Genomic DNA, 112706 nt, shown 5'->3' on the forward strand with positions numbered 1-112706 from the left:
GATGCCCTCGCGGACCTTCAGGTACTCCGGCAGTGACCGGCCCGCCTGCCGCATGAACCAGACAGGGCGGCGGGACGGCTTGCCCCCTCGGTAGGCCGTGATCAGCGGTGAGTCTGCGGTACGGCCGTCCATCAGTGGATGGTCTGCGGCGAGGGCGCCGGCAGCGGAGACGGCAGGGCTAGGAGTCATGCTTTTGATTGTGCCGAAAAAGAGCTGCAAAAGATAACGACAACCTGTCGCCTTCTGGCCCTGCTTCGGGAAGGTGGCGCGAATCACTTCGGGCTGTGGCGACAATCCTGTCCGGGGATTGTTCTACCGGGCAACGAAAAAGCTATGATTGGTCTGCTGTGGTTCTTTTCTCATTGGTGGCTACACACGCCGACATCGATCTTGAAACCGTTGCTCAGCTGAGCAACGGTTCTTCCGGGATTGCCGCATCCGCGCTCACCGAATCGCCCGCCGTGGCCGGAGCGGTGGTTCTCGCCACCTGCAACCGCTACGAGATCTACGGCGAGGCCCCCCACCCGGACGACGTCGAAGCCGCCCGCGCTGCCCTGGTCTCCAGGATCAGCGAGGCCAGCGGGCTGGCCGAATCCCTCGTCTCGCGTTCCTTCAACACGCGCACCGGACCCGAGGTGACCCAGCACTTGTTTGCCGTCAGCGCGGGGCTGGACTCCGCCGTCGTCGGCGAACGGGAAATCGCCGGCCAGGTCCGACGGGCACTGATCACCGCCCAGCATGACGGCACTGCCAGCGCGGGACTAGTCCGGCTGTTCCAGGCGGCGTCGAAGACCGCCAAGGATGTGGGTGCGCAGACGGCCCTCGGTTCCCGGGGGCTTTCGATCGTGTCCGTGGCATTGGACCTCGCCACCGATCTTTCCGAAAGCCCCGACTGGTCGGCCAAGAAGGTTGTCCTCTTCGGGACCGGTGCCTACGCCGGTGCCACCATGGCCCTGCTGCGGGAACGCGGCTGTACGGACATCTCCGTCTACTCTTCCTCCGGCCGGGCCGAAGGATTCGTGGCCTCGCGCGGAGGTGTGGCCCTCGATGCTGATTCGCTGCGGCCTGCTGTTGCCGCCGCCGATGTAATGATCGGCTGCAGCGGGTCGGATACGCGGGTTGAGGCCGATGAGCTGGCCCAGGTCCGCGCCGGTTCACCGCAACCCCTGATTGCCATCGACCTTGCCCTCACGCATGACTTCGACCCCGCGGTCGGCGAGCTGGACGGCGTGGAACTGCTGACCCTGGAGTCCGTCCGCCTGGCCGCCCCGCAGGAACAGGCGGAATCGCTGGCGCAGGCCAGCGGCATCGTCAAGGGCGCTGCCAAGGCATTCGAGCAGGAACGGGAAGCCCGCTCCGTCGATTCAGCCATCGTTGCCCTGCGGCGCCACACCATGAACGTCCTGGACGCGGAGATGGAAAAGGTCCGCGCCCGCCACGGCTGCACCGCCGCAGCCGAAGAGGTGGAATTCGCCCTCCGCCGCATGGTCAAGCAGTTGCTGCACGTCCCCACCGTCCGGGCCCGCGAACTCGCCGCAAATGGTCAGCAGGACGACTACGTTGCGGCCCTGGAGGCCCTGTACGGCATCACGGTGGAACAGCCGGCTGCCCCGGCCCCGCCTGCAGTGGTTGAGGCCGAGTGCCCTGTGGACCACAACGGCCGCGAAACCGCCTGACCCCATTTGCTCTATCAGATATGGCTCCTAAACCAACGGTTTAGGAGCCATATCTGATAGAGCAACCGTTTAGTAGACGGGCTTACCGGGTTCCACGTCCCGCACCCAGGCCAGGATCCCGCCGTCGAGATGGCTGACGCGCTGATACCCGGCCTCCCGCGCCGCCGCCAGGACATTGGCGGACCGAGTTCCGGCCTTGCAGTGGAACACGATGTCACGGTCCTGCGGCAGTTCGTCCCACGCCTCGCCGGCCAGGATCCGTCCCTGCGGGATCAGCTTGGCCCCGTCAATCCGGACGATGTCATACTCCCCCGCCTCGCGGACGTCCACCAGCTCGAAGTCCTTGAGCCCGGCTTTCCGCGAGGCCAGCATGGTGGCGAGCTGCGTGGCGGTGACAGTGTGTTCGGTGTCCGCCTGGGATGCCGGGGCGATCCCGCAGAACGCCTCGTAGTCCGTGAGTTCGGTGATGGGCTGGGCTGCAGGGTCCTTGGACACCCGGATCTCGCGCCAGCTGCCGCCCAGGGCGTCAAAGAGGGCAACCCGCCCCAGCAGGGAACGCCCGACGCCGGTGATCAGCTTCACTGCCTCCGTCACCATCAGCGATCCCACGGCGGCGCACAGCATGCCGAACACGCCGCCTTCCCCACACGAGGGTACTGAGCCGGCCGGCGGAGCCTCGGGGTAGAGGTCGCGGTAGGTGGGTCCGTGCTTTTCCCAGAACACGCTGACCTGGCCGTCAAAACGGAAGATGGAACCCCATACGTAGGGTTTGCCCAGGATGGCGGCGGCATCGTTGACCAGGTACCGCGTGGCGAAGTTGTCGGCGCCGTCCAGGATGAGGTCGTATCCGCTGAACAGCTCCAGGGCGTTCGTGGAGTCCAAACGGACGTTGTGCAGCCGCACGTCCACCAGCGGATTCAGCTCAGCGATGGCATCGCGCGCCGACTCCGTCTTGGGCCGCCCTACGTCGCTCACCCCATGGATCACCTGGCGCTGCAGGTTGCTCAGGTCCACCACGTCGTCGTCGATGATTCCAATCGTGCCCACACCGGCCGCGGCCAGATACAGCAGGGCCGGCGCGCCGAGGCCGCCGGCGCCGATCACCAGCACCCTGGCGTTCTTGAGCCGCCGCTGCCCCAGGGCACCGATCTCGGGAATGATGATGTGCCGCGAGTACCGTTCCACCTCGGCCGGGCTCAGGCCGGCAGCCGGTTCCACCAGCGGATCCAGGGAAACGGTTGACACATTTGCGGTGAAAGACGAAGCCATACTTCAATGTATGCCCCGGGATACCGCCGGGTCATATTACCCCGCAGTAAAGTGAAGGTAACTGCAATGGAAAGAAGGACAACTGTGGTCCCTGAAGCACGGGCTGACCGCCCGCCCGCGGCCGAACCGCAGGCTCCCTCCCGTCCCCCAGGCCAGCGTTCCGCCCGGATGCCCCGGGATGAACGGCGGGCGCAGCTCCTCGCTGCGGCCCAGGAGGTATTCGTGGCCAACGGCTACCACGGTGCGGCCATGGATGAGATTGCGGAAACCGCGCACGTCAGCAAGCCGGTGCTGTACCAGCATTTTCCATCCAAGCGCGATCTTTACCTCGCACTGCTGGAAAGCCATCTGACATCCCTGACCGAACTGATGCTGGGGGCGCTGAACTCCACCACGGACAACGACGAACGTGTCCAGGCCGTGATGCGTGCCTACTTCCACTTCATCGCCAGCGACGACCAGGCGCACCGGCTGGTGTTCGAATCGGACCTGATCAACGACCCCGACGTCAGCTCGCGGCTGGAGACCTTCAACAGAACCTTCGCCGACGCCATTGCGCGGGTGATCGCCGAGGACACCAAGCTCCCCCACCTGGAGGCGGAGCTCCTGGGCCGCGGCCTGGCCGGGATGGCGCAGGTCAGCGCCCGTTACTGGCTCGAAACGGACGGCAACCTGGACCTCGATGTGGCCAGCGACCTCATCTACCGTTTAGCTTGGCGCGGAATCTCTCGCTTCCCCAAAGAGTCCTAGACTACAAATAAGACATCATCGACGAACTTCACAGGCTGGGAGGCCCCCTTGGAAATTAAGATCGGCGTACAGAACGTTGGCCGCGAAATCGTGCTGGAATCGACGCAGGATGCCGAAACCGTGGCCAAGGTTGTGGGCCAGGCCATCAACGAGGGCGGCGAGCTGCGCCTGAAGGATGACAAGGGCCGCCTGATCATCGTTCCGGGCAACGCCCTGGCGTACGTGGAGATCGGCGCCGAAGAGGTCCGTCGCGTGGGCTTCGGCCAGTTCTAGTTCCGCCGGGTTCCACCCAGTTCGCAAGGGAGATCCATGCTTTCGCTGACCATCGTGGTGCTGGCCACCGTTGCCGCCGGATTCATCGTCTGGGCCAGTGACAAGCGGCATGCCAAGTACGGCGCAGCCCTGCCGGCAGGGATCGCCGCGGGTGTTGCTGCTTTGGCCTGGATCATCCTGATCACGGCCGGCTTCGGCTACCTGCCCGGCCTGACCTGGCTTCCGTGGGTCCTGCCCATGGTCCTCGGCACGGCTGCTGCGATTGCCGCCGTCGTTTACCTGGGACGGACCCGTGCGCGCCACGACACGGAGCGGCTGACGGCCATCCTGCGGCGCTGACACCGTCCGCATCGCGGCTGCCAACGGCAGATACAGCTGTGGCCACCACCCATTCCGGGTGGTGGCCACAGCTGTATCTCAACGGGTCAGAGGAACTCCGCCCGGCCCTCCATGGCCGATGACGCCAGGGCGTGCTCACGGCGCGGGATACGGCCTGCCGCGCGGGCCATCCTGCCGGCGATCACCGCATGCTTGAACGCCTCGCCCATGAGCGCCGGGTTCTGCGCGCGGGTCACGGCCGTGGCCAGCAGCACGGCGTCACAGCCAAGCTCCATGGCCAGCGCGGCATCCGACGCCGTGCCAATGCCCGCGTCAAGGACCACGGGAACCGAGGCGCGGGACACTATGAGCTCGATGTTGTGGGGGTTCAGGATCCCCAGCCCGGTTCCGATGGGCGCACCCAGCGGCATGACGGCGGTGGCGCCCAAATTCTCGAGCCGCAAGGCCAGCACGGGATCGTCATTGGTGTAGGCGAATACTTTGAAGCCACGGTTGACCAACTGTTCCGTGGCCTCCACCAGTTCAACGGCGTCCGGCAGGAGGGTCTGTTCGTCGGCGATGACCTCCAGCTTCACCCAGTCGGTCTCCAGGGCCTCGCGGGCCAGCTCCGCGGTGAGTACGGCGTCCCGTGCGGTAAAGCAGCCGGCGGTGTTGGGCAGCACGCGGATGCCGTGGTCCACCAGCAGCTGGAACAGTGAGCCGGTCTCAGCCGTGGAGTAGCGGCGCATGGCCACGGTGGTCAGGGCAGTACCGGAGGCCAAAAGCGCAGCGCCCAGGCCGTCCAGGCTCGGCGCTCCGCCGGTGCCCATAATGAGCCGGGATCCCAGTGCGACGCCGTCGATCACCAATGCGTCGCCGGGACGGGCGTTTCCGGCGGGGTTGATGGTGCTGGTTTCGGTCATGGTGTCAGCCTCCCTGTACTGCAGTGACGAGTTCGATGTCGTCGCCGTCGGCGAGCGCCGTGGCGAACCATTGGCTGCGCGGCACCACCTGGGCGTTGTGCGCGACGGCGACGCCCAGTTTCCGGCCGTCCGTCGCCTGGCCGTCGCTGGCCAGTGGGCGGCCGGTGACCTGGGTGACGAGGGTGGTGATGGAGGCGCCGTCGGCCACGGTGTGGGGGTTTCCGTTGAGGGTGATGTTCACGCTGTCTCCTTGATGTGGGTGCTGTGACCGGCAATTGGTGGCCTGGAGAACCTGTCTGGGCTGAAGTGCGACCAGCGGGGGTCGGCCTTTCCATCCAGCAGTTCCGTGCAAATGGCCGCTGCTGCGGGGGTGAGCAGGACGCCATGCCGGAAGAACCCGGTGGCGATAATGAGCCCGGACACTGTTGCAGAGGGCCCTCCGTCCGGTGAACCCGGGTCTACCGGAACCCTGCCCAGCAGCGGTGCGTTGTCCGGCGTTCCAGGGCGGGCGCGGGCAGTGCATTCCAGGAGTTCGAGTTCCGCGACGGCGGGCACCAGCGCCTGCGCGTCCCGAAGCAGCTGGTAGACGCCGCCAGCGCTGACGGCGTCGGACAGGGCGTCCTCCCGCTGCGTTGCCCCGATCACCACGGTGCCGTCCTGCCGCGGAACGATATACACGGGGATGCCATGGACCATGCCACGCACCGTCGAGGTCACCAGGGGCTGGAGGTGCCGGGGAACGGCAAGGCGGAGAATGTCCCCGTGCACGCGCCTCAGCGGAAGGTGGAGGCCCCCGGGCAGGTCCTCCAGTGCCCCCGCCTGCAGGCCGTTGGCTACCACCGTTTCCCCGGCCAAGACCGCGCCGCCGCCGGCAAGGCGGGCGCCAACCACCTTTCCGCCTTCCCACAGCAGTCCGGCGGCCCGCTCCGGCACGGCAAACCCGTCCACAGCCCCGGCTGCGGCCAGTCCGGGCGACGCGGAAGCCCCGGCCGCGAGGGCCAGCCGCAAGGCTGCCACCAGGCGGCGGGGATCCACCTGATGGTCGGCGGGTGTGTCAAGGGCACAGGCGATGGCCGGGCTGAGGAGGGGTTCGCGGCGGCGGGCCTCCCGCACGGTCAAGGGTTCCACGTCCAGGCCGTTGGCCTGCTGGACGGCGCGGAGGTCCATGAGCGCGCGCCGGTCGGCGGCGTCGGCACCCACGGCGAGCGTCGGCGTCGTTAGATATCCGCAATCCGCACCCGTTGCGGCGGCGACCCCTGCGGCAAAAGCCGGCCAGCGTGATGATGATTCGAGCATGAGTTCCAGGAGCTGTTCCTCCTGGTAATGCAGTTCGCTGACCGGGGCCAGCATGCCTGCGGCAGCCCAGCTGGCACCGGCACCGGGCGCATCGTCGATGAGGACCACGGAGCGTCCGGACCGCTGCACCTCCCAGGCGATGCCGTGCCCCACCACTCCCCCGCCGATGACTGCCACGTCGGCACGGATAGCGGAAGGGGTGGGAGCACCGGGCCCGGTGGGGTCTTTGGTGGGGGTGCGCATATGGGTTCCTTCCCTACGCCGGCATTAACCGGATCAGGTCAAGCGGTCGGCTCTGACGCCCTCTCAGCCCGGCGCTTTGTGACAGCTGCCGCGGGCTCCCGCAGTACCTGCCCAGTTTAGAGGAACTAGGCTTGCAGGCATGAATGCGACCACCCCTTCATTTCCCGCAGGTACCCATGCGCCGGCTGCCGGCGCCGCCACCGCTGAAGTCGTCAATGCGCGGAACAACGATGCCCTGAAGGCAGCGCGCCTGTACCTCTGCACCGATGCACGGAAGGAGCGCGGCGACTTTGCCGAGTTCGTGGACGCGGCGTTCGCCGGTGGCGTGGACATCATCCAGCTGCGCGACAAGGGCATCGAGGCGGCGGAGGAACTTGATCTCCTGGCCGCACTGAAGGAAACCGCGGTGCGGCACGGCAGGTTGTGGGCCGTGAATGACCGCGCCGACATCGCCGTACTGTCCGGCGCACCGGTGTTCCACATCGGCCAGAAGGACCTTCCGCTGGCCGCTGCCCGCACGTTGGTCAACGGCAACGCCGCCATCGGGCTCTCCAGCCACACGCTTGAACAGGTGGACGCCGCACTGGCGGCAACCGCAGGCCCCTCGGGCCTGGACTACTTCTGCGTGGGTCCGGTCTGGGCCACGCCCACCAAGCCGGGCAGGACGGCCGTGGGCCTCGAACTGGTGAAGTACGCCGCTGAGGCTTCCCGGCAGGCGGCAGATCCAGTGCCCTGGTTTGCCATAGGTGGTATCGACCACGGCAACGTCCATCAGGTGGCGGAGGCCGGCGCGCGCAGGATCGTGGTGGTCCGCGCCATCACCGGGGCCCCGGACCCTGCCGCCGCTGCTGCCTCCCTCCTCGACGCGCTGGACGCCGCCGCATCCTGAGCCTGCTTAATCCCAGGACTTGGGGATACGCTGATTTTTGTGTCACATCATCGGCTGGCCCCAAACGTCCACGACCATCGGAACGCCTTGGAAGAGGCGTTGGGCCTGCTGCGGACTGAGCTTGAACTTCCGGGCCCCTATCCGGCCGACGCCGTGGAGGACGCCCGGGCTGCCGTGGCCACGCTGAAGCTGCCCTCCTACGACCTGACCGCCGTCGAGTTCGTGACCATCGATCCGGCGTCCTCCACGGACCTGGACCAGGCCGTCTTTATCGAACTGGACGGGGACGGCTACCGCGTGATGTACGCGATCGCGGACGTTCCGGCATTTGTGGCACCTGGAGGTCCGCTGGACGCGGAGACGCGGCGCCGCGGGCAAACCTTTTACGCTCCGGACGGCAGGATCCCGCTGCACCCTGAGGTCATCAGCGAAGGGGCAGGCAGCCTGCTGCCCGGACAGGAATGTTCGGCGTTCGTCTGGGACTTCACGCTCGACAGCGACGCGTCGGTGCTGACAATGGGCGTGCGGCGGGCGCGGGTGCGCAGCCGTGACAAGCTCAGCTACAAGGGTGCCCAGGCAGACCTCGACGCCGGCACCGCCTCCCCCGTGCTGCATTTGCTCCGTGAGGTGGGCCTGAAGCGGGTGGCGCTGGAGCGGGCCCGTGAAGGCGCCAGCCTGAACATGCCGGAGCAGGAGATCGTCCAAATGCCCGACGGCGGTTACCGGATCGACGCGGTTCCGCAGCTTCCGGTGGAGGACTGGAACGCGCAGATTTCCCTCATGACCGGAATGGCGGCCGCGCAGCTCATGCTGGAAGGCAAGGTAGGCATCCTGCGCACCATGCCTGCCCCGGATGAACGGTCGTTAAAACATTTCCGCCTGCAGACCGAGGTCCTGGGCAGGCCCTGGGACGGGGAGGTCAGCTACGGTGAGTACCTGCGGTCCCTTGACCCCACCGACCCGCGCCAGCTGGCGATCATGCACTCTGCCGGCATGCTCTTCCGCGGCGCCTCCTATACGGCCTTCGACGGGACCGTACCGGAAGACGGCATCCAGTCCGCCATCGGCGCCGCCTACGCCCACACCACTGCACCGCTGCGCCGCCTGGTGGACAGGTTCGTCCTCGTCATCTGCGAAGCCCTGTGCAACGGCGGCGATGTTCCAGAGTGGGCACGGGAGGCCCTTCCGCTGCTGCCCGGCATCATGGCCGGTTCGGACCAGCTGGCGTCGCGCATGGAGCGCCTTGCCCTTGACACGGTGGAGGCGGCCCTGCTGCTGAACCACATTGGGCAGGAGTTCGACGCGATCGTCATTTCCGGGTCCAGGCCGCAGAATGGCAACGGCAATGGCAACGGCAAGAACGGGAACGGGAACGGAAAGAACGGCAACGGGAGTTCCGGCATCATCCAGATCGCCGAACCGGCGGTGACCGCCCGCTGCGCCGGCGAACTGGAATCCGGAACCAAGGTCCGTGTGCGGCTGGTTTCATCGGACATCACCACCCGCCAGATCCACTTCGAACTCGTCTCCTGAATCCCGGCACGCGCCCCCCATGGGCCTAAAACCGTGTTTCGTGACCCTTGCCGCTAGACTGGAGGGGTAGAACTGGATGCCCGGTCGTTGATTTCCTCCCATTGAAACCAACAAGCCCGCCCCTACGCGATCTTGAGATTTGCCCGCTGGTCCCCAGTGCCAGCATTAGATAGCCCGCGATCGGCTTCCACTGGAATCGCTTGCGCGCCCGAGCGTGCTCCGGAGCGGCCAGCCCTGGCCGGACCGTTGAGCAGGCAGCGCCATTGCCTAAATGAATAAGGAAACTCCCCTGTGAGTGAATTACATACCCACCAGCTTCTGAGCGATGCGTCCGGCACGGAAACCATTGAGCCGGAAGAAACCATCATCTCGGACGAGACGCCGCACGAGATCGCCGAGAAGTCCTTTGCCGACTACAACGTCCGCGAAGACATCGTCGAATCCCTGGCCGATGCCGGGATCACCCACCCGTTCCCCATCCAGGCCATGACCCTGCCCGTTGCCCTGGCAGGCCACGACATCATCGGCCAGGCCAAGACCGGCACCGGCAAGACCCTCGGCTTCGGGATTCCGGCCCTCCAGCGCGTCGTGGGGCAGGACGACCCCGGCTACGCAAAGCTGGCAGTCCCGGGCGCCCCGCAGGCCCTGGTCATCGTTCCCACCCGAGAACTGGCTGTGCAGGTGGCCAACGACCTCCAGACGGCCTCGCGCAAGCGCAACGCCAGGATCACCACCATCTACGGTGGCCGCGCCTACGAGCCCCAGGTTGAAGCACTCCAGCAGGGCGTCGAAGTAGTGGTGGGCACCCCCGGGCGCCTGATCGACCTATACAAACAGAAGCACTTGAGCCTGAAGAACGTGAAGCTCGTGGTGCTCGACGAAGCCGACGAAATGCTGGACCTTGGCTTCCTACCGGACGTTGAGACCCTCATCGCCGGAACCCCGGCCGTTCGCCAGACGCTGCTGTTCTCGGCAACGATGCCCGGCCCCGTCATCGCGATGGCGCGCCGCTACATGACCCAGCCCACCCACATCCGGGCAGCTGATCCGGATGATGAAGGCCTCACCAAGCGGGACATCCGCCAGCTCATCTACCGTGCACACAGCATGGACAAGACCGAGGTGGTGGCACGCATCCTGCAGGCCCGGGGGCGCGGCCGGACCATCATCTTCACCAAGACCAAGCGCACCGCCGCCAAGGTGGCCGAGGAACTGGTGGACCGCGGGTTCGCGGCCGCCGCCATCCATGGCGACCTGGGCCAGGGCGCCCGCGAGCAGGCGCTCCGGGCGTTCCGAAACAACAAGGTGGATGTGCTGGTGGCAACGGACGTCGCTGCCCGCGGCATCGACGTGGACGATGTCACCCACGTGATCAACTACCAGTGCGTCGAGGACGAAAAGATCTACCTGCACCGGGTGGGCCGCACCGGCCGCGCCGGCAACAAGGGCACTGCTGTCACGTTCGTCGACTGGGACGACATGCCGCGCTGGGCGCTGATCAACAAAGCCTTGGGCCTGAGCGTCCCCGAACCTGTGGAAACTTACTCCTCCTCGCCGCACCTCTATAGTGACCTTGACATCCCCGAGGGCACCAAGGGCCGCTTGCCCCGCGACAAGCGGACCCTCGCCGGCGTCGACGCAGAGGTGCTTGAGGACCTCGGTGAAACCGGCAAGAAGAACAGCCGGGGCAGCCGCGACTCGGGCCGCTCCCGTGAGCGCGACGGCCGGGGACGCGGCAAGGCCGACGCCGGCAAGGGCGGCGGCCGCGAAGGTGGCCGCAGCGGTGACGCAGCGGCACGCTCAGGTGAGCGCCGCCGTCGTCCCTCAACGACGGAAGCTGCACCTGCCGCTGAAGCTGCCGCCCCCGCAACCGACGGCGAAAAGCCCAACCGCGCCCGCCGGACCCGCACGCGCACCCGCCGCCGCAACGGCGAAGTAGTGGCCGGCGCGGACAACGGCAGCCAGCCTGGCACCTCCGAGGCCTAACTGCCCTGATGACTGACACTGTTTGGGCGCCGGACGGCAGCAGCCTGGTGGTGCACGCGGACAACGCGGCGTACCTCCCCACGCTGCCGGACGGCGCCTTCACACTGATATACGTGGACCCGCCCTTCAACACGGGCCGGCCCCAGCAGCGCCAGGAAACCCGGATGGTGGCCAACGCCGGCGGCAGTGGTGACCGGGTGGGCTTCAAGGGCCGCTCCTACGACACCATCAAGGGCGCCCTGCACCGCTACGACGACGCGTTCAGCGACTACTGGTCGTTCCTGGAGCCCCGGCTCGTGGAGGCCTGGCGGCTGCTGGCCGACGACGGGACCCTGTACCTGCACCTTGACTACCGCGAGGTGCACTACGCCAAGGTGATGCTGGATGCGATCTTTGGCCGGGAATGCTTCCTTAACGAGATCATCTGGGCCTACGACTACGGCGCCCGGGCTAAGAACCGGTGGCCCACCAAGCACGACAACATCTTGGTGTACGTCAAGAATCCTGCGAAATACCACTTCGACAGCGCCGAGGTGGACCGTGAACCCTATATGGCGCCGGGCCTGGTGACCCCCGCCAAGAGGGAACTGGGCAAGCTGCCCACCGACGTCTGGTGGCACACCATCGTCTCGCCCACCGGCAAGGAAAAGACCGGCTACCCCACGCAAAAGCCGGAGGGCCTGGTCCGCCGCGTGGTGGCCGCGTCATCCCGCCCCGGCGACTGGTGCCTGGACTTCTTTGCCGGCTCCGGCACCCTCGGGGCAGTGGCCGCCAAGCTTGGCCGGAAATTCGTATGCGTGGACCAGAACCAGCCGGCCATCGACATCATGGCCAAGCGGCTGGGTGCGCACGCCGCCTTCACAGCGTTCCAGCCCAACTAGGGACGGACCACCGCGGCTCCCGTGCCCAGTTCCTCAATGCGCGCCAGCATGTCCGGTGCAGTGAGGTTCTCCCCCAGCAAGTTAGGCTTCCCCGTGCCGTGGTAATCGGAGGAGCCTGTGATGAGCAGGCCGTGCCGGGCCGCCAGTTTCCGCAGGAAGTCGCGGCCCTCTTCCGGGTTGTCCCGGTGGTCGATCTCCAGGCCGGCCAGGCCGGCGTCGATCATGTCGCGGTAGGTGCGCTCCCCCACGATCCGTCCCCGTGCGGACGCCACGGGGTGCGCGAACACGGGCACGCCGCCGGCGGCACGGACAAGCTCGACGGCGGTGGCAGGGTCCGGAGCGTAGTGCGGGATGAAATAGCGCGAGCGGGAGGTCAGGATGGACGCGAACGCCTCGGAGCGGTCCTCCACCACGCCCGCCGCCACCAAGGCATCGGCGATGTGCGGCCGGCCGAGGGTGGCGCCGGGCGCCACATGGTGGATCACGTCATCCCACGTGAGCGGATAGTCCTCGGCCAGGATGGTGACCATCCGTTCAGCCCGGGTCAGGCGCGAATCCTTGGCCTTGGTGATCTCCTCCAGGAGGCCCGGATGCGTGGGGTCGTGCAGGTAGCTCAGGAGGTGGACGCTGATGCCTTCCTCCGTGCGGCACGAGACCTCCATGCCCGGCACCAGGGCCACACCGTAAGTTGCAGCGGCATCGGCTGCTTCCGTCCAGCCCGCCGTCGAATCGTGGTCGGTCAGGGCCACCACATCCAGCCCGGCACGGGCAGCCGAGGCCATGACATCGGCCGGCGCCTCGGTGCCGTCGGAGACGTTGGAGTGGGCATGCAGGTCAATCCTCACTTATCCAGCCTAGTGGACCATGGCAGGGAGACCGGGGAGGCCTGTTCGCGTAGCCGGGACGCTGGTGAGACGATGGTGCCGTGAACGATGCCGAAAACACCCAAAACTCTGCTTCCCAGCCGCTGGAGGACCGCGTCAACAACCGTTCCCAGCGGCCCAGTTCCAACGCATTCAAGGCCTTCATGGCCAGCAACTGGGCGCCGTCCAGCCAGGACCTTCCCCAGCGCGACGACGTCGCCGGTTACGCCGCAACCCGGCGCAAGGCGATTTCAACCCGGTTCAAGGGCGAGCGCCTGGTCATTCCGGCCGGCCCGCTGAAGGTCCGCTCCAACGACTGCGACTACCGTTTCCGGCCCCACTCCGGCTTCGCGCACCTGACCGGGCTCGGCCTGGACCACGAACCCGACGCCGTCCTGATCCTGGAACCGGTGGACGAGGGAACGGGCGACGACGGCGGGAACCACCGGGCCACGCTTTACTTCCGGCCGCTGGCCGGCAGGGATACGGAACAGTTCTACGCGGACTCCCGCGCCGGCGAGTTCTGGATTGGGGCCCGCCCCACCCTGGAGGAGTTCGAAGCCCGGCTGGGACTGGCCACAGCGCATATTGACCAGCTGGAAACAGCCATCACCAAGGACGTGGGAGCTCCGGAGATCGGCGGCATCTCCATCCGCCTGGTCCGCAAGGTCGACGACAACATCGACGCACTGGTGGACACGGCCCGGTACAACACCGCCAGGGACCCCGAGAACCTGGACCTTGGCGAGCTCGACGCCCTGGATGAGAAGCTCAGCGAAGCCCTCTCCGAACTGCGCCTGCTCAAGGACGACTGGGAAATCGAGCAGATGAAGATCGCGGTGTCGGCCACCGTGGAGGGATTCGAAGAGGTAGTCAAGGCCCTGCCGCGGGCCCTTACCCACGCCCGCGGCGAACGCGTCGTGGAGGGGGCGTTCTTCGCCCGCGCACGCGAGGTGGGCAACGAACTTGGCTACGACACCATAGCGGCTTCCGGAAACAACGCCACCGTGCTGCACTGGACCCGCAACACCGGCAAAATCCATGCCGGTGAACTCCTGCTCCTTGACGCCGGCGTCGAGGCCGACTCCCTGTACACGGCGGACATCACCCGGACGCTTCCGGCCAGCGGCACCTTCAGCGACATCCAGCGCAAGGTGTACCAGGCAGTCCTCGACGCCGCCGACGCCGGATTCGCGGCGGCCCAGCCCGGAACCAAGTTCCGCGACATCCATACCGCAGCCACCACCGTACTGGCTGAGCGCCTGGCCGAATGGGGCATCCTGCCGGTCAGCGTTGAAGAGGCCATCAGTCCCGAAGGCCAGCAGCACCGCCGCTGGATGCCGCACGGCACCAGCCACCACCTGGGCCTGGACGTGCACGACTGCGCACAGGCCAAGCGGGAACTCTACCTCGACGGTGTCCTCACGGAGGGCATGGTGTTCACCATCGAGCCCGGCCTCTACTTCAAGAAGGAAGACCTGGCGATCCCCGAGGAATACCGCGGCATTGGTGTCAGGATCGAGGACGACATCCTTATGACCGCTGACGGACCCGTCAACCTCAGCGCCGCACTGCCCCGCAATGCCGGGGACGTGGAGGACTGGATGGCCGGCATCTACCGGACCGAGGAAGCCTGACGCACAACGGGATTACGAAAAAGAGCGGGACCGCCGGATTCACTCCGGCGGTCCCGCTCTTCGTTAAGGGGCAGGAAGCTTACGGCCCCGGCGTGCTAATGACGGTGGCCGCCCTGGTTCTGGTCCCCCTCGGGTCCATACTGCTGTTCCGGGGCGTGGTCTGCTGTGTGTTCTGCGGCGTCGTGCGCCTGGGGTTCGGCACCATGTTCTGCACTGTGTCCCGGTCCCGGATGAGCGGAACCGGCGGCAGGTCCCTGCTGGAGCCGGACGCCGTACTGCGGCCGGCCGTCCGGAAGGTCGGGGTAGCGGACCGACCGGACCGGCTGGGGCGCCTGCTGGTGCTGCCCGCCTTGCTGCCGTCCGCCGTCGGCCGGGTAGCCGTGCCCGTCCTGCCCCGAGCCGTGCTGTGCCGGGACGTCCTGACCTGAGCCGTCCTCGACGTGGGAGCCGGAAGAACGCTGGCCGTAGGGATCGTTCCAACCGGCCGGGCGCGCCGGGCCCTGGCCCTGGTGCGGGTGCTGCTGCTGGTACGGCTGGTTGTAGTAGTCGTTCTGCGTATAGGGGCCGTGGCCGGATGCGGCGTCGGAACGGGACATGGGCAGCTGCTGCAGCAGGCGGCGCGCCTCATGGGCCGCCTCCGGGGCCACGATGACGTCATAGCTGGTTGCCACGACCTGGCTGGTGGAGGTGAAGTCCCGCTTGCCGCGCTGCATGGCGTAGGTGACGATGCCGAAAAGCATGAAGAATGCCGCACCCATCAGCACCGAGGTCATGATGGAAAAGTAGCCCGGTGACGGCGCGAAGAAAGAGAGCATGACGCCTACGAACAGGCCGAACCACATACCGCTCAGTGCCCCCGACAGGGCCACCCGCGGGTAGCTGAGGCGCCCCGTGACCCGCTCAACCATCTTGAGCTCGTTGCCCACGATGGACACCAACTGGACCGGAAACTGCTGGTCCGCCAGGTAATCAACCGCCTTTTGGGCGTCGAGGTAAGAGGTGTAGGAGCCAACCGTGTCACCGGTGGGAACAGCCCGGGCATCGTCCGGACCGTTCGGAGAGCCGGCCTTGGGTGCACCAAATATGTTCGACATAATCCCATTCTTGCCCATCAAGGTGGATGCTGCCTGTAAATTCAGCTAAAAGAGAGCAGACTCGGTAGCCTGTAGTGGTGAGTACAACACCTACACGCGTCTTCGTGGCACGCCTCCTGGGCCTCGACGTCTTCGACCCGCTGGGCGACCGGCTGGGCCGGCTGCGCGACGTTGTTGTGCTGTCCCGCGGGACCCAGGGAACCCCCCATGTGGTGGGCATCGTGGTGGAAGTCCCGGGTAAGAAGCGCGTCTTCGTCCCCATGACCCGCATTACCTCCATCGACCAGACCCAGATCATCTGCACGGGCCTGGTCAACCTGCGCCGGTTCGAACAGCGCGGGGCGGAAACCCTGGTGGTGGCCGAAATGTTCGACCGCCGCGTCACCCTTCGCGATGGCAGCGGCGACGCCACCATCGAGGACATTGCCATAGACCAGCACCGCTCGCGCGACTGGTTCGTCAGCAAGCTCTTTGTCCGGCGCGGCCATTCGCTGTCCCCCTTGAGCCGGCTTCGCCGGAACGAGACCCTGATCATTGACTGGGCGGACGCCCTGCAGGGACAGAAGACCGAACCCCAGGCTGCCACCCAGTTCGTGGCCAACCACGAGGACCTCAAACCCGCGGACTTCGCGGAGGCCCTGCAGGAGATGAGCGACAAACGCCGGTTCGAGGTCGCAAGCGAACTGCAGGACGAACGCCTCGCGGACGTGCTGCAGGAACTTCCCGAGGACGACCAGGTGGAGATTCTTTCGGCCCTGGATGTCCAGCGGGCCGCCGACGTCCTGGAAGAGATGGATCCGGACGACGCTGCCGACCTCCTCGGTGAACTCCCCTCGGCCCAGGCTGAGGAACTGCTCCAGCTCATGGAACCCGAAGGCGCCGAGGACGTCCGCCGCCTGCTCGAATACGACGAGGACACGGCGGGCGGCCTCATGACGCCTGTCCCGGTGATCCTTCCGCCGGAAGCCACGGTGGCCGAAGCCCTGGCGCATGTCCGGCGGGAGGAGCTTTCCCCCGCCCTGGCGTCATCGATCTTCATTGCCCGTCCGCCGCTGGAGACGCCCACGGGCCGGTTCCTTGGCGTGGTGCACATTCAGCAGCTGCTGCGTTTCCCGCCGTTTGAGGCACTGGGAAACCTCGTGGACAAGAACCTTGAGCCGTTGTCCGACCAGGCCCATATCAGTGAAGTGGCGCGGACCCTGGCTACTTATAACCTGAACTCCCTCCCGGTGGTTAATGACGCCGGCCGGCTTGTGGGGGCGGTGACTGTTGATGACGTATTGGATCATTTGTTGCCGGACGACTGGCGCGCCCATGATGGCGAAGCCCCGATAAGAAAGCTCGGTGGCCGCATTGGCTGATATCAGCGCTCCGAAGAATCCCAACCAGCGGAACCTGGCCAAAGCGGAATCAAGAGGCAGCCTGGACACGCCCCTGAGCGGCCGTCAACGGATCCTGCCGAAATTCTCCCCGGACCCCGACGCTTTCGGGCACGCCACAGAGGCCTTTGCCCGGTTCATGGGCACGCCCCAGTTCCTGGTCTACATGACGATCTTCTGCATCTTCTGGCTGGGCTGGAACACCTGGGCCCCGGCCGAATGGCAGTTCGACTCGCGGGACCTTGGGTTCACGCTGCTGACCCTCATGCTGTCGCTGCAGGCCTCATACGCGGCGCCCCTCCTGCTGCTGGCGCAGAACCGTCAGGATGACCGCGACCGCGTCTCGCTGCAGCAGGACCGCCAGCGCGCCGAACGCAACCTCTCCGACACCGAATACCTCACGCGGGAACTTGCCTCCCTGCGGATCGCCCTGCGGGAAGTGGCCACCCGCGACTACGTCCGGGCCGAACTCCGGTCGCTTCTCGAAGATCTGCTGGAGGCGCAGGAGGAACTGCGGACGCATGAGGACTCGGGCCCCGGTTCGCACGAATCCCCGCGCGACAAGGTCAGGGACAGGCTGCGCGAGCAGCGGGACCGGCAACGCAACCCCCGCACGCAGCAGATTCCACGGGTTAAGCCCGGCCACTCTGCCCAATGACCGGCCAGCCGCCCAGCACCCTCCTGCCGGCAGCCCCAACCGCATGAAAGCCGAGGCTCTTCCATGAGCGCCCCCACCGATCCCGCAGCAGCCAACGGATCCCCGCAGCACCAGGCCATCGAGCAAGCCCTGGCCACGGTCATCGACCCCGAGCTCCGCCGCCCCATCACCGAGCTGGGCATGGTGGAGTCCGTCAGGGTTTCCGGCGACGGAAAGGTCACCCTGGCGGTACTGCTCACCATTGCCGGCTGCCCGCTGCGCGACACCATCACCGCCGACTCCAGGAACGCCCTTTTGGCGGTTCCCGGCGTCACCGACGTGCATGTGGAGCTCAAGGTGATGGACCAGGCGCAGCGCGACGCCCTCAAGGAGAAGCTGCGCGGCGATGGCGGCCAACGCAGGATTCCGTTCAACGAGCCCGATTCGCTCACCAAGGTCTACGCGGTGGCCAGCGGCAAGGGCGGGGTCGGCAAGTCATCGGTGACAGTCAACCTGGCCTGCGCACTGGCTGCCCAGGGACTGCGCGTGGGCATCGTGGACGCAGACGTCTACGGCTTCTCCGTCCCGGCGCTCATGGGCATCACGCAGAAACCCACCCAGGTGGACGACATGATCCTTCCCCCGGTGGCGTACGGCGTGAAGGTCATCTCCATCGGCATGTTCGTCTCCGGCAACAAGCCCGTTGCCTGGCGCGGCCCCATGCTGCACCGCGCCCTGGAGCAGTTCCTTACCGACGTCTATTTCGGCGACCTGGATGCCTTGTTCCTGGACCTCCCCCCGGGTACCGGTGACATCGCCATTTCCGTGGCCCAGCTGCTGCCCAAGGCGGAAATCCTGGTGGTCACCACGCCGCAGGCGGCGGCCGCGGACGTCGCGGAACGCGCCGGCGCCATCGCCACCCAGACGGGACAGACAATCGCAGGGGTCATCGAGAACATGTCCTACCTGGAAATGCCCGACGGCGGCAGGATGGAGTTGTTCGGAAGCGGCGGCGGGGCGGTGCTCACCGAGCGCCTCAGCGCCACGGTTGGCGCCGAAGTACCGTTGCTCGGCCAGATTCCCCTGGATATCCAGCTGCGCGAGGGCGGAGACGCAGGCGTTCCCATCGTCCTGGGGCACCCGGAAGCGGCGGGGGCGGCCGCGCTGGCAGGAATCGCAGGGCAGCTGGCAGCTAAACCGCGGGGTCTTGCCGGAATGAAACTGGGGCTGCAGCCCCGCTGAGTGCCCCCTAGGTGGCCTCAGTGTCAAACGGGGCGGTCTCGCCCGGCGCGAGCCTCTGCACAACTCTTTCCGGCCGCCTGGGAGCCGACTCAGCCGCTGCGGCGGCACCGGAAACGGCGGCCACGGCGGCCGGTGCGCCTGCGCTGACGGGCTTGGTGTCGTCGTCGAGCAGTGCTTCCTTGATGATGCGCCGGGGATCGTACTGGCGGGGATCGTATTTCTTCCAGTCGACATCATCGATGTCGATGCCCACTTCTTCCTTGATCTGTTCCCGCGCGCCATTGGCCATGCGGCGGACTTCCTTGACCAGGTTCGCCAGCTTCTGGGTGTATTCGGGCAGCCGCTGGGGGCCGATCACCAGCACACCAATGATCAGCAGGACGATGAACTCCGGGCCGTTGATTCCAAACACCCTAGGAAGATTACCCTCTCCGGGCTGGGAGTGACGATTTCCGTCCGGCGGACGGAGCAACAGTGCGCATCACCGGGAGAACAGCCCCGCGATCTTTGTGAATCCGCGCTCGAGCCGGCTCTCCAGGGGTTCGGCGGCCTGCCCATCAGTTGTCTCCGGAACGGCCGCCGCCACCCCCTCCGCGGCGGTGTCGGCCATGCGTTTGAGGATGGGCAGGGCATCGCCGGACGCTCCGGCAGGAAGGTCGGAACGGTAGGTGATGGTGAGGCCGGCTGTCCGGTAGGTTGCGGACCGGGCAGTGCCCTCCCACTCCTGCTGCACGCCTTCTCCCTGGGGTGCCGGCTGTGCATCTCCCGCCTGCGCGGCCGGGGCGGATGCCTGCCCCGGGTGCTCCTCGGTGATGGTGGCGTGATTGGGGCCATCGGTGAGACGCAGCTCCACGGCCGGCTGGCCATTGACCATCAGCGCCGTGGCCGTCTCCAGGTGGAACCCCATGGACTGCAGTTCCGGGCACGCCCACCCATCGGAGCGGAGGGTGGCCAGTTGCGCGGCGGTCAATGTCCGGCCGTCGGCAGGCGTTTGCGACGAGACGTGCGAGAAGGCGGCTTCGCTGTCCCCTGCAGCGCCTGCACCGGGATCCCCGGCCGCCGTGAACGCACCAACGCCCAGTACCCCGGCGGCTGCCACCGTTCCGCCTGCGGTCAGCGCCAGCGCGCGGGCGGCCAGGCGGGACGGGCCGCCCGGGTGCGGGGGCGCCGGCTCCTGTGCAGCCAGTTCGTGGGTGCGGGCCAGCAGCCGGGCCGTGAGGTCATCGCTGGCAGGCGGAATGGGAGCGTCCCGGAGACGCTCAATGTACTGCCGTTCCCGGCGGACGGTGGCAGCACACTCCTGGCAGGCCTCGAGGTGGCTGCCCGTGCGCTGATGCCTGCCGCCGAAAGGAAACTGGGACCTCATGCGCCGTTCAGAGGATGCCGGCGATGCGGGGCATCGAAAGCTTGCGGCGGGGCTGCGGGCGCGGGTCGCGGTGGGCCAGCTTCTCCCGCAGCATCGTGCGGCCACGGTGGATGCGCGAACGGACCGTGCCCAGTTTGACGCCAAGGGCCTCGGCGACTTCGTCGTAGGACAGCCCTTCCAGGTCGCAAAGGACCACCGCTGCGCGGAAGTCCGGCGGGAGTTCCTCCAGCGCGGCCTGAACGTCCAGGTCCAGGTTGTTCAGTTCGAAGCTTTGCTCGGGACCGGGCTCCCGTCCGGGAAGACGGGACTCCGCGTCTTCCGCCAGCGCGTCGAACCGGATGCGGGTCTTGCGCCGGGCCTGGTCAAGGAACAGGTTGGTGGTGATCCGGTGCAACCACCCGTCAAGCGTTCCCGGCTTGAAGTTTTCCAGGGAACGGAAGACGCGGACGAACACTTCCTGGGTGAGGTCCTCGGCGTCGAATTTGTTTCCGGTAAGGCGGTAGGCAAGCCGGTAGACCTTCGCGGAATGGTTGGTGACCACTTCTTCCCAGGTGGGACGGACCCACTCATCATCGGGATTGTTTACTGCAGGGACAGGTGCCACAACTGAAGATGACATCGTCCACTCCCCTCGTGGAATGCTAACGCCCGGATACTGTTGACATCTCTGATTCGGCGCCGGTCACCTTTTGGATGAGCGGATATCAATCATGTCAAACTTCGCTGGGAATTTCCTGACCGGCGGCCAACTTCAGCCTTGGGCGCAACGGCTGCTTCCCGGGGCTGCCGGGCCTGACACAGTAGGCTTGAGGAGACATTCCCCCTTTACGCCCAGAAAGCGATATTCCATGAGCGCCGACAAGTCCAGCAGCTGGTCCTATGCAGAAGATCTGCCCGCTGAGGATGAGGTTATGCTTCGGGCCCGGGAACGGTCATTCGAACTCGGCGTCAGCGCCATCAGCCCCGGTGTGGGGGCCGTCCTCACCGTGCTCGCTGCTGCGTCCAAGGCCCAGACCGCCGTGGAAATCGGCACCGGCGCCGGCGTCTCCGGCGTCTGCCTGCTGCGGGGCCTGGGTCCGCACGCAGTCCTGACCACCATCGACGTGGACGTTGAGCACCTGAGGGCAGCCCGCGAAGCTTTCGCAGAGGCGGGCAGCCCTGCCAACCGTACCCGCACCATCTCGGGCCGGGCCGGCGATGTCCTGCCCCGGCTCACTGACGGCGCGTACGACCTTGTCTTCATAGACGCCGACAAGCCCGGCCTGCCCGGCTACGTGGAGCAGGCCGTCCGGCTGCTCAAGCGCGCGGGGCTGTTGGTCATCAACGACGCCCTGGACAAGGACAAGGTGGCCAATCCCGCGTGCCGGGAGCCCAACACGGTGACCCTCCGGCAGGTGGGGAAGGCAATCCGCGACGACGACCGGCTGGCCTCGGCGATGCTCCCCACCGGCGACGGCCTGCTGGTGGCCGTCAAGAAGTAGGGACCGGGCAAAAAGGACTGGGTCCGCAGCCGGCAGGCCGCGGACCCAGTCCGGCACGATTATTCGGTAACGCCTACCAGGCATTCCCGGAGGTTCGCTGCTTCGGCAGCGTTCAGTTCGACCACCAGGCGCCCGCCGCCTTCGAGCGGGACGCGCATGATCAGGCTGCGGCCCTCCTTGGTGACTTCCATTGGGCCGTCGCCGGTGCGTGGTTTCATAGCCGCCATGAGGAATTCCCCTCCATTTTGTCCCAGGACTGATCAGCCCGGGCGGGCTGTGTCCGCATGTCGATCAGGCCGCTGTGGCGGGGTGGTGCTTCCACCGCCGAGGCTGCGCGTTTTCTGAATGCTTTTGTCCTTGCTTACCTATCATTATCCCGGAATTACCCGCCTGTAGCTAATCGATGGACATTTCCGCACGACTGCCATTCGGGCCCTGACCTGCGCAGAAGCCCCATTTTGCTACGGCGGATAATCGCCTCCGCCGGGCAGGGGCGCCCATGCCCACAGCCACACGATCCAGACGATCTGGAGCAGCACGAACATGACAACCACCGTCCCCCGGTAAGCCCTTGAGCGGGACAGGAACGCCGCGCCCAGGGCCAGCGGAAACAGCGGCAGCAGCATCCTGAAAGTGCTGGTCTGCGGGTGGAGGAAGGTGAGCAGGTAACCCATGTAGCAGGCACACCAGAGCCTCAGTTCGGTTCCAAGCTGTTTGACAGGGGGAAGGAACAGCATCACCGCGAACAGTGCCGTGAACACCAGTGGCGCAAGGAGCCCCAGTACGGGACCGAAGAGCTCGACGCCGGTGTCAAACCACGGCTTGAAGGGCACCAGGTCCTGGCCACGCCAGACCGTCTCGGTCTTGGTGTACGCCTGGGGGTCACCGGTGGCTGCCCAGGCCAGCGCGGGCCAGGCAAGGGCGGAGACACCTGCGGCTGCGGTGAGGCCCGCCAGACCCGCAAGGTCCCGGAGCGAGTGGGCTGCTGCGCCGCGGGAGTCCTGCCGCCCGTCGCGGGTGTACGCGACGGCACGGAACACCAGGAGGAGCCCCACCGTCGCAGCAAAGGGGACGCCCACCGGCCGGGACAGGCCCAGCAGGACCACCGAAGGTATGGCCCACAGGTACCGCCTGCGCACCACCAGCAGCAGGGTCCAGGCAAGCAGCATAAGGGACAGCGGTTCCGCATACGGTACCTGGAGAACGGCGGAGACCGGAAAGACCGAAAAAAACACCACGCCCCACATCGCAGGGGCGTGGGCGGCTTTTTGCCGGAAGAGCCGGTAAACGGCCAGCGCGGAACCCCACCCGGCCAGCATGGCTATCAGCGTGAGCGAGGCGGCCGGACTCAAGCCGGTGAGGCGGCTTAGTCCGCCGGCCAGGGCAGGAAAGAGCGGGTAGAACGCCCAGGTATTTTCCTGCACATTGCCTGCCGCGTCCGAGGGGAGGACGGAGGGGTAGCCACTGGCGATGACCTGGCCGTACCAGCGGGCGTCCCAGATATTGATGAAATTCCAGTAGTCCGGCTTCGGCGGAAACCACGGGTTGGGACCTTGATGGAGCGCTGCGGCCGCGAAGATGCAGGCGGAGACGAGCCGGGCTGCAGCATACAAAGCGGTGACCTGAAGCCACCAGGGCCAGGCGCGGACAGCGGAAGCCGCATGCTGGACTGCGCCGCCCAGGACAGATGAAGTATTGGGGTGCGCCACCGTGCTCACAGTCCGCCCTTCCCCGGGGTGGCAGCCTCATGGGCGGTAGTGCCGCCGGTTCCATGGTCCGGACCCTCCGGCGACGTGCCCGCGGAAACCGGGGCGCCGCCGTCGGAATCCTCCTCCACGGGCTGCTCCACGACAGCCAGCCGGCCGCGCAGTTCCGCCAGTTCCGCATCCCGGGCAGCCAACTGGTCCCGCAGTTCGTCAAGGACCTGGTCCACTTGGTCCATCCGGTAGCCGCGCAGGCCCAGCGAAAAGCGCAGCCGGGTGATGTCAGCCGGCACCGCGTGCTCGGGGAGCAGCACTGGAGGAAGGTTGGCCGGGGGCTCTTCGAATCCGCCGCCGAGGAGGGCGGGCAGTCCGGCGGCGCCGTTTTTCCGGGGGCGAAGGCCCAGGCCGGCCCAAAGGACCGCCGCAACCAGCACGACGGCGAGGAAGACGAGGAAGAAACTCACTGTTCCATCGTGCCAGACCGCTGGCGGGAACTCCCGCAGACGGCTACTCCGGCCGCTGCTCTCCGTTCAGGGACGGGGTCACGGCAACGTGCAGGACACGGTCAACCGCCTCCGCGGGATCGTCTACGACTTGGATAAGGTCCAGGTCCTTCTCGGAGACCATGCCCTCGGCCACCAAGGTGCCCCTGATCCAGTCGATCATCGGGCCCCAGAAATCGACGCCGAGGAGAACGATGGGGAAGGACGTCACCTTCCGCGTCTGGACCAGGACCATGGCTTCGAACAGCTCATCGAGGGTCCCCAGGCCACCGGGGAGCACAATGAAGCCCTGCGCATATTTCACGAACATGGTCTTGCGGGCAAAGAAATAGCGGAAGTTGATGCCCAGGTCCACCCACTGGTTCAGGCCCTGTTCAAACGGCAGCTCAATGCCAAGTCCCACCGAGACGCCGTTGCCTTCCACGGTCCCCCGGTTGGCTGCCTCCATGGAACCAGGTCCGCCGCCGGTGATGACCGCGACCCCGGCTTCGGCCAGCTTGCGGCCCACCTCGACACCCATCTCGTAGTAGATGCTGCCGGGCTTGGTCCGCGCAGATCCAAAGACGCTGACTGCCTTTCCTATGTCCGCCAACGCACCGAAGCCCTCTACGAACTCGCTCTGGATGCGGAGCACCCGCCATGGATCGGTATGGACGAACTGGCCCGGACCCTTGGTATCAAGCAGATGCTGGTCCGACATTTCCACGGCCGCCTGCTTGCGCCGCAGCTCAAGGGGGCCCTTACGGCGCGGCTGGGAATTCTTGGCCGGATCTGCGTTGATACTCATTCCCCTAGGCTAACCTCCAACGTGAGGTATCTCTTGAATCACGATCAGGGGGAACCGGGGGTGATTGGCGTCATAACCCACGGTTGTTCGCTAGATTCTTTTCTATGACTACACATGTGCCCGGCGATGCTCTCGTCACCCTGAACGCCGTTAACAAGCATTACGGCCAGCTGCACGTTCTGAAGGACATCAACCTCCAGGTCCGCAAGGGCGAGGTTGTTGTGGTCATCGGGCCCTCGGGCTCCGGTAAGTCCACCCTCTGCCGGGCAATCAACCGCCTGGAAACCATCGAGGGCGGAACCATCACCATCGACGGGAAGGTCCTGCCCGAAGAAGGCAAGGAGCTGGCCAAGCTCCGCGCCGACGTCGGAATGGTTTTCCAGTCCTTCAACCTGTTCGCGCACAAAACCATCCTTGAAAACGTCACCCTCGGACCGATCAAGGTCAAGGGGGTGTCGAAGGCGGAGGCCGAAAAGGAGGCCATGGCCCTGCTGGAACGCGTCGGCGTCGGCCAGCAGGCACCCAAGCTTCCCGCCCAGCTCTCCGGCGGCCAGCAGCAGCGCGTCGCTATTGCACGTGCTTTGGCAATGAAGCCGAAGGTCATGCTGTTCGACGAGCCAACCTCCGCGCTCGACCCCGAAATGATCAACGAGGTCCTGGACGTCATGGTTCAACTGGCCAAGGAAGGCATGACCATGATCGTGGTCACCCACGAGATGGGCTTCGCCCGCAAGGCGGCCGACCGCGTCGTGTTCATGGCCGACGGCCAGATTGTCGAGGACGAGACGCCCGAGGAGTTCTTCACCAACCCGAAGAGCGACCGTGCCAAGGACTTCCTGTCCAAGCTCCTCACCCACTAAGCACACCGCACTCTATTCGGCCGCCGCGCGCGGCCAACCAATGAAAGGTATCTGATGAAGAAATTCTTTACCCGGAAGAAGCCGCTGTTTGTCGCGGCAACCGCGGCCCTGGCGCTTTCCCTCAGCGCCTGTGGCGGCTCCGGGGGCGGCGGCACGGCTTCCTCCGGCACGGATGAAGCGCCCTACAAGGTTGCGGACAACGTCACCCTCACCGGCAGCCCCACCTACGACGCCATCAAGTCCAGCGGCAAGGTCCGCATCGGCGTCAAGCAGGACCAGCCGGGCCTTGGCTTCAAAGACGCGGCCACCGGTGAATACACGGGCTTCGACATTGAGATCGCCAAGTGGATCGCAGCATCGCTGGGCATGAGCAAGGACAAGATTGAGTTCAAGCCCATTCCGTCCGCCAACCGCGAGTCCGCCATCACCAACGGTGACATCGACTACTACGTAGGCACCTACTCCATCACGGACAAGCGCAAGCAGCTGATCGACTTCGCCGGACCGTACTTCGTCACTGGCCAGGGCCTGCTGGTGAAGAAGGACAACTCCACCATCAACAGCGAGAAGGACCTTTCGGGCAAGAACGTTTGCTCAGCGACCGGTTCCACCCCGATCCAGAACATCAAGGCAAACTTCCCGGACACCAAGACCACCGAGTTTGACACCTACTCGCAGTGCGTCGAGGCGCTCAAGAGCGGCCAGGTTGACGCCGTCACCACCGACCAGGCCATCCTGCTCGGCTACGCTGCCCAGGAACCGGACAGCCTGAAGGTTGTGGGCCAGCCGTTCACCACTGAGAAGTACGGTGTCGGCCTGAAGAAGGGCGATACCGCCCTGCGTCAGTTCATGAACAAGACTTTCACCGACGGTAACTCTGTGTGGCAGAAGATCTACGACCAGACGCTGGGCCAGTCAGGCACCAAGGTCGAACAGCCCAAGGTAGAGAACTACTAAAACCAAAGTCGAGGGGGCGGCTGTGCAGCCGCCCCCTCTTCCACTGTCGAAAGCGACGATTCTGTGAATACGCTGCTGAACAATTCGGATCTCTTTATTACGGGTTTCCGGAACACGCTCATACTTTTCTTCTTCTCGGCGATTTTCGCCTTGGTCCTCGGTACCATCGTTGCCGCACTTCGGGTCTCCCCCGTTCCCGCCATGCGCGCCACCGCGACCCTCTACGTCAACGTGGTGCGCAATACCCCGTTGACGCTGGTTCTCTTCTTCTTCGCCCTCGGGTATCCGAAACTGGGCCTGGTGCCGATCGACTTCACCACCGCCGCCATCATCGGCCTCAGCCTCTACACCGCCACCTACGTGGCGGAAGCGGTCCGCTCCGGCATTAACACCGTGCCTGTAGGCCAGGCCGAGGCTGCCCGCGCCATCGGCCTGCCCTTCACCCAAACCCTCACCCTGGTGATCCTGCCCCAGGCGTTCCGCGCCGTCATCCCGCCGATGTTCAGCGTCTTCATCGCCCTGCTCAAGAACACGACGGTCGCCGCCGGTTTCTCGGTGTTTGAAGCCGGCGCCATCCGGGCAAATCTCTCCGAGCGCGGTGAACCCGCACTGACCGGGCTGCTGTGGGTCGCCCTGGTGTTCATCATCCTTGTCTTCATCCTTTCCGCGCTGCAGCGAAAGCTTGAACAGAAGTGGAAGGTTGCACGATGAGTTCAATCCTTTTTGACGCCCCCGGGCCCAAGGCACGCTCCCGGTACCGGATTCTCGGTGTCGTCACAGCCCTCGTGATCCTGCTGATCGTCGGATTCGTCATCCTGCGCTTCGCCCAAAGCGGCCAGTTCGATGCGAAGAAGTGGCAGTTGTTCACCTTCCCGCTGGTGCAGCAGACCATCGCCCAGTCGGTCGGTGCCACGCTGTCCGCCTTCGCCACCGCCGCAGTCCTGAGCCTGGTCCTGGGTGTGCTCCTGGCATTTGGCCGGTTGTCCGACCGCCGCTGGATCAGCGCTCCCTGCTACGGCTTCACCGAGTTGTTCCGCGCCGTTCCGCTGCTGATCCTGATGATGATCTTCTACTACGGCCTGCCGACCATCGGGGTCCAGGGCATCACGCCGTTCACCGCGGTGGTTGCCGGACTGGTGCTGTACAACGGATCTGTCCTCGCCGAGGTCTTCCGGGCCGGCATCGAGTCGCTGCCTCGGGGCCAAAGCGAGGCCGGCTACGCGATTGGCCTCCCCAAGAGCAAGGTCATGACCAGCATCCTGCTGCCCCAGGCTGTCCGGTCCATGCTTCCGGTGATTATTTCCCAGCTGGTCGTCATCCTGAAGGACACCGCCCTCGGGTTCATCGTGACCTACAACGAGATCCTTTTCCAAGCGAAGTACTTCGGCAGCCAGATCCAGTACGGTTCCCCGATTATCCCGGCAGCCATTGTTGCCGCCGTGCTCTACGTGGGCATGTGCCTGATCCTGGCAGCTTTCGCCAAATGGCTGGAGCGCAGGCTTTCCCGCAAGCCCGGCGCAGCGGTCACACCGGCCGCTGCTGTTCCTGCCGAGGTGTAGCAACCCCGGCATCGCCGCCGACGCGAAGGGCCCGGAACCGTCAGGTTCCGGGCCCTTCGCGCGTTTCGCGTCCCTGCGAGCGCGCCTCTTCGGCAGCAGTGCCGCTTAGCCGGCGAGCCACTCCTCCAGGACGCGGAGGCAGGTGCGGATCGCGTCGGCGGAGACGTGTTCGTTGTCCTTGTGCGCCAGCAGGGCGTCGCCCGGGCCAAAGTTCACCGCCGGGATCCCGAGCTCGCTGAAACGTGCGACGTCGGTCCAGCCGTATTTGGGCTTGGGCTCGGCTCCCACGGCGGCAACGAAAGAGGCGGCAGCCGGGTGCTGCAGGCCCGGACGGGCCCCTGCTGCGGCATCGGTGCGGACCACGTCGAAACCTTCCAGCAGTTCCCGCACGTGGGCTTCGGCCTGGTCCGGCGTCTTGTCCGGCGCGAACCGGTAGTTGATCTCCACCACACAGCGGTCCGGAATGACGTTGCCGGCAGTGCCGCCATTGATCTTCACCGCGTTCAGGCTTTCGCGGTAGTCCAGGCCGTCAACGTTGATGGTCCTGGGCTCGTAGGCCGCCAGGCGGGCCAGGATGGGGGCTGCGGCGTGGATGGCGTTGCTGCCCATCCACGCGCGGGCCGAGTGGGCTGCCTCGCCCGCCGTACTCGCCTCAAACCGGCTGGTGCCGTTGCAGCCGCCCTCCACCGTGCCGTCGGTTGGCTCCAGCAGGATGGCGAAATCGCCCGCCAGCAGGTCCCCGTGGTTGCGGACCAGGCGCCCAAGGCCGCTCTTGACCGCTTCCACTTCTTCATGGTCATAGAAAACGAAGGTGACGTCCCGCTTAGGCTGCGTGCCGCCGTCGAACAGGCCTGCCGCCAATGCCAGCTGGACCGCCACGCCACCCTTCATGTCGGTGGCGCCGCGTCCGTAAAGGACCCCCTCCCCCGGCACTCCTGATTCCCAGGTGGAGGGAACGGTGCCTTTGGCACCTTCGGTCAGCGGCAGCGGGACCGTGTCCAGGTGCCCGGCAAGGATCACCCGTTCGCTGCGGCCCAGTTCGGTCCGGGCAATGATGGCGTCACCGTCGCGGACCACGGACAACTGCGGAATCTGGAGCAAGGCAGCCTCAACTGCGTCCGCCAGCGGCCCCTCATTGCCCGACACGCTGTTGATGTCCATCAGCGCCGCCGTCAGCAGCGATACATCCTGGCGGAGGTCAAGGGCGGACACGGAAGATTCGGGGGCGGTTTCGGCAGTCACGAAGCCAGTCTAGTTCGAACCGCCTGCCCGGCCCTCGATAGACTGGGGCACATGACTGAGACCGCTTCCTCCGCCGTGCCCGAAACCCTGACCCCCAACGCCGATGACCGCTCCGCCTACGGCTTTGGCGTGGCCACCGTCGCCACCGCCGGCGGCGAAGCCACCGTCCTGGACGTCTGGTTCCCCGCGCCGGCACTTGGCGTTGCGGCCCAAGACCTCCGGTCCGTGGAAAACGCTGACGACGCCCTGACCCGCATTGCGGAGAACGGCGCCGATGAGGACCGCGGCACCGAGCAGAAAGTGGTCTTCGTCCAGATCAACCTCGACGAGGCTCCCGCGGACACCGCAGACGCCTACCTGCGGCTGCACCTCCTCTCACACCGCCTGGTCCGTCCCAACACGATCAACCTGGACGGCATCTTCGGCAAGCTCCCCAACGTGGTGTGGACCAACTTCGGCCCCGCCGCCGTCGAAGGCTTTGAACTGACCCGCGCCAAGCTGCGGCGCCGCGGCGCCGTCACGGTCTACGGCATCGACAAGTTCCCGCGGATGGTGGACTACGTGGTTCCCAGCGGCGTCAGGATCGCCGACGCCGACCGGGTACGCCTGGGTGCCCACCTGGCTGCCGGGACGACCGTCATGCACGAGGGCTTCGTAAACTTCAACGCCGGGACCCTGGGCACCTCCATGGTGGAGGGCCGGATCTCCGCGGGTGTCGTGACCGGCGACGGCAGCGACGTTGGCGGCGGCGCATCCATCATGGGAACCCTTTCCGGCGGCGGCAAGGAAAAGATCACCATCGGCGAGCGAGTCCTGCTCGGCGCGAACTCCGGCGTTGGTATCAGCATCGGCGACGACTCCGTAGTGGAAGCAGGCCTGTACGTCACGGCGGGCACCCGCGTGCGCGTTCCGGGCCCCAAGGACGAGGTGGGCGAGGACACCACCAAGATCGTCAAGGCTGCCGAACTCTCCGGCGTCCCCAACCTCCTGTTCCGGCGCAACTCCACCACGGGCGCCGTGGAGGCCCTGCCCCGCAAGGGCCAGACCGTTGAACTGAACGACGCCCTGCACGCCAACTAGTTGCTCCGTGGCACCCTTGTCCGTGGCGCGCAGGCGCGGCCTGCGCCGCCTTGCGGTGCTGCTCCTCACCCTCGCGCTGGTCGTGGGCGGAATCTACACTGCGGTGTATTTTGTGCAGCGTTCCGAGACCCTCGTTTCAGAGCGCTGCACAGCGACGGCCGGTGGGCGGAGCGGTGAACTCGCCCCGGACCAGGCAGCAAATGCGGCGCTGATCACTGCGGTGGCGGTGCGGCGCGGCCTCCCGGCACGTGCCGCCACCATTGCCCTGGCTACGGCCATGCAGGAGTCCAAGCTGCGTAACATCGGGCACGGCGACCAGGCCGGCCCCGACTCCCGTGGCCTCTTCCAGCAGCGGCCGTCCCAGGGCTGGGGTACCGAGGCGCAAATCATGGATCCGTACTACGCGGTGAATGCCTTCTACGACGCCCTGGTGAAGATCCCCGGGTACGAGACGCTGGATATCACCGACGCGGCACAGCGGGTCCAGCGGTCGGCCTACCCCAAGGCGTACGCCGAGCACGAGGACATGGGCAGGGCGTTTGCATCGGGACTGACAGGGCAGACGCCTGCAGGTGTGCAATGCACGCTGCGCTCCCCTACTGCGGCTGGCGATCCCGCGGCGGTGGCCACTGAACTGGACCATGGCTACGGCGGCGTGAATTCCCAGGTGGATGGTGGCACCCTGGTGGTCGATGTGGACGGCGCACTGGCCTGGTCGGTGGCCCAGTGGGCGGTGGCGAACGCCAAGGACCTGGCCGTAACCCGGGTGGAAGTGGATGGACACACGTGGCAGCGGTCGGGCGGAGACGGATGGCAGGCCGTGGGGTCTCCCGCGGCGCAGGTGCGCATCACCGTACGGACGGACGACGGCGGCAGCTGAGCGCCGCCGTCGCCGGCCGTGGACAGGGACTAGACGAGGATCTCCAGCACAGGCTGGACATAGCTGCGGAACAGTTCGGGCTGGCTCATCAGTTCCTGGCTCATGATGATTTTGTCCGGCTCCAGGTACCAGGCCCGCTGTTCGTCCAGGGGCAGCTCTATGATCGTCAGTTTGAAGTCCCGCGAGTCCCTGCCCACTTCCATCAGCCTGTCATCCACCATGTCCTGAAGCAGTTGGTCGGTTCCGGTAGCCACCCGTTCCGCTTCAAGCTCGGCGTATTCGCTCCTCCGCTGCCTGGCCCAGGTGAGGGCGGAACCGAAATGTGCCTGCAGTACCCGCTGCAGGGCCGGAGAGTTGCCGAACGCCTCAAAGCTGGGCGGGGAGAGCTCGGGAGACATGTGCGGGTGCGCTTTGAGCAGTTGTTCCCACCAGGCCTCCCATTCGGTTTTCAGCGCGCTGACTCCACCGACGTCGGAAGTGAGGTGGGTGTGGTCGGCGGAGCGGACCTTGGGCGACGCGTGGGAAAGGACGGGCTGCCCCACACCGTTCAGGCCGGCCGCGTCCCTGACGTAGAGCGCAATCATCATCGGCCCGGACGTGTCGGTGGTGATCTGCCATCCTGAACCGCCTGCGTGCTGCATTCGAAGTCCTTCCCTGGCCTGCTCCTGCCGGCCTTCATGATCCGGTCCGGCATATCCGGCTATCAGTCTATTCCCGCAGCCATGCCATGCGGGGGCACCAGGGTATCCGCCTTTTGCGGTTTACCGGCCCAGCCCGTCGAGGTGCCGCTCCAGGACATCACGGCACATCTGGGCAGTCATCCAGGCCGGTTGCAGCAGGGCATGCATGCACAGGCCGTCCACCGTGGCAAGGAGCCGTTCCGCCTCCACCACCAGGTTCTCCCTGGGTTCGTTGGCCGGGAGCAGGGAGGCAACCACTGCACCCATGACTGCAGCGACTTCCCGGTGGCTGCGGTCCGCTTCGGCGGCAAGAAAGGGCCTGATCCTTGCGGCATTCTTGAAGGCCATCCACGCGCACGCTTCCACCGCTGTCTCTTCATCAAGGGGAAGCATGCCGCCCAGAAGGGTTAAAACAGCCGCTCTTTGCCCAGCGCCGCCAGCGGGAGCGGCCTGGACGGCCGGAAGAAGCTTCTCGAGCCGGCCCACCACGCTGTCCACCACGGTGCCAAATGTGGACGCCAGCAGTTCCTCGCTGCCGGCGAAGTAATGGCGGACAGAGCCCACGGCGAGCCCGGCTTCGTCGGCCACTTCCCGAAGGGAGGCGCGCTCCAGGCCATCCACCGCGATGATGCGGAGAACCGCCTGGACAACATCCTGCCGCCTGGCACCGGCGTCTACTATTTTGGGCACTATTCTTATTAGCACATCTGTGCTTCAACTGCCGCACCGCGGCCCGGGATGCGGGACGCGGGGGCGGCAGCACTCCTCTGTGGGATAGCGTTGAGGCATGAAAATCTTGGTTACAGGTGGCACCGGCTACATCGGTTCCCACACTGTTCTTTCCCTGCAGGAAGCCGGCCACGACGTGGTCGTCATCGATAACCTGGTCAACTCCAGCGAGGAGTCCCTGCGGCGGGTGGCTGAACTCAGCGGCAAGGCCGCGGAATTCCACAAGGTTGACCTCGTGGACGAGGCAGCGGTGGAGAAGGTCTTTGCCGGCAGCGCCATCGACGCCGTCATCCACTTCGCCGGCCTCAAGGCCGTCGGCGAATCCGTGCAGGAGCCGCTGAAGTACTACTACAACAACCTGGTGGGCACCCTGAACCTGATCCGCGTCATGGACAGGCATGACGTGCGGTCCATTGTCTTCAGCTCATCTGCCACAGTTTATGGCGAGCACAATCCCATCCCCTATGTGGAGAAGATGGAGATCGGCGCCAACAACCCCTACGGGCGCACCAAAGAGCAGATCGAGGACATCCTTTCCGACCTCGGCGCGGCCGACTCCCGCTGGCACATAGCACTGCTGCGCTACTTCAACCCGGTCGGCGCGCACCCCTCAGGGCGGATCGGCGAGGACCCGCAGGGCATCCCGAACAACCTCGTGCCGTTCATCGCCCAGGTGGCTGTGGGCCGGCGCGAGAAGCTCATGGTGTTCGGCGGCGACTACGACACCCCGGACGGCACCTGCCTGCGCGACTACATCCACGTGGTGGACCTGGCCGAAGGACACGTTGCCGCGCTGAACCACATTGCGGACCGCACCGGAGTGTTCCGCTGGAACCTCGGTTCCGGGAAGGGCTCCTCCGTCCTGGAGGTCCTGCGTTCCTTTGAGGAGGCCGTGGGCAAGCCTATCCCCTACGAGATCACGGGCCGCCGCGCGGGCGACCTTCCAGCCTTCTGGGCCGACGCGACCTCGGCCCTGGCGGACCTGAGCTGGTCCACCACCAAGACCGTGGACCAGATGTGCGAGGACCACTGGCGCTGGCAGAAGAACAATCCCCAGGGCTACGCCTCCTAACCTTTCCCTCGTCGATTGCTGACTACTTGTCGTTATGGAGCCCCAGAACGACAAGTAGGCAGCAATCGATGGTGTTTAAACGCGAAACGGCCGCCCACCTGTGGAAGGTGGGCGGCCGTCGTCGTAATTGCTGTTGCTCTCCCTGGCGGGCAGGGGATCAGCGGGCGGGGTAGTCGCGCTCCGGCTCGCCGATGTACAGCTGGCGCGGGCGGCCGATCTTGGTGTTCGGATCGCTGATCATCTCGCGCCACTGGGCAATCCAGCCCGGCAGGCGGCCGATGGCGAACAGGACCGTGAACATCTTCTCGGGGAAACCCATGGCCTTGTAGATCAGGCCGGTGTAGAAGTCCACGTTCGGGTAGAGCTTGCGCTGGATGAAGTAGTCATCGCTGAGCGCCTTCTCTTCCAGGCGCATGGCGATGTCCAGCAGTTCGTCGTTGCCGCCGAGCTTGCTGAGGATCTCGTGGGCCGTTGCCTTGACGATCTTGGCACGAGGATCGTAGTTCTTGTAGACGCGGTGCCCGAAGCCCATGAGGCGGACTCCGTCTTCCTTGTTCTTGACCTTCTCCATGTAGTCCTCGGGCTTGAGGCCCTCGGCCTGGATCTGGCGGAGCATCTTCAGGACGGCCTCGTTGGCGCCACCGTGGGCGGGACCGAAGAGGGCGTTGATTCCCGCGGAGACGGAGGCGAACAGGTTCGCGTTGGAAGAGCCCACCAGGCGGACCGTCGAGGTGGAGCAGTTCTGCTCGTGGTCGGCGTGCAGGATCAGGAGCAGGTCCAGTGCCTTGACGATGACCGGGTCCAGCTCATACTGCTCGGCGGGCAGGCCGAAGCTCAGGCGCAGGAAGTTCTCCACCAGGTTCATGGAGTTGTCCGGGTACAGCATGGGCTGCCCGATGGACTTCTTGTGCGCGTAGGCGGCGATGACCGGCAGCTTTGCCATGAGGCGGATGGTGGAAACCTCCACCTGCTCGGCGTTGAACGGGTCCAGCGAGTCCTGGTAGAACGTGGACAGCGCGGACACTGCGGAGGACAGCACCGGCATGGGGTGCGCGTCGCGCGGGAAGCCGCCGAAGAAGCCCTTGAGTTCCTCGTGCAGCAGGGTGTGGCGCCGGATCTTCTGGTCGAATTCGTCCAGTTCCGTGGGAGTGGGCAGGTTGCCGTAGATCAGCAGGTAGGACACCTCGAGGAAGCTCGAGTGCTGCGCCAGCTGCTCGATGGGGTATCCGCGGTAACGCAGGATGCCGGCATCGCCGTCGATGTAGGTGATGGCGGAGGTGGTTGCTGCGGTGTTCATGAAGCCGGGGTCGAACGTGACGGCGCCGGTCTGCTTCAGCAGCTTGGAGACGTCGTAACCTTCGTTCCCTTCAACAACCTGGATGCGCGGGAGCTTCAGCTCGCCACCTGCGTGGAGCAGGGTCGCAGCATTGTTGGTCTCAGTCATGGAGTCCCCTTCATGAGGCGTCTTTGGCCTCTGTCGAAAGCTTGATCCAATATCAGGTGAGCCGTGCACTGAGCCTGAGAAGACAGGTTCCAACACCCGGGCTGCCTTCTTGTAGAAAGCCACCATTGATCGTCACTTAAAAAGTACCGCTCCTTGGCGGGTGTCACTAATCCGCAGCCTTCCCGGACGGCCTAAAATGCACCGGATGTGGGGCGAGTCACACGAATATTACGTACCCCTAGGACCCGGATGCGCCCAGGCGCTGCACGGCGGCGTCGATCCGCTCGTCCGATCCGGTGAGGGCCACGCGCACGTAGCCATTACCGGCCTCGCCGTAGAAGACGCCTGGTCCCACCACGATGCCGCGGTCCGCGAGGCGGCCTACGGTGTCCCAGGTGTCCTCCCCTGCCGTCGACCACAGGTACAGGCCGGCGTCGGATTCCTTGATCTCCAGGCCGAAGTCCAGCAGCGCAGGTACCAGCCGTTCACGCCGGCCCCGGTACAGGTCCTTCTGGGCCTCAACGTGCGTATCATCGCCCAGCGCCACCCGCATGGCCTCCTGGACCGGGTACGGGACAATCATGCCCGCATGCTTGCGGCTGTTGACCAGGTTGGGCATCAGGTCCGGATCACCGGCCACGAACGCTGCGCGGTAGCCGGCCAGGTTGGACTGTTTGCTCAGCGAGTACACGGACAGGAGTCCCTGGTGGGATCCGCCGGCAACCCGGGGATCAAGGATGCTGGGGACGCGCCGGCCCCCGCGCTGGACGTCCCAATCGCCCCACCCGAGTTCCGCGTAGCATTCGTCGGAGGCAACCACGGCACCGAGCTCGCGCGCCTGGTCCACCAGGGCCTTCAGCGAGTCCGCGTCCCGGACACTGCCGGTGGGGTTGCCCGGTGAGTTTACCCAAATCAGGCGGACACGCGACCGGGTGGCGTCATCGAGTTCCTCGAGGTTGTCAGTGGCCACTGACGTGGCGCCGGCCAGGGTGGCGCCGATGTCGTAGGTGGGGTAGGCCACCTTGGGCCGTACGACGACGTCCCCCGGCTGAAGGCCCAGCAGCAGCGGCAGCCACGCCACGAGTTCCTTCGAACCCACCGTGGGCATGATGTTGCGGGGGTCCAGCCCGGACACTCCACGACGACGTTCAAACCAGCCGGCGATGGCCTCGCGGAGCGCCGGAGTGCCGTGGACGGTGGGATAGCCGGGCGCGTTGGCAGCCGCTTTCAAGGCATTCTGGACCAGCTGCGGCGTGGGATCCACGGGCGTGCCAATGGAAAGATTGACGGCTCCCCCCGGATGCTCCGAGGCCTTGGCCACGTACGGCGCCATGGCCTCCCACGGGTAGTCGGGCAGGTTGAGGCCAAACGAATTCACGGCTGCGGTCACTGTGTCCGTCCGCGTCAGTGGTCTTGGTTCTGCGGCGGCAGGGCGGCGATCATCGGGTGGTCCTTGCCCGTGTTGCCGATCTTTGCCGCGCCGCCCGGGGAACCCAGGTCATCGAAGAACTCGACGTTGGCCTTGTAGTAGTCGGCCCATTCATCGGGGGTGTCATCCTCGTAGTAGATGGCCTCCACCGGGCACACCGGCTCGCATGCGCCACAGTCGACGCACTCGTCCGGATGGATGTACAGCGAACGCTCGCCTTCATAGATGCAGTCGACCGGGCATTCTTCAATGCATGCCTTGTCCTTAACATCCACACACGGCTGCGCGATTACGTACGTCACGTCCCTGGCCTCTCCACGTTGGGGTTCCGGCATCCCGCCGGCTCTTGCGTCCGGCAGCACGGCCGGAGTCTGACATCTGAGCTTATTATCCCCCAGGCCGTTCCCGCGAACCTAGCCGGGACCCCTAGTATGAACTGGTGAGTCAGCCAGTACCCAACCCTGTCCGCTTCCTTGCTGCTGCCGAGTCCGGCACCAGGGTTGTGGTGCGCTACCGCATCGAGGGAGGCTACACCGACGCGCTGGGCCACCTGCTGGCCTGTGACGCCGGTTCCTGTACCGTCCGCACCCGGCAGGCCGACGTCGTCATTACCCTTGAACGCGTAGTGGCGGCCAAGGAAGTCCCGCCCGCTCCCCCGCGCCGCGCGGCTGCACACTGACAACACCTCTCACGGCGCAGGGACTTTCCCTGCTCAGCCACCCCCGCCGTCATTACGCAGTACGGTACGTGGCCAGCGCCCGCTGCACCATGACCAGGAACGCGTCCGGCTCGTTAAGCAGCATCTCAAAGGTGACCCGGAGCGTTGGAACACCCTGGACAACGGTGACATTCCACCGTCGCCGGTCCTCGCGGTAGGCCTCCCGGCTGCTGTGGTGGGCATAGCCGTCGGTTTCAACTCCGAGCATGCCGTCAACGAGAAGATCCAGCCGTCCCATGCCGGGGATCCTGACCTGCAGCTCGACCGTGTGCCCGGCTTCCTCCAACAGGTACCGCGCCATCGTTTCGATGATGGACCCCGATTGGGGGCGAATCCGTGCCACCAAATCCCTGAGGCTCTTTTCGCGGACAGCCGGAAACCGCTCCCGCAAGGCCGGCAGTTGGATGAATCCGTTCTTAACCGCCGACTCCGCAATGGTCAGTCCCTCCAGGGGCGCCAGGCATCGCAACGACTGGCACACCACGTCCAGGGGTGTCAGCGGGATCTTGCTGCGGTGCACGGTACAACCAGGGATCGGCCTGCCATGGGATGCGGCCAGATGCGTCCTGTCCGGGTGCCGGACCACCCACAAGCCCGCAGCGCTGGCAGCCGAGACGCACCCCAGGACCGCGCGGTGGCGCCCCGCGTGAATGAGCACATGATCTGCCTGCGGGTGGGCATAGACGCCGCGGGCAATCCTTTGGACTGAGCCCGCAGCCACGCCCGCCTCCAGGCTCCGGCGCGAAACCCCCGCCGTTGACAGCGAGCGGGTACTGGCAACGCCGCCCAGGGCGGCCAGGGCTTCCAGAACAGTTGGCATAACCGCATGCTCGCTGTTGGCAGAGCCGGGCGCAGGACCGGGAATCCCCTATGTGGAAAACCTTCCGTGCGCGGTGACAGCGCCACTCGTTGCGCACGGACTGTCCCTGCTCAACGAGCCCCCGGCTGGCTGCGCAACCGCGAGCTTAAACGCAGAATGCCACCGGCTTGAAGCCGGTGGCATTCTTCGTCACAGCTGGACCGTGGTTACGCCTTGGCGCGGGCGCGGCTGGCCTTGGCACGCTCGTTGGTGTCCAGGATGACCTTGCGGATGCGGATGGCCTCCGGGGTGACCTCGACGCACTCGTCCTCGCGGGCGAATTCGAGGGACTCTTCGAGGGTCAGGTCGCGCGGGGGCGTCAGGTTCTCGAAGGTGTCCGAGGAAGCGGCACGCATGTTGGTGAGCTTCTTTTCCTTGGTGATGTTGACGTCCATGTCGTCGGCGCGGGAGTTCTCGCCGACGATCATGCCCTCGTACACCTCGGAGGTGGGCTTGACGAAGAAGGAGCCGCGCTCCTGCAGGTTGATCATCGCGAACGGCGTCACCACGCCGGCACGGTCGGCAACCATCGAGCCATTGGTGCGGTACTCGATGGGTCCTGCCCACGGCTCGTAGCCTTCGGAGATGGAGGCTGCGATGCCGGCCCCACGGGTGTCCGTGAGGAACCGGGTGCGGAAACCGATCAGGCCACGGGCCGGAACGATGAACTCCATCCGGCACCAGCCGGTGCCGTGGTTGGCCATGTTGGTCATCCGGCCCTTGCGGGCGGCCATGAGTTGGGTGACGGCGCCGAGGTATTCCTCGGGCACGTCGATGGTCATGTGCTCCATCGGCTCGTGGATCTTGCCGTCGACGGTCTTGGTGACAACCTGGGGCTTGCCCACGGTCAGTTCGAAGCCCTCGCGGCGCATCTGCTCGACCAGGATGGCCAGCGCGAGCTCGCCACGGCCCTGGACTTCCCAGGCGTCAGGACGCTCGGTGGGGAGCACCTTGATGGAGACGTTACCGATCAGTTCCTTGTCCAGGCGGTCCTTGACCTGGCGCGCGGTGACCTTGGCGCCCTTGACCTTGCCGGCCAGCGGCGAGGTGTTGATACCGATGGTCATGGAGATGGCGGGGTCATCGACCGTGATCAGCGGCAGCGGCTGCGGGTTCTCGGCGTCGGTCAGGGTCTCACCAATGGTGATGTCCTCGATACCGGCGACGGCGACGATTTCGCCCGGGCCTGCGGATTCGGCCGGAACGCGCTCGAGGGCCTTGGTGGCCAGCAGTTCGGTGATCTTGACGTTCTTAAGCTCGCCGTTGGCGCGCGCCCAGGCCACGGTCTGGCCCTTGCGCAGGGTGCCGTTGTAGATGCGCAGCAGCGCGAGGCGGCCCAGGAACGGGGAGGCATCCAGGTTGGTGACGTGTGCCTGCAGCACACCCTCCGGGTTGTACGTGGGTGCCGGGATGTGCTCGATGATGGTCTTGAAGAGCGGCTCCAGGTCCTCGTTCTCCGGAGCGGTGCCGTCGGCGGGCTGCTGGAGGGAGGCGCGGCCGACCTTGGCGGCGGCGTAAACGACGGGCACTTCGAGGATCTTGTCCAGGTCCAGGTCCGGCACCTCGTCCGCGAGGTCGGAGGCGAGGCCCAGCAGCAGGTCCATGGACTCGTGCACGACCTCTTCGATCCGCGCGTCGGGGCGGTCGGTCTTGTTGACCAGCAGGATCACGGGCAGGTGCGCGGCGAGGGCCTTGCGCAGCACGAAGCGGGTCTGGGGCAGCGGGCCCTCAGAGGCATCGACAAGCAGCACGACGCCGTCGACCATGGACAGGCCGCGTTCGACCTCGCCGCCGAAGTCGGCGTGGCCGGGGGTGTCGATCACGTTGATGGTGATGGTCTCGCCGTTGGAAGACGGGCCGTTGTAGGCGACGGTGGTGTTCTTCGCCAGGATGGTGATGCCCTTTTCGCGCTCCAGGTCACCGGAGTCCATGACGCGGTCTTCCACGTGGTTGTGCTCGGCAAAGGAATGGGTCTGCTTGAGCATGGCATCGACCAGGGTGGTCTTGCCGTGGTCAACGTGGGCCACGATCGCTACGTTGCGCAGGTCGCTGCGCGATGCAGTGGCTACCGCAGTGTTGGTGGAGGTTTCAGACATGCGTTATTGCTCGATTCAGTGGTGAAGTCAGCTGAGGTATCGCGACATTTCCAACCGGAACGCACGACGGACAAGGCCCTTGACACAGGGCGCCTACCCCTATTCTAGCTGCTGGGCCATATGTTGGCCTAAATTCCGGCGGCCCCGGAGACTGCCGGAGCCTTTGCATTCGCTCATCACCGGTCCAGGGTGTGACCAAGTTCACTCTTACTTCGAATGCCGTGGCATGATGGCCCTGACACGCGCACATCTTTGAGCACGCCGGAGACAACGATGCCCCCTGCCAAGGCCGGCACCCCGCGGGGTGCCACCAACGCCACCATGGCTGTGGTGTCCGGTGTACTGGCCTTGACGGGCGTCCTTGGGCTCGCCGGCTATGCAGTTTCGGACGCCCCTTCCGGAAACACGGCGCCCCTTGCCGTTACCGGGCAGGCAGGGGCCGGGGTGGGGGCAGCGGGCCAAGCAGGCCTGGGGGCACAGACGGCTGTGGCTGCGACATCCCACATCCGCAATCCCGGCAACGGGCGGCTTGAGGCGGTCGTGCCGGACATCAGCAGCACGGTGCTGCTCATCGGGGATTCCCAGTCGGAACCTGTGGACGGCTGGCCGCGCCTGGGCCTCGCTGCGGCAGGCTACAACGTGTACTTCTGCGGACGGGGCGGTACAGGCTATGTGGCGGCCAACGGTGCCACCGGCAACTATATTGATGCCCTGCAGCGCGGCGACTGGCAGCTTCCGTCCGGCACCCCCGCACTGGTCGTCATCGAGGGCGGCGGGAACGATGCCGGTTCCGGTGCCAGCAACGCCCAGATAGCCGGCAACGCCGGCCGCCTGATCGCCGAGCTGCGTGCACGCTATCCCGGTACGCGAATGGCGATGATCGGCACCCTGGCGCGTGGCGAGCACGACGGCGGCGCGCGGCGCAGCGAGGTGGACGCCCTGTTGGGGACAGTGGCGGCCGCGAACGGAGTGGCTTTTGTCTCCGCGGGCGACTGGCTCACCAGGTACGGACTGGCAAAGGACCTTGCAGATGCCGTCCACATGAATACCGAAGGCCGGAGAGCGCTCGGCGGCATCCTGGAACGCAGGCTTCGGGAACTCGGGCTGGACCGGAAGCCTGCCGCCGCTGAACAGGCGCCGCTCGCAGCCGTGCCGGGCGGCAGCAGCGCGTTCCAGGACTGAGGCCACGCTCGGCTTGCACTTCCAGCCGGCTTAGACGGCTGGAGCCGGGACCCGAAGGCCCCGGCTCCACACGCGCAGGAAGTTCCCGCTATGCGACTTCCGGCGGAAGCATCAGCTTCGCGCCGGGGATCGCGTTGAGCAAGGCGTTGGTGTATTCCTGCTGGGGCGACTCAAAGACCTCATCCGTGGATCCCGTCTCCACCAGGCGGCCCTTCTCCATCACGCACACGTGGTCGGCGATCTGCCGCACCACGGCAAGGTCGTGGGTGATGAACAGGTACGTCAGGCCGAGGTTGGCCTGCAGGTCGGCGAGCAGGTTCAGCACCTGCGCCTGAACCAGGACGTCCAATGCGGACACGGCCTCATCACAAATGATGACTTCGGGGTCGAGCGCCAGCGCACGGGCAATGGCCACGCGCTGCCGCTGTCCACCGGAGAGCTCGTTGGGGTACCGCTGCATCGCCGACTGGGGCAGGGCCACCTGGTCCAGCAGTGTGCGTACCTTCTTCTCCCGGCTGGCCTGGTCCCCGATCTTGTGGACGCGCAGAGGTTCTTCGATCGTGCGGAAGATGTTGTACATCGGATCGAGGGAACCGTACGGGTCCTGGAAGATCGGCTGGACACGCCTGCGGAACTTGAACAGCTCCGCAGGCTTCAGGGCAGAGGTGTCGACGCCGTCGAACAGGATCCTGCCTTCTGTCGGCTTCTCCAGCTGGAGCACCATCTTGGCCACCGTGGACTTGCCGGACCCCGACTCCCCCACGATCGCCGTCGTGGTTCCCCGCCGCACGTCGAAACTGACGCCGTCGACCGCCGCGAAGTCGGTGGCCTTGCCCAGCCCCTGGCGGAGCTTGTACACCTTGCGAAGGTCCTGGATCTGCAGGAAGGAGTCGGACTTGGCCGTTTCGGCGGCCGGCGCCAGCAGGTCCATCGTCTCCACGCCCTGCTCCTTGGCCACCTGGATGCGGCGGCTGGCCAGGGACGGCGCGGACTCCACGAGCCGTTTGGTGTACGGGTGCTGCGGATTCCGGAGCAGTTCCAGGGACGGTCCCGCCTCCACCACGCGGCCCTGGTACATGACCACCACTTTGTCTGCACGCTCGGCTGCCAGGCCCAGGTCATGGGTGATCAGCAGGACCGAGGTGCCCAACTCGTTGGTCATGGTCTCCAGGTGGTCCAGGATCTGCCGCTGAACAGTGACGTCGAGGGCCGACGTCGGCTCGTCCGCAATCAGCAGGCGCGGCTGGCAGGAGAGGCCGATGGCGATCAGGGCGCGCTGGCGCATGCCGCCGGAGAACTCATGCGGGTACTGGTTGGCCCGGCGCTTGGCGTCCGGGAGTCCCGCCTGGGAAAGCACCTTGGCGATGTCGTCCGGGCCGCTGGGCCGGCCATTGGCACGCAGTGTTTCCCGTACCTGGTAACCGATCTTCCACACGGGGTTCAGGTTGGACATGGGGTCCTGCGGAACCATTCCAATCGTGTTTCCGCGCAGTTCGATCATGCGCTGCTCGGTGGCGTGGGCGATGTCCTCGCCGTCGAGCAGGATCTGGCCGCCGGACACCCTGCCGTTGTTGGGCAGGAGGCCGATTGCGGCCAGGGCCGTGGTGGATTTGCCGGAGCCCGACTCCCCCACGATGGCCACCGTCTCACCCGGCATGATGGTCAGGTGCGCATTCCTCACGGCCTGGACCTCGCCGCCGCCGGTCTTGAAGGCGATGGCGAGGTCGCGGATTTCGAGCAGCGGCCTGACACCGGTGGTGCCGGCCTCATCGATGCGGACGTCTGGGGTTGTCATCTCTTTATCTCTCATCGCTGACGGCTCTTCGGGTCAAGGGCGTCGCGCACGGCGTCGCCCAGCATGATGAAGCTCAGCACCGTGATGGACAGTGCGGCGGCCGGGTAGAGCATGATTTCCGGGCGGGTCCTGATCGATGCCTGGGCGCCCGCGATGTCGTTGCCCCAGGACATGATGCTCTGCGGCAGGCCGATGCCCAGGAAGGACAGGGTGGCTTCGGCCACGATGAACACGCCAAGTTCCAGCGTTGCCAGGACGATGATGGGTGCCAGGGCGTTGGGCAGCACGTGGCGGACCAGTGCGCCGAACTTGGAGACACCCAGCGCACGGGCTGCCGTGACAAAGTCCGCGTTGCGTACCTCGATGACTGCGCCGCGGGTAATGCGGGCCATTTGCGGCCATGCCAGGAGCGAGATGACGAACACCACGGTCCAGACGCTCTTGTTCTCCCGGAACAGCGGCAACTGCGTGATCACCAGCGCGCCAAGGACAAGCGGCAGCGCGAAGAAGATGTCACCCAGGCGTGCGAGCACTGCGTCGATCCAGCCGCCGTAGTACCCGGCGAGGGCGCCGAGGGTCACACCGATAACTAGGACGCAGAGGACGGAGAGCAGGCCCACGGAAAGCGAGGCCTGCGTGCCGTGGATGACCCTGGAATAAACGTCGCAACCCTGGAAGGTAAAGCCGAACGGGTGCCCCGCCGTGGGCGCGCCTTCCGAGTTCGACAGCTCGCATCCTTCGTTTGGCGGGGTCGACGTGAACAGGCCCGGGAACAGCGCAATCACGATCAGGGCAAGGATCAACAGTGCCGAAATGATGAACAGCGGACGACGGCGGAGCTTGCGCCACGCGTCTGCCCACAGGCTGAGCGGGGCCTGGTCAGTCTTAACGGCGTCCGTTGCCTGCAGCGGTGTCTCTTCAATGGGGGCCACAAAGTGGCTGTTGTTACTGGTCATAGCGAATCCTCGGGTCAAGCCAGGCGTACAGGAGATCGACAAGAAGGTTTGCCACCACGAACACCAGGACCAGCACGCTGACGATGGAAACGATGGTGGGGCCTTCACTGCGGAGCACTGCCTGGTAGAGCTTGTTGCCGACGCCGGGAACGTTGAAGATGCCCTCGGTGACAATGGCGCCGCCCATCAGGCCGCCCAGGTTGGCGCCCAAATAGGTGACTACGGGGATCAGCGAGTTGCGCAGGATGTGGGCCATGACAACGCGGGGCCGGGACAGGCCCTTTGCGGTGGCGGTCCGAACGTAGTCGGCGTTCATGTTTTCACTGACTGACGCGCGGGTCAGGCGGAGAACATAGGCGAAGGAGACTAGTCCGAGGACTACGGCCGGCAGCAGCAGGGTGACCCAGTTGGCGTTTGCGCCAACGGTGGGTTTGGCCCAGCCCAGCTGCACGCCGAAGACGAGCTGGAAAACGAAGCCCAGGACGAAAGTGGGAATTGCGATGACCACCAGTGAGGCCACCAGGACCGTGGAATCGAACCAGCCGCCACGCCGCAGGCCCGCGAACACTCCGAAGGCAACGCCGAAGATGGCCTGGATGGCAAGGGCCTCGACGGCTAGCATCGCCGTCACGGGGAAGACCCGTGTAAGGCTCGCGGCAATGGGCTGGCCGGTGAAGTCGTTGCCGAGGTTGAAGGTGAAGAGGTTCTTCAGGAACAGTCCGTACTGGACCCAGAAGGGCTGGTCCAGGTGGTACTGGCTGCGCAGGGTGTCGATGACGGCCTGCGGGGGCTGGCGGTCGCCGAAGAGTGCGGCGATGGGGTCGCCCGGCAAGGCGAACACCATGTAGTAGACCAAAAGGGTTGTGCCGAGGAATACAGGGATCACCTGGAGGAGTCGGCGCAGGATGAACCGGATCACAGGATCACCTGCCTTCCGGTAGGGGGGAAAACGGGTTCATGAATGCCTTCCTGCCGCTTGCAAGCCAATGGGGGTCCCGACTTAACCGGAACCCCCATCAGCGTGACGGCAAGTTAGATCTGTGACTACTTTGCGGTGATGCCGTAGTAGAGGATTTCACCGTTCCAGCCGGTCTCGGCCTTCACGACGTTGTTGCTCCATACGATCGCGCGTGCCTGGTCCCAAAGCGGCAGTCCGGGCAGGTCCTGGAACAGGATTTCCTGTGCCTGGTTGAACTTGGCGTTGGCCTCGTCCGTGTTCTTTGCAGCCAGGCCCTCCTTGAGGAGCTTGTCGAACTCGGGGTTCGAGTACTTCTCGTAGTTGGAGGAAGCTCCCGTGGCCCATACCGGTCCAAGGAAGTTGTAGAGCGACGGGTAGTCGCCCTGCCAGCCGGCGCGGGTCAGGCCGGGCAGCTGCTGGGACTTGCGCAGGTTAAGGACTTCGGCAAACTTGGCGAACGGCTGGATTTCAGCCTGGATGCCGAGGTTGTTCTTGAAGCCGTTTGCTACGGCGTCGATCCATTCCTTGTTGCCACCGTCGGTGTTGGAGGCAATCTGGAGCGGCTTGGAATCGTCGTACGGCTGGATCTTGTTGGCCTGCGCCCAAAGGTCCTTGGCCTTGGCGGGATCGAAGTTCAGAACTTCGCTGCCCTTGATGCCTTCCTTGAAGCCGTCGATGACCGGCGGGGCGAAGGCCTTGGCCGGGGTGCGCGTACCGTTGAAGACCACCTTGGCGATTTCCTCGCGGTTGATGGCGTAGGACAGGGCCTGGCGGCGCAGCTTGCCTGCTTCACCCTGGAAGTTCGGGTTGTAGCCCGGGATGTTCAGGGTGGAATCGGTGGCGACAGGCTTGGTGGCGTTCCGGCCCGGGAAGTCGTTGATGTAGGTCTTCAGGGCGTTGGACGGCAGGACATCCGAGACGTCCAGGTTGTCCGACTGCAGGTCCGTGTATGCGGGGCCCGGATCGGTGTAGAACTTGAAGGTCACGCCGCCGTTCTTGGCCTCGCGGGTGCCCTTGTAGTCAGGGTTCTTCACCAGGGTGATGGACTGGTCGTGGACCCAGGAACCCTGCTTTTCGAACTTGTACGGACCATTGCCCACAGGGTTTTCACCGTAGGTCTTCGGGTCTGCCAGTGCCGCGGAAGGCAGCGGGTAGAAGGCGGAGTAGCCAAGGCGCAGGGACCAGTCGGCCTCAGGCTGGGCGAGCTTCACCGTGATGGTGGAGTCATCGGTTGCCTGCAGTCCGGACATGGTGTCTGCCTTGGGGGCAGGAGTGGTGGTGGTCTTGCCGTCAGCACCCTTGACCGAGTTCACAGCCGATACGTCGTCGTAACCGGCGATCGATTCGAAGAAGAACCCGTTGTTCTGGAGGTTCTTGGAGTTAGCGGCGAAATTCCAGGAGTCAACAAAGGTCTTGGCCGTGATGGCTTCCCCGTTGGTGAACTTCTGGCCCTGCTTGACCTTGATGGTCCAGTTCTGGGCGTCGGAAGACTCGATGGAATCGGCCAGGGCGTTAACTGCCTTGCCATTGGCGTCGTAGCTGCGAAGACCTTCGAAAAGCAGGTTCACGACGCGGCCGCCGTAGACCTCGTTGGTGTTTGCCGGCAGCAGCGGGTTTTGTGGCTCGTTGCTGTAGGCGGTGATGACCTTGTTCGGATCGCCGGCAGCATTGCTCGATCCGTCGGTGCTGCCGCCGCCGCCGGCGCCGCACCCGGTCAGGGCAAGCGCAGCGATTGCCACGATGCCCAGTGCTTTGGAAGTGCGCGTAAAACGCATTCCGCCTCCTATGAGTTGTGGGAGAGATGTAGGGGAATCTTGTGCTTCCCCGCAGGTTGGGCACAGCGCGAAACTGTGACGAAACCTACACAATACGAGTTAGCCTAACCGCACAAAGTCCAGATATTGGTACTCCGTTGCCAAACCGTGACCGGCGCAGTCAAATGCCCTGGCACACGGTGGGTAGTTAGGCACGTCACATGCTACTCGCCAGTAAGCCGCACGGCGAATCGGAGGGCCGGGGGCTCCGCAAGGGTCAAACGGCCCTAATGGTGGGGTGGCCCCGCGGCCGCCGCTAGGACAGCCGCCACTCCCAGACGTTCCACCACACACCCAGGGGGCCAGGGCTGGTTTTGATGCCGGCTACCCGCGAATTGAAGGCAGTTGTTCCCAGGGTTTGGTAGAGCGGGAGGCCGTAGGCGTCGTCCCAGATGTGCTTGTCGACTTCAGCCAGGAGTTCGTCCTGCTTGCCCAGGTCCGTGGTTACGGCGAGCTGTTCCATGAGTTTGTCCGCATCACCATCGGAATATCCCGTGAAGTTGCTCCCGGCGCCAGTACGGAAGATCTGCGGCACCCTGCTGACGCCGGCCTCTGTGCCGATCCATCCTGAGAGTGCGGCGTCATAGCCGGCCCGGCTCATCGCGCCAGCCCAGTCAGCGCTTCCCTGTCCGTCGTCGACGACACGGATTCCTGCCAGTGCGGCCGAATCGCGGATCAGGGAGAAAGCCTTGGCACGGTTGGGGTTGTCGCGGTTGTAGAGGATGCGGATGGTGGGGGTGGCTTTGCCCTTCAGGAGGCTTTTGGCGCCATCAATGTCCACCTTGTCGTAGTCCGATGAGCCGTTGTTCTTTATCGTGTCGTCGTACTTTGGCTGTCCGGGCAGAAACACGTGGGAGTCCAGAGGCTTGTTGTCGGGTGACTGCGTTCCCACAATGGCGTCCATGATGGCCTGCCGCGGAACCGTCTTGAGGAAGGCAACGCGCACGTCCTTGTCGCTGAAGGGTCCGGAGAAGTTGAGGTCCAAGTGGTCGTAGCCCGACTGTTTGTACCGTTGAACGGTGATGCCCTGGCCGGACAGTCCTGTGAGGAGGCTGTCTGTGGCAGCCGAGGGCTGAGGAGAGATAATGTCCGCCTGGCCGCTGCGCAGGGCGTCGACCGCCGCTGGAACCGCGCCGGTGAACCTGACGTTGATCTCGTCCAGCCATGGTTCTGCGCCCCAAACGTAGTCGCGGTTCCGCACCAGTTTCATGGAGACTTCCGGGACGATGTCGCGCACGATGTAGGGACCGCTGGACAGGTAGAGGGCCGGATCGTCGGGGACCGACTTGGTATCGAACCCGGTGTTCCAGAAGTCACTGACCTTCTTGAGCGCGGGGTTGGACGCCGGCTTGTCGGGGTTGCCCCGGGGTGTGTCCTTGAGAAGCTTGACCAGGTCCTGTTCGTCACTGAGTCCGCTCTTGGCGGCGACAACGTGGGCCGGGAGCCCGACGTCGAAGGCCACTTCCCAGTCTGCGTACGGCGCTGCGTACTCGAGGGTGATGGAACGGCCATCCGAACCAAGTTCGGGAAACAGGGTACCGGCCAGGCCAGTGGTGTCAGAGGCAGCGGAGAAGTACTTGGTGCCCTTGCCCGTGGCGGGATTAATGTCGTCGAAGTAGCCTGACCCGGCGGCCCAGCTCAGCAGGAGGTCAGCAGCACCGATGGGGGCACCATCGGACCATTTGACTCCTTCGTTGACCGTGTACTTCACCTTGAGCGGCTGGTCGGAGACTTTTTCGAAGTGCCCAAACTTGTCGTTGCGGACTACCTTGGAGCTGTCATCAAGGTAGAAGAAGCCCGAGTGGGTGATGGCGCCGATCTTCGAATTGATGTCAGTGTTGCCCTTGGCGCTCCACGGGTTGAACGAGGAAAAGGCGTTCACCTCGGCCACCGTCACGCTGCCGCCGCGTTTGGCTTCTCCCACCACCACGGAAGGTGCGCTTCCGCCCGAGCAGCCGGAGAGGACCAGGGCAGCCGCCACCGCCGCGGTGAGCAATTGCATCAGACGCCGGACCGGCATGCCGCCTCCTTGTGTTTTCCCTCTGCGGAGGGCAGTCGGGTCGCCGTGGTCGGGCCCTATTGACTCAGGATACTTGGTGCCGGTATTGCGTAGGCGAATCGGATCCCCCTCGGGATGGAAGGGGTGGTGTTCCCACCAGCCGGTCCCGGCCGGGTGCGTCAAGCATTGCCGTGGCCCGTCGCCGTTGCCGCCCCGGACCCCGGGTTCCATCCGCATAACGAGTCGCAGGAGCGACCGGCTGTCATAAGGCAACGATAAGGTGGGTGGACATCAGGCAACGACGTTCGGGGGGAAACATGCTTGAAAATACTGCGCGCCCATCCCAGCCGCCACCGCCGGCAGCCCATCGCCATGTCCGGCAGTCCGACCTGCCACCGGATCAGATGTACTCCCCGGAGCCAGTGCCCGGGAGGCGGGTGGCCGGCTTGGTCCTCGCGGTTCTTCTCAGCGGCTGGATGTTGGCGGTTCCTGTAGCGCTCATCGACCGGCTCAAGGACGCGCCGGGAATATGGGCAGGCACCGCATCCGTCGCCATTGTCACCTGTGCCGTGGTTTCCGCAGGCCTGGCTGCTTTCCAGCTCTTCAATGCGGGGGACGGGCGGCGATGGTTGCGTGTGGCCTTGATAGCCGCCCTGGCAGTGACCATCGCTGCCGCCGCATTGTCTGCAATCCTGCCCGAATTCGGACTACTGCTGCTGATCCCGGCGGTACTGGCAGGAATACCCGGCCTGGTCCTGCTGGCAAGGGACGCCCGGGGGTCCTGACGGCAATAGACAGCCGGGCCTGGACAAGGGTCCAGGCCCGGCTGTCTCCGGTGCGTCCAGGAGGTCGTCCTGCCCTCCGGCACCGCCTGAAGCAGCCTCGAGGCACTAGACGTTGAAGCGGAACTCCACCACGTCGCCGTCGGCCATAACGTATTCCTTGCCTTCAATGCGGACCTTGCCCCGGGACTTGGCCTCCGCCATGGAACCGGCTTCAACCAGATCGTCGAAGGAGACCACCTCGGCCTTGATGAACCCGCGCTGGAAATCCGAGTGGATGACGCCGGCCGCCTGCGGTGCGGTGTCCCCCTGCCGGATGGTCCAGGCGCGTGCTTCCTTCGGGCCCGCGGTCAGGTAGGTCTGCAGGCCCAGGGTGTGGAACCCGACGCGGGCCAGCTGGTCCAGGCCGGATTCGTCCTGGCCGTTCATCTCCAGCATTTCGCGGGCTTCTTCCTCGTCCAGCTCCACGAGGTCGGCTTCGAGTTTGGCGTCAAGGAAGATGCAGTCCGCCGGGGCTACCAAGGCGCGCAGCTCCTCCTGCTTTTCCGGGCTGCCCAGGATGCCTTCATCGGCATTGAACACGTAGATGAAGGGCTTGGCCGTCAGCAGGCCCAGTTCCTTAAGGTGCTCCATCTCCAGCTTGTCGCTCTTGATGGAGGAGTAGATGGTGTCCCCGCGCTCGAGGACCACCTGCGCTGCCTTGATGGCGGCAAGCTCAGCGGCTTCCCGCTTCTTGATCTTGACTTCCTTCTCGATGCGCGGAATGGCTTTTTCGATCGTCTGGAGGTCCGCGAGGATCAGCTCGGTGTTGATGGTTTCCATGTCCGAGCGGGGGTCCACCTTGCCGTCCACGTGCACCACATCGGGGTCATCGAACACCCTGACAACCTGGGCGATGGCTTCTGCCTCGCGGATGTTGGCCAGGAACTGGTTGCCCAGCCCCTCCCCCTCGGAGGCGCCCTTGACGATGCCGGCGATGTCGACGAAGGACACGGCGGCAGGCAGGACGCGCTGGGAGCCGAAAATTCCGGCCAGCTTCTGCAGCCGGGGATCCGGCAGGTTCACCACGCCTACATTGGGTTCGATGGTGGCGAACGGGTAGTTCGCTGCCAGGACCTGGTTGCGGGTGAGCGCGTTGAAGAGGGTTGATTTGCCGACGTTGGGCAGTCCGACGATGCCAATAGTAAGAGCCACGAGCATTGATTCTACCCGCCGGGGCACCGGAGCCCGTACCGGGGAATGTCACTGCCGGTGAATGTCAGAGGCCCGTGCAACAGTGAAGCCATGGATGCTTTTGCCTTGATTCTGGCCCTCTTGATGCTGCTGCTCGGTGCCTTTGCTGGCGCCGCTGCCACGTATTTCTCCCTGCGACGGAATTCCCATGCGCTGGAGGCGGACTTTGACCAGGTGTCGTCCCGCCTGTCAGAAGTCACTGCACAGTTTGCAGCGGCCGACGCCGAGCGGCGGCTTTTGGCAGCACAGAACCGGGAGCTGGGCGAGGCACGGACACAGGACGGCAGCGTGCTGCGCGCCCTGGCTCCAGTGGCCGAGAAGCTCTCCGCGGTCCAGCAGCAGGTGGCGCTGCTGGAGCGGGACCGGGTTGAGCAGTACGGCCAACTGGCCCAGCAGCTGCAGGAGGCCAGGCTTTCCGACGAACAGCTCATCCGATCCACGCACGCCCTGGAATCGGCATTGCGTTCCAACAGTGCCAGGGGCCAGTGGGGCGAAGTGCAGCTTCGCCGTGTAGTGGAAGCTGCCGGCATGCTGCGCCACGTGGACTTCGTTGAGCAGGTGCACAGCGCCGGCCATGACTCTGCAGTCCGCCCGGACCTGGTGGTGCAGTTGCCGGGCGAAAAGCAGCTGGTGGTGGATGCCAAGGTACCGCTCTCGTCCTACCTCGAAGCGCAGGAACTGGGCGCGGTGGATCCCCGCGCGGGACAGCCGTCCGGATCAGAGTCGGTGGCCGACGGCCGGAACCGCCAGGCCCTCCTGGCCGCGCATGCCAAGGCCCTGCGGGCGCATGTGGACGCCTTGGGCACCAAGAAGTACTGGGACATCCCGGGAAACTCCCCGGAGCTGGTGGTCTGCTTCATTCCGGCAGAGTCCATCCTGGCAGCGGCCCTGACTGCTGACGCGGGCCTCCTGGACCACGCGTTGTCGCGGAATGTGGTCCTTGCCTCGCCAAGTACCCTGCTTGCGGTGCTGAAGTCCGTGGCGTTCACCTGGCGCCAGGATGTACTGACCGACAATGCGCGCGAACTGTTCGAACTCGCACGGCAACTGTACGACCGCATGGGCACGCTGGGCGAGAACGTCAGCAAGCTGGGATCTTCCCTGAAGACGTCCGTGGACCGCTACAACGCCATGGTGGGCACACTTGAAGCCCGGGTCCTGCCAACTGCGCGGAAGCTTAATACGCTGGAGGAGTCAGGTCTGGCCACGCCCGCGCTTGTGGAGGTGACGCCCCGGGCGGTGGTGGCACCGGAGCTCCAGGGGGACGACGAAGCGGCCTAGCCAAAAGCTGCCTGAACATCACGCCGGAAGGGCCGGACAGTTCGAAACTGCCCGGCCCTTCCGCTTTTGGTATGTGCGGGCTGGCCCTAGCCGCGGGGCCGGCGGCCACCCAGGGCGCGGCTGACGTCACCGGCCTGCTTCAGGGTCGCGCGGAGCTCCTTCGGCAGCGAGAACAACAGGTCTTCCTCGGCAGTGACCACTTCCTCCACCGTGCCGTAGCCGTAGTCGGACAGCAGCCTCAGCACGTCCTGCACCAGAACTTCGGGAACCGAAGCCCCGGACGTCACGCCAACCGTGGCGACGCCTTCGAACCAGGTTTCGTCGACCTCGTTGGCGAAATCCACGCGGTAGGAGGCCTTGGCCCCGTACTCGAGCGCTACCTCTACCAGCCGGACCGAGTTGGACGAATTCGCCGAGCCAACCACGATCACCAGGTCTGCTTTTGGTGCAATCTTCTTAATGGCTACCTGGCGGTTGGTGGTGGCGTAGCAAATGTCATCGCTGGGCGGATCCTGCAGGGTCGGGAACCGCTCCTTGAGCAGCCTGACGGTTTCCATGGTCTCGTCCACGCTCAGCGTGGTCTGGGACAGCCAGATGACCTTTTCGGGGTCGCGGACTGTCACCTTGTCCACTTCGTGCGGGCCGTTGATGATCTGGATGTGCTCCGGTGCTTCGCCGGAGGTGCCTTCCACTTCCTCATGTCCGTCGTGGCCGATCAGGAGGATGTCGAAGTCGTCCTTGGCGAAGCGGACGGCTTCCTTGTGCACCTTGGTCACCAGCGGACAGGTGGCATCGATAGTACGCAGCCCGCGGTTCTCGGCCGATTCAACCACTGCGGGCGAGACGCCATGGGCAGAGAAGATGACCAGGGCGCCTTCGGGCACTTCGTCTGTTTCATCAACGAAGATGGCGCCTTTTTCCTCCAGGGAGCTGACCACGTGCACGTTGTGGACAATCTGCTTGCGGACATAGACGGGCGGACCGTAGTGTTCCAGCGCCTTCTCAACGGCGATCACGGCCCGGTCGACGCCGGCACAGTAGCCGCGGGGGGCTGCCAGCAGTACCTTCTTAGTGCCGTTTACGGGGGCTGCACCTGCCACTTCCTCGGGTGAGCGGCGCCTGCGCGGAATGGTGGGCATCGAAAGGGGTACAGCCGAGGTGGTCATCCCTCCATGTTACCGGCTGGTCCGCGCCCGTTTCCGGGATGCGAACAAGGTCACAATGCCCGCTGCCGCCAAGGCTGCGCCGGCCACGGCAGTAGCGGTGATCCAGGTCTGGAAGTCTGCGCCTGCCGCGGCCAGGAATTCGTCGCGGAACATGTTGGCCACTGCGTTGCCGGTGTTTGTGGCCTGCGCCTGGGCCGAGCCCAGTTGCAGTCCGATCCCCCACAGCCCTGCGAGCGCCAGTCCGCCAAAGCCGGCGGCCAGGAGCACGGTCCAGCGGCGGCGCGCCGCTACGAACGCCAGCAGGAATGCCACCACCGAACCGATGGCCAGGACGTAGCCCATGGGGGCATAAGTCGCCAGCCGCTCCGTCCACTCCCGCTGCGCCGGATGGCCGATATTGATGAGCGTCTGCTTCGGCGGGTCAAGGGGAAGCCTGGTGGCACGGGAAATCTCCTCGGAGCCGAGGGCAACCAAAGGAGCAACATCCAGGGTCAGTGAAGACGGGGAAGCGCCCGGCTGCGGGTCCTTTGCGGGATCAGCGAAACTGAGGCGGTGGCTTCTGCGCAGCGTCTCCTCCCAGGCCGCGGGATACCCCGGCAGCCCGGTCATGGACTCTGCCGCCTTTTCAAGCATCGGCTGGACAAGGCCCGAAAGGAAGCCCGGAACCGATCCCGTGTCAATCGTTCCCACCGCCGCCGCGGCAAGCTTCCGCTGGAACTCCGAGTCCTTCCCGAGCGGCGCGGCAAGGCGGACAAACCCGTCCTCCTGGACAATGTTCCGGTCCACCCATATGGCGGGAACGGCCACAGCGGCCAGGAGGATGCCCAGCACGGTGGCGATGGCAGAGACAAAAGTGCGCACAGCAGGTCCTTCGGGGTTGGGGGCCTCCTACCATCCTAGGCAGGGCGGATGGGCTGTTCCTGTCAGCCCCCGGTGCTACAACCTTATGGATAAGGTTGATTGTCCGCCCACAACAGATGAAGGACCGCATGCCCCCAGCACCAGCCTCTCCATGGCGTCCGCATGTCTGACCAGGCATCCCTTCCGGGTACCGGACCAACTACCCTGCCAGCCACGGCAGCGGAAACCAGCCCGGACAATCCATGGCCGCTGCAGCTGCTCTCGCAGAAGCTGAAGGCCCACATCGACCGCACTCCGTCGGCGTGGGTGGAAGGCCAGGTCATCGAGCTGAACCGCCGCGGCACCAACGCGTATCTCACGCTCCGCGATGTGGACGCAGAGGTATCCCTTCCGGCGTCCGTCTGGACCAAGGTGCTGGAAAGGCAGAACCTTCCGCTTGAGCGCGGGTCACGAGTGGTAGCCCTCCTGAAGCCCGAGTTCTGGCTGAAGACGGGCAGGCTCAACATGCTGGTCCGCGATATCCGGCCTGTGGGCCTGGGCGACCTGCTGGCCAGGATCGAGCGCCTGCGGCAGGCCCTGGCGGCCGAGGGTCTGTTCGCCGACTCCCGGAAGAAGCCGCTGCCCCTTCTGCCGCACCGGATTGGGCTGATCACGGGACGTGACTCGGACGCCAAGAAGGACATCCTGCGCAATGCAGCCCTGCGGTGGCCTGCGGTGGAGTTTGAGATCCGGGAAGTTGCCGTGCAGGGAAACACCGCGGTGGCCCAGGTGGTCCGGGCGCTGCGTGAGCTGGACGCCCTCCCCGAGGTGGACGTCATCGTCATCGCCCGCGGCGGCGGGGCACTGGAGGACCTCTTGCCGTTCAACAGCGAGGACCTGGTCAGGGCTGTTGCCGCGGCCGCCACGCCGGTGGTGAGCGCCATCGGACACGAGGCGGACCGCCCGCTTCTTGATTACGTGGCAGACCTTCGGGCCTCCACACCCACTGACGCGGCCAAGCGGATCGTCCCCGAAGTCTCCGAAGAGCTCGCCGGGGTGCGGCAGGCACGGGAACAGCTGCGGCGCTGCATGGAACGGCTTGTGGACCGGGAATCGGACCGGTTGGCAGCGTTGCATTCCCGCCCTGTCCTGGCCGCGCCCGAGGGCATGGTCTCTGTCCGGGCGGAGGAAATCGAACGGCTGCTGCGGCGCTCCTCTGCCGCCGTGAGTTCCACGGTGGTCCGTGCAGCGGACCAGCTTGGGCACCTCAAGGCACAAGTACGCGCGCTTTCCCCGCAGAAGACGCTGGACCGGGGGTACGCCGTCGTCGAACTGGCGGGAGACCAAGCCGCCCGGACCGCAAGGGCCGGCCATGCCGTTGTCCGGCGGCCTGCCGAGGCGCCACCCGGGGCCGCCCTGTCCATCCGCGTGGCCGAGGGACGTTTCGGAGCCACATCCACCGGGGCACTGGAGCCCGGCAACCCAGACCATCATCAGGAAGTGGAAGAGAAGGCATGAGCGAACAAAAAACAGAGTCCGACGCCTCAGCACTGAGCTACGAGGAGGCCCGGGAACAACTCATCGCAGTGGTGGGAAAGCTGGAAGCGGGAGGCGCCAGCCTGGAGGAATCACTGGCCCTGTGGGAGCGGGGCGAGGCACTGGCTGCCCGCTGCGAGGAATGGCTTGAAGGCGCACGGAAGAGGCTGGCGGCCGCCAGGGACCAGCCCCTGTAACCAAACGGGCAGCTGCAGCGCCGCCGCAAAAGGCCCGAGGCCACCGGAACGGCGGTCAGGAACGTGCCACGAGTTCGCGCTCGGCGGCGACATCGAACTCGGCTTTGGGCCACTTCAGGTTCATGCCCGACAGGGCGCCAAGCAGCAACTGCTGGACCGCGATCCGGGCGAACCATTTCTTGTTGGCCGGAACAACGTGCCAGGGCGCAGCCGGGGTGCTCGTTTCCTCGATCGCCGCCTGGTACGCACCCATGTAGTCGTCCCAGAAGGCACGCTCGTCCAGGTCGCCGTGACTGTATTTCCAGTGCTTCGCCGGGTTATCCAGCCGCGCCAGCAGCCTCTCTTTCTGTTCATCCCCGCTGATGTGAAGCATCACCTTGACTACTTTGGTCCCCGAATCCGTTAGCCTCGTCTCGAATTCGTTGATGGCCACGTAGCGCCGTTTGATCTCGTCCGGGGTGGCCAGTTGTGGACCTTGTGGATGAGGACGTCCTCGTAGTGGGAGCGGTCAAAGACGCCCACCATGCCCGCGGCCGGTACTTCCTTTTCGATCCGCCACAGGAAGTCGTAGGACTTTTCCTCGTCGGTGGGGGCCTTGAACGCCTTGAACTGGACGCCCTGCGGGTTCATCGCCGCCATGACGTGGCTGACGATCCCGCCCTTGCCGGCCGTGTCCATTGCCTGCAGGATCAGGAGGATCCGTTTGGTTCCCCCGAACCGGGACTCGGCAAAGAGCTTCTCCTGCAAGCCGGAAAGTTCGCCGTCCATTTCCGCGAGCAGCAGTTTGCCGTCATCCTTGTTACCGCTGTAGCCCGGGGTCGAGTCGGGGTCCACCGAGGCAAGGGAGAATCCCTCCCCTGCGCGGAGGGTTTGGGAGGGGTGCTGGTCGAAGCCGACGACGCGGGCCATGGCGGTCCTTTCCGCAAGCAGTGCACGGACCGGCAGGCCCGTGTGCACAGGCTAGTTCCCCTGGTACCGGCTTAGGAAGTCCCCCATGCGTCCGATGGCTTCCTCGATGTCCTTGACGTTGGGCAGCGTCACCATGCGGAAGTGGTCCGGGCGCACCCAGTTGAAGGCGCGGCCATGGGAGAGCAGGATCTTCTGTTCCTTGAGCAGGTCGAGGACAAACTTTTCGTCGTCCCGGATGTGGTAGACCTCGGGGTCGAGCCGCGGGAAGAGATAAAGGGCACCCCTGGCCTGCTGGGTGCTTACGCCGGGGATGGCGTTCAGCATGTCATACGCCTTGTTGCGCTGTTCCAGCAACCGGCCGCCGGGAAGGATGAGATCGTTGATGCTTTGGTAGCCGCCGAGGGCTGTCTGGATGGCGTGCTGGGCCGGGACGTTGGCGCAGAGGCGCATGTTGGCCAGGAGGTTGATGCCTTCGAGGTAGTCGGCGGCCTCCTTCTTTGGCCCGGAGATGGCCATCCAGCCGGCCCGGTAGCCGCACACCCTGTAGGCCTTGGAAAGGCCGCTGAAGGTCAGGCAAAGGACATCGTCGCCGGTGAGGCCGGCCAGGTTCACGTGGACGGCGTCTTCGTAAAGGATCTTCTCGTAGATCTCGTCGGCGAAAATCACCAGGCCGTGCTTTTCCGCAAGGGCCACAATCCGCTTGAGCGTCTCTTCCGGGTAAACGGCGCCGGTGGGGTTATTGGGGTTGATGACCACGATCCCCTTGGTGCGGGGAGTGATCTTGGCTTCCATGTCTTCAAGGTCGGGCTGCCAGCCGGAGTCCTCGTCACAGAGGTAGTGCACCGGCTTGCCGCCGGCGAGTGCCACGGATGCCGTCCACAACGGGTAGTCCGGGGTGGGAATGAGCACCTCGTCACCGCCGTCCAGCAGCGCCATCAGCGACATGGTGATGAGCTCGCTGACCCCGTTGCCCAGGTAGATGTCGTCCACATGGATGTTCTGGATGCCGCGGGTCTGGTAGTACTGCGAAACGGCCGTGCGGGCGGAGAAGATACCGCGGGAATCGCTGTACCCCTGGGCGTGCGGCAGGTGGCGGATCATGTCCACCAGGATGGCGTCCGGCGCCTCGAAACCAAACGGAGCAGGGTTTCCGATGTTCAGCTTGAGGATGCGGTGGCCCTCCGCCTCCATCTGCTGGGCAGCCTGGAGGATCGGTCCACGAATGTCATAGAGAACGTTGTTGAGCTTCGTGGACTGCCTGAATTCTGCCATTCCTCAAATATGCCACAGGAAGGATGAATGGCCGTTGAGACGTCCGCCACATGGCCGACGGCGGCTGCCGGACCTTCGAAGGTCCGGCAGCCGCCGTCGTCATCACCAGGCAGTTGCTGCCTGCGGGGCAGCGAACGGATTTACTTGACGATGCCCTTTTCCTTGAGCCACGCGGTTGCTGCCGTCTTGGCGTCCTGCTTCTGGTTGCCGCTGACCGCCCGGTTGAGGTTGATCAGGTCATCAGTGGTGAGGATGCTGGATACCGAGTTCAGCGCCTGCTTGGCCTTGTCCGTCATCTTGGACTTGTTGTACAGCGGCAAGACTTGCTGGGCGATGAAGTTGTTCTTGGGATCGTCCAGGACCACCAGGTCGTTGTCGGCAATGGACGGCGTGGTGGTGTAGATGTCCGCCACCTGTACCTGGTCCTGCAGGAGCGCCTTGAGCGTCACCGGGCCGCCGCCGTCGCTGAACGGCTCCAGCTTCTTGGGCACGCAGTTGTAGTTCTTCTTAAGGCCGGGCAGGCCGTAGGCACGCTCGGCGAAGGTGGCTGGGGCGCCCACCACGATGTCGCTGCAGACCTTGGCCAGGTCCTCGATGGACTTCAGCTGGTACTTCTCAGCGGTGGCCTTGGTCACCACCATGGCGTCCTTGTCCTCGGCCTTGGACGCGTCCAGGACGCCCAGCCCGTCCGGAAGCTTGCCCGGCAGTGCCTTGGCGATATCGCCGGCGGAGACTTCGGTGGCTTCCTTGTTGACGTAGAGCAGCAGGTTGCCGCTGTAGTCCGGCACCACGTCAACGGACCCGTCCTGCACGGCCTTGAAGTACACCTCACGGGAGCCGATGTTCGGCTTGGTGGTGGCGGTGATGCCGTTGGCGTTCAGGGCGCCGGCGTAGAGTTCGGCGATGATCTGGCTTTCGGGGAAGTCCGCGGAGCCCACCACCAGGGATGTCGCTTCACCCGAAGCCCCGCCGCTGGAGGCCGGGGCGTTCTTCAACGGATCGGACGAACCGCCGCAGGCGGACAGCGCCACGGCCAGGCCAAGCCCGGCGGCCAGGCCGCTGAACGCCCGCCTGCCGAGGCGCTGGGGACGGCTATCTTTCATGATTTACCTCCTTGTACAACAGTCTCCGCAACTACGGGGTCTGTGAGTTCAACCGCGGCCTCCTGGCTGCGGCGGGACAGTTTTGAGGCCCCCTGGGCGAGGAACAGCCTCTGGAACAGGGACAGGACGAGATCCACGGCGATCGCCAGCACAGCGATGAGGAGGGAACCTCCCAGCATCTGGGGGAAGTCACTCAGGACAAGTCCGTCGAACAGGTAGCGGCCGAGGCCGCCAAGGTTGATGTAGGCAACCACGGAGACCGTGGCGATCACCTGCAGCACGCCCGTCCGGAATCCGCCGAACATGACCGTGAGGGCGTTCGGCAGTTCGGCCCGGAACAGGACCTGAAGTTCGGTCATCCCCATGGCGCGGGCGGCGTCCACCACGTTCCGGTCAACGCTGGAGATCCCGGCGTAGGTTCCTGCCAGCAGCGGGGGAACCGTGAGGATCACGAGGGCCCAGATTGGGGGCATCAGCCCAATGCCGGCCAGCAGCACGAACAGGATCAGCAGGCCGAGGGTGGGCAGGGCACGTAGGGCTCCTGCCAGTGCGACGACGGCCACGCGTCCCCGCCCCGTGTGGCCCACGAACAGTCCGACAGGAACGGCAATGGCGGTGGCGATCAGCATGACGAGCCCGGTGTACTGGAGGTGCTCCCCCAGCCGGGTGGGGATGCCCATGCTCCCGGACCAGTTCAGGGGATCGGCAAGCCAGGAGAAGGTATCGGCGAAAACGTTGCTCATGCCGCTCCCCCCGTGGTGTGCGCGGCGAGGTCGGTTGCGGACGCTGGCAACGAGTTGCCGCCTGCCCCGCGGTCACGTCGGGTTCCTGCGCGCTCCCAGGGGGTCAGGATGCGTTCAAGCAGGACCAGCACGGCGTCCATCACAAGCGCCAGGACCAGGATGGCCACGATGCCCACTACCACTTCGGTGACGAAGTCACGCTGGAGTCCGTCGGTGAAGAGCATGCCCAGGTTGCCGACGCCCAGGAGGGCCGCAACACTGACCAGCGAGATGTTGCTGACGGACACCACCCGCAGCCCGGCGAACATGACCGGCAGGGACAGCGGCAGGTCCACCTGCAGGAACCGTGCCAGTGGTTTGAACCCCATGGCCTGGGCGGCCTGGCTGATGTCGGCGTCGACGGAATCGAAGGCATCCAGGGCTGCGCGGACCAGCAGTGCTACGGCGTAGATGGTCAGCGCCACCACGACATTGAGGGGATCCAGGATGCGGGTGCCCAGGATGGTGGGCAGGATGATGAACAGCGCCAGGGAGGGGATGGTGTACAGGAGGGAGGAGGCCGTCAGCACCACCGAACGCAGTGCGTTGTTGCGCCGCGCCAGCTGCGCCAGCGGGATGGAAACCAGCAGGCCAAGGACCATGGGAACGATGGCCAGCACCAGGTGCTGGCCGCCGCGCTGCATAATCATGCCGGTATTCGCCAGGAACCACTCCATCAGAGGGCAGCCTGCCGCATCTGGCGGGCTTCTTCGATCAGCGCCAGCACTTCGCCGCCGCGGACCACTCCCCGGACCCTGCCGTCGGAGTCCACGGCAACGCCCAGGCCCGACGGCGAGGACAGGGCTGCGTCGAGGGCGCGCCGAAGGCTTTCCCCGGGACGGAACAGCGAACCACCGGGAACCAGCTCCGTTTCAGTGCCGGGCGCCGACCAGCCCAGCGGACGCTTGTCCGCGTCCACAACCAACTGCCAGCCGCCGGCAGCGCTGGAATCGGACTGGTAACCCTCCGGCGCGCGGACAATGGTCGGCACGGGGTGGACCGCGACGGCGTCGGCCGGGGTGAACCCCAGATGCCGGAAGCCGCGGTCCCGTCCCACAAAGGAGGCTACGAAGTTATTGGCCGGCGCCCGCAGGATTTCCTCTGGAGTGGAGTACTGTGCCAGCTTCCCGCCGGTGGCGAAAACAGCCACCTTGTCCCCGAGGATGGTGGCTTCGTCAATATCGTGGGTGACGAACACTATGGTCTTGGCCAGGTCTTTCTGCAGGCGCAGCAGTTCCTGCTGGAGTTCGTCACGGACCACCGGGTCCACTGCGCTGAACGGCTCATCCATGAGCAGGATGGGCGGGTCTGCGGCCAGCGCGCGGGCCACGCCGACGCGCTGCTGCTGCCCCCCGGAGAGCTGCGACGGGTAGCGCTTCCCCAGGGATTGGGCCAGGCCCACCACGTCCAGGAGTTCGCTGGCCCTTTTGCGCGCATCGGCTTTGGAGACCCCGTTCAGCCTGGGAACGGTGGCGATGTTGTCCAGCACGGAGCGGTGCGGCAGCAGCCCTGCTGACTGCATCACGTAACCCATGGAACGGCGCAGTTCCGCGGCCGGCACCGAGGTGACGTCCCGGCCGTCCACCGTGATGGTTCCGGACGTGGGTTCCACCATCCGGTTGATCATCCTGAGCGATGTCGTTTTACCGCAGCCGGAGGGACCAACAAAGACGGTGACGGAGCCCTTGGCGATGGACATGGACAACCCGTCCACGGCGGGCTGGCCGCCCGGGTACTGCTTGGTAACGCTCTGGAACTCGATCATCGCCTGGTCCATGGTGCGGACTTACCTGTTCTCTTGGACGGGCTGCTCCCAGCACCGCGACATTGCCATCAGCACGCTGATAGTTACGGTAGCCCAAACGGGGGCGGCCTTCAGCAGCTGAAGCCCTAATCCACGCAAAGGAATCCCTACTGTGACCATTCGGGACCCCGGCCCGGGCGGATGGGTTTCGACGCCGGCACACACCCGCTGCTGTCCGGGCGCCCCGGGCGCGCCTAAAGTAAAGCCGTGACCAACTTGGAAGTCTCGCCCCAGGAAGAGCTATGCCCGCCGGCCCAGGAAGGGACATCGGGGCCCTGCCTGCAGCTGTGGCCTGAGCGCGAAGTGCCGCTGGGCGGGGTCCGTGCCATGAACGTCCAACGCACTTTGCCCCAGCGCGGACTGCCCACCATCGGTGCCTGGTGCTTCCTGGACAGCTTCGGCCCGGACCGGACCGCCATGTCCGTCCTGCCGCACCCGCACATCGGGCTGCAGACCGTGACGTGGCCGCTCGCGGGGAACATCCACCACCGGGACAGTGTGGGAAGTGATGTGGTGGTGCGCCCCGGGGAGCTGAACATCATGACCGCCGGACACGGGGTGTCGCACTCCGAGTTCGCGGTGCTTCCGTCCGACGGCGGCGAGTTGCCACTGCAGCGGGGCCTGCAGCTCTGGGTTGCCCTCCCCGACGGGGACCGGCACCGGGAACCTGCATTCGAACAGCACCGCGAGCTGCCACGCGCCGGGGGGCAGGGCTTTACGGCAACCGTGATGGTGGGGGAACTGGCCGGGGTGGTGTCACCCGCGACGGTGTACACGCCAATTGTCGGCGCGGACGTTTCCTGCGAAGGGGACGCGGTGCTGCCCCTGAACCCGGCCTTCGAGCACGGGATTTTGGTGCTCGACGGCGGCCTGGCGGTGGACGGGCAGGAGATGCCGGCGGGCCCGCTGGGCTACCTGGGCACCGGCCGCAGTGAGCTTCGGTTGGAGGCCGGCCCGGGCACACGCTTCCTGCTGATCGGCGGCGAGCCGTTCGGCGAGGAACTGCTCATGTGGTGGAACTTCGTGGGCCGCACCCACGAAGAGGTGGAACAGGCCCGGGACGATTGGGAAGCGCAGGCAGGACTCCCGGATGCCGAAACGGCTGCCGCCCGCTATGGCCTGGTGCGGGGCCACGGACCGGATGCCGGGGCGGAAGCCGGCCGCATACCGGCTCCGCCGCTTCCGGGCGTCCGGCTGACACCGCGAAAACGCTCCGTCGGCTAAGACCCCAGGCTGGACCTCAGACCGGCTCTGCCAGGAGCTGCAGGACCCCGAACACCGGTTCCTGGTCCAGGACCCGTACATCGGTGATCCCGGCGGCCTGGAGGTTCCGCCGGAACGATTCCTGCAGGGGCGCCACGTTCATGCCGAGCCCGCCGCCGAGGATGACGGGTCCGTTGATCTTCAGCTGTCCCAGCACCTGTCCTGCCAGGGCGGCCAGGTCCGTTCCGGCCTGGTCGAGCAGTGCAACGCTGTCCTGGTGGCCCGCGGCTGCCGCTTCCACAACGTGCCTGGCCTGCTGGGCCCAGAACCGCCGCCCCGTCTCCGGGGAGTGAAACAACGCAATGAGTTTGTTGGGATGGTCCAGCCCGCAGGAGGCCAGGAGGGCCACGGTGAGCTGGTCGATGGGCAGGCCCTGGTTCATCCGGCGGAGGCTGTGCCGCACGGCTTCCCTGCCAAGCCAGTAACCGCTGCCTTCGTCCCCGAGCAGGTATCCCCAGCCGCCCGCCCTGGCCTCGCCGCCGTCGGCATTGCGTCCCCAGGCAGCTGATCCGGTGCCGGCGATGACCGCTACTCCGGTGGCGGCACGGCCCGCGGCCAGCAGCAGGCGTGAGTCGTGGACGACGGTGATACGCGCCTCCGGCGCCAGCGGCTGGATCAGGGCAGCCAGGGCGGCTGCGTCCTCGTCGGTGTCGATTCCCCCGGAGCCTGCGTAAACCCTGTCCACCCGGCCTCCCCCGATCCTGGCGAAAAGATCCGCGAGGTTTTGTGCCGCCTGCCCGCGGGTAACGTTTTGCACATTGGAACTCCCGGCCGAATCGTCAGCGACCGGAAGTCCATCCTCAAAACGGACCCCGTGCGTCTTGGTTCCGCCGATGTCCAGGCCGATGGTGGTGCCATGGAGGGGACTTTCCGGCGCGCCTTGGGCGTGCCCGGCGGGGCTGGTGGAGGAGTTCTGGGTGTTGGTCACGTCACAAGGGTACTTGCGCGGACAGCAGCCCGCCGTCAGCGGCCTGCTTTGGCGGCCAGCCCCGCCAACAGCGCGGGCCCCTCTGCCACCACCAGCTCGCGGAAGAGCCTGGCCGGAACAGGTTCGCTTTCCGGCTTCCGGCGCCGCCAGCTGACGCCGACTTCCCGGAAGGCGAGCGCTGAGTCAAGGGGTACCTCAACCCAGCCAAGGTCCCCTCTCTCCTGGCGGAAGGTCCGGCCCGGGGAATCGCCGCCGGGCGGCAGGATGCTGACGCCAAGTCCCGCTGAGACCAGCCCGCGGACGGTGTGCGAGTCCTGGCTCTCAAAGGCAATGCGCGGCCGGTACCCTGCTTCCCGGAACAGCGCGTCCGTCAGCGACCGCAGCCCGTATCCGGATCCGAGGGCCACGAACGGCTCGCTGCGGATGTCAGCCAGCTGTGCCATCGGCTGGCGGGCCAGCGGGTGGCGGTGATGTACCACCAGCCGGAGTGGTTCACGGTACAGCGGCGCCGACTCCAGGTTCCTGCCGGGCGGAGCGACGGGCGCGGTGAGTGCAAGGTCCGCGTCCCCGGATACAAGTTCTTCCAGGCAGGCGCTGCGGGCGCCCTGGCTGAGCCGGAAGCCGGCACCCGGGTGCCGTGCACGGAAGGCGCTGATCAGCAACGGCAGGGTGGCTTCACCGAAGGTGTGCTGGAAGGACACCGACACAGTGCCCCGGACCACCTCAGACTCGTTCCTGACCAGATCCAGTCCGGCCTGGAACTCCGCGAGAGCCTGCTTGATGTAGGGCAGCAGGGTGCGGGCGGCGGGAGTGAGGCGTACTCCGCGGCCGTCCCGGACCAGGAGTTCGGTTCCGACGGCGGCGCTGGCCCTGGCAAGGGCCCGGCTCACCGTTGACTGGGGTACTCCGAGCAGTTCGGCTGTTTCCGTTACGTGCTCGGTGCGGCCCAGTTCGGCAAGTACCGGCAGGAGCGGCAGCAGTTGGGCCAATTGTTTGCGGTCCGGTTCCATGGCCACCTCCGTGCGGGCATTTGAAGCAACCCATTCCTGATATGAGTTTGGCACGAATTATGCATTGGAAGCATCTTTTGACCGCGGACTAGGCTGGCTGGATGCCACAGAATGCACCGGCCGGTACTGCCCCTTCGCCCAATTGGAACGGCCATGCAAAGGGATCCAGGGACTACGGCCGGATCCTCGCCGGTCTCTCCTGTGCCGGCGTGGCGACATTCGCCCAGCTCTACTCCACCCAGGCTGTGCTGCCAATAGTCGCGGCGGATCTGCGGATCACGGCTCCCGAAGCCGCCCTCACCATCTCCCTGGCCACCATGGGCCTGGCTGCAACCGTCATACCCTGGTCCTTCCTGGCGGACCGGATCGGCAGGGTGAAGGCCATGATGTGGGGCATCACTGCTGCCACTGTCCTGGGACTGCTGGTGCCGCTGTCGACCAACTTCGCCGTGCTGCTCGCGCTGCGGCTGCTGGAAGGGATGGCACTGGGCGGCATCCCCGCCATCGCCATTGCGTACCTGAACGAGGAGGTCAGCAAAGCCCACGCCGCAGTGGCGGCTGGAAGCTATGTTGCCGGCACCACCCTGGGCGGCCTGTCCGGCCGCCTCGTGGCCGGTCCGGTCGGCGAACTCTGGGGCTGGCGCTCTGCCGCCCTGGCCGTGTCCCTCCTGGCGACGGTTGCCGCCGTCGTCTTCCTGGTCCTGGTGCCCCGCGCCCGCGGATTCGTCCCCGCCCAGGCTGCCGGCCTCCGCAGTGCTGGCGCGAGGCTCGGCGGCCATCTGCGCAACGTCCGGCTGCTGGCCCTCTACGCCCAGGCCTTCCTGATGATGGGCGGCTTCGTGGCTGTCTACAACTATCTGGGGTTCCGGCTGGCCGGCGCGCCGTTCGGGCTCCCCACTACCGTGATCAGCCTGATCTTCCTGGCTTACCTGTCCGGGACGTTCTCCTCCCGGTGGGCCGCAGGCATGACCGCGAGGTTCGGACGGCGGAACGTCCTGCTCGCCGGGCTGGCGCTGACCGTGGGCGGCCTCGCCCTGACCCTCACCCCGTCCCTTGTGCTGATCCTGTCCGGACTGGTGGTGTTCACCGGTGGCTTCTTCGCTGCCCACAGCATCGGCTCCGGATGGACCGGGGCGATCGCCAGTACCGGCCGGGCCCAGGCAGCGTCGCTATACAACCTGGCCTACTACCTCGGTTCCAGCCTTCTGGGCTGGGCCGGCGGACTTGTCTTCCAGTCCTGGGGCTGGAGCGCCCTGGCTGGAGCCGTCATGGTCCTGGCGTGCCTTACGGCGGCGACTGTCGCCGTCGTTCATTCCCGCACCGACGCTGCGGCTGGAGCTCCCGCGAATTAACCGGGGCCAACAGGCTGCCCGGTGCCAAGGATATTCGGCCGGACCGGCGCTGGCTGCGCGGATGGCGGTTATTCTGCGGTCTAGGATGAATGCAGGACCGTTTGGAAGGAACCGCAGTGACGACGAATCCCAGGAACATCCGGGCAGGGGTGCATTCCGAGCCGCTGGATGCCATTGACGAGCGCCTGCTGGAAGCCCTCGTTGCCGATGCCAGGATTTCCAACAAGCAGCTTGCCGAGATGGTGGGGATCGCGCCCTCCACAGCCCTGATGCGGACCCGTGCGTTGTCCGAGCGGGGCATCGTGCAGGGATACGAGGCGAAGCTGAACCTGTCGGCCATCGGCCGGTCCGTGCAGGCGCTGGTGGCCGTGCGCCTCCGGGCGCACGACCGGGACCAGATCGACCGCTTCACCGCACGCGTGCCGCACCTGCCGGCAGTTCTTTCAACCTTCCACACCTCAGGTTCGGTGGATTACCTGCTGCACATCGCCGTCGGAAGCACCGAAGACCTGCGGGACTGGGTGCTGGACAACCTGGCCACCGACCCCGTGGTGGGCCACACCGAAACAACGCTCGTGTTCGAACACATCCAGGGCAACCACGGCCCGCTTCCTGAGTAGCCCGGGAGTGACCGTCCCGGCCGCTGTACCTAAGCCCGCCGGCGCAGTGCAGCCGCCAGTGTCACGGCAGACAGGACAAGCGCCGCCGCGCCGCACACAAGGACGAAACCCTGGACTGCGGTGGTCATCCCGAACACGGCACTGGCCCAGCCCAGGCCCAGCACCGGCACGGCGCTCCCCAGATAGGTGATGACGTAGACGGTGCTGATGATCTGGGCGTGCCGGGCAGGCTCCACCCGCCCCGCCACTTCGTTGAAGACGGTCCTGAACGCCAGTCCCTGACCCAACCCGGCGGCAACAGCGGCGCCAACCAGCAACAGGGGCAAGTGCCAGGTACCCGCGGCTCCCAGCAGCACGACGGAGGCGCCCAGCACCGCCAGCCCGGCCGGAACCACCAGGCGGCTGCAGACGGTGACCAACTGGCTCAGCGCAGAGGCTCCCAGTGGCAGACCGGCCAGCACGCCGATCAGCGGCCGGGAGTCCGTGCCGAGGACGTGCGCGAAATAGCCGGGAGCCAGCGACAGGGAGAATCCGAACACGGCGAAGCTCAGGAAGCCGACGCCGGAAGCCAGCCAGAAGGCGCCCCTTGCCTGGCGGGATACGGAGGGCCGGCGCGGTGCGAGGACGTGCAGGGGTCGGGACACTGCGGGGACCATGATGGCCGGCCGCGCCCGAATCAGATACAACGGCACGAGGAGGGCAGCAAGCAGCACCGAGTGGACCACATAAGGGGCAGTGGTCGCGCCGGGAAGCAGTGACAGCAGGCCGCCGATTACCGGTCCCGCCGCCACTCCCCCGGACGATGCCAGCAGCGTGAAGCGGGACGCCCATTCAGGGCGGGACGGGAGAAGCTCGCGCAGGGCGGCCGCACTGGCCCCTGTTGCAAGCCCCACAGCCATGCCCTGGAGTGCCCGGCCGGCGCACAGGGCAGCCAGCGTTGCCGCATCCGCAAAGATCCAGCCGCCGGCGAGCCCCGCCAGGACAGCAACCAGGAGGGCAGCCCGCCGGCCGATGTGGTCGGACCAGTGTCCGGCCAGCAGCAGGGTACCCACCAGCGCCAGGACGTAGCTCGCAAATGCTGCGGTCACCTCGAGGCTGGACAGTCCCAGGTTCGCCTGCAGCAACGGGTAAAGCGGCGTGGCAAGGTTGGCGCCCACCAGGAGCATGAAGATGACCGCCCCGGAAATGACCAGCCGCGCCGTGGTGGAGGCATTCCACCCGCTGGACGCTGCCGTCGCCGGGCGCATGCGCAGTTCGCTGAAGACCGTCAATGTGCCGCCTTAGGGTCGCCGCGGCAGGTGGTCCTTGTGGGAGCCCGGCGCGGATACAACAGTGATGCTCCAAGATTGGGGCAGCGCTGCTGGATCCATCCGTCTTCGGGAGGATAATTGAGCAAAATTATCAAATTTGCCGATCAGCAATGATGGAGAGTGGCGATCTTGAACAAGCTGGACCCGACGGACCTGAAGATCCTCCTGGCCCTCATCCGGGATCCGCGGATCCAGATCGGCGAGCTGGGCGATTCCCTCGGAATCGCCCGGAACACGGCACAGTCGCGGCTGCGCCGCCTGCTCCGTGCCGGGGTTTTGCGTCCGGGCGGCCGGGAGGTGGACCTTGAAGCGGTGGGCTATGACGTGGCGGCCTTCGTGACCATCGAGGTTTCCCACCGCGAGCTCGACGGCGTGGTGGCGGCGCTGCGGCTCATCCCGCAAGTCCTGGAGGTCCACGAGATTTCAGGCCGTGGCGATGTCTGGTGCCGGGTGGTGGCCACGGACACGCACAACCTCCAGGCGTCCCTGCGGCAGGTGCTGAGGATCAAGGGGGTCATACGGACGGAAACGGTGCTGGCCCTGCACACCCACATCCCCTACCGGACGGAACCGCTCATCAGTGGCCTCAGCAACGCTTCAGCTCCGGCGGCTAGGATTTCCTGAATGACCATCATCGATAACGCCGTATACGTCAACGGCGTCCGCCACGCTGAGCCGGAAAACCTTGAGCAGACCTTTGAGACGCTGGCCCGCCACGGCGGGATGGCCTGGATTGGGCTTTACCGGCCCACTGCGGAAGAAATGGCCGCCGTAGCCGCCGAGTTCGGCCTCCACGCCCTTGCGGTGGAGGACGCTGTCTCGGCGCACCAGCGGCCCAAGCTGGAGCGTTACGATGACAACCTTTTCACCGTCCTGCGGCCGGCCCGTTACCTGGACGCTGATGAAACCGTGGAGTTTGGCGAACTGCACGTCTTCACGGGCAGGAACTTCGTGGTGACCGTCCGGCACGCCGAAACCGCCGGTGTAGCCACCGTCCGCCGGCGCCTGGAGGCAAGGCCCGATCTCCTCCAGCACGGTCCCGAGGCGGTTCTCTATGCTCTGCTGGACCGCGTGGTGGATGATTACGCCCCGGTGGTCGCCGGGCTGGAAAACGACATCGACGAGATCGAGGACCAACTGTTCAGCGGCGACTCCTCTGTGTCCCGCCGGATCTACGAACTGGCACGGGAAGTGATCCAGTTCCAGCGTGCCATCCATCCCCTGCCGGAAATCCTGGACCAGCTGAAGCGCGGCTTCGAGAAGTACCAGGTGGAAACAGACCTGCGGCACAGCCTGCGGGATGTCGAAGACCACGTCGAACGGGTGATTTCGCGGGCAGACTCCTTCCGGGACCTGCTGCAGAACGCCTTGACCCTCGATGGGACGCTGACCGCCAACCGGCAAAACGAAGCCAGCGCCGAACAGAACGAACAGGTCAAGAAGATCTCCTCCTGGGCAGCAATCCTGTTCGCGCCCTCCTTTGTCGCGGGGATCTACGGGATGAACTTTGACAACATGCCCGAACTGCATTGGCCCTTCGGTTATCCGTATGCCTTGGTCCTCATGGTTGCTGCCGGCGCGCTTATGTACGGGATCTTCAAAAAGAAGGGCTGGATCTAGCCGGTCTTCGGCCTTGGGCGCCGGCCGAGGGACAGCGAAACCCTCGCGTTGCCCGCTGCGTGCACCAGCAAGGACATGACCAGGAACGCGAAGAGGACCTGGGTGGTTGCCACCAGCACCCTTGGCCAGCCGCCGTCGAGGGTGGGGTCCAGGAAGTCATAGACATACCATCCGTCCAGCCCGCCCCGGATCCAGGAGAACGCAAGGAACGCCACGGGGTACCCCAGCCAGGCCAGCGGCCGCAGCCACCGGCCGTGCACTGTCCGGGTCACAAGAAGCCAGTCAAGAGCCGCCGCCAGCGGGGCCACGCGGTGGTGGGCCAGCTGCGGCCAATACAAGTCCCAGGTCCACCACGGCTCTCCCGGCGGTGCTACCAGCACCACGTAGATGATCCCCGTCATGACCATGTACAGGACCAGTGCGCCGAACAGGTGGTCCCACCACGCCGGCAGCCCTGACCGACGCCGCGCCGCTGAGTAAATCAGGACAAACCCGAACACCAGGTTCCCCTGCACGGTGAATTCCGAGTACAGCTGCGGAATGTCCACGTCATTGCCGGGCAGTGTGGCATCAAGCGTCTTCTGGATGACTGCTGCGAGCACGAACAGACCCACCAGGATTCGGACGGTACGAATCCATGGCCGGTCGGGATGCAGGGCGCAGTTCACCTCCATGTGCTGCCGGACCGGCGGCTCCAATGGTGCGGGGAGGGCGGACTCCCTTACACGGCTCATGCAGCCAGCGTGCAGCCTCTACCGACGGATAACCAGAGTCCGTCAGCAGTAAGGGTTCCTCCTGCCGCAGCAGGAAGGCGGGCTCAGGCGTTGGTTCTGCGCTTGAGCCAGCCCCAGACGCCGGTGGCGACGAACAGGACCAGCCCGATGATGGCGAGCCACAGAAGGCCCTTCACGACGAAGCCGAGGATCGACAGGATGAGCCAGATGACAAGAAGTCCAATAATGATTCCCATGGCCCCACTCTAGGACCCGCCGCTTGGATCGGTCGGCCCATCGCTCCCGCGTTTTGCCGGGCGCTATCCGGACCAGTCCCGGCCCTTGGACTGCCGTCCCATCGGAATCTGTGGACGCTGTGTGCGCCGCGGGTGTATACCGATGGAACCCGCGGAGCCGCAAATGCGGCCGAGTCGAGGGTCTGATCTGCCGGGAAGACAAATGGCCAAGCGAATTGTGGTGTGCTGCGACGGAACGTGGGCAACCCCGGACCAGGCTGAGGACGGGCAACCGTGCCCCACGAACGTCACCAAACTCGCCCTTGGCATCGCCGCAACCGGCAAGGACAGCACGGGCGCTGATATAGAGCAGAGGGTCTTCTACCACCGCGGGGTGGGCACCGGACGCCAGGACCGGCTCGGTGGAGGCGCTTTCGGGGCCGGTCTTTCCCTCGATATCCTCGCCGCCTACCGCTTCATCATGGGTAACTTCCAGCCCGGGGATGAGTTGTTCCTCCTGGGTTTCAGCCGCGGCGCCTACACAGCCCGCAGCACCGCCGGACTGATCAGGAACGCGGGCATCCTCCGGCGCCGCTTCCGGGGCAGGCTCGGCGATGCCTACAGCCTTTACAGGGACCGAACGGCCACCACCAATCCCCGGTCGGTGGAAGCCACCCTCTTCCGCCGCTCCTTCTCCCACGAAACCCGCATCCATTGCATTGCCGTCTGGGACACCGTGGGTGCGCTCGGCATTCCCCTCACGGGGGTTCCTCTCGTGGACAGATTCAACCGCAGGTTTGCTTTCCATGACACGGGGCTGTCCACAACGGTCGACAACGCATTTCAGGCCCTCGCAATTGACGAGAAACGCAAACCGTTCGCCCCGGCCCTCTGGCAGCCACAGGACGACGCCGGCAATCAGCGGCTGGAACAGGTCTGGTTCACCGGAACCCACGGCGACGTCGGCGGCGGGAACCGGAGCAGCCTCCTGTCCGACATTGCACTGGGATGGATCATGGAACGCACCCGCAGCGCAGGCCTTGCGTTCCGCCCTGACGCCTTGCCGGTTGCGGTACCGGGCACGCCGGCGGACGGTGCATCGGATGCGTTTCCGCCGGTCCAGGAGTCGCGCACCGGTTTCTGGAAGATGCTTCCGGCGTACGTCAGGCCGATAGGTCAGACTGATCCCGCGCATGAAAGGGTGGCGGAGTCAGCCATGAAGCGGCATGATCAGGATCCCGCATACCGGCCACCCAATCTGGTGCGCTTCCTGGCGGAACATGCGTCCTCTTCATGAGGCTGCGTTGCGCCCCCGGGCGCCGGGGTCCCTGCAAATTGTGGAGCTAAGGAGATTCGAACTCCTGACCTCTTCGATGCGAACGAAGCGCTCTACCAACTGAGCTATAGCCCCGGATTTTTCCGCGTCCTGCGGGAGACCCGCGGCCGGCACGGAACCGGTGTCCCTAGGCTACAAATTTTCCCGGCCCAACGCCAATTGGCGCGGCCAGGGCGCAGGAAGAATCCCGCAGCACCCCCGCGTGGCCCTACGCGCGGCGGCGCTGAAGGACGTCGTCGAGGTTGCTGAGTGCGCTCTGTGCCTTGGACAGCTGCTGCGCTTCCGCACCTTCGGCGGACGCCGTAGCGGCAGCGCCCTTTTTCAGTGAAGGCTTGCCAACCGCCTTGGGTGCTTCCGGCAGTTCGAGCGGCTTCGGCGCAGGGCGCTGGGCCTTTGCAGCCTCCACGTAGACAGGTTTGGGAACTTCCACCGGCTCCCAGGGGGTACCGGCGGACGCGGCCGCGGCAGCGGGGACCGCAGTGGTGTCACCGGCTGCCAGGGCCACGGCGAGTGCGGCTTCACGGAGTTCCACGGCAGTCAATGGCTTGATCCCGGACTGGCCCGCCTCGGCATCAAAGAGAGGACTGTCCGGACGGGCAGGAGCGGCGGCAGGCTTTTCAGGAATAACGACGGCGGCGTGCGGACGGGGTGCCGGAGCGTTCATCGCCGAGCGGAAAGCGGCGTTGACCTTGGCCTTGCGGTCCCGGACGGCAAGCGAGCGCAGCAGCGCCACCGACCCGGCGGCCAGAAGGGCACACAGGAGCGGAAGGGCCGGTGTACCAATACCGAATGGAAGCAATACACCTGAAATGAAGGCCATGACCAGGGACAGCAGCCCCACAAGGGCCAGGGCGGTCCGGCCGTAGCGGATGCGGAACCGGGCCGGCTGCGGGGTGCTTGCAGTGCCGGCACCGGGTGCGGCACTCTTCCTGGGTTCCATGGCTTTCTCCTGCTGGGCGGCAACGTTCAGGACCACGCCGGGTAGCTGGTCCGGCTTCTCATCGGCGTGGGCGTCTGCCAGGAAGTCGGCGGCGGCCTGGAACTGGCGCCGGCGGTTCCTGAGGACGTAAGGGGCAACCCATACAATCCAGAGCGCGACGGCAACCACAAGGATCACTGAGCTGCTAAGGGGGAAGTCCACACTCAAAACCGTATGAGCATCATGCCTGCTCAGGGCGCATTACCACCGGTGTGTCGTGCCCCCACCGGCAAACCGTTGGATTTAAGACCGTCGAGAGGCCAGCCACGGGCCGAGAAGCCCGTTCGGGACTTCCTCCGCAGTGAGCGCGAACGAGCGGTGGTCCGCCCATTTGCCGTTGATGTGCAGGAAACGGGGCCGGTACCCCTCGTCCCGGAAACCCAGTTTCTCCACTACCCGGAGGCTGGGACCGTTCTCCGGCCGGATGTTGATTTCCATCCGGTGCAGGCCGAGGGCCCGGAAGCAGTGGTCCGTCACCAGTGCCACGGAAGTGGGCGCAATCCCCCGTCCCGCACGCTCCCGGTCCACCCAGTATCCCAGGGTGGCCATCATGGCCGAACCCCAGACGATGGACGATACCGTCAGCTGGCCCACGATGGCGGGGTTCCTCAGGCCCGGCATCCACTCGGTGATGAGGAAAGGCAGCGCTGTGGCCTGGGCGGCCTGGACATTGAGGGAGCGGACCATGTGCCGGTAATCGGGCAGGCCGCCTGCAGGATCCGGGTTGGAGGCCTCCCACGGGGCCAGCCACTCACTGTTGCGGGACCGTACGGCGGACCACTCTTTCTTATCGCGGTACCGGATGGGCCGCAGGACCAGGTCGCCGCACTCGAGGGTGACCGGCCAAATGGGACCAGTGTGCATCGCGTTACCGGGAGAGGCCGGCCGTGAACCCGGGCAGCCATTCCCTCAGGCCGGGTCCCAGGTCCTCGCTGTCGATGGCCAGCTGGACGCATGCCTTGAGGTAGCTCAGCTTGTCGCCGGTGTCGTAGCGGCGCCCGCGGAACACGACGCCGTACACGCCGTGCCCCTCGCCGTCGCCCTGAGCAAGTTCCTGCAGGGCATCCGTCAACTGGATTTCGCCGCCGCGCCCCGGCTCCGTACGCTCGAGGACTTCGAACACTGCGGGATGGAGGACATAGCGCCCGATCAGCGCCAGGTTGGAGGGCGCTTCCTCCGGGGAAGGCTTTTCCACCAGCCGGTTGACGCGGACGTAGTCCTCGCCCTTGATCTCCTGGACGTCCGCGCAACCGTAGGCGCTGATCTGAGAAGGTTCCACCTCGATGAGGGCCACCACGGACCCTCCCGTTTCCGCCTGGACATCGATCATGGTGCTGAGGAGTTCATCGCGGGCATCTATCAGGTCGTCCCCCAGCAGGACCGCGAAGGCTTCGTTGCCGACGTGCTGCTTGGCGCGGAGCACCGCGTGCCCCAGGCCGTGGGGGTCACCCTGCCGGACGTAATGGATGTCGCCCAGCTGGCTGGCGGCCTGGATGGATGCCAGCTTCTCCTTGTCCCCCTTGTCCTTCAGGGTTGATTCAAGGGACGGCACCCTGTCGAAGTGGTCCTCCAGGGCCCGCTTGTTGCGGCCGGTGATCATCAGGATGTCATTAAGACCCACGTGGACGGCTTCCTCCACCACGTACTGGATGGCAGGCTTGTCTACGACGGGGAGCATTTCCTTGGGCATCGCCTTGGTGGCGGGCAGGAACCTGGTACCCAGGCCCGCTGCGGGAATGACGGCTTTGCGGACTCTGGGGTTACTGGTGTTCACCGGTCTAATCTAGCGTCAGTCCCGCCTTTCGGTAACTACCGGCGCGACAGCCCGGCGGCGGCACAGGAAAGCGGTGACTCAATGGATACTTACAGGGCAGGCAGGAAGGACGCGATGCTTCAGGAAACGAACACGGTCAAGGATGGGATCCGGACCGCCCACCGGCGGCGGCGGGCGAGCCTGTTGCCGGAGCAAATCGAAGCTGCAGGCCTGGATCTGGCCGTCCACGGGGAAGCCTGGGCCGGCACGGTGACAGGCCGCAGCCCGGGAACGGCGTGCGTTTACCTCGGCGTTGGGCAGGAACCGCCAACGTTGCCCCTGATTGCAGCTTTGCACCGCAGCGGACACAAGGTCCTGCTTCCTGTGTGTGAACCCGGGCGGGAGCTGGGCTGGGTGTTCTGGACCCCGGATACCAGCTTCGAGCGCAGCAAGTACGCACCCATCCTGGAACCGGCAGGCGAGAGGCATGGGCCCGAGACCGCGGGAGGCGCAGCGATGCTCTTTATCCCTGCCACCGCGGTGGACCTCGCAGGCAACAGGATCGGCCAGGGTGGCGGGTACTACGACAAATTCCTGGGGCACCTCGCGACGGCTGGGAAGGAAATACCCCTTGCCGCGGTTATCTATGACGATGAACTGCTGCCTGCCGGCCGGATTCCCGCCGAAGAATTCGACCGTCCGGTTCCTGCCGTGCTGATGCCGTCGGGATACCGGGAACTGCCGGGCGGCGCCTGAGCCCGGGTCCACCGGGCGCAGTGATAGAATTAGCACTCAGGCCCTGCGACTGCTAATGGTTTACCAGGTGGCAGCACGGGACCTCTCGTTTGCCCAAGAGGAGGAGCACCAGTGCCAACATATGCTTACGCCTGCAAGGATTGCGGCCACGCCTTCGACATCGTCCAGTCGTTCTCGGACAGCAGCCTGACGTCCTGCCCTGAATGCCAAGGCACGCTGCGCAAGAAATTCAACAGCGTCGGCGTCGTCTTCAAGGGCTCCGGTTTCTACCGCACCGATTCCCGCGATTCCAAGGGCAGCTCTGTCTCCCCCGCACCTGCCGCCGCCCCGGCTGCACCCGCTGCAGCCCCCGCCGCTTCGGCGCCCGCGGCGGCGGCCAGCTGAGCGCCTTCAATCTAAGTACGACGACGGCCGGTGCTTTCCAGCGCCGGCCGCCTTTTTCCACATAGCCTTAGTCCCCGCTCCCCCCGCCACACCCTTCGGCGCTAGCGTGGGCGCATGCCCAGACTTCCCCGCCGTCGCAGCGACGGATTCCGGCTCCCCACACCCCCGCACAGCCTCCAGGCCCGGTCGAAAGGCCGGCCAGTGCGCGTCCGGCTCGGCGCCTGGCTGAACCGCAACCGCCGCCTCGCCGCCGCTTTGTTGTTCTGTGCCGCCGCAGCCCTCGCCGTCCAGCAGCTCACTCCTGCCCCGCTTTCCACTGCCACGGCGTTGGCCGCCGCGCGGGATCTTCCCGCGGGAAGCGCGGTAACGGCCGCCGACCTCGCCCGGATCCAGGTTCCGCCGGCAATGGTGGCCGATGGCGTCCTCCGGGACAACGACGGTGCGGCCGGCAAGCAACTCGCAGCGCCGGTCCGCAAGGGCCAACTCCTCACGGACACCCAATTCCTTGGTCCAGGACTGTTGGCAGGTACTCCGCCAGGTTCAGCCGCCGTTCCGCTGCGCATGGCCGATGCCGCGTCAGTCCAACTTGTTTCGCCGGGCCAGCTGGTGAACGTGGTGCTGACGTCCGCCAACGGGTTCGACCAGCGGAGCCCCTCCGAGGTGCTGGCATCAGCGGTTCCCGTGCTGTGGACATCCAACAACGGCGGCCAGGGCGGAGCATGGCTGGGTACGGGCGAAACGGACGGACTGATCGTGGTGGCAGCAACCCCGGAACAATCATCCCGCCTGGCCGGAGCCTCCACCCAGGGCAGGCTTTTCTTCGTCCTGGTCAGCCCGCCGTGAGCGGGACTGCCCTGCAGAGCGGGAGGGAGCGGTCAGCCCCAGTGCGGCGGCCTTTGCTCCTTCAGCCAGGTGTCGTGGTCCTCTTCCCGGTCACCCCAGCTGCGGGCATCGTCTTCCGCCGCTTTGCTCGGAAGGATCTCTTCAGGCCCTCCGGTTGCGGTCCGCGCCGCCGATGCAGGTGCCGTGGGCTCGGGCCCGTCGGTTCCCTCCGCAGTGCTGTCGTTCGTCTTTTCGTTCTGGCGCATAGCTTCGTCGTGCCTGTCTTCCTCAGGGCTGCTCTCTTCGGCCAGGTGGCCGTCCTCCTTGCCGGCGGCGTCCCCGCGGCCGTCCCCGCCATCACTATTCCTGGTTGCGCCCGCTTCACGCGCCCGGTACCCGGTGGAGGCGGACCGCCCGGCGTCCAGCCCGTGGAACGTCTGGTCAAAGTCGTCATCAAGGAAGCCGCCCGGCTGCGTTGTCCTTGCCGGCAAGACCATTGTCTCAAGGCCCAGGTAGCCGGCAATCCGGTCTGCGCAGGAAGAGGGGTCGGTGAACACCTCGATGGTCCACAGCGGCATGTAGCGCCACCCCAGGCGTTCCAGCAGCTGCGGACGCAGCCGGCTCCGTTCGCGAACGCTCATGCTGCGGTACTGGGCGGTGCCGTCCGATTCGATGGCTACGGGCCGCGGAAGGTCCAGGTCGTCCTGGCCCATGGTGTTCAGCGGGTCAGCAGCCGCCACAACGTCGATGGCACCGTCATACTGGTGCCAGACCCTGGCGCCCCGGGCACGCAGCCGGTCCCCCAGGTCCGCCACGAGGGGGTCCGCCCCCAGGGACTGTTCGCTGGCGGCGGCACGGGACGCAGGAGTACCAAGGTCCGTATTGCCGGAAATCTCCCGGTCCAGCAGCGCGTACAGGTCCACCGCGCCGTGGGTGAGCCGGGTGTGGTCCAGGTCCTCGGGACGGAAGCACGTCAGCACGTGTATGGAACGCCGGGCCCGGGTCATGGCCAGGGCGAACTTTTCCCGGCCGCCCTCCGCGGACAGCGGCCCGAAGTTGTGGAGTGCCCGGCCGTGCGGGGTCCGCCCGAATCCAGGCGAGAAGATCACGTGGTCGCGGACCAGGCCCTGGGCCCGTTCCAGGTCTACCACCCGGAAGGATTCCGGGCCGGCACCGAAGAAGCTGGCCAGTCCGGGCTGGTTGGACAGCTGGAGCCTGATGGATTCGCCGATCCTGGCAGCGTGCCGCAGGCTGGCGGTTACGACGGCGAGGGAAGTCCGTGGCCGCAGGCGGGCGTGTTCGAAGACCAGTTCCACCACCCGGTTGACCTCTGCGACCACAGATTCCACGCCCTCGTGATCGGCACTGGGAAGGCCGGTACCGTCGGGAAGGTATTCCACCAGGAGGGAGCGGTCCAGTCCGGTTGCTGACTGTCCTTCGGGCAGCCGGCGCAGGCCGCCGTCGTAGAAGCTCTTGCTGAGCTGCAGAACCAGGTCCTCGTCCACCGCCCGGTACACCTGGTTGAGGCGCCAGACGGGCAGGACTGCAGAGAGCGCGGTGAAGGCGCTCTCCACGCGATGATGGGCGGACTCTCCCGGTGCCAGCCGCTCCACGCCGACGGTGAACGTCCTGGGCGTGGCAATGCGGGAGTCACCGAAGGCAACCACCTGCCGTGCCCGGGCGATCGAGGGCAGCACAGCCTGAAGCGATGTGGCCTCGGCGTCGAGGATCACGACCGCGTCGAAATGCTGTTCTGCCGGAAGCAGGCCTGTCATCAGGTAGGGGCTGACCGACCAGACGGGAACCAGCGTGCCGATCAGGTCCGGAGCCTGTGCCGTCAGCGCCGCCAGGGAGACGCGGCCGTCCTTGAGCAGGCTCCGCAGGAGGTCCGCCTGCCGGGGCTGGGCCGCGATAGCGCTGCGCCACCGCTCCGCAAGGTCCCACCGCAGCCGTGCGGCACCGCTGGCGATGTGGGCGTTGTCCGCCAGGCGGTACTCTGCCTCCAGTTGGCGGAGGGCGTCGCCGTCGGACATGGCAAGGTAGTCGTCGCCGCTGATCATTGCCTCGAGCGCGGACTGCCACCAGGCCAGTTCCAGCTCGGCGGTTACCGATCCTTCCGGTACTTCCCGTTCAGCAAGGTCGGCAAGGAGCTCGCCAAGGCCGTGTTCGCGCATGTTCTCGATCAGGAGCGTGCGTTCGGGCAGTGTCTTCAGGGTTTCCGTGTCTGCCACCAGGCGTTCCAGGCGTTGCATCAGCTGCGGGTAGGGAACGGTGGTCAGTGAGCCGCCGTCTTCGGTATGCCGCAGCGCCTCACCCAGCTGCGCCAGTTCCTGCGCCAGGGAGCGGTACATGGAGTTCATCTCGGCCAGGCCGGACGGAACCGCAGGGTGCCGCTGGGTGGTGGCGTAGCCGGCCCACAGGGCGCGCTGTTCCTGGACCAGCAGCAGTGATGAATGCAGGTCGGCGATGTGCACGCCGGGGCGTACGTACTCTTTGGCCACCCGGCGGAGCCTGGAGCGTTGCATAGAGGTCATCTCGATGCCGCGTTCGCGCCGCCAGGCGGACGGTGCCGTGGCGGAAATCAGGTCCGTCACCGGCCGGTCGAAGATGTCCGGAGTGAACTTGTCCAGGCTGCCGCGCACGGCTACCAGCAGTTCCAGCTGCTCGCCCCATTCGGCGAAGGATTCGCCCAAACGGATTTCGGCATGCTCAGCAACGGCGTCCATCCGGTCGCGCAGGAGGGGAAGGCTCTTGGCAATGGAGCCCACCAGGTCCTGGGCTTCCTCGGTCTCCTTGCGCGTCAGGAGCCGGGCGCCGTGCCATGGGCTGGTGGTGGCCGCCTTGCTGAAGCTGCCCAGTTCCGCGGCACGCCGAAGCCTGCCGGCAAGCTCCTCGCGGTCCCGGATGTTGTCCAGGACACTGCGCTTCAGCCTGACCGTGGTGGCGGGTGCGGGATGGATGGAGGTGAGCTCGGCGAGCGACTGCATGGCCTGGTAGGGCGAGCAGCCCCACCGCTCCCGGACGTTGTGGAGCGATGCCACATGGTCCATAAGGGCATGCCGGTGCTCGATGAGCGTGGTGTGGAGGTTACCGAGCTGCGGTTCCAGCGACTTTTCGTTCCGGACAATCGCCCGGACCAGCTGGCCCTTCAGCTGCTGCGCGCTGACGTTGCCCGAAAGCTGGAAAAGGATGGAGTCCAGCCCCAGTGATTCCAGGTGACCGGAGACTTCGTTGAGGCTGGCGCGGCGGTCGCCCACCACCAGGACGGTCTTGCCGGCATCCACCAGCGCACCGATCGTGTTGATGGCTGTCTGGGTCTGGCCGGTGCCCGGCGGGCTGCTGACCACAAGGGAGTCACCGGCCCTGGCTGCATCAATCACGTACTGCTGGTCCACGTCCGCGTCGAGGAGGAGCAGTTCGTCTTTGGGGTGCCTCTTGTCCAGCTGCGGGAAACGGGACGGGTCCGGCTCCTCGACGTCCACCACTTCCCCGCCGGCGGCGGTGGCAAGCGCGGAAACGATGGGGTGGGCGTCGTTGATCCAAGGGTCATCGAGGTTGCCGGAGAGGTCCGCGAAGGTGGAAACCAGCAGGTTGTGCTGGGTTTCCGCGCCGTGGATGGGCCGGATCAGGGTGGCCAGACGGTCCAGGACGGGCTGGGGGTCGAACCGGGCGGTGCTGTACGCCAGGCGTGTTACGGCGTTCACGTCGAAGACGATGCCGTGGATGTTTTTCAGGTGCCGCACCAGGGCGGGGTTGATGTGCGCCTGCTCTGTCAGCTGCAGTTCGAAGTCATCCTCCCCCGGCCGGACCGTAAGGGAAATCGCGGTCAGCATGACCGGAGCGGACACACGCTGGGGCTTGCCACCTACGGCGGACGTCCACACCACGGTGCCGGCGGAGAGGTAGCCGGCATCGATGCCGCGGTCGTTGGCGAGTTCGAAGATCTTGGAGCGGATGTTCCGTGAGGCCCTTGCCGCCACCACATACTGCTGGCGGTCCCGGATCAATGTGGACAGCCGTGTGCGGCGCCCGGCCATGAGCTGGGCCAGTCCCGAGGGGTGCGCCGAGGTGAGGTCGATGGAGCCTTCGGGCGTCTTGGTGAAGCGCAGCATTGTGTCCGCACCGGTAACAGGTTTGAGCCCGGACAGCCATTTACGAAGCTCTTCCGAGCCTTCCGGGTGGCCTTGACCAACTGACACTTCTGCCTTCTTTTCTGCGTTTGCACGTGACGCCCTGGACCATACCGGCATAGGTTCGAGAGTAGCCGCTTCGATGCCGGACTTGAGAGACCGCAACACTGGGGCAGGGAAATTGCGGAGGATTTCGCCGGGAAAAGCAGTGGCCGGCCCCCGCTGTCGGAGGCCGGCCACTTAGGATGCTATTCCCACTCGATGGTTCCCGGCGGCTTGCTGGTGACGTCCAGCACCACCCGGTTGACGCCGTCCACCTCGTTGGTGATCCGGTTCGAGATCCTGGCCAGGAGGTCGTACGGCAGGCGCGACCAGTCGGCGGTCATGGCGTCCTCCGAGGACACGGGACGCAGCACGATGGGGTGGCCGTAGGTGCGGCCGTCGCCCATGACACCGACGCTGCGGACGTCTGCCAGCAAGACGACGGGCATCTGCCATACCTCGTTGTCCAGGCCCGCGGCGGTCAGCTCGGCGCGCGCGATGGCATCCGCCTTCCGAAGCAGGTCCAGACGCTCCTTGGTGACATCCCCAACGATCCGGATGCCCAGGCCGGGGCCGGGGAATGGCTGGCGGCCGACGATTTCCTGCGGCAGGCCCAGCTGGGCGCCGACGGCGCGGACTTCGTCCTTGAACAGGGCGCGCAGCGGCTCGACGAGCTCGAACTGCAGGTCCTCGGGGAGGCCGCCGACGTTGTGGTGGCTCTTGATGTTCGCGGCACCTTCGCCGCCGCCGGATTCGACGACGTCGGGGTACAGGGTGCCTTGGACCAGGAACTTGATCTTTTCGCCGTGGGCCGCGGCCTCGGTGATGATGGCCAGTTCCGCTTCTTCAAAGGCGCGGATGAACTCGCGGCCGATGATCTTGCGCTTGGTTTCGGGGTCGCTGACGCCGGCCAGTGCGGAGAGGAAGCGTTCCTGCTCGTTGGCCACGTACAGCTTCACGCCGGTGGCAGCCACGAAGTCGCGTTCCACCTGTTCGGCTTCGCCTTCGCGCAGCAGTCCGTGGTCCACGAACACGCAGGTGAGCTGGTCGCCCACCGCGCGCTGGACCAGGGCTGCAGCGACGGCCGAATCCACGCCGCCGGAAAGGCCGCAGATGACCCTCGCATCCCCGATCTGCTGGCGGATGCGCTCCACCTGCTCTTCCAGGATGTTGCCTGTGGTCCAGTTGGGTTCGATCTTGGCGCAGTTGAAGAGGAAGTTCTCCAGCACCTGCTGGCCGTAGGCCGAGTGCTTGACCTCCGGGTGCCACTGCACCCCGAAGAGGCCCTTTGCCTCATTGGCGAAGGCTGCCACTTCAGCGCCCGCCGTCGTCGCCAGGACTTCAAAGCCCTCCGGCGCCTTGTGGACGGAGTCGCCGTGGCTCATCCAGGTCTTCTGGTGCTGGGGCATGCCCTCCAGTACGGAGCGCCCTTCGCCCAGGATGGTGGTCTCCGTGGATCCGTACTCGCGGAGGCCAGTCTTATCCACCTTGCCACCCAGTGCGTTGGCCATCGCCTGGAAGCCGTAGCAGATCCCGAAGACGGGGACGCCTGCTTCGAAGAGGTCGGCACCCACGCTCGGGGCGCCGTCGGCGTAAACGCTGGAGGGTCCCCCGGAGAGGATGATGGCGGCGGGATTCTTGGCCAGGAGCTGCTCGGTGGACCAGGTATGCGGAACCACTTCCGAATACACGTTCGCTTCCCTGACGCGGCGGGCAATCAGCTGCGCGTACTGGGCACCGTAATCAACAACCAGCACCGGCTTCTGGGAAGTCTGGGATGCAGTGGGAGTAGTCACCGTAATAGCCTACTTGGCGCCCTTGCACCGGCGCATCTTGGGAGGCCGCGCTGTGACGGAGCAAACGTTCGACGGCGGGCGGTCAAGCGGGTGCCGCAGACGGCGGGAGCGGGTCAGTATCGCTGCGGCGCCTGCGGATTGGCGGCCAGTTCGGCCTCCACTTCGGCGTGGAACTTCTTTTCGACGATGAAGGACAGGAACGGCACCACGCCGCCCAGGGCCAGCAGGACCAGCTTCAGGAACGGCCAGCGCATCAGCGACCACAGCCGGAAGTTGGACACCAGGTAGACCACATACATCCAGCCGTGCACGATCAGCACGGTGACCGAGACGTTGACGCCGTTCAGCACCGCCGGGGGCTCGGCGCCGGCGAACCCGAAGCCGAACGGCTGCCCGGTAAGGGCGTCGGTGCCGCCGGCGAAGAGGTACTGGCCGAAGCCGTACCGAACTACCAGTTCGGCGCACAGCAGGAGCAGCATGGTACCGGTGAGGTAGGCCATGACCTTGTAGAACTTCAGGGCTGACCGGATCTGCGCCTCGGTACCGCCGAAGCGGCGCTTCTTACCGGAAGCCTGGCCGCCGCGGGCCTGCGGGGACGGGGTGGCGGGTTTCGGATCAATCATGGCTGTACCTTTTGTTCGTGCGGACCGGGCTGCTGGTGCTGTCCGGTCTGCGGCGTTTCGTGCTGGTGCTGTTCGGGGGTGGGGGCGCCTTCATCCTCGAGGGCTTCCTCCAGGTCCCGGTGGTAATCGTCCTTGACGAGGCGCCACCAGATGAAGAAGGCGAAGCCCGCGAAGACCACCCACTCGATGGAGTAGAAGAGGTTGAGCCAGTTGATGTGCTGTCCTGGCGGCTGCGGTCCGATATTCAGGGGCTGGAGCTTCCCAGGTGATGCGGCAGCGCTGACATCCTGGCCGCCCACCACCTCTGAGGTGGCCGACACGAAGCCGGGGTAGCTGCTCACCTCCCAGTCGTTGATGAGCTCTGCCACGGACACGGCTGACGCTTCTCCGGGCTTGGGGGCTTTCCCGCCTACCGGGGCTTCGGAGGGCAGCAGGCGCCCGGTCAGTTGAACAACGCCCGACGGCGGTGCTGCCGCATCCCCGGGTTCGGCCACCCACCCGCGCGCCACGGGGATCCAGGTTTGTGGTGAGGCGCCGGCTCCTGTCAGCGCGGGCGCGCCGCTGACGGCGAAGGCGTTCACGACCCAGTAACCGGTCTTCCCGTCGTGGAGCCTGCCGGGTATCAGCACTTGCTTGTCGGGACTGTACGTTCCCTGGGCAGTGACCATCTGGTCAGCTACGCTGCCGTGGAAAAACTCGCCGGGCTGCAGGGTGCCGGTGAGCGGCTGGACCTGCTCGGACGCCGGATTCACAGGGACTTCGGGTTGCGTGGAGCGGCCGAACTGCCACTGGCTCAGCAGCACGAACACCCCGGAGAGAACGATCGCCAAGACAAAGCCAGCGATCCATCGGGGCTTAAGGGCTGTTTTCCACACGTCTTAACCGTACTTCGTACTTCTGTAGAACAACTAAACGCGGGGCTTCCGCAACCCCGGCCTGCCTAGTGGTCGAAGAACACCAGGCTGGAATTGATGAGCTCCGCGATCACTTCGGCGTCGTAGGCACGGCGAAGTGATTCGCGGAAGGATTCCTTCGAGAGGGACCGGGCCAGCGTGGCCAGCACCTCCAGGTGGTCCGAAAAGGAGCTGGCCGGCGTGGCAATCAACAGGATGACCGAGGCCGGGCCATCAGCGGCACCGAAGTCCAATGCATGCCCGTATTTGGCAATCCCGACCGCGATGGAGGTCTGGGAAACGAACTCGCTCCGTGCATGTGGCAGACCGATGCCTCCCGGGAGCCCCGTGGCCAGCTGGTGCTCCCGCGCGTTGACGTTTTTCAGGAACCCGTCAAGATCAGATATCCGCCCGGCGGCATACAGCCGCTCTGCCAGTTGGGTGGTGGCGTCGGTTTTGTCCTTCGCCTCCATTTCCAGGATCACCATCCCGGCGGTGGTCAGGTGGGCGTCATACGGGTCCAGTGGTTCCGCCAAGGCGTATCCCTTCAGTCAGCAGTGGGGCGGCCAGCCGCTCCACGCAGAACGGCCCCTCAACGCAAGGGCACGATGTCTTCCGCGCCCAGGCGGGCGGCGTCTGCGGATTCGTCGTCCGGCTGTTGCTGGCTTAGGCGTTCGGCCTCCACACGGGCAAGGTAGTGGCGGACTTCATTTTCGCGCTGCGTCTCACTCCAGCCAAGGACGTCACCCATCAGTTTAGCGACAACAGGGGCCGCCGACACGCCGCGGTCCCACGCTTCAATGGAGATCCGCGTCCGCCGCGTCAGAACGTCCTGCACATGGCGGGCGGCCTCGTGGGTGGCGGCATAGACGGCTTCTGCCTGCAGGTAGTCGTCGGCGCCCGGGATGGGTTCGGCCAGTTCGGGATTCTGCTCAATGATGGCCAGGACCTCGGGAGTCATGGACCCATAGCGGTTGAGCAGGTGCTCGATCCGCGCCACATGCACCCCCGATTCCTCCGCCGTCCGGTTCCGGCGGTTCCAGGCCGCCCGGAAACCACTGGCACCCAGCAGCGGGATGGTCTCCGTGCAGCTCGGCGGTACGCGTTCGTCCATGGTGCGGGTAGCCTCGTCCACCGCGTCCTTGGCCATGACCCGGTACGTGGTCCATTTACCTCCCGCCACCACTACCAGGCCGGGGACCGGGTGTGCCACCACGTGTTCCCGGGAGAGCTTGGCGGTGGAGTCGTTTTCGCCCGCGAGCAGCGGCCGCAGCCCGGCGTAGACACCTTCAACGTCTTCCCTGGTGAGGGGGCGCTTAAGCACCTGGTTCACGTGTTCCAGGACGTAATCGATGTCCTTGCTGGAAGCGGCGGGGTGGGCTTTGTCCAGGTGCCAGTCAGTGTCGGTGGTGCCAATGATCCAGTGCCGCCCCCACGGGATGACGAACAGCACGGATTTCTCGGTGCGCAGGATCAGCCCGACGGTGGACTGGAAGCGGTCCCGGGGAACCACCAGGTGGATGCCTTTGGAGGCGCGGACTTTCAGCTGGCCGCGGTCGGTGACCATGGCCTGGGTTTCGTCGGTCCACACGCCGGTGGCGTTGATAACCTGCTTGGCGCGGATGCTGAACTGCGTCCCATCCTCACGGTTTTCCACCTTGGCCCCCACCACCCGCTCGCCTTCGCGGAGGAAGTCCACGACTTTCATCTGGTTCACGGCATGGGCGCCGTAGTAGGCGGCCGTGCGGACCAGGTTGGCGCAGTATTTGGCGTCATCAACCTGGCCGTCGTAGTACCGGATGGACCCTACAAAGGCGTCGTTCTTAAGGCTGGGGGCGGCGCGCAGGGTACCCCGGCGGCTCAGGTGCTTGTGGAACGGCACGCCCCGGCTGTGGCCGGCGGAGACTGACATAGCGTCGTACAGGGCAATGCCCGCGCCCACGTAAGGACGCTCGATGAACGGCTTGGTGAGCGGATACAGGAACGGCACGGGCCGCGCGAGGTGCGGGGCAATCTCGGACAGCAGCAGGCCGCGTTCCTGCAGGGCCTCCTTGACCAGGGCGAAGTCCAGCATTTCCAGGTACCTCAGGCCACCGTGGATCAGTTTTGAAGAGCGCGAAGAGGTGCCGGCCGCCCAGTCGCTCGCCTCGACGATGCCAACGCTCAGCCCGCGCGTCACGGCGTCAAGCGCTGCTCCCGTGCCGACGATGCCGCCGCCGACGATCAGGATGTCCAATTCCCGGCCCGGTTCGGTGGTGGCCCGCAGCCGCTCGATTGCCGCTTCCCGGGCTTCCGGTCCGAGGACCCCGCCGTTTACAGGAACACTCTTCATTGAATGCCTCCAATGCCTCTAGTGCCGCCAGTAAGCCCACACTACTTGCAACCGGCGTCCTTTGGGCAGGGCAGCGCGGACCGCGCTGCCCTGCCTCCGGATCAGTTCCCTTCGTAAGGCGACACGACGACCTCGACCCGCTGGAATTCCTTCAGGTCCGAGTAGCCGGTGGTCGCCATGGAGCGCCGCAGCGCACCGATGAGGTTGGAAGTGCCGTTGGTGTGGTGGCTGGGCCCGAAGAGGACCTCCTCCAGCGGGCCGACAGTGCCGACGTTGGCGCGGTCTCCGCGGGGCAGCTCCGTGTGGTGCGCCTCCTGGCCCCAGTGCCAGCCCTTGCCCGGCGCCTCCTCGGCCCTGGCCAGCGCACTGCCGAGCATGACGGCGTCGGCGCCCATGGCGATCGCCTTGACGATGTCACCCGAGGTGCCCATGCCGCCGTCGGCAATCACGTGGACGTAGCGGCCGCCGGACTCGTCCATGTAGTCGCGGCGGGCAGCAGCGACGTCGGAGATGGCTGACGCCATGGGTGAGTGAATGCCCAGGGCGCGGCGTGTAGTGGTGGTTGCGCCGCCGCCGAAGCCCACCAGCACCCCCGCCGCGCCGGTGCGCATGAGGTGCAGGGCGGGCGTGTAGCCGGCGGCGCCGCCGACGATGACGGGGACATCGAGTTCATAGATGAACTGCTTCAGGTTCAGCGGCTCGTGGTTCTTGGAGACGTGCTCAGCGGACACGGTGGTGCCACGGATGACGAAGATGTCGACACCGGCGGCCACGACCGTCTTGTAGTGTTCCTGGGTGCGCTGCGGGGTCAGCGACCCGGCCACGGTGACACCGGCTTCCCGGATCTCGGCCAGGCGGGACGTGATGAGTTCGGGCTGGATGGGTGCCAGGTACAGCTCCTGCATCCGTCCGGTCACAGCCGGGCTGTTGGTTTCATCCTCCAGGGCAGCGATCTCGTCGAGGACCGGCTGCGGATCCTCATAGCGGGTCCACAGGCCTTCGAGGTCCAGCACCCCGAGGCCGCCCAGCTTGCCCAGGGCAATTGCGGTGGCCGGGGACATGGCCGAGTCCATCGGCGCTGCGATCACCGGCATGTCGAACTGGTACGCATCGATCTGCCAGGAGACCGAGACGTCCTTGGGGTCGCGGGTACGACGGTTGGGGATGATTGCAATGTCATCCAGGGAGTAGGCACGACGCCCACGCTTGCCACGGCCGATCTCGATCTCATAAGTCACTGCTCTAGGTTATCCCAGTGGCTTCGGTGGCTATGCGCGATCCATACGGCAATGCGGCCTATGCACCACTGTGAGCCATGCCCTCCGGCTACAGTGGCGTGATGGGAAGCCGCTGGACATTTGACGGGCATATCGCCGGTATAGGCACCGCTTCCGGGCTGCGCGCCGTGGTGGGCATATGGCAGGACTCCCCCTTTGGACCCTTCGCGGACGTTATGGTGCAACAGCCTTCGGGACACCGGCTGCTGCTGGCACCCACTCCCGAAGTGGCCGGCTTTATCGCCGCCACCTACAGCTTTGATGAAGTGCGGGTGGTGGACGTTTCCGCCTCACTCGCCGATTACACGTTGACGGTCGACGCCGGTCCGCTGGCACTCCGTGCAGCTACCGGCGCGAGGACCCTGCTGGGAACGGCGCTGCAAGCAGTGCCCCGGCGTCTGGCCGTCCATCCCCGCTGGCTTGCCACGGTCAATCCGTTCGCTGCTTTGGCAGCACCCGGCGCCCGCACCTACGGAACTGCGGGCAGTGGAAGAGCCGAGTTCTATGGGGTCACCGACCTGCACCACGTGACGTCCGCCGTCGTCAGCTGGCATGGTGCCGACGCAGGGGCGCTGGCCCCCATCCGCCCCGCCGTGACATTCGGCTTCAGCAGCGTGCCCCCGCGGCCAAGCCTTGCCCGTGTCCGCACCACCGTGGTGGAGGCCTCCCACGGCGGATAGAACTGGCTGCGGCGCCACTGACAGCAGGCCGAATCGGAGCGCAGGCTCCGCCAACCTGCATCAGACTCCTTCAGGTTCCTCCACCGTCAACTGGGACTCGAACATGCGGTAATAGCGGCCGCGGAGGGCCACCAACTCCTTGTGGGTTCCCTGCTCCACAATGCGGCCGTCCTCCAGCATGTACACCACGTCCGCCTTCTCGATGGTGGCCAGCCGGTGGCTGATCGCGATGATGGTGCTGCTGCGGTCCGCGAAGAGACGCGTGAAGATCCGGTGCTCGGCAAGGGCATCGATGGCGGAGGTAGGTTCGTCCATGACCATGAAGGACGCGTCCCGGTAGAAGTTCCTTGCCATCGCAAGGCGCTGCCACTGGCCTCCGGAGAGGCCGCTGCCCTTCCGGCCGCGCGGATCCTCCATCCAGTTGCTCACGTGGTTGTCCAGGCCGTTGGGCAGTTTGTTGATGAAGTCGAGCGCCTCCGCGTCTGCTGCCGCCCTCCTGATCCGGCCGTCGTCGCGGGCGGTGTCCACGTCTCCGAAGTAGATATTCTCGGCGGCGGTGGCGAACTCGTACTTCAGGAACTCCTGGCTAAGCACCGCCAGGTGCCGGTGCCAGGAGGTGACGTCGACGGCGGCGAGATCGACGCCGTCGAGCAGTACCTGGCCCGAGTCGGGGCGGTAGAGGCCAGCCAGGATGCGGATGAGGGTGGACTTCCCGGCTCCGTTCTCCCCCACAATGGCGATGTGCTGGCCTTGGCGGATGGTCAGGCTGATGCCCTTGATGACCTCGATGTCGCTGCCCGTGTAGGTGAAGCGAATGTCCCTCAGCTTGACTTCCTTTGGCGCCTCCAGCAACGGCGGCGCGTGTTCGCTATGCACCGGCAGCGCCATGAAGAGCTCGTAGTCCGTCAGGTTGGCGAGGTCCTCGTCTATGGAGCTCAGGGAGGAGACCAGGTTGTTGGCCGTGGACAGGGCACGGCTGACAATCTGCTGGACGTAGAGGAACTGGCCCACGGGGGCTGCGCGGGAGATGATCCGCCCCACCACCCAGATCAGCGAGACCACTTCGGCGCCGTACTGCAGGGCATCCGCAGCCAGCTGCTTGGGAATGTAGCGCCGCTGGAAGTCGAGGCGCCGGCGCTCGTCCGCGTCGCGGAGCCGGGCACGGAGGTCCATAAGGAAACCGACGATGCCATAAAGCCGCATCTCGGCAATGTGCTGCGGCCGGAGCAGGTTGGTTTCGATCATGCGGCGCTGGCGGCGGGAGTCCACCTGCGTGTTCCAGTGCGCGATCTGTTCACGGGACAGCTTGAACTGCAGATACACGCTGGGCACGATGGCCACCAATACGATGATGGCAATCCACCAGCTGACCAGCAGCAGGGCACCGATGGCCAGGAGCACCGATACCAACTGCGTGAAAATGGCGGCAATCCGGTCCAGGACGCGGGCATAGGAATCGGAGAACCGCTTGGCGCGGTCGTAGAGGTCCACCGTTTCCTTGTCGTCGTAACGCCAGAACTCCAGGGCCAGGAACCGTTCATACATCTGGTCCCCGACGATCGCGCCCACTTTGAAACTCATCAGCTGCTGAATATATCGGTCCACGCTGTTGAAGGCGCCCCAGAACAGCCCAAGCGCTGCGGTGACGATGACGTAGACGATCGCGCGGCGCCCTGCCCCGCCGTCGCCCGCGTATGCTGCCGCAAGGGCGGAGGTGGTAAGGGACGCGAAGTAGGTGGTGACCAACGGCAGCACGGCGGAGATCAGGGAGCCGAGCACTTTCATGACCACAGCCCCCGGAGATGCCCGGAAGCTCACTCGAAGCACCTGGGCCACCGCCTTGGCGTAGGGGCGTACGGCAAGCCGTTTTTGCGGGTCGCGTTTGGGCGTCAGTTCCGCCGGGTGGCGCGGTTGGGACATGGAATCAGCCTAGTGCTGGGGGGTGCAGTGAAGCACAAGACCGCGAACGGCGCTGCATGAACGGACAACGGGCATGGGGGCCTTCCAAGACAACCTCGAAGCGGAGCACAGCCTCTTTAGTTGTGGAGATGCAGCTAGTCCTGCAAAGCCGCTTCTCCCGGGGACAGCGCTGTGTGCTGAGAGTCTGGATGGTCACCGGCCACCATTCCCCAGGCTCCGTCGCTGCGGTTCCTCTTCGCCATCCATTCCGCGGCCGTCCGGCGAGGCCAGTGTGGTGGTTGGGGGTCTGGGTGTTCGGGTTTGTAGTGGCGTCCGGTGGGTGAGGTCCAGCCGGGTGGGTCTTTCGTGGTGGCTGGATCCGGTGTCCATTGGCTGTGGTGTTTGAGCCGATGATGTTTGGGGCAGAGCTGGGCGAGGTTGCCGACGTTCGTGGTGCCGCCGTGGTCCCAGGCGTGCAGGTGGTCGGAGTCGTTGTCCGGGGTGTGGTTGGTGCAGCCGGGGAACGTGCACTTGGCGTCCCGCATCCGGATCCAGCGTTTGATGGTTTCGGGGAGCCGGTAGTTTGTCCGGCCGATCTCCAGGGGTGCCCCGTCGCGCGGGTCGATCAGGACCCGGTAGAACGACTCCGCCCCGTCCGCGACGAGTTTGCGGGCCATGGAGGCCGGGATGGGTCCGAAGCCGTCGAGCGTGGCGGGTTCGTCGGTGAGGCCGAGGAGGGAGAAGACGGGCACGGTGACCAGGACATCGGCACGCGGGGTGGGTACTTTGCCGAACTCAGTGGCAGTTCCGGCGCCGAGCAGCAGGGATGCTGCGATGTCGGGGCGGAGTTGGGTGAGGGTGCGGGACTCGTCCGGACCCTGCAGGCCCCGGGCTGTGGCGGTGATGCGGTTCCAGATGGCGCAGGCGGTGTCCCCGGGGAGGTAGAGGGAGAGCCAGGCCATGCCGTCCCTGTCGGGGATGTATTCCATCCGCCGGTCCGCGGCACCTTTGGCGTGGCGTTTCCCGATCGACTCGGGGTGGTGGCGTTCCCGCCAACTGCGGACTTTCGCCCGGAACCGTGACGGGACAAGTTCACCGGGGGCTGCGCCCCGGGCGGTGTTGGGCGCGTGGGGGTCGAAGAAATGCGTCACCAACTCCAAAGCGCCTTCGGGGGTGAGTCCTTCGGTCTCGTCCGCAACGATGCGGGCGTGCTGCCAGGACATTGCACCGGTGGACAGCGCCTGGGACACCGGTGGCAGGGAACAGATCCGTCGTGACTGCTCCACCAAAGCCCCTGCAGCGGCAGAGCTAACGGTCAGGACCCCGGCGATCTCCTCCACCGTGGACATCTCCGCGTAGGTGCGGTCCTGCACGGAGGCATCCGGCGCGGTCATGGCCTGCTGCAACCCCATGCACTCCACGGCGTCCTGCGCTTTCACTGCCGCGAGCTGCGCCTCCAACCGGGCAACAACCTCCAACCGCCCCAGACACAACTCATACCGCCGCTGCAGGACGTCAATGTCCCCAGCCGCAGCCGTCAGAGCAGAGTGTTCGAGATTCCGGTCCTCAAGAACCAGCGCCTCAAGGGCAGCAACAGAGACATGGACGCCGTCCAACTCAGCTCCAGCTCCCGCACTGATTCCCATACACACATCATTCAGCAGGGGTCTGACAATGCTTTCTCCGTGCTGCCGACCGCACAAAAAGGGAGGCAGGGATGTCCCTGCCTCCCCTTGGTTCAGGCAAATGTCAGCGGAATTAAAGCTGCGGCCACTTAGCGGGAGCCGTAGTTCGGCGCCTCAACAGTCATCTGGATGTCGTGCGGGTGCGATTCCTTCAGGCCGGCGGAAGTGATCCGGACAAACTTGCCGCGGACCTTCAGCTCGGGAATGGTGGGCGCACCGGTGTAGAACATGGTCTGACGGAGGCCGCCGACCAGCTGGTAGGCCACGGAGGACAGCGGGCCGCGGTAAGCAACCCGGCCTTCGATGCCTTCGGGGATCAGCTTGTCGTCGCCGGACACGTCGGCCTGGAAGTAGCGGTCCTTGGAGTAGGACGTGTTCTTGCCGCGCGACTGCATGGCGCCCAGGGAGCCCATACCGCGGTAGGACTTGAACTGCTTGCCGTTGACGAAGATCAGCTCGCCCGGGGACTCGTCGCAACCGGCGAGCAGGGAGCCGAGCATGACCGTGTCCGCTCCGGCAACCAGCGCCTTGCCGATGTCGCCGGAGTACTGCAGGCCACCGTCGGCGATCAGCGGCACACCGGCCGGAATGGCAGCCTTGGCGGATTCGTAAATGGCGGTGATCTGCGGGACGCCAACGCCTGCCACCACACGGGTGGTGCAGATGGAGCCGGGGCCAACGCCCACCTTGATGCCGTCGGCACCGGCGTCGATCAGCGCCTGCGCACCCTCGCGGGTGGCAGCCTGGCCGCCGATGATGTCCACGTGTGCGGCGGCGGGCTCGGACTTCAGCCTGCGGATCATGTCCAGCACACCCTGGGAGTGGCCGTTGGCGGTATCCACGAACAGGGCGTCCACGCCCGCATCCACCAGGGTCATGGCCCGCTCCCAGCCATCCCCGAAGAACCCGATGGCGGCACCGACCCGGAGCCGTCCTTCGTCGTCCTTGGTGGCCAGCGGGTACTGCTCGGCCTTGGTGAAGTCCTTGGTGGTGATCAGGCCCTTGAGCCGGCCCTGGTCGTCAACGAGCGGGAGCTTTTCGATCTTGTTGGTGGCCAGCTTGTGCGAGGCTTCCTCGCGGCTGATGCCCACGTGCCCGGTGACCAGGGGCATCTTGGTCATGACATCGCTGACCAGCCGCAGCGGGAAGTCGGACTCCGGGACGAACCGGGTGTCGCGGTTGGTGACGATGCCCAGCAGGCGGTTGTCCTCGTCCACTACGGGCAGGCCGGAGACGCGGTAGTGGGCGCAGAGGTCGTCCAGCTCCCGCAGCGTGGCCTCAGGGCGGATGGTGAGCGGGTTGGTGATCATGCCCGACTCGCTCCGCTTGACCCGGTCCACCTGGTCCGCCTGGTCTGCAATGGAGAGGTTGCGGTGCACCACGCCGAGGCCGCCCTGGCGGGCCATGGCGATGGCCATGCGGGACTCGGTGACGGTATCCATCGCGGCGGAGAGCAGCGGGGTCTGCACGCTGATCCGCTTGGAAATCCGTGAAGAGGTGTCGGCTTCGGACGGGATGACGTCGGTGTGGCCCGGCAGGAGGAGGACGTCATCGTAGGTCAGGCCAATGAAGCCAAAGGGATCGTGTTGGGGCTCGGTCATGAGTGCGCCTCTTACCTTGGTTGCTGGGTCACGGGTAGGGGTTGCAGCCGATGACCAGCCCGTTATTACGGAACTGGCCTGTGCAGAAGATCCTGCGGTGGACCACCGTGCGGCACGGCGTTCCGGAGGCAGAAAGTGTTGAGTAAATATTAGAACCTCGGCGCCGATCCCCCTATTCCACGCCGCCAATGTGAGCAACGGCACCCTCCAAGGATCAACTCCAGCCCGTTGCTGCCAGCAGTCGCTGCTCGAACATGGGAATCATGGTCTGCACATAGGTCCTGGTGAGGTGGTTGTCGTCCTTGTACACGTATACGTTTCCCACCACTGCCGGGCAGACGCCCCAGGCGCAGATGAAGTCGCTCATGTCCATGAGGTACAGGCCAGGTAGCTTGCCCCGGTAGTTCTCCAGGGGCGATGGTTCCACCAGGGACTCTGAAAGAGATGGGTTGCAGGCCGGGGCATCGGCGCCGTGCCTCTGGGCGCACTGCGGCATGTTGAACGTGAACCGCGGATTGTCCCGGATGCCCACGATCTCGATTCCGGCATCCGCGAAGGGCTTCACGCCATCCAGGTAGCCCGGCACCTCCGTTTCGAACGGGGCATCTTCGTGGGTCAGCGAGGCCACGGTGAACACCGCGTCCGGCCGGTGTTCCAGGACATAGGCGGAACTTGCCTTGTTGTAGGCGTTGCACTCGGCGTTCCGGGCCTCCGATGCGGCGCCGAACCGGCACGCCGGCATCAGCAGCGTGACCAGTTCCCAGCCACGGGCTGCTGCCACGGGTTCCAGGGCGGCGAGGTACTGCTGGGCGTGGGAGTCACCCAGCACCACGATGCGCTTGGTGGCCGGTTCATCGGGCAGCTCCTGCCGGCAGCCCTCCAGGATTGGATCGACCGTGGCGTTGGGGCCGGTGCAGGGCGAGTCGATGCCGGCCCAGTCGTTGTCCAACGCGGTCGGTCCCGGAATGGTCCGGGCCTTGGGCGCGGGAGTGTTCCCGTTTCCCGGGGCAAGTGCCAGGGCCCCGGGCGTCAGCTCGCGGGGTTGTGCCGCCGTCGCGCTTTCCTCCGCCGTGAGCGACGTCTGCCAGACAGCAACCGGGCCGGCAAGCACCGCCCCGCAGGCAACGACGACGACGGCGGTACGCCAGGTGCGCAACTTGGGCCAGTGCCAGTCACGCAGCGGCTTTTCCACAAAGCGGGTGGTCAGCACGGCAAGCACGATGGAGGCTCCGACGATGCCCAGGCCCTGCTTGAGGTTTGGCGCTTCCACGCCGGTGGCCGCGAGCGCCAGCACCAGCACGGGCCAGTGCCAGAGGTACAGCGCGTAGGAGTTGTCTCCCAAGGCCACTGCGGGGCGGCTGCTGAGGAGGCGGTCCACGCCGAACCGGCTGCCGGTCTGCCCGGCGACGATGATCGCGGCTGCCGCAAGGGTTGGCCAAAGTGCGACGTAACCGGGGAAGGAGCGGTCAACGGTCAGGACCAGGCCGCAGGAGATCATTCCGGCAAGCCCCAGCCAGCCCAGGCCCACCCGCAGCGCGCGTCCGGGTTTCAGGTACGGCAGCGCCAGGGCCAGCAACGACCCGAGCGCAAACTCCCACAGCCGTGCCCGGGTGTCGAAGTAGGCGTAGGCCTGGTTCGTGCCGGTCTGGTCAATGGAATACACCAGGGAGACGGTAAATACCGCACCGAACACCACCGCCAGCAGCCCGCGGTAGGTTACCCAGTGGAGCCGGGGAACCCGCCGCAGCCCCGTCAGAACGGCAGCGGAAGCGGCAAAGACCAGCGGCCACAGGATGAACACCTGGCCCTGGATGGACAACGACCAGAAGTGCTGCAGCGGACTGGCGCCGGCGTGGTCCTGCGCGTAATAGTCCACCGCGGCGTCCGCCAGCAGCCAGTTCTGGCGGTACAGCAGCGCGGCCCAGGCCTGGTCGAGCACCCCGGGCCAGCGTCCCTGCGGCAGGATCAGCCATGTGCCGGCCAGCACGCCGAGGATCACAACGACGGCGGCGGGCAGAAGTCGCTTGAACAGGTGCAGCCAATGCGCCAGCAGCCGGAAGGGGGTCCCCGATTCTGCCTTGCGTACAAAGGAAAGGGTCAGCAGGAAAGCCGAGACCAGCAGGAAGATGTCCACGCCGCCGGACACGCGGCCCAGCCATACGTGGTAGGTGACCACCATTAGGACGGCCAGGGCGCGGAGCCCCTGGACCTCGGGGCGGAACGAGGCTTTCCGCAGCCGGGAGGGTGCCACGGGTGCGGGCTTGGGTTCCTGTGGGCTCTCCGTTATCGACACAAAAACCCCTCAGGACGCCCGCCAGCCAAAGCATCAAGCCTAGCCAGCGGCGTCTTCATCAGCCAATCAGCCCGCGCGTTCAGACTATGCTGGGCCCAACCGTGGAAGGGAGCGGGCATGGTTGTCCAGTTGCGGATCTGTGTGCCCGCGGAGCTGTCCGCTGTGACCCTGAAGACCTGCCGCGACCAGCGGGGCGCGGCAGAGGTGGTCCTGGTTCCGGGGGCTGCCGTGGTGCCGCAGGGCGATGTGATCGAGGTCCTGGTTGCGCGGGAGGCAGTGGAGGAACTGCTGGAGAAGCTGGACGTCCTGAAAATCCGGGACGCCGGCTCCATCGCCATGTCGACGCCGGAGTTCGTTTTGTCCAGGAACGCGGACCGGGCGGAGCGTGCCGCGCCCGGGGACGGCGCCGACGCAGTGATTTGGGACGACGTCACACGGCAAACCGGCGAGGACTCCCGGCTGACGTGGAACTTCCTTGCGTTCCTGGTGCTGGCAACCCAGCTCGCCGGAATCGGCATCGTGACCGACTCCCCCATCGCGATTGTGGGCGCCATGGCCGTGGGTCCGGAGTTTGGGCCATTGGCCGCCCTCGCCGTGTCGCTTGCCACCCGGCAGTGGAAGCTTGGGCGGCGCGCGGCCATTGCACTGGGCGTGGGCTTCCCCGTGGCCATGCTTTTGGCGGCCTTGACGGCATGGCTTTCGGTGCCGCTCGGCCTGTTCCCCCGCGATGCCCTGGACAAGGGCTCGGCAGTGGAATTCATCTACCACCCCGGACCTTATTCGCTGATCGTCGCCGTCCTGGCCGGGATCGCCGGAATGCTGTCCATCATTGGCCGCCGCTCGGCAGCACTGATCGGCGTCTTCATCTCCGTGACCACGGTACCGGCGGCCGGATACGTGGCGGTGTCCCTGGTGCTGGGCGAATACCAGAAGGCCACGGGCTCGGCCCTCCAGCTGCTGCTCAACCTTGTGGGCATAGTGGTGGCCGCACTGGCAGTTTTGCTGTTTTACCGGGTGGTCGCCAGGCGCCTGCCGGACCGGGTGGCGCGAAGCCTGAGGACCCAGCGGAGCGGAACGCGCCGGTAACTTCCGCGTGCGCTACTGGCGCAGCAGGGCACGCAAGGTCTGGATGGTGTCCGCGTCCGCTGGTGCCTTGTCGTCACGGTAGCGCTTGACCCGCGCAAACCTCAGGGCGATCCCGCCGGGGTACCGAGGGGACTGCTGCACGCCGTCGATGGCAATTTCGACGACGGTAACGGGCTCAACCCAGACCGTGCCGGCAGTGCGCCGCACCTCGATCTCCTGGAACCGTTCGGTTTGCCACCGCAGCAGTTCATCGGTGAGCCCCTTGAAGGTCTTGCCCACCATCACATAGCTGCCGGGCTCGCCGAATTCCCCTGTGGGGTCAAGGGCGCCAAGGTGCAGGTTCGAGAGCATCCCGGTGCGCCGGCCGGACCCCCATTCGCAGGCGAGCACCACCAGGTCGTAGGTATGCACCGGCTTCACCTTCACCCAGTTGGACCCGCGCCGGCCGGCCGCATAGGTGGACCCGATTGCCTTCACCACGACGCCCTCGTGGCCGGCGGCCAGGGCCTCCTGCGACACACGTTCAGCCGCGGCAGGATCAGCCGTGACCTCCCCGGGTATCCGGTGCGCCGGGGCAATGCGCTCCAGCACGCCGATCCGGGCCGACAGCGGCTCGTCCAGCAGGTCCTGCCCATCGATATGCAGGACGTCGAAGAACCAGGGATGGAGCACTGTTTCCCGGACAGCGTCCGCCCCGAACCGGGACATGGTTTCCTGGAAAGGCCGGGGCGCACCTTCCTCGTCAAGGGCCAGGGTTTCGCCGTCGAGAATGACATCCTGCACGGGCAGTCCGCGCACCACCTCCACCACCTCGGGAAGCCTGTGTGTCACGTCGGCGAGGTTGCGGGTGAAGATACTGACGTCGTCGCCTGCGCGGTGGACCTGGATGCGGGCGCCGTCGAGCTTGTATTCCACCGAGGCTTCCCCCGTCGACTCCACCGCCGCGCCGGGACTGGCCGCGGTAGCGGCAAGCATCGGCAGCACGGGGCGCCCGACCACCAAACCCACAGCATCCAGCTCGTCCCCGGTACCGGTCAGCGCGAGCATGGCAGTTTCGCCAAGGTCCCCGGACAGCATGGCTGCCCGGCGTACGGCGGCAACCGGCCTCCCGGAAGCGCGGGCGACGGCGTCCGTCAGCACTCCTTCCAGGGCGCCGGTGCGAAGCTCGCCGAGCAGGACGCCCGCGATGAAGGACTGTTCGGGCGCTGTGGCCGCGGCCATCAGTTTCCGCAGGGTGGCTGCCCGCTCCGCCCCCGATCCCGTGCCCGCCGTCGCCAGCAGGCGGTCCAGGGCAGCATCGAGGTCCGCCACCGTCAGGCTTGGCTCCGTGGCAGGTTCCTCCTTGGCCGAAGCCACCGCGCTCCACCCGACGCCCACGCGCCCCTGGCGCGGCTTGGCACTGAGCAAGCCGACCGCCGTCGGGATTTCCGCGGGATCAAGACGGCGCAGGAGGTTCGCCAGGGCTTCCACCTTTGCCAGCCGGGACCGGGTGGACGCGACGGTTTGGGTGGTTTCCACGAGCTCGAGGAGCAGCATGGCACCATCCTGCCACGGGCGCTGGACAGTAGCCGGGGGCAGGTCCACAATGTCGGCGTGGGGATCATCGTGGCGAACCTGTTCATGACCCTGGACGGCGTGTACCAGGCGCCGGGCGGCCGTGAGGAAGACACCGAGGGCGCGTTCGACTTCGGCGGCTGGCAGGCACCGGTGTCCGACGACGAGGGCGGCGCCTCGATCGCGGACGCGATCAACCGGATGGATGCCCTGCTCCTGGGCCGGAAGACCTTTGACATCTTTGCGTCCTACTGGCCGCACCAGTCGGGTGGCATTGCCGACGCCCTGAACCGGGTCCCCAAGTTCGTCGTCTCCGGCACGCTGGCCAACCCGGGCTGGGAAGGCAGCACTGTCCTGCCGGATGCGCAAGCGGCCGGCGGACTACGCGACGACTATGGACAGGTGCATATGTTCGGCAGCGGCGTGCTGATCCGTTCCCTGCTGGCCGCGGGCGGCCTGGACCGCCTGCACCTCTGGCTGTACCCGGTCACGCTTGGGCAGGGCAAGCGCCTGTTCGACGCCGGGACCGTTCCTACCACGTTCCGGCTCGCCGAGCCGGCACGCAGCTTCCCAAAGGGTGCAGTATCGCTGGTGTACGAGCCCGCAGGAGGAGTGGAGACCCAGGAGATGGCGGCCACCTAGTCCCCACCGTCCCCCTAACCTTGCTTCGCCCGGCCAGGGAACCCGGACGGCGTGGGCCCACCAGGCATACAAAAAACCGGCCCAGCAATGCTGGACCGGTTCCCTGTTTGCGGGTGGACCGTTAGTGGCTGTGGCCCGCGTGCTCGTCCTCTTCGGCCGGCTTCTCCACTACCAGGGTCTCGGTGGTGAGAACCAGGGCGGCGATGGAGGCCGCGTTGCGGAGGGCCGCACGGGTGACCTTGACGGGGTCGATGACGCCCGCGCCGATCAGGTCCTCGTACTCGCCGGACTTGGCGTTGAAACCGTTGTTGGTTTCGAGGTCGGCCACCTTGGAGGTGACCACGTAGCCGTCGAACCCGGCGTTCTGGGCGATCCAGCGCAGCGGCTGGACCAGGGCGCGGCGGACGATGCCCACGGCAGCAGCGGCGTCGCCTTCGAGGGCCTTGACGGAGGCGTCCTCATCCAGTGCCTTGAGGGCGTGGATCAGGGCGGAGCCGCCGCCGGCCACGATGCCTTCTTCGAGGGCAGCGCGGGTGGAGGACACGGCGTCCTCGATGCGGTGCTTCTTTTCCTTCAGCTCAACCTCGGTGGCAGCGCCGACCTTGATGACGCCGATGCCGCCGGCCAGCTTGGCCAGGCGTTCCTGGAGCTTTTCGCGGTCCCAGTCGGAGTCGGTGCGGGTCAGCTCGGCACGGAGCTGGGCAACGCGTGCAGCCACGTCCTCGGCCGAACCGGCGCCGTCCACGATGGTGGTGTTGTCCTTGGTGACAGTGATGCGGCGGGCGGTACCCAGCACCTCCAGGCCCACGGAGTCCAGGCTGAGGCCCAGTTCCGGGGAGACAACCTGTGCACCGGTGAGGGTGGCGATGTCCTGCAGCATGGCCTTGCGGCGGTCGCCGAAGCCGGGAGCCTTGACGGCGACAACGTTAAGGGTGCCGCGGATACGGTTGACGATCAGCGTGGACAGGGCCTCGCCGTCAACGTCCTCGGCGATGATGAACAGCGGCTTGGAAGCCTGCAGCGCCTTTTCAAGCAGGGGGAGGAATTCCTGGATGGAGGAGATCTTGCCCTGGTTGATCAGGATGAGCGCGTCCTCGAGGACTGCTTCCTGGCGCTCCGCGTCAGTTACGAAGTACGGGGAGAGGTAGCCCTTGTCGAACTGCATGCCCTCGGTGAGGACCAGTTCGGTCTGGGTGGTGGAGGACTCTTCGATGGTGATGACACCATCCTTGCCAACCTTGCCGAAAGCTTCGGCGAGGAGCTCGCCGATTTCGTCGCTCTGGGCGGAGATGGCGGCGACGTTAGCCACCTGGGTGCCTTCAACCGGGCGGGCGTTTTCGAGCAGGCGGGCAGCCACGGCCTCGACCGCAACCTCGATGCCGCGCTTGATCTGGCCCGGGGCGGCGCCCGCTGCCACGTTGCGCAGGCCTTCCTTGACCAGTGCCTGGGCCAGGACCGTGGCGGTGGTGGTGCCGTCGCCGGCAACATCGTTGGTCTTGGTGGCTACTTCCTTGGCCAGCTGTGCGCCAAGGTTCTCGTAGGGGTCGTCCAGTTCCACTTCGCGGGCAATGGTGACGCCGTCGTTCGTGATGGTGGGGGCGCCCCACTTCTTGTCCAGGACGACGTTGCGGCCGCGGGGGCCGAGCGTCACCTTGACGGTGTTCGCGAGCTTATCGATGCCGGCCTCAAGGGCCCGGCGGGCAGCGTCATCAAACGCAAGCTGCTTTGCCATGGTTTTGTCCTTTCAAAGACAGAACCCCGCACTGCCGGCCAGCGTGAGCATGGCCGGCGGCACGGGGATCCGGAAGAGTTACTTAACGACGATTGCCAGGACGTCGCGGGCGGACAGCACGAGGTACTCGGTGCCGCCGGTCTTGACTTCGGTTCCGCCGTACTTGGAGTAGATGACGACGTCGCCAACTGCTACGTCAACGGGAACGCGGTTGCCATCTTCGAAGCGGCCGGGGCCTACTGCGACAACTTCGCCTTCCTGCGGCTTCTCCTGTGCGGAGTCCGGGATGACCAGGCCTGAAGCCGTGGTCTGCTCGGCTTCGAGCGGGCGGACAACAATACGATCCTCAAGAGGCTTAATAGAGACCGACACTCGGACCTCTCCTTTTCGTCAGCAAATTCGTGGACTGGAAAGCTTTCCGCCGTAGCTGGCAAACCGTCGTCGCGGTGCCGGCAGCAGCCTGGCTGGCAGCTCTTCATGTGTTAGCACCCTCCTAGGGAGAGTGCTAATGAAGACTCTATGTAAGGGTTAGCACTCGGTCAAGGTGAGTGCCAACGTTTCGTCGTGGGCGTACACCGCTCGGGCATGGACGACGCCGGCTGGCCGGGCGGGAAGACCCGGTCCGGCTAGCGGCCCAGGTCCTCGAAGTCCACGTCCTCGCCGCCGTCGTTGTCACTGCCGCCCTGCTGCCGTCCCCGGTACAGGACATAGCCGGACACTGCTGCGGCGAGCAGCGAAATGACGAGGAAGACGATGCTCCCGGCACGCGCGCCGTCGTACAGCCCGCGGATGTCCCGCGACTCCTGGGTGTTGTCATGGATGTCATTGCCGCCCACGGAGTAGACCGTGGCATTGAACGAATCAAGCAGGAAGATGATCACCAGCAGGGCAATGCACACCACGGCAATTACGGCGGCCGCGATCAGTACAGGACGGGCAAACCTTGCCGCACCGCGCTTCCCTGGTTCCTGGCCGCCGTTCTCTGTGGGTGCTGCGCTCTCATCCATGTTTCAACAGTATCCGCATCCCTGCATGTCCTCCTCCATTAGGCTGGAACCCATGGCTCACGCTCCCCAGGACCAGACTGCACAGGACCAGATCGCACCGCTGTTGACCCCCGAAGGCTGGGATTTGCTCGCATCCCTGGGCCCCTACCGGGACGAGGACTCCTTCGAACTCAATTCCGCCCTCCGCAAGGCCGGCCATCCTGCCGAACTGGTCTCCGCAGTCCTCACACAGTCAAGGCTGCGCACAAGAGCCGAAGCCAAATTCGGGGAATTCGCCCGCCAAATGCTCTTTACACAGGCCGGGCTGGAGCAGGCCACGCGCCTGAACGTCGCCGCCCACCACGCGCAGCGCTTCGCTGCCGCGGGGATCGGCCAGGTGGCGGATCTGGGTTGCGGCCTCGGAGCCGACTCGCTGGCCCTTGCTTCCCTGGACCTCAATGTGACCGCCGTCGAAATGGATGAAACCACCGCGGCCTGCGCCACGGTGAACCTCATCCCGTTCCCCAATGCCACGGTGGTCCACTCGGATGCGGCGTCGGTGCCGCTGGAGGGGATCGACGGGGTCTGGCTGGATCCTGCGCGGCGGGTCACCTCCACATCAGGCACCAAAAGGATCTGGGACCCTGAGGCTTTCTCCCCGCCGCTGTCCTTCGTGGAGTCGCTGGCGGCCCAGGGCAAGGCTGTGGGCGTCAAGATGGGCCCGGGCATGCCGCATGAGTCCGTCCCCGCGGACTGCGAGGCGCAATGGGTGTCCGTGGGTGGAGATGTCACCGAAGTGACCCTCTGGTTCAATGCGGTGCGCCGGCCGGGCATCCGCCGGGCGGCCCTGCTCCTGGGTGCGCAGGGGCCGGCGGAGCTGACCAGCACGGAGGATTTCGGTGCCGGTCCATCGGCGCCGCTGGGACCCGTGGAAGGCTACCTGTACGAACCGGACGGCGCCGTCATCCGCGCCGGATTGGTAGCGGACGTTGCCCTGCAGCTCGGCGGCCACCTGGTGGACGAGCACATCGCCTACATCTGCGCTCCGGAACTCCTGGACACTCCCTTTGCCAGGCCCTACAAGGTCCTGCGGGTTATGCCTTACAACGTCAAAGCGCTCAAAGCCTGGGTGAAGCAGGAAGGCATCACCGTGCTGGACATCAAGAAACGCGGCACCGCGGTGACGCCGGAGGAGCTGCGGAAGCAGCTGCTCCCCGGCGGAAAGAATGCCAAAAAGGGTTCCGGCAAAACGGCCACCCTGGTCCTGACCCGCATCGGCGAGGACCGGGTGGCCATCGTGGTGGAACCCGTTTAGCTGCAGCTACTGGGCGCGCATGAACTCCTCGGCCGCCCGCACCTGCTCCGCCGCGGGACGCACGCCGGTGTAGAGGACGAACTGCTCCAGCGCCTGGATGGTGGCCACTTCAGCTCCCGTGATGACAGGTTTGCCGGCAGCGCGGGCCGCCTTGATCAGCGGGGTCTCGGCCGGCAGCGCCACCACGTCGAAGACGACCTGCGCCGCATCAATGGCTTCGGCAGGGAAGGACAGGGTTTCAGCTTCCGCGCCTCCCGCCATGCCGATCGGGGTGACGTTGATGATCAGGTCAGCCGTCCCGCCGTCGAGCACTGGACGCCACTGGAAGCCGTACTGGTCCGCGAGGGCGCGCCCGGCGGCCTCGTTCCTGGCGATGACGGTGACGTCGGTGAAGCCGCCGTCCCGTAGGGCCGCCACAGTGGCCTTGGCCATGCCGCCGGCGCCCTGGACCAGCACGGAATAGGCCGTCGGAACCTTGTTGGAAGCCAGGAGCTGCTCAATGGCGGTGTAGTCGGTGTTGTACGCCTTGAGGTGCCCGTCGGTGTTCACGATGGTGTTCACCGAATCGATGGCCTTGGCAGAGGGATCCATCTCGTCAACCAGGGCGATGACGTCCTCCTTGTACGGCATGGAGATGGCGCAGCCGCGGATGCCCAGCCCGCGCACGCCGGCGATGGCCTGTTCAAGGTTGGTGGGCGCAAACGCTTTGTAGATCCAGTTCAGGTCCAGCTGTTCGTACAGGTGGTTGTGGAACCGGGTTCCGTTGTTGCTGGGCCGGGCGGAGAGCGAGATGCAGAGGGTCATGTCTTTATTCAGAATGGGCACCAGACCATTAAACGCGCTCTGCCCGCCGTGCGCGTTCCGGGTGTCAGGGGCAGCCGGTTCCGGCCGGGAAGGGCCCGACGGCGGCGGGCAGCTTCCCCGGGGCCGGCGCCTTGCCGGCAAGCACGGCGGCCAGCGCGTCGAAGGCCTCGTCCGTACGGCCGTACAGCGCCAGCTTCACCGGCGCCGTGGAGCCCTGGAGCGGCCAGGGGGCATCCAAGGCCACCGCGATGTCGCCGCCGGCTGGTTTTCCGCCGAATCCGATCAGGCTCACCAGGGGTCCTGATCCCACCGTGAGCCCGGCCCGGGCCGCGGCGGCTTCGAAGCGCTCCCGGTCCCCCGGTCCCCCGCCGGCCACCCGCACCGAACCGGGCACCAGCGCGCCGCTGCAGGGACCGGAAACAACCGTGACGGCCGACGCCGAGACCTGGGCCGACAGGGCCGCAGCACTTCCGGCCGGAGCGCCCGCACCCGCGGCACCGGGAGCGGGCGCGGTGCGTGCACGCCAGATCATCATGGTGGCCACCCGCTGCGCGGCCTCGTCCAGGCGCGCCACCGGCAGGGTGCCGGCGGCCAGGGCCTGGAGGATGGCGGCGTGTGCCTGTGACACATCGGCTGGCATCAGCAGCAGGTCCGCGCCCGCGGCGAGGGCCTTCACCGCGGCCGCGCCCGCAGGGTACTGGTTGTCCACCGCCCCCATGTTGAGGGCGTCAGTCACGGCAACCCCCTTGAAGCCCAGTTGCCTCAGCGCAGCGTAGCTTGCGGCAGAAAGCGACGACGGCACGCCGGGCTCCAGCGCGGGCACGGCGATGTGCCCCGTCATAACGATCGGGAGGCCGGCTGCGATAGCGGCCTGGAAGGGCTTCCAGTCGCGGCCCCGGAGCTCGTCGAGGCTGGCTGGCTGGACGGGAAGGCTGAGGTGGGAATCCGTGGTGACAGAGCCGTGTCCCGGAAAGTGCTTGACGGTGGGGAGCACGCCGGCGTCCAGCATGCCTTGGGAAAAGGCCACTCCGTGGGCGGCCGCGGTGGCAGGATCCCCAGACATGGAACGCGCCCCGATGGTGGGGTCGCTGGGGCCAATCGTGACATCGGTGTCGGGGGCGAAGTCGAGGTCGAAACCCAGCGGCACCAGTTCCCCGGCCAGGCCTTTACCCGCCTGGCGCGTCAGGACCGGATTACCGGCGGCGCCGTAGCTCATGGGCATCGGCCACTCCGTGAGGGGCGCCCCCACGCGTGCCACCGCACCTCCTTCCTGGTCCACGGCGATGATGCCTGGCCAGGGCCGCCCATCAGCGGCAACAGCCTGCAGCAGCCGCTGGTTCACGGCGCCCATGGCGCCAAGGTCCACCCCACCCTGCGGGTCGCGCGGCACGTTGTCGCCCATGATGATGGACCCCGCCAGGTGCAGGCGCTGGATGAGCGCGGCATGGGCCTCCACCTGGTTGCCCTTGAAGAACGGAAGCAGGACCTGCCCTGCTTTCTGCTCCGGCGACATCTTCGCCACGGCCGCCGCGGCGGCATCCTGGTCCCGCTGCTCCGGGCCCCATCCCAAAGGCCGGGAACCCGGGTCCGGTGCGGGAGAAGCGGAAGGGGGCGCCGTCGTCGTACTTGCCGATGCTGAAAGAGCCGCCTCCGTCGGGGCAGCAGAAGACGCCGGCGGGGCCGGGCTTGGGGAGGCGGAACAGGAGGCCAGCGCCAGGGCGGACAAGGCCAGGAGAAGGGGGAGGGACGTGGCGGGCTTGTGACGCATGGGGAACGGTGCCATCACTACGATGCTACCCCTGCACTAGACTTGAACCACCCGTTCGCCTGCCGGCTGCGGCCTGTGAGCGGCATCAGCCAGCGGCAACCGGACAGTAAGGAAGCGTGTGAAGATCGACTTCGCCCCATCGAGGCAGTCAACCCTCGGTGTTGAGTGGGAGCTTGCACTGGTGGACGGGAAGACGGGCGAACTCGCTTCCGTTGCCAACCAGGTGCTCCGCGGCGTGGCTGCGCGCCACCCGGAACTCAACGAAGACGACGAACATCCGCACATCAAGCAGGAACTGCTCCTGAACACCGTGGAACTGGTCACCGGCATTTGCGAGACCGCCGCAGAAGCCAAGGAGGACCTGAACCGGTCCGTGGCCGCTGTCCGCGAAATCACCGATCCCATGGGCGTGGAGCTTTTCTGCGCCGGCAGCCATCCGTTCAGCCCGCCGCAGCTGCAGCCCGTGACGGACAAGGCGCGGTACGCGAAGCTTATTGACCGGACCCAGTGGTGGGGCCGGCAGATGGTCATCTATGGGGTGCACGTGCATGTGGGCCTGGACCGCCGGGACAAGGCGCTCCCCGTGCTGGACGGCCTGGTCAACTACTTCCCGCACTTCCAGGCGCTCTCCGCGTCCAGCCCGTTCTGGGGCGGTGAGGACACGGGCTACGCCTCCCAGCGGGCCCTGATGTTCCAGCAGCTTCCCACCGCCGGCCTGCCCTTCCAGTTCAAGTCCTGGGAGGAGTACGAGTCCTACGTCCAGGACATGTTCACCACGGGGGTCATCGATACCATCTCGGAGATCCGATGGGACATCCGGCCCGTTCCCGCCCTCGGCACCATCGAAATGCGCATCTGCGACGGCCTGGCCACCCTGGAGGAAGTGGGCGCCATCGCGGCCCTCACCCAGTGCCTGGTGGACGAGTTCTCCACCATTCTGGACAACGGCGGCACCATCCCCACCATGCCGCCGTGGCATGTGCAGGAGAACAAGTGGCGCGCAGCCCGCTATGGCATGGACGCCATTATCATCCTGGACGCCGCGGGGCGCGAGCAGCTGGTGACCGACCACCTCCTGGAGACGCTGAACCGGCTGGAGCCTGTCGCGGCCAAGCTGCGCTGCGCTGATGAGCTTGCCGACGTCGAAAAGATCATCAGCCGCGGCGCCGGCTACCAGCGGCAGCGCCGGGTGGCAGCGGAGAACGGCGGCAACCTGCAGGCCGTGGTGCTGGACCTCGTCAAGCAGATGCGCAACGGCCCCACCGCCTGACTGGTCCGCCGCCTCAGTTGCTCCATCAGATATGGCTCCTAAACCGCTGGTTTAGGAGCCATATCTGATGGAGCAACGTACGGTTTGGACGGGTGTCAGGCCGGGAGGGACACCGAGGTGACCGGCATTGACGAATCCGGGGCGAACCCGATGCCGCTCGGCTCCACGCCTGCCATCACCAGCTGCGCGCCGAGGGCGGCCACCATGGCGCCGTTGTCCGTGCAAAGGTCCAGGGGCGGGACGTGCAGCCGGATGCCGGCGGACGCGCAGCGCTGGCCGGTCAGTTCGCGCAGCCGTGAGTTGGCCGCCACTCCCCCGCCCAGCAGGACGTCCTTGATGCCCTGCTCGCGGCAGGCCAGGACCGCCTTGGATGAAATCACGTCCACCACGGCTTCCTGGAACGCCGCCGCGATGTCGGCCACCGGGAGCTCTTCGCCGCGGGCCTCGAACTGCTCCACGCACCGGGCCACGGCGGTCTTGAGGCCGCTGAAGGACCAGTCGTACCGGTGCGGTCCGGGTTCGTCGGCCGTGCCCATGTATTTGGGCTGGGTCAGGCCGCGGGGGAAGCGGATCGCCTTGGGGTTGCCGTTGCGGGCCATTTTGTCGATGGCGGGGCCACCCGGGTAACCCAGGCCCAGGATCCGGGCCACCTTGTCGTAGGCTTCGCCGGCGGCGTCGTCGATAGTGGAGCCCAGGAGTTCAACGTCGCCGGTGATGCTCCTGATCCGCAGGATCTCGGTGTGGCCCCCGGACACCAGCAGGGCGCCCAGGTTTTCCGGCAGTTCCTGCTTCCGGCCGCTGGCGCGGTCGTCCAGCAGTCCCACGCCCACGTGCGCCACCAGATGGTTGATCGCGTACAGCGGTTTTCCGGTGGCAACGGCGAGCGCCTTGGCAGCGCAGACGCCCACCATGAGCGCGCCGGCCAGCCCGGGCCCGGAGGTGACGGCGATGGCGTCCACGTCGTCCAGGCTGACCCCGGCGTCAGCAAGTGCCTGGTCGAGGGTGGGGACGAAGGCGTCCAGGTGGGCGCGGGACGCGATCTCGGGAATCACGCCGCCGAAGCGGACGTGCTCGTCCATCGAGGAGGAGACGGTGTTGGTCAGGAGGGACGTCCCGCGGACGATGCCCACGCCGGTTTCGTCGCAGGATGATTCGATGCCCAGTACCAGGGGCTGGGTGCGGTTCATGCCTGGCCTGCTTCCGTTGCTTCGTGTCCTTCAGGGTGTGGTGCGGCCAGCTGGAGCCGCATGATGAGGGCATCCACGCCGTCGCGGTAGTAGCGGGGCCGGACATGGATCTGTTCAAAGCCGAACCGCACATAGAGGTCCTGCGCACGCGGGTTGTCAGCACGGACCTCCAGCAGGACGTCGGCGGCGCCGCGGTGCCGGGCCTCCTCGATGAGTTGCGTGAGCAGGGCGCTCCCGATGCCGCGGCCCTCATAGTCGGGGACGACGGCGATCGTCTGGACGTCAGCGATCGGCTCGATGCACATCAGGCCGGCGTAGCCCACGATGCCTTCGTCCGTTTCCGCCACCAGGTAGCGGCGCGTCTCCGGCTGGGACAGCTCGTCCAGGAACATCTGCACGGGCCACGCATCGATGGGGAAGAGCTTGTGTTCCAACACCCCGACGGCGGGGATGTCGTCCAGGGTCATGTCCCGGATGGTAATTCCCGCCAGGCGGAGGTGCGGGACGGTGTTCACAGTGCCCGCTTCCGTGGTCCGGGTACCTGGGCGTCGGACTCGCGCAGGTACAGGGGGGTGGAGTCCAGCAGTTCGGCGCCTGACGCCAACCGGGCCAGCGCAAACTGGCCCAGGTACAGGGCGTCGGGCTGCTCCCCGGCAAAATCAGGATGGGCCTTGAGCACGTCACCGTACAGTCCGGCACCTGCCCCGAATGCCGGCAGGTCCGGCAGGTCGGAGGCGAATCCCACGTGCGGACCGTCTTCCAGCAGGGGAAGCTGGTCATCCGAGAGACTGTAGCGGGCCCAGTAGACCTCCTTGCGGCGGGCATCGGTCACCACCAGGAACTCGGGAACGGCGGCCGTGGACTCGGCGACTTCCAGCGCGACGGCATCCAGGCTCATCACCCCGTGCAGGGGTTTGCCCCAGACAAACGAGAAGGTGCGGGCGGTGGCAATGCCCGAGCGCAGCCCCGTGAAGGGGCCGGGTCCCACGCCCACCACCACGGCGTCGACGTCCTGGCCCCTGACGCCGGCCCCGGACAGCATGGCGCTGATTCCCGGGGCGAGTACCTCGGCGTGGCTCCGGGTGTCCTCCGTGGCAAAGCTGGCCAGCACGCTTTCCGGTGCGTCATCGGATACCAGGGCTGCGCTGGCGACGGCCGACGTGTCGATGGCAAGGATCAGCATCGCGCGCCTCCTTCGAAGCCCCCGAGTTCGGGGGCGGTTGACCACCGGGGACCGTATCCGCGCATCACGATAGTGCGGGGTTCGTCAGTGTCTTCGCCGTCGAAGTCCAGGTTCACGGCCGGTCCGGAACTCCCGGCAGCAGCCAGGCCGCCGGCCCCCAGCCCGACGGCCCGGTGCAGATCAATCTCCAACCGGCTCTCACTCAGGTACTCCACCCGCTCATGCCCCCACTCCACCACGGTGACGGAGGAGTCCATGGTGTTCTCAAGGTCGATGTCGTCGATTTCAGCCGCGGAGCCCAGCCGGTAGGCGTCAACGTGGACCAGGTCGGGGCCGCCGGGGCGCGGCCCGTCCGGCAGGTTGGGGTGGATCCGGACCAGGACAAAGGTAGGGGAAATGATGCCCGGCCGGACGCCCAGGCCCTCGCCCAGGCCCTGGGTGAACGTGGTCTTCCCGGCACCCAACTCGCCGGACAGCACCAGCAGGTCCCCGGCCTGCAGTACCTCCGCCAAACGCGCGCCGAAAGCGTGCGTCTGGTCCGCCGTCGTCGCCGTGAAGGTCTTTTCCCAGTTGGCAGCTGCCCCTTCAGGCGCGCTCACGCGGTGCCCGCCTTGCCGGGGACGCCCACCAGGCCGGTGTCGCTGCGCGCCGGTTCGTTCTCGTTGATGAAGCGGCGCGGTACGCGGGGGCTGATCCTGGTGACGATTTCGTAGTTGATGGTCCCGGCGGCGCGTGCCCAGTCGTCAGCGGTGGGGCCGCCGTCGGACCCGTCACCGAAGAGTTCCGCTTCCGCCCCGTGCAGGGCCGATCCGGAGGCCTCCGGGCCGAGGTCGATGACCAGCTGGTCCATGGCGATCCGTCCCACCACCGGATAGGTCTTACCGGCAACTCGGACCGGACCGCCCGTGGCGACGCGGGGAACGCCGTCGGCATAGCCCATGGGGATCAGCGCCAGGGTGCTGGCCTCCCGGGTGCGGTAGTTCAGGCCGTAGGAGACACCCTGTCCCGCGGGCACCTCCTTGCACTGCGAGACCAGCGTGCGCAGGGTCATGGCAGGGCGGAGTCCCAGCTCGGCGGACGTCTGCCCCTCAAAGGGCGAGAGCCCGTACATTCCCAGGCCTACCCGTACCAGGTCGAAGTGCGTGTCCGGCCGGGACAGGGTGGCGGGGGTGTTGGCAAGGTGCCGGACTTCCAGGTCAACGCCTGCATCCTCCGCGATGGCCAGTGCCTCGCGGAATGCCGCCACCTGCTGGTCCGTCTCGGGCCGCTCTGGTTCATCAGCCACGGCCAGGTGGGAGAAGATGCCCACCACGCGCAGCAGCCCCTGGTCCTGGTACTCCACGGCTTCCCCCACCAGGCGGTCCCAGGTTTCCGGAGTAGCTCCGTTGCGGCCCAGTCCGGTGTCCACCTTGAGGTGGATGCGGGCGGGGCGTTCCTGCTCCCGGGCCGCGGCAACAATGCGTTCCAGCTCCCACCCCGAGCAGCCGATGTCGACGCCGGCGGCCACCGCGGCGCCGAAGTTGCTGTCCGTGGTGTGCAGCCAGGCGAGAAGGGGCGCGTCGATGCCGGCGGCCCGCAGCCCGAGGGCCTCGGAGATGTGGGCGACGCCCAGCCAGGAGGCACCGGCCTGCAGGGCGGCGCGGGCTACGGGAACGGCGCCGTGCCCGTAGGCATCGGCCTTGACGACGGCCATGACTTTCGCGGGGGAAGCGGCGGCGGCCAACCGGCGGACGTTGTGCCGGATGGCGTCCAGGTCGATCACGGCGGACCGCTCGTGGCGGGGGTCCGGCCCGGAGGCAGCACTGAATTCACCGGTTGTTGCGGGGTAGGTCACCTAATTGATTCTAGTGCGGGCACTTCGCGCCGAATAATCAGCGCCGTGCCGCTCAGGCGTCCGACAGGTGCGCGATGGTTGCCGCGGCCCTGCGCTGGGCGGCCAGCGGCACGTCTTCGATGATGTCCGCGAGGAACCCGAAGCGCCTCAGCCACTGGCTGGTCTGGCGTTCCGGGCGCGCGTTGGCGCGTTTCCACCAGTCGGCAATGTCACCCCAGCCCGGGGCGGCCAGGGATCCTCCCACCTCCTGCACCGCCAGGGACGCGCACAGGTTGGCGAACCGGAGCCTGTCCCCCAGCGGCCAGCCTGCGAGGGTGCCCACGATGAATGCGGCGTCGAAGCAGTCCCCCGCTCCCGTGGGGTCATGGGCCTTGACCGGCAGGGACGGCACCCATTCCTCCTCGCCCGTTTCCGAGTCCACCGCCATGGCGCCCTGCGCTCCGAGGGTCACCACGGCCACGGGCACCCGGTCGGCGAGCGCGTAGAGGGCGCTCCACGGATTGTCCTTCCCGGTGAACGCCATGGCCTCGCGCTGGTTGGGCAGGAACGCGTAAAAGTACTGCAGGTTGTCCAGCCGCACCGGTGCCCACTCTCCGCTGGGGTCCCAGCCAACGTCCCCGAAGAGTTTGACGCCGGCCGTGTGCGCGGCGCGTGCCCAGGTTTCCATCTCCAGGCCCACCTCGGCGATGCCGGCGAGCGCTTTGGGCGGCTTTCCAATGAGCTCGGAGTTGGTCACGGGAGCGGAGTGCCCGTGGGTGACCAGCGAGCGGTCCTGGTCCACGCACAGGGACACAGTCACCGGTGAGTGCCATCCCGGGACGCGGCGGGAGAGGCTGAGGTCCACGTGTTCCTGGCTGGAGAGGATTTTCCAGTTGAAGTCCCCGTACCCGTCGTCCCCGAACGCTGCCGCCAGCCCGGTGCGCAGCCCCAGCCTCGCGGCGGCGATGGCCTGGTTCGCCACCCCGCCGGGACAGCTGCCCATGCCGTCGCTCCAGATCTCGGTGCCCGGTTCGGGTCCGTGGGGAAGGCCGGTGAAGATGATGTCCTGGAACACGGTTCCGGCCAGCAG

106 protein-coding genes, 1 tRNA gene, 1 pseudogene and 1 riboswitch (2 of these 109 cut by a window edge) are annotated in these 112706 nt (G+C 66.1%); of the genes and pseudogenes, 40 read left to right on the forward strand and 68 right to left on the reverse strand.

The features are described from left to right. Window positions 1–189: the 5' end (the start) of a uroporphyrinogen decarboxylase gene (hemE, locus tag VXJ37_RS11130; RefSeq protein ID WP_331323102.1), read on the reverse strand. 906 nt of this gene lie to the left of the window's left edge; only the first 189 of its 1095 coding nucleotides appear in the window; the start codon lies at window positions 187–189; its stop codon lies off the left edge, out of view. A 158-nt stretch (window positions 190–347) separates the two neighbouring features. Here hemE and VXJ37_RS11135 point away from each other — a divergent pair, with 158 nt between their 5' ends. Beyond that, the gene (locus VXJ37_RS11135; protein ID WP_331323103.1) at window positions 348–1676 is read left to right on the forward strand and encodes a glutamyl-tRNA reductase; all 1329 of its coding nucleotides are present in this window, start codon (window positions 348–350) and stop codon (window positions 1674–1676) included. Window positions 1677–1745: 69 nt separating this feature from the next. Here the strand turns inward: VXJ37_RS11135 and moeB are convergent, their stop codons facing one another. Continuing rightward, entirely contained in the window at window positions 1746–2945 is a 1200-nt protein-coding gene (gene moeB, locus VXJ37_RS11140) for a molybdopterin-synthase adenylyltransferase MoeB (RefSeq protein ID WP_331323104.1), read from the reverse strand. Between the two features lie 84 nt (window positions 2946–3029). On the opposite strand from moeB, the gene VXJ37_RS11145 reads away from it, so the two are divergent. Genes VXJ37_RS11145 through VXJ37_RS11155 form a run of 3 tightly spaced genes read left to right on the forward strand, consistent with a single transcriptional unit; the run spans window position 3030 to window position 4307 of the window. Next, window positions 3030–3695 carry a TetR/AcrR family transcriptional regulator gene (locus VXJ37_RS11145; RefSeq protein WP_331323105.1) on the forward strand — a complete coding sequence of 222 codons (666 nt, stop codon included), beginning with the start codon at window positions 3030–3032 and terminating at the stop codon, window positions 3693–3695. A gap of 48 nt (window positions 3696–3743) precedes the next feature. After that, window positions 3744–3968, forward strand: coding sequence for a DUF3107 domain-containing protein (locus tag VXJ37_RS11150; protein WP_331323106.1), 225 nt, complete (start codon window positions 3744–3746; stop codon window positions 3966–3968). 36 nt (window positions 3969–4004) lie between these two features. Continuing rightward, window positions 4005–4307 carry a hypothetical protein gene (locus VXJ37_RS11155; protein WP_331323107.1) on the forward strand — a complete coding sequence of 101 codons (303 nt, stop codon included), beginning with the start codon at window positions 4005–4007 and terminating at the stop codon, window positions 4305–4307. Window positions 4308–4393: 86 nt separating this feature from the next. Here the strand turns inward: VXJ37_RS11155 and VXJ37_RS11160 are convergent, their stop codons facing one another. The 3 genes from VXJ37_RS11160 to thiO all read right to left on the reverse strand — a co-directional run bounded on the left by VXJ37_RS11160 (window position 4394) and on the right by thiO (window position 6748). Then, entirely contained in the window at window positions 4394–5209 is an 816-nt protein-coding gene (locus VXJ37_RS11160; RefSeq protein ID WP_331323108.1) for a thiazole synthase, read from the reverse strand. A gap of 4 nt (window positions 5210–5213) precedes the next feature. Continuing rightward, window positions 5214–5450 carry a sulfur carrier protein ThiS gene (gene thiS / locus VXJ37_RS11165; RefSeq protein WP_141942380.1) on the reverse strand — a complete coding sequence of 79 codons (237 nt, stop codon included), beginning with the start codon at window positions 5448–5450 and terminating at the stop codon, window positions 5214–5216. Further along, window positions 5447–6748 (reverse strand): glycine oxidase ThiO, encoded by a 1302-nt coding sequence (thiO, locus tag VXJ37_RS11170; protein ID WP_331323109.1) that lies wholly within the window; start codon window positions 6746–6748, stop codon window positions 5447–5449. Before thiO ends, thiS begins: the two co-directional genes overlap by 4 nt. Continuing rightward, window positions 6742–6860: riboswitch (TPP riboswitch) on the reverse strand. Its footprint overlaps the gene before it by 7 nt. Window positions 6861–6887: 27 nt before the next feature. Here thiO and thiE point away from each other — a divergent pair. From thiE to VXJ37_RS11190, 4 genes are all read left to right on the forward strand, one after another. Continuing rightward, window positions 6888–7637, forward strand: coding sequence for a thiamine phosphate synthase (thiE, locus tag VXJ37_RS11175; RefSeq protein ID WP_331323110.1), 750 nt, complete (start codon window positions 6888–6890; stop codon window positions 7635–7637). Window positions 7638–7676: 39 nt separating this feature from the next. Further along, window positions 7677–9170, forward strand: a complete 1494-nt coding sequence (locus VXJ37_RS11180) for an RNB domain-containing ribonuclease (RefSeq protein ID WP_331323111.1) — start codon at window positions 7677–7679, stop codon at window positions 9168–9170. A gap of 291 nt (window positions 9171–9461) precedes the next feature. Next, window positions 9462–11156 (forward strand): DEAD/DEAH box helicase, encoded by a 1695-nt coding sequence (locus VXJ37_RS11185; RefSeq protein WP_331323112.1) that lies wholly within the window; start codon window positions 9462–9464, stop codon window positions 11154–11156. A gap of 8 nt (window positions 11157–11164) precedes the next feature. After that, entirely contained in the window at window positions 11165–12037 is an 873-nt protein-coding gene (locus tag VXJ37_RS11190) for a DNA-methyltransferase (RefSeq protein WP_331323113.1), read from the forward strand. Here VXJ37_RS11190 and VXJ37_RS11195 read toward each other — a convergent pair. Beyond that, on the reverse strand, window positions 12034–12882 hold the full coding sequence (locus VXJ37_RS11195; RefSeq protein ID WP_331323114.1) for a PHP domain-containing protein: 849 nt from the start codon (window positions 12880–12882) through the stop codon (window positions 12034–12036). The two genes, VXJ37_RS11190 and VXJ37_RS11195, sit on opposite strands and share 4 nt — an antisense overlap. Window positions 12883–12962: 80 nt before the next feature. On the opposite strand from VXJ37_RS11195, the gene VXJ37_RS11200 reads away from it, so the two are divergent. Beyond that, entirely contained in the window at window positions 12963–14537 is a 1575-nt protein-coding gene (locus VXJ37_RS11200) for an aminopeptidase P N-terminal domain-containing protein (RefSeq protein WP_331323115.1), read from the forward strand. 95 nt (window positions 14538–14632) lie between these two features. Here VXJ37_RS11200 and VXJ37_RS11205 read toward each other — a convergent pair whose 3' ends face one another. Beyond that, complete coding sequence (locus VXJ37_RS11205; RefSeq protein ID WP_331323116.1) at window positions 14633–15631, reverse strand: general stress protein; 999 nt, start codon at window positions 15629–15631, stop codon at window positions 14633–14635. Between the two features lie 77 nt (window positions 15632–15708). Between VXJ37_RS11205 and VXJ37_RS11210 the strand changes: the two genes are divergently transcribed. From VXJ37_RS11210 to VXJ37_RS11220, 3 genes are all read left to right on the forward strand, one after another. Beyond that, window positions 15709–16992 (forward strand): magnesium transporter MgtE N-terminal domain-containing protein, encoded by a 1284-nt coding sequence (locus VXJ37_RS11210; protein ID WP_331323117.1) that lies wholly within the window; start codon window positions 15709–15711, stop codon window positions 16990–16992. Beyond that, window positions 16976–17668, forward strand: a complete 693-nt coding sequence (locus VXJ37_RS11215; protein ID WP_331323118.1) for a DUF1003 domain-containing protein — start codon at window positions 16976–16978, stop codon at window positions 17666–17668. Before VXJ37_RS11210 ends, VXJ37_RS11215 begins: the two co-directional genes overlap by 17 nt. 63 nt (window positions 17669–17731) lie before the next feature. Continuing rightward, window positions 17732–18889: an Mrp/NBP35 family ATP-binding protein gene (locus VXJ37_RS11220; protein ID WP_331323119.1), complete on the forward strand. Its 1158-nt coding sequence runs from the start codon at window positions 17732–17734 to the stop codon at window positions 18887–18889. A gap of 7 nt (window positions 18890–18896) precedes the next feature. On the opposite strand, the gene VXJ37_RS11225 is transcribed toward VXJ37_RS11220, so the two are convergent. From VXJ37_RS11225 to sigE, 3 genes are all read right to left on the reverse strand, one after another. Further along, a complete protein-coding gene (locus tag VXJ37_RS11225; RefSeq protein WP_331323120.1) occupies window positions 18897–19301 on the reverse strand; it encodes a Sec-independent protein translocase TatB in 405 nt (134 codons plus the stop codon). A gap of 69 nt (window positions 19302–19370) precedes the next feature. Then, window positions 19371–20255 carry an anti-sigma factor gene (locus VXJ37_RS11230; protein WP_331323121.1) on the reverse strand — a complete coding sequence of 295 codons (885 nt, stop codon included), beginning with the start codon at window positions 20253–20255 and terminating at the stop codon, window positions 19371–19373. A gap of 7 nt (window positions 20256–20262) precedes the next feature. Next, on the reverse strand, window positions 20263–20874 hold the full coding sequence (gene sigE / locus VXJ37_RS11235) for an RNA polymerase sigma factor SigE (RefSeq protein WP_331323122.1): 612 nt from the start codon (window positions 20872–20874) through the stop codon (window positions 20263–20265). A gap of 229 nt (window positions 20875–21103) precedes the next feature. On the opposite strand from sigE, the gene VXJ37_RS11240 reads away from it, so the two are divergent. Continuing rightward, the gene (locus VXJ37_RS11240; RefSeq protein WP_331323123.1) at window positions 21104–21736 is read left to right on the forward strand and encodes an O-methyltransferase; all 633 of its coding nucleotides are present in this window, start codon (window positions 21104–21106) and stop codon (window positions 21734–21736) included. Between the two features lie 59 nt (window positions 21737–21795). Here the strand turns inward: VXJ37_RS11240 and VXJ37_RS11245 are convergent, their stop codons facing one another. From VXJ37_RS11245 to VXJ37_RS11260, 4 genes are all read right to left on the reverse strand, one after another. After that, complete coding sequence (locus VXJ37_RS11245; protein WP_083435355.1) at window positions 21796–21963, reverse strand: DUF3117 domain-containing protein; 168 nt, start codon at window positions 21961–21963, stop codon at window positions 21796–21798. 234 nt (window positions 21964–22197) lie between these two features. Beyond that, window positions 22198–23418 (reverse strand): hypothetical protein, encoded by a 1221-nt coding sequence (locus VXJ37_RS11250; RefSeq protein ID WP_331323208.1) that lies wholly within the window; start codon window positions 23416–23418, stop codon window positions 22198–22200. 32 nt (window positions 23419–23450) lie between these two features. Then, entirely contained in the window at window positions 23451–23903 is a 453-nt protein-coding gene (locus VXJ37_RS11255; RefSeq protein ID WP_331323124.1) for a DivIVA domain-containing protein, read from the reverse strand. 43 nt (window positions 23904–23946) lie between these two features. Beyond that, window positions 23947–24729, reverse strand: coding sequence for a TIGR00730 family Rossman fold protein (locus VXJ37_RS11260; protein WP_331323125.1), 783 nt, complete (start codon window positions 24727–24729; stop codon window positions 23947–23949). 104 nt (window positions 24730–24833) lie between these two features. On the opposite strand from VXJ37_RS11260, the gene VXJ37_RS11265 reads away from it, so the two are divergent. From VXJ37_RS11265 to VXJ37_RS11280, 4 genes are all read left to right on the forward strand, one after another. Next, window positions 24834–25589 carry an amino acid ABC transporter ATP-binding protein gene (locus tag VXJ37_RS11265; RefSeq protein WP_331323126.1) on the forward strand — a complete coding sequence of 252 codons (756 nt, stop codon included), beginning with the start codon at window positions 24834–24836 and terminating at the stop codon, window positions 25587–25589. 54 nt (window positions 25590–25643) lie between these two features. Further along, window positions 25644–26546, forward strand: coding sequence for a glutamate ABC transporter substrate-binding protein (locus VXJ37_RS11270; protein WP_331323127.1), 903 nt, complete (start codon window positions 25644–25646; stop codon window positions 26544–26546). Window positions 26547–26609: 63 nt separating this feature from the next. Further along, the gene (locus tag VXJ37_RS11275; RefSeq protein ID WP_331323128.1) at window positions 26610–27257 is read left to right on the forward strand and encodes an amino acid ABC transporter permease; all 648 of its coding nucleotides are present in this window, start codon (window positions 26610–26612) and stop codon (window positions 27255–27257) included. Continuing rightward, window positions 27254–28105 (forward strand): amino acid ABC transporter permease, encoded by an 852-nt coding sequence (locus VXJ37_RS11280; protein ID WP_331323129.1) that lies wholly within the window; start codon window positions 27254–27256, stop codon window positions 28103–28105. Before VXJ37_RS11275 ends, VXJ37_RS11280 begins: the two co-directional genes overlap by 4 nt. Window positions 28106–28210: 105 nt before the next feature. On the opposite strand, the gene dapE is transcribed toward VXJ37_RS11280, so the two are convergent. Then, on the reverse strand, window positions 28211–29347 hold the full coding sequence (gene dapE, locus VXJ37_RS11285; protein ID WP_331323130.1) for a succinyl-diaminopimelate desuccinylase: 1137 nt from the start codon (window positions 29345–29347) through the stop codon (window positions 28211–28213). A 51-nt stretch (window positions 29348–29398) separates the two neighbouring features. Here dapE and dapD point away from each other — a divergent pair, with 51 nt between their 5' ends. Beyond that, window positions 29399–30427 carry a 2,3,4,5-tetrahydropyridine-2,6-dicarboxylate N-succinyltransferase gene (gene dapD, locus VXJ37_RS11290; protein ID WP_331323131.1) on the forward strand — a complete coding sequence of 343 codons (1029 nt, stop codon included), beginning with the start codon at window positions 29399–29401 and terminating at the stop codon, window positions 30425–30427. A gap of 22 nt (window positions 30428–30449) precedes the next feature. Beyond that, window positions 30450–31307 carry a hypothetical protein gene (locus tag VXJ37_RS11295; RefSeq protein ID WP_331323209.1) on the forward strand — a complete coding sequence of 286 codons (858 nt, stop codon included), beginning with the start codon at window positions 30450–30452 and terminating at the stop codon, window positions 31305–31307. 29 nt (window positions 31308–31336) lie between these two features. On the opposite strand, the gene VXJ37_RS11300 is transcribed toward VXJ37_RS11295, so the two are convergent. After that, the gene (locus VXJ37_RS11300) at window positions 31337–31948 is read right to left on the reverse strand and encodes a hypothetical protein (protein ID WP_331323132.1); all 612 of its coding nucleotides are present in this window, start codon (window positions 31946–31948) and stop codon (window positions 31337–31339) included. 120 nt (window positions 31949–32068) lie between these two features. Further along, a complete protein-coding gene (locus VXJ37_RS11305) occupies window positions 32069–32677 on the reverse strand; it encodes a TetR/AcrR family transcriptional regulator (RefSeq protein ID WP_331323133.1) in 609 nt (202 codons plus the stop codon). A 97-nt stretch (window positions 32678–32774) separates the two neighbouring features. Between VXJ37_RS11305 and galE the strand changes: the two genes are divergently transcribed. Beyond that, on the forward strand, window positions 32775–33788 hold the full coding sequence (galE, locus tag VXJ37_RS11310; protein WP_331323134.1) for a UDP-glucose 4-epimerase GalE: 1014 nt from the start codon (window positions 32775–32777) through the stop codon (window positions 33786–33788). A gap of 157 nt (window positions 33789–33945) precedes the next feature. Here the strand turns inward: galE and VXJ37_RS11315 are convergent, their stop codons facing one another. The 3 genes from VXJ37_RS11315 to fdxA form a co-directional block, all read right to left on the reverse strand. Beyond that, complete coding sequence (locus VXJ37_RS11315) at window positions 33946–35232, reverse strand: citrate synthase (RefSeq protein WP_056334606.1); 1287 nt, start codon at window positions 35230–35232, stop codon at window positions 33946–33948. Window positions 35233–35470: 238 nt separating this feature from the next. Continuing rightward, complete coding sequence (gene dapC / locus VXJ37_RS11320; protein ID WP_331323135.1) at window positions 35471–36622, reverse strand: succinyldiaminopimelate transaminase; 1152 nt, start codon at window positions 36620–36622, stop codon at window positions 35471–35473. Window positions 36623–36636: 14 nt separating this feature from the next. Continuing rightward, window positions 36637–36963 (reverse strand): ferredoxin, encoded by a 327-nt coding sequence (fdxA, locus tag VXJ37_RS11325; protein WP_009356972.1) that lies wholly within the window; start codon window positions 36961–36963, stop codon window positions 36637–36639. 137 nt (window positions 36964–37100) lie between these two features. Between fdxA and VXJ37_RS11330 the strand changes: the two genes are divergently transcribed. Further along, on the forward strand, window positions 37101–37340 hold the full coding sequence (locus VXJ37_RS11330; RefSeq protein WP_331323136.1) for a putative acetyltransferase: 240 nt from the start codon (window positions 37101–37103) through the stop codon (window positions 37338–37340). Window positions 37341–37392: 52 nt separating this feature from the next. Here VXJ37_RS11330 and VXJ37_RS11335 read toward each other — a convergent pair whose 3' ends face one another. Then, entirely contained in the window at window positions 37393–38199 is an 807-nt protein-coding gene (locus VXJ37_RS11335; protein ID WP_331323137.1) for a type IV toxin-antitoxin system AbiEi family antitoxin domain-containing protein, read from the reverse strand. 206 nt (window positions 38200–38405) lie between these two features. Next, a complete protein-coding gene (typA, locus tag VXJ37_RS11340) occupies window positions 38406–40334 on the reverse strand; it encodes a translational GTPase TypA (RefSeq protein ID WP_331323138.1) in 1929 nt (642 codons plus the stop codon). A 273-nt stretch (window positions 40335–40607) separates the two neighbouring features. On the opposite strand from typA, the gene VXJ37_RS11345 reads away from it, so the two are divergent. Continuing rightward, window positions 40608–41516 carry an SGNH/GDSL hydrolase family protein gene (locus tag VXJ37_RS11345; protein ID WP_331323139.1) on the forward strand — a complete coding sequence of 303 codons (909 nt, stop codon included), beginning with the start codon at window positions 40608–40610 and terminating at the stop codon, window positions 41514–41516. Window positions 41517–41604: 88 nt separating this feature from the next. On the opposite strand, the gene VXJ37_RS11350 is transcribed toward VXJ37_RS11345, so the two are convergent. The 5 genes from VXJ37_RS11350 to VXJ37_RS11370 form a co-directional block, all read right to left on the reverse strand. Beyond that, window positions 41605–43311, reverse strand: coding sequence for an ABC transporter ATP-binding protein (locus tag VXJ37_RS11350; RefSeq protein ID WP_331323140.1), 1707 nt, complete (start codon window positions 43309–43311; stop codon window positions 41605–41607). 11 nt (window positions 43312–43322) lie between these two features. Further along, entirely contained in the window at window positions 43323–44267 is a 945-nt protein-coding gene (locus tag VXJ37_RS11355) for an ABC transporter permease (protein WP_141942441.1), read from the reverse strand. Continuing rightward, entirely contained in the window at window positions 44257–45186 is a 930-nt protein-coding gene (locus VXJ37_RS11360; RefSeq protein WP_331323141.1) for an ABC transporter permease, read from the reverse strand. The genes VXJ37_RS11355 and VXJ37_RS11360 overlap by 11 nt, the downstream gene beginning before the upstream one ends. A gap of 125 nt (window positions 45187–45311) precedes the next feature. Next, window positions 45312–47000 carry a peptide ABC transporter substrate-binding protein gene (locus VXJ37_RS11365; RefSeq protein WP_331323142.1) on the reverse strand — a complete coding sequence of 563 codons (1689 nt, stop codon included), beginning with the start codon at window positions 46998–47000 and terminating at the stop codon, window positions 45312–45314. Window positions 47001–47295: 295 nt separating this feature from the next. Beyond that, window positions 47296–49059: an ABC transporter family substrate-binding protein gene (locus VXJ37_RS11370; RefSeq protein ID WP_331323143.1), complete on the reverse strand. Its 1764-nt coding sequence runs from the start codon at window positions 49057–49059 to the stop codon at window positions 47296–47298. Between the two features lie 416 nt (window positions 49060–49475). Here VXJ37_RS11370 and VXJ37_RS11375 point away from each other — a divergent pair, with 416 nt between their 5' ends. Continuing rightward, complete coding sequence (locus VXJ37_RS11375) at window positions 49476–49823, forward strand: hypothetical protein (protein ID WP_331323144.1); 348 nt, start codon at window positions 49476–49478, stop codon at window positions 49821–49823. Window positions 49824–49928: 105 nt separating this feature from the next. On the opposite strand, the gene ychF is transcribed toward VXJ37_RS11375, so the two are convergent. Beyond that, on the reverse strand, window positions 49929–51014 hold the full coding sequence (gene ychF, locus VXJ37_RS11380) for a redox-regulated ATPase YchF (protein ID WP_331323145.1): 1086 nt from the start codon (window positions 51012–51014) through the stop codon (window positions 49929–49931). Window positions 51015–51104: 90 nt separating this feature from the next. On the opposite strand from ychF, the gene VXJ37_RS11385 reads away from it, so the two are divergent. Further along, window positions 51105–52334 (forward strand): DNA recombination protein RmuC, encoded by a 1230-nt coding sequence (locus VXJ37_RS11385; RefSeq protein ID WP_331323146.1) that lies wholly within the window; start codon window positions 51105–51107, stop codon window positions 52332–52334. 86 nt (window positions 52335–52420) lie between these two features. On the opposite strand, the gene VXJ37_RS11390 is transcribed toward VXJ37_RS11385, so the two are convergent. Together VXJ37_RS11390 and VXJ37_RS11395 are read right to left on the reverse strand one after the other, a co-directional pair. After that, the gene (locus tag VXJ37_RS11390) at window positions 52421–53500 is read right to left on the reverse strand and encodes a 4-hydroxy-3-methylbut-2-enyl diphosphate reductase (protein WP_331323147.1); all 1080 of its coding nucleotides are present in this window, start codon (window positions 53498–53500) and stop codon (window positions 52421–52423) included. Window positions 53501–53509: 9 nt separating this feature from the next. After that, window positions 53510–54361, reverse strand: a complete 852-nt coding sequence (locus tag VXJ37_RS11395; protein ID WP_331323148.1) for a hypothetical protein — start codon at window positions 54359–54361, stop codon at window positions 53510–53512. A 162-nt stretch (window positions 54362–54523) separates the two neighbouring features. Between VXJ37_RS11395 and xseA the strand changes: the two genes are divergently transcribed. Continuing rightward, window positions 54524–55858: an exodeoxyribonuclease VII large subunit gene (gene xseA / locus VXJ37_RS11400; RefSeq protein ID WP_331323149.1), complete on the forward strand. Its 1335-nt coding sequence runs from the start codon at window positions 54524–54526 to the stop codon at window positions 55856–55858. Then, window positions 55855–56073, forward strand: coding sequence for an exodeoxyribonuclease VII small subunit (locus VXJ37_RS11405; protein ID WP_331323150.1), 219 nt, complete (start codon window positions 55855–55857; stop codon window positions 56071–56073). The genes xseA and VXJ37_RS11405 overlap by 4 nt, the downstream gene beginning before the upstream one ends. A gap of 55 nt (window positions 56074–56128) precedes the next feature. On the opposite strand, the pseudogene VXJ37_RS11410 reads toward VXJ37_RS11405, so the two are convergent. The 6 genes and pseudogenes from VXJ37_RS11410 to VXJ37_RS11435 form a co-directional block, all read right to left on the reverse strand. Further along, window positions 56129–56982 (reverse strand): annotated as a pseudogene (locus tag VXJ37_RS11410) (polyphosphate kinase 2 family protein). Between the two features lie 51 nt (window positions 56983–57033). Continuing rightward, window positions 57034–58254 (reverse strand): pyridoxal phosphate-dependent aminotransferase, encoded by a 1221-nt coding sequence (locus VXJ37_RS11415; protein WP_331323151.1) that lies wholly within the window; start codon window positions 58252–58254, stop codon window positions 57034–57036. A gap of 140 nt (window positions 58255–58394) precedes the next feature. After that, window positions 58395–59357 (reverse strand): ABC transporter substrate-binding protein, encoded by a 963-nt coding sequence (locus VXJ37_RS11420; protein WP_331323152.1) that lies wholly within the window; start codon window positions 59355–59357, stop codon window positions 58395–58397. Beyond that, complete coding sequence (locus VXJ37_RS11425) at window positions 59354–60100, reverse strand: ABC transporter permease (RefSeq protein WP_331323153.1); 747 nt, start codon at window positions 60098–60100, stop codon at window positions 59354–59356. The genes VXJ37_RS11420 and VXJ37_RS11425 overlap by 4 nt, the downstream gene beginning before the upstream one ends. Then, window positions 60097–60816: an ABC transporter permease gene (locus tag VXJ37_RS11430; RefSeq protein ID WP_331323154.1), complete on the reverse strand. Its 720-nt coding sequence runs from the start codon at window positions 60814–60816 to the stop codon at window positions 60097–60099. Before VXJ37_RS11430 ends, VXJ37_RS11425 begins: the two co-directional genes overlap by 4 nt. Then, window positions 60816–61916: an ABC transporter ATP-binding protein gene (locus VXJ37_RS11435; RefSeq protein WP_331323155.1), complete on the reverse strand. Its 1101-nt coding sequence runs from the start codon at window positions 61914–61916 to the stop codon at window positions 60816–60818. Before VXJ37_RS11435 ends, VXJ37_RS11430 begins: the two co-directional genes overlap by 1 nt. A gap of 234 nt (window positions 61917–62150) precedes the next feature. Here VXJ37_RS11435 and VXJ37_RS11440 point away from each other — a divergent pair, with 234 nt between their 5' ends. Next, window positions 62151–63167 (forward strand): pirin family protein, encoded by a 1017-nt coding sequence (locus VXJ37_RS11440; RefSeq protein WP_331323157.1) that lies wholly within the window; start codon window positions 62151–62153, stop codon window positions 63165–63167. Between the two features lie 16 nt (window positions 63168–63183). On the opposite strand, the gene VXJ37_RS11445 is transcribed toward VXJ37_RS11440, so the two are convergent. Further along, complete coding sequence (locus tag VXJ37_RS11445; RefSeq protein ID WP_331323158.1) at window positions 63184–64134, reverse strand: N-acetylglucosamine kinase; 951 nt, start codon at window positions 64132–64134, stop codon at window positions 63184–63186. A 35-nt stretch (window positions 64135–64169) separates the two neighbouring features. Continuing rightward, window positions 64170–65144: a LysR family transcriptional regulator gene (locus VXJ37_RS11450; protein WP_331323159.1), complete on the reverse strand. Its 975-nt coding sequence runs from the start codon at window positions 65142–65144 to the stop codon at window positions 64170–64172. Between the two features lie 101 nt (window positions 65145–65245). On the opposite strand from VXJ37_RS11450, the gene VXJ37_RS11455 reads away from it, so the two are divergent. Further along, window positions 65246–66496 (forward strand): MFS transporter, encoded by a 1251-nt coding sequence (locus VXJ37_RS11455; protein ID WP_331323160.1) that lies wholly within the window; start codon window positions 65246–65248, stop codon window positions 66494–66496. A gap of 116 nt (window positions 66497–66612) precedes the next feature. Beyond that, window positions 66613–67116: an Lrp/AsnC family transcriptional regulator gene (locus tag VXJ37_RS11460; protein ID WP_174237525.1), complete on the forward strand. Its 504-nt coding sequence runs from the start codon at window positions 66613–66615 to the stop codon at window positions 67114–67116. A 29-nt stretch (window positions 67117–67145) separates the two neighbouring features. On the opposite strand, the gene VXJ37_RS11465 is transcribed toward VXJ37_RS11460, so the two are convergent. After that, a complete protein-coding gene (locus VXJ37_RS11465) occupies window positions 67146–68387 on the reverse strand; it encodes an MFS transporter (RefSeq protein ID WP_331323161.1) in 1242 nt (413 codons plus the stop codon). A 168-nt stretch (window positions 68388–68555) separates the two neighbouring features. Here VXJ37_RS11465 and VXJ37_RS11470 point away from each other — a divergent pair, with 168 nt between their 5' ends. Both VXJ37_RS11470 and corA read left to right on the forward strand, forming a co-directional pair. Further along, the gene (locus VXJ37_RS11470; protein WP_331323210.1) at window positions 68556–69050 is read left to right on the forward strand and encodes an Lrp/AsnC family transcriptional regulator; all 495 of its coding nucleotides are present in this window, start codon (window positions 68556–68558) and stop codon (window positions 69048–69050) included. Beyond that, window positions 69051–70046, forward strand: a complete 996-nt coding sequence (gene corA / locus VXJ37_RS11475) for a magnesium/cobalt transporter CorA (protein ID WP_141942478.1) — start codon at window positions 69051–69053, stop codon at window positions 70044–70046. Here the strand turns inward: corA and VXJ37_RS11480 are convergent. Both VXJ37_RS11480 and VXJ37_RS11485 read right to left on the reverse strand, forming a co-directional pair. Further along, on the reverse strand, window positions 70043–70780 hold the full coding sequence (locus VXJ37_RS11480) for a Pr6Pr family membrane protein (RefSeq protein WP_331323162.1): 738 nt from the start codon (window positions 70778–70780) through the stop codon (window positions 70043–70045). The genes corA and VXJ37_RS11480 overlap by 4 nt on opposite strands. An 83-nt stretch (window positions 70781–70863) precedes the next feature. Then, complete coding sequence (locus VXJ37_RS11485; protein ID WP_285244256.1) at window positions 70864–71016, reverse strand: hypothetical protein; 153 nt, start codon at window positions 71014–71016, stop codon at window positions 70864–70866. A gap of 202 nt (window positions 71017–71218) precedes the next feature. Between VXJ37_RS11485 and VXJ37_RS11490 the strand changes: the two genes are divergently transcribed. Then, window positions 71219–72292, forward strand: a complete 1074-nt coding sequence (locus tag VXJ37_RS11490) for a DUF2235 domain-containing protein (RefSeq protein ID WP_331323163.1) — start codon at window positions 71219–71221, stop codon at window positions 72290–72292. Between the two features lie 41 nt (window positions 72293–72333). On the opposite strand, the gene VXJ37_RS11495 is transcribed toward VXJ37_RS11490, so the two are convergent. The 4 genes from VXJ37_RS11495 to galU all read right to left on the reverse strand — a co-directional run bounded on the left by VXJ37_RS11495 (window position 72334) and on the right by galU (window position 75084). Then, window positions 72334–72406 (reverse strand) — tRNA-Ala (locus VXJ37_RS11495). 133 nt (window positions 72407–72539) lie between these two features. Beyond that, window positions 72540–73448 carry a hypothetical protein gene (locus tag VXJ37_RS11500; protein WP_331323211.1) on the reverse strand — a complete coding sequence of 303 codons (909 nt, stop codon included), beginning with the start codon at window positions 73446–73448 and terminating at the stop codon, window positions 72540–72542. A 105-nt stretch (window positions 73449–73553) separates the two neighbouring features. Then, window positions 73554–74174 carry a GNAT family N-acetyltransferase gene (locus VXJ37_RS11505; RefSeq protein ID WP_331323165.1) on the reverse strand — a complete coding sequence of 207 codons (621 nt, stop codon included), beginning with the start codon at window positions 74172–74174 and terminating at the stop codon, window positions 73554–73556. A gap of 4 nt (window positions 74175–74178) precedes the next feature. Then, complete coding sequence (galU, locus tag VXJ37_RS11510) at window positions 74179–75084, reverse strand: UTP--glucose-1-phosphate uridylyltransferase GalU (RefSeq protein ID WP_331323166.1); 906 nt, start codon at window positions 75082–75084, stop codon at window positions 74179–74181. A gap of 114 nt (window positions 75085–75198) precedes the next feature. Here galU and VXJ37_RS11515 point away from each other — a divergent pair, with 114 nt between their 5' ends. The 3 genes from VXJ37_RS11515 (at window position 75199) to cpaB (ending at window position 77046) form a co-directional block, all read left to right on the forward strand. Continuing rightward, window positions 75199–75819 (forward strand): 5-formyltetrahydrofolate cyclo-ligase, encoded by a 621-nt coding sequence (locus VXJ37_RS11515; protein WP_331323212.1) that lies wholly within the window; start codon window positions 75199–75201, stop codon window positions 75817–75819. Between the two features lie 111 nt (window positions 75820–75930). Then, the gene (locus VXJ37_RS11520; RefSeq protein WP_188570909.1) at window positions 75931–76203 is read left to right on the forward strand and encodes an FmdB family zinc ribbon protein; all 273 of its coding nucleotides are present in this window, start codon (window positions 75931–75933) and stop codon (window positions 76201–76203) included. Between the two features lie 114 nt (window positions 76204–76317). Continuing rightward, on the forward strand, window positions 76318–77046 hold the full coding sequence (cpaB, locus tag VXJ37_RS11525; protein ID WP_331323167.1) for a Flp pilus assembly protein CpaB: 729 nt from the start codon (window positions 76318–76320) through the stop codon (window positions 77044–77046). Between the two features lie 32 nt (window positions 77047–77078). On the opposite strand, the gene VXJ37_RS11530 is transcribed toward cpaB, so the two are convergent. The 7 genes from VXJ37_RS11530 to VXJ37_RS11560 all read right to left on the reverse strand — a co-directional run bounded on the left by VXJ37_RS11530 (window position 77079) and on the right by VXJ37_RS11560 (window position 88079). Beyond that, a complete protein-coding gene (locus VXJ37_RS11530; protein WP_331323168.1) occupies window positions 77079–81275 on the reverse strand; it encodes a DUF4011 domain-containing protein in 4197 nt (1398 codons plus the stop codon). 128 nt (window positions 81276–81403) lie between these two features. Continuing rightward, window positions 81404–82993, reverse strand: a complete 1590-nt coding sequence (gene guaA, locus VXJ37_RS11535; protein ID WP_331323169.1) for a glutamine-hydrolyzing GMP synthase — start codon at window positions 82991–82993, stop codon at window positions 81404–81406. A 113-nt stretch (window positions 82994–83106) separates the two neighbouring features. Further along, entirely contained in the window at window positions 83107–83616 is a 510-nt protein-coding gene (locus tag VXJ37_RS11540) for a DUF3817 domain-containing protein (protein WP_307306500.1), read from the reverse strand. Continuing rightward, complete coding sequence (locus VXJ37_RS11545; RefSeq protein ID WP_331323170.1) at window positions 83613–84491, reverse strand: SURF1 family protein; 879 nt, start codon at window positions 84489–84491, stop codon at window positions 83613–83615. Before VXJ37_RS11545 ends, VXJ37_RS11540 begins: the two co-directional genes overlap by 4 nt. 65 nt (window positions 84492–84556) lie before the next feature. Then, window positions 84557–85045 (reverse strand): PTS sugar transporter subunit IIA, encoded by a 489-nt coding sequence (locus VXJ37_RS11550; protein ID WP_331323171.1) that lies wholly within the window; start codon window positions 85043–85045, stop codon window positions 84557–84559. A gap of 56 nt (window positions 85046–85101) precedes the next feature. After that, the gene (locus VXJ37_RS11555) at window positions 85102–86841 is read right to left on the reverse strand and encodes a glycerol-3-phosphate dehydrogenase/oxidase (protein ID WP_331323172.1); all 1740 of its coding nucleotides are present in this window, start codon (window positions 86839–86841) and stop codon (window positions 85102–85104) included. Window positions 86842–86942: 101 nt separating this feature from the next. Next, entirely contained in the window at window positions 86943–88079 is a 1137-nt protein-coding gene (locus VXJ37_RS11560; protein WP_331323173.1) for a GuaB3 family IMP dehydrogenase-related protein, read from the reverse strand. A gap of 101 nt (window positions 88080–88180) precedes the next feature. On the opposite strand from VXJ37_RS11560, the gene VXJ37_RS11565 reads away from it, so the two are divergent. Then, entirely contained in the window at window positions 88181–88798 is a 618-nt protein-coding gene (locus tag VXJ37_RS11565; protein WP_331323174.1) for a hypothetical protein, read from the forward strand. Window positions 88799–88858: 60 nt separating this feature from the next. Here the strand turns inward: VXJ37_RS11565 and VXJ37_RS11570 are convergent, their stop codons facing one another. The 4 genes from VXJ37_RS11570 to VXJ37_RS11585 all read right to left on the reverse strand — a co-directional run bounded on the left by VXJ37_RS11570 (window position 88859) and on the right by VXJ37_RS11585 (window position 96276). Next, entirely contained in the window at window positions 88859–90718 is a 1860-nt protein-coding gene (locus VXJ37_RS11570) for an ABC transporter ATP-binding protein (RefSeq protein ID WP_331323175.1), read from the reverse strand. Window positions 90719–90852: 134 nt separating this feature from the next. Beyond that, window positions 90853–92343 (reverse strand): HNH endonuclease signature motif containing protein, encoded by a 1491-nt coding sequence (locus VXJ37_RS11575; protein ID WP_331323176.1) that lies wholly within the window; start codon window positions 92341–92343, stop codon window positions 90853–90855. Between the two features lie 128 nt (window positions 92344–92471). Further along, window positions 92472–93983, reverse strand: coding sequence for an IMP dehydrogenase (guaB, locus tag VXJ37_RS11580; RefSeq protein ID WP_331323177.1), 1512 nt, complete (start codon window positions 93981–93983; stop codon window positions 92472–92474). Window positions 93984–94197: 214 nt separating this feature from the next. Next, entirely contained in the window at window positions 94198–96276 is a 2079-nt protein-coding gene (locus VXJ37_RS11585) for an acyltransferase family protein (RefSeq protein ID WP_440589797.1), read from the reverse strand. Window positions 96277–96393: 117 nt separating this feature from the next. Between VXJ37_RS11585 and VXJ37_RS11590 the strand changes: the two genes are divergently transcribed. Next, on the forward strand, window positions 96394–97362 hold the full coding sequence (locus VXJ37_RS11590) for a DUF389 domain-containing protein (RefSeq protein ID WP_331323178.1): 969 nt from the start codon (window positions 96394–96396) through the stop codon (window positions 97360–97362). Between the two features lie 12 nt (window positions 97363–97374). Here the strand turns inward: VXJ37_RS11590 and VXJ37_RS11595 are convergent, their stop codons facing one another. Continuing rightward, entirely contained in the window at window positions 97375–98898 is a 1524-nt protein-coding gene (locus tag VXJ37_RS11595) for an ATP-dependent DNA ligase (RefSeq protein ID WP_331323179.1), read from the reverse strand. 57 nt (window positions 98899–98955) lie between these two features. Between VXJ37_RS11595 and VXJ37_RS11600 the strand changes: the two genes are divergently transcribed. Next, window positions 98956–99558, forward strand: coding sequence for a dihydrofolate reductase family protein (locus tag VXJ37_RS11600; RefSeq protein ID WP_331323180.1), 603 nt, complete (start codon window positions 98956–98958; stop codon window positions 99556–99558). A gap of 121 nt (window positions 99559–99679) precedes the next feature. Here the strand turns inward: VXJ37_RS11600 and groL are convergent, their stop codons facing one another. From groL to VXJ37_RS11615, 3 genes are all read right to left on the reverse strand, one after another. Beyond that, on the reverse strand, window positions 99680–101290 hold the full coding sequence (gene groL / locus VXJ37_RS11605; protein WP_331323181.1) for a chaperonin GroEL: 1611 nt from the start codon (window positions 101288–101290) through the stop codon (window positions 99680–99682). Window positions 101291–101368: 78 nt separating this feature from the next. After that, a complete protein-coding gene (gene groES / locus VXJ37_RS11610) occupies window positions 101369–101662 on the reverse strand; it encodes a co-chaperone GroES (RefSeq protein ID WP_003805290.1) in 294 nt (97 codons plus the stop codon). A gap of 254 nt (window positions 101663–101916) precedes the next feature. Continuing rightward, window positions 101917–102297 carry a hypothetical protein gene (locus tag VXJ37_RS11615; protein ID WP_331323182.1) on the reverse strand — a complete coding sequence of 127 codons (381 nt, stop codon included), beginning with the start codon at window positions 102295–102297 and terminating at the stop codon, window positions 101917–101919. A gap of 52 nt (window positions 102298–102349) precedes the next feature. On the opposite strand from VXJ37_RS11615, the gene VXJ37_RS11620 reads away from it, so the two are divergent. After that, complete coding sequence (locus tag VXJ37_RS11620; RefSeq protein ID WP_331323183.1) at window positions 102350–103591, forward strand: class I SAM-dependent methyltransferase; 1242 nt, start codon at window positions 102350–102352, stop codon at window positions 103589–103591. Window positions 103592–103597: 6 nt separating this feature from the next. Here the strand turns inward: VXJ37_RS11620 and VXJ37_RS11625 are convergent, their stop codons facing one another. Then, window positions 103598–104416 carry a shikimate 5-dehydrogenase gene (locus tag VXJ37_RS11625; protein WP_331323184.1) on the reverse strand — a complete coding sequence of 273 codons (819 nt, stop codon included), beginning with the start codon at window positions 104414–104416 and terminating at the stop codon, window positions 103598–103600. A gap of 43 nt (window positions 104417–104459) precedes the next feature. Then, window positions 104460–105908, reverse strand: coding sequence for a glycoside hydrolase family 3 N-terminal domain-containing protein (locus VXJ37_RS11630; RefSeq protein ID WP_331323214.1), 1449 nt, complete (start codon window positions 105906–105908; stop codon window positions 104460–104462). Window positions 105909–106281: 373 nt separating this feature from the next. On the opposite strand from VXJ37_RS11630, the gene VXJ37_RS11635 reads away from it, so the two are divergent. Further along, window positions 106282–107433, forward strand: a complete 1152-nt coding sequence (locus tag VXJ37_RS11635) for a glutamate--cysteine ligase (RefSeq protein ID WP_331323185.1) — start codon at window positions 106282–106284, stop codon at window positions 107431–107433. A gap of 95 nt (window positions 107434–107528) precedes the next feature. Here VXJ37_RS11635 and tsaD read toward each other — a convergent pair whose 3' ends face one another. The 6 genes in view from tsaD to VXJ37_RS11665 are tightly spaced (at most 52 nt apart) and all read right to left on the reverse strand, a layout consistent with a single transcriptional unit that may run on beyond the window. Then, window positions 107529–108620, reverse strand: coding sequence for a tRNA (adenosine(37)-N6)-threonylcarbamoyltransferase complex transferase subunit TsaD (tsaD, locus tag VXJ37_RS11640; RefSeq protein WP_331323186.1), 1092 nt, complete (start codon window positions 108618–108620; stop codon window positions 107529–107531). After that, window positions 108617–109087 carry a ribosomal protein S18-alanine N-acetyltransferase gene (gene rimI / locus VXJ37_RS11645; protein WP_440589799.1) on the reverse strand — a complete coding sequence of 157 codons (471 nt, stop codon included), beginning with the start codon at window positions 109085–109087 and terminating at the stop codon, window positions 108617–108619. Before rimI ends, tsaD begins: the two co-directional genes overlap by 4 nt. A gap of 44 nt (window positions 109088–109131) precedes the next feature. Continuing rightward, window positions 109132–109803 carry a tRNA (adenosine(37)-N6)-threonylcarbamoyltransferase complex dimerization subunit type 1 TsaB gene (tsaB, locus tag VXJ37_RS11650; RefSeq protein WP_331323188.1) on the reverse strand — a complete coding sequence of 224 codons (672 nt, stop codon included), beginning with the start codon at window positions 109801–109803 and terminating at the stop codon, window positions 109132–109134. Continuing rightward, a complete protein-coding gene (gene tsaE / locus VXJ37_RS11655; protein WP_331323189.1) occupies window positions 109797–110402 on the reverse strand; it encodes a tRNA (adenosine(37)-N6)-threonylcarbamoyltransferase complex ATPase subunit type 1 TsaE in 606 nt (201 codons plus the stop codon). Before tsaE ends, tsaB begins: the two co-directional genes overlap by 7 nt. Next, on the reverse strand, window positions 110399–111637 hold the full coding sequence (gene alr / locus VXJ37_RS11660) for an alanine racemase (RefSeq protein ID WP_331323190.1): 1239 nt from the start codon (window positions 111635–111637) through the stop codon (window positions 110399–110401). The genes tsaE and alr overlap by 4 nt, the downstream gene beginning before the upstream one ends. Before the next feature lie 52 nt (window positions 111638–111689). After that, window positions 111690–112706, reverse strand: the 3' portion of a protein-coding gene (locus VXJ37_RS11665) for a carbohydrate kinase family protein (protein WP_331323191.1). Its footprint extends 75 nt past the window's final position; 1017 of the gene's 1092 nt are visible here — the last part of the coding sequence; its start codon lies beyond the right edge, outside the window — the gene reads right to left on this strand; it ends in the stop codon at window positions 111690–111692.

The organism is Pseudarthrobacter phenanthrenivorans (assembly GCF_036455295.1).
In the GTDB taxonomy this organism is placed as follows: domain Bacteria; phylum Actinomycetota; class Actinomycetes; order Actinomycetales; family Micrococcaceae; genus Arthrobacter; species Arthrobacter phenanthrenivorans_C.

What these genes read in the sequence shown, in the direction of transcription:
- moeB (WP_331323104.1), bottom strand. Translation starts at nt 2,945, where the DNA reads ATGGCTTCGTCTTTCACCGCAAATGTGTCAACCGTTTCCCTGGATCCG.
- VXJ37_RS11155 (WP_331323107.1), top strand. Translation starts at nt 4,005, where the DNA reads ATGCTTTCGCTGACCATCGTGGTGCTGGCCACCGTTGCCGCCGGATTC.
- VXJ37_RS11160 (WP_331323108.1), bottom strand. Translation starts at nt 5,209, where the DNA reads ATGACCGAAACCAGCACCATCAACCCCGCCGGAAACGCCCGTCCCGGC.
- thiO (WP_331323109.1), bottom strand. Translation starts at nt 6,748, where the DNA reads ATGCGCACCCCCACCAAAGACCCCACCGGGCCCGGTGCTCCCACCCCT.
- thiE (WP_331323110.1), top strand. Translation starts at nt 6,888, where the DNA reads ATGAATGCGACCACCCCTTCATTTCCCGCAGGTACCCATGCGCCGGCT.
- VXJ37_RS11190 (WP_331323113.1), top strand. Translation starts at nt 11,165, where the DNA reads ATGACTGACACTGTTTGGGCGCCGGACGGCAGCAGCCTGGTGGTGCAC.
- VXJ37_RS11205 (WP_331323116.1), bottom strand. Translation starts at nt 15,631, where the DNA reads ATGTCGAACATATTTGGTGCACCCAAGGCCGGCTCTCCGAACGGTCCG.
- VXJ37_RS11220 (WP_331323119.1), top strand. Translation starts at nt 17,732, where the DNA reads ATGAGCGCCCCCACCGATCCCGCAGCAGCCAACGGATCCCCGCAGCAC.
- VXJ37_RS11230 (WP_331323121.1), bottom strand. Translation starts at nt 20,255, where the DNA reads ATGAGGTCCCAGTTTCCTTTCGGCGGCAGGCATCAGCGCACGGGCAGC.
- sigE (WP_331323122.1), bottom strand. Translation starts at nt 20,874, where the DNA reads ATGTCATCTTCAGTTGTGGCACCTGTCCCTGCAGTAAACAATCCCGAT.
- VXJ37_RS11240 (WP_331323123.1), top strand. Translation starts at nt 21,104, where the DNA reads ATGAGCGCCGACAAGTCCAGCAGCTGGTCCTATGCAGAAGATCTGCCC.
- VXJ37_RS11245 (WP_083435355.1), bottom strand. Translation starts at nt 21,963, where the DNA reads ATGGCGGCTATGAAACCACGCACCGGCGACGGCCCAATGGAAGTCACC.
- VXJ37_RS11260 (WP_331323125.1), bottom strand. Translation starts at nt 24,729, where the DNA reads ATGAGTATCAACGCAGATCCGGCCAAGAATTCCCAGCCGCGCCGTAAG.
- VXJ37_RS11265 (WP_331323126.1), top strand. Translation starts at nt 24,834, where the DNA reads ATGACTACACATGTGCCCGGCGATGCTCTCGTCACCCTGAACGCCGTT.
- VXJ37_RS11270 (WP_331323127.1), top strand. Translation starts at nt 25,644, where the DNA reads ATGAAGAAATTCTTTACCCGGAAGAAGCCGCTGTTTGTCGCGGCAACC.
- VXJ37_RS11280 (WP_331323129.1), top strand. Translation starts at nt 27,254, where the DNA reads ATGAGTTCAATCCTTTTTGACGCCCCCGGGCCCAAGGCACGCTCCCGG.
- dapD (WP_331323131.1), top strand. Translation starts at nt 29,399, where the DNA reads ATGACTGAGACCGCTTCCTCCGCCGTGCCCGAAACCCTGACCCCCAAC.
- VXJ37_RS11300 (WP_331323132.1), bottom strand. Translation starts at nt 31,948, where the DNA reads ATGCAGCACGCAGGCGGTTCAGGATGGCAGATCACCACCGACACGTCC.
- galE (WP_331323134.1), top strand. Translation starts at nt 32,775, where the DNA reads ATGAAAATCTTGGTTACAGGTGGCACCGGCTACATCGGTTCCCACACT.
- VXJ37_RS11315 (WP_056334606.1), bottom strand. Translation starts at nt 35,232, where the DNA reads ATGACTGAGACCAACAATGCTGCGACCCTGCTCCACGCAGGTGGCGAG.
- VXJ37_RS11335 (WP_331323137.1), bottom strand. Translation starts at nt 38,199, where the DNA reads ATGCCAACTGTTCTGGAAGCCCTGGCCGCCCTGGGCGGCGTTGCCAGT.
- typA (WP_331323138.1), bottom strand. Translation starts at nt 40,334, where the DNA reads ATGTCTGAAACCTCCACCAACACTGCGGTAGCCACTGCATCGCGCAGC.
- VXJ37_RS11345 (WP_331323139.1), top strand. Translation starts at nt 40,608, where the DNA reads ATGCCCCCTGCCAAGGCCGGCACCCCGCGGGGTGCCACCAACGCCACC.
- VXJ37_RS11350 (WP_331323140.1), bottom strand. Translation starts at nt 43,311, where the DNA reads ATGACAACCCCAGACGTCCGCATCGATGAGGCCGGCACCACCGGTGTC.
- VXJ37_RS11355 (WP_141942441.1), bottom strand. Translation starts at nt 44,267, where the DNA reads ATGACCAGTAACAACAGCCACTTTGTGGCCCCCATTGAAGAGACACCG.
- VXJ37_RS11365 (WP_331323142.1), bottom strand. Translation starts at nt 47,000, where the DNA reads ATGCGTTTTACGCGCACTTCCAAAGCACTGGGCATCGTGGCAATCGCT.
- VXJ37_RS11370 (WP_331323143.1), bottom strand. Translation starts at nt 49,059, where the DNA reads ATGCCGGTCCGGCGTCTGATGCAATTGCTCACCGCGGCGGTGGCGGCT.
- VXJ37_RS11385 (WP_331323146.1), top strand. Translation starts at nt 51,105, where the DNA reads ATGGATGCTTTTGCCTTGATTCTGGCCCTCTTGATGCTGCTGCTCGGT.
- VXJ37_RS11390 (WP_331323147.1), bottom strand. Translation starts at nt 53,500, where the DNA reads ATGACCACCTCGGCTGTACCCCTTTCGATGCCCACCATTCCGCGCAGG.
- xseA (WP_331323149.1), top strand. Translation starts at nt 54,524, where the DNA reads ATGTCTGACCAGGCATCCCTTCCGGGTACCGGACCAACTACCCTGCCA.
- VXJ37_RS11405 (WP_331323150.1), top strand. Translation starts at nt 55,855, where the DNA reads ATGAGCGAACAAAAAACAGAGTCCGACGCCTCAGCACTGAGCTACGAG.
- VXJ37_RS11415 (WP_331323151.1), bottom strand. Translation starts at nt 58,254, where the DNA reads ATGGCAGAATTCAGGCAGTCCACGAAGCTCAACAACGTTCTCTATGAC.
- VXJ37_RS11420 (WP_331323152.1), bottom strand. Translation starts at nt 59,357, where the DNA reads ATGAAAGATAGCCGTCCCCAGCGCCTCGGCAGGCGGGCGTTCAGCGGC.
- VXJ37_RS11425 (WP_331323153.1), bottom strand. Translation starts at nt 60,100, where the DNA reads ATGAGCAACGTTTTCGCCGATACCTTCTCCTGGCTTGCCGATCCCCTG.
- VXJ37_RS11430 (WP_331323154.1), bottom strand. Translation starts at nt 60,816, where the DNA reads ATGGAGTGGTTCCTGGCGAATACCGGCATGATTATGCAGCGCGGCGGC.
- VXJ37_RS11435 (WP_331323155.1), bottom strand. Translation starts at nt 61,916, where the DNA reads ATGGACCAGGCGATGATCGAGTTCCAGAGCGTTACCAAGCAGTACCCG.
- VXJ37_RS11450 (WP_331323159.1), bottom strand. Translation starts at nt 65,144, where the DNA reads ATGGAACCGGACCGCAAACAATTGGCCCAACTGCTGCCGCTCCTGCCG.
- VXJ37_RS11455 (WP_331323160.1), top strand. Translation starts at nt 65,246, where the DNA reads ATGCCACAGAATGCACCGGCCGGTACTGCCCCTTCGCCCAATTGGAAC.
- corA (WP_141942478.1), top strand. Translation starts at nt 69,051, where the DNA reads ATGACCATCATCGATAACGCCGTATACGTCAACGGCGTCCGCCACGCT.
- VXJ37_RS11480 (WP_331323162.1), bottom strand. Translation starts at nt 70,780, where the DNA reads ATGAGCCGTGTAAGGGAGTCCGCCCTCCCCGCACCATTGGAGCCGCCG.
- VXJ37_RS11485 (WP_285244256.1), bottom strand. Translation starts at nt 71,016, where the DNA reads ATGGGAATCATTATTGGACTTCTTGTCATCTGGCTCATCCTGTCGATC.
- VXJ37_RS11490 (WP_331323163.1), top strand. Translation starts at nt 71,219, where the DNA reads ATGGCCAAGCGAATTGTGGTGTGCTGCGACGGAACGTGGGCAACCCCG.
- VXJ37_RS11505 (WP_331323165.1), bottom strand. Translation starts at nt 74,174, where the DNA reads ATGCACACTGGTCCCATTTGGCCGGTCACCCTCGAGTGCGGCGACCTG.
- VXJ37_RS11515 (WP_331323212.1), top strand. Translation starts at nt 75,199, where the DNA reads ATGCTTCAGGAAACGAACACGGTCAAGGATGGGATCCGGACCGCCCAC.
- cpaB (WP_331323167.1), top strand. Translation starts at nt 76,318, where the DNA reads ATGCCCAGACTTCCCCGCCGTCGCAGCGACGGATTCCGGCTCCCCACA.
- VXJ37_RS11530 (WP_331323168.1), bottom strand. Translation starts at nt 81,275, where the DNA reads ATGCCGGTATGGTCCAGGGCGTCACGTGCAAACGCAGAAAAGAAGGCA.
- VXJ37_RS11540 (WP_307306500.1), bottom strand. Translation starts at nt 83,616, where the DNA reads ATGATTGATCCGAAACCCGCCACCCCGTCCCCGCAGGCCCGCGGCGGC.
- VXJ37_RS11555 (WP_331323172.1), bottom strand. Translation starts at nt 86,841, where the DNA reads ATGAAGAGTGTTCCTGTAAACGGCGGGGTCCTCGGACCGGAAGCCCGG.
- VXJ37_RS11565 (WP_331323174.1), top strand. Translation starts at nt 88,181, where the DNA reads ATGGGAAGCCGCTGGACATTTGACGGGCATATCGCCGGTATAGGCACC.
- VXJ37_RS11570 (WP_331323175.1), bottom strand. Translation starts at nt 90,718, where the DNA reads ATGTCCCAACCGCGCCACCCGGCGGAACTGACGCCCAAACGCGACCCG.
- VXJ37_RS11575 (WP_331323176.1), bottom strand. Translation starts at nt 92,343, where the DNA reads ATGGGAATCAGTGCGGGAGCTGGAGCTGAGTTGGACGGCGTCCATGTC.
- guaB (WP_331323177.1), bottom strand. Translation starts at nt 93,983, where the DNA reads ATGACCGAGCCCCAACACGATCCCTTTGGCTTCATTGGCCTGACCTAC.
- VXJ37_RS11590 (WP_331323178.1), top strand. Translation starts at nt 96,394, where the DNA reads ATGGTTGTCCAGTTGCGGATCTGTGTGCCCGCGGAGCTGTCCGCTGTG.
- VXJ37_RS11595 (WP_331323179.1), bottom strand. Translation starts at nt 98,898, where the DNA reads ATGCTGCTCCTCGAGCTCGTGGAAACCACCCAAACCGTCGCGTCCACC.
- groL (WP_331323181.1), bottom strand. Translation starts at nt 101,290, where the DNA reads ATGGCAAAGCAGCTTGCGTTTGATGACGCTGCCCGCCGGGCCCTTGAG.
- VXJ37_RS11615 (WP_331323182.1), bottom strand. Translation starts at nt 102,297, where the DNA reads ATGGATGAGAGCGCAGCACCCACAGAGAACGGCGGCCAGGAACCAGGG.
- VXJ37_RS11620 (WP_331323183.1), top strand. Translation starts at nt 102,350, where the DNA reads ATGGCTCACGCTCCCCAGGACCAGACTGCACAGGACCAGATCGCACCG.
- VXJ37_RS11630 (WP_331323214.1), bottom strand. Translation starts at nt 105,908, where the DNA reads ATGTCGCCGGAGCAGAAAGCAGGGCAGGTCCTGCTTCCGTTCTTCAAG.
- tsaD (WP_331323186.1), bottom strand. Translation starts at nt 108,620, where the DNA reads ATGAACCGCACCCAGCCCCTGGTACTGGGCATCGAATCATCCTGCGAC.
- rimI (WP_440589799.1), bottom strand. Translation starts at nt 109,087, where the DNA reads ATGACCCTGGACGACATCCCCGCCGTCGGGGTGTTGGAACACAAGCTC.
- tsaB (WP_331323188.1), bottom strand. Translation starts at nt 109,803, where the DNA reads ATGCTGATCCTTGCCATCGACACGTCGGCCGTCGCCAGCGCAGCCCTG.